110 protein-coding genes and 2 pseudogenes (1 of these 112 running past the window's edge) are annotated in these 115343 nt (G+C 29.7%); 13 read left to right on the top strand and 99 right to left on the bottom strand.

The window, feature by feature from the left end; all coding sequences use genetic code 11:
- Positions 1-438 precede the first annotated feature (438 nt).
- The 40 genes and pseudogenes from F594_RS09510 to F594_RS0105135 all read right to left on the bottom strand — a co-directional run bounded on the left by F594_RS09510 (position 439) and on the right by F594_RS0105135 (position 34290).
- Complete coding sequence (locus F594_RS09510) at positions 439-570, bottom strand: Maff2 family mobile element protein (protein ID WP_000394211.1); 132 nt, start codon at positions 568-570, stop codon at positions 439-441.
- A gap of 3 nt (positions 571-573) precedes the next feature.
- Positions 574-885 carry a hypothetical protein gene (locus tag F594_RS0104940; RefSeq protein WP_000807037.1) on the bottom strand — a complete coding sequence of 104 codons (312 nt, stop codon included), beginning with the start codon at positions 883-885 and terminating at the stop codon, positions 574-576.
- On the bottom strand, positions 866-997 hold the full coding sequence (locus tag F594_RS09935) for a hypothetical protein (RefSeq protein WP_019034762.1): 132 nt from the start codon (positions 995-997) through the stop codon (positions 866-868). Before F594_RS09935 ends, F594_RS0104940 begins: the two co-directional genes overlap by 20 nt.
- Before the next feature lie 53 nt (positions 998-1050).
- Positions 1051-1863 (bottom strand): annotated as a pseudogene (locus F594_RS0104950) (VirD4-like conjugal transfer protein, CD1115 family); the annotation flags it as partial.
- An 11-nt stretch (positions 1864-1874) separates the two neighbouring features.
- A complete protein-coding gene (locus F594_RS0104955) occupies positions 1875-2060 on the bottom strand; it encodes a transposon-encoded TnpW family protein (protein WP_019034763.1) in 186 nt (61 codons plus the stop codon).
- A 111-nt stretch (positions 2061-2171) separates the two neighbouring features.
- Positions 2172-3161, bottom strand: coding sequence for an ORF6N domain-containing protein (locus F594_RS0104960; RefSeq protein WP_005957950.1), 990 nt, complete (start codon positions 3159-3161; stop codon positions 2172-2174).
- A 21-nt stretch (positions 3162-3182) separates the two neighbouring features.
- Complete coding sequence (locus F594_RS0104965; RefSeq protein WP_001222545.1) at positions 3183-3506, bottom strand: hypothetical protein; 324 nt, start codon at positions 3504-3506, stop codon at positions 3183-3185.
- A 173-nt stretch (positions 3507-3679) separates the two neighbouring features.
- A complete protein-coding gene (locus F594_RS0104970) occupies positions 3680-4411 on the bottom strand; it encodes a phage replisome organizer N-terminal domain-containing protein (protein ID WP_019034764.1) in 732 nt (243 codons plus the stop codon).
- Positions 4412-4413: 2 nt separating this feature from the next.
- Positions 4414-6066: a MobQ family relaxase gene (gene mobQ / locus F594_RS0104975; protein WP_000852173.1), complete on the bottom strand. Its 1653-nt coding sequence runs from the start codon at positions 6064-6066 to the stop codon at positions 4414-4416.
- A 244-nt stretch (positions 6067-6310) separates the two neighbouring features.
- Positions 6311-6640, bottom strand: coding sequence for a DUF3847 domain-containing protein (locus F594_RS0104980; protein WP_000712033.1), 330 nt, complete (start codon positions 6638-6640; stop codon positions 6311-6313).
- Between the two features lie 84 nt (positions 6641-6724).
- Positions 6725-7141 (bottom strand): sigma factor-like helix-turn-helix DNA-binding protein, encoded by a 417-nt coding sequence (locus F594_RS0104985; RefSeq protein WP_001074478.1) that lies wholly within the window; start codon positions 7139-7141, stop codon positions 6725-6727.
- Positions 7142-7406: 265 nt separating this feature from the next.
- On the bottom strand, positions 7407-7991 hold the full coding sequence (locus tag F594_RS0104995) for an MptD family putative ECF transporter S component (RefSeq protein ID WP_000791750.1): 585 nt from the start codon (positions 7989-7991) through the stop codon (positions 7407-7409).
- Between the two features lie 10 nt (positions 7992-8001).
- Positions 8002-8706 (bottom strand): energy-coupling factor transporter transmembrane component T, encoded by a 705-nt coding sequence (locus tag F594_RS0105000; protein WP_000567178.1) that lies wholly within the window; start codon positions 8704-8706, stop codon positions 8002-8004.
- Positions 8696-10213, bottom strand: coding sequence for an ABC transporter ATP-binding protein (locus F594_RS0105005; RefSeq protein WP_019034765.1), 1518 nt, complete (start codon positions 10211-10213; stop codon positions 8696-8698). The genes F594_RS0105000 and F594_RS0105005 overlap by 11 nt, the downstream gene beginning before the upstream one ends.
- Before the next feature lie 2 nt (positions 10214-10215).
- Complete coding sequence (locus F594_RS0105010; RefSeq protein WP_019034766.1) at positions 10216-11925, bottom strand: ABC transporter ATP-binding protein; 1710 nt, start codon at positions 11923-11925, stop codon at positions 10216-10218.
- The gene (locus F594_RS0105015) at positions 11918-13657 is read right to left on the bottom strand and encodes an ABC transporter ATP-binding protein (RefSeq protein WP_019034767.1); all 1740 of its coding nucleotides are present in this window, start codon (positions 13655-13657) and stop codon (positions 11918-11920) included. Before F594_RS0105015 ends, F594_RS0105010 begins: the two co-directional genes overlap by 8 nt.
- 140 nt (positions 13658-13797) lie before the next feature.
- Complete coding sequence (locus F594_RS0105020) at positions 13798-14316, bottom strand: ClbS/DfsB family four-helix bundle protein (protein ID WP_000708365.1); 519 nt, start codon at positions 14314-14316, stop codon at positions 13798-13800.
- Positions 14317-14366: 50 nt separating this feature from the next.
- Entirely contained in the window at positions 14367-14939 is a 573-nt protein-coding gene (locus F594_RS0105025; RefSeq protein ID WP_000079884.1) for a TetR/AcrR family transcriptional regulator, read from the bottom strand.
- A gap of 75 nt (positions 14940-15014) precedes the next feature.
- The gene (locus F594_RS0105030) at positions 15015-16853 is read right to left on the bottom strand and encodes a recombinase family protein (RefSeq protein WP_019034768.1); all 1839 of its coding nucleotides are present in this window, start codon (positions 16851-16853) and stop codon (positions 15015-15017) included.
- Between the two features lie 39 nt (positions 16854-16892).
- Entirely contained in the window at positions 16893-17936 is a 1044-nt protein-coding gene (locus tag F594_RS09215) for a VirD4-like conjugal transfer protein, CD1115 family (RefSeq protein WP_000570499.1), read from the bottom strand.
- Complete coding sequence (locus tag F594_RS0105040) at positions 17933-18418, bottom strand: PcfB family protein (RefSeq protein WP_000606570.1); 486 nt, start codon at positions 18416-18418, stop codon at positions 17933-17935. The genes F594_RS09215 and F594_RS0105040 overlap by 4 nt, the downstream gene beginning before the upstream one ends.
- Entirely contained in the window at positions 18415-19266 is an 852-nt protein-coding gene (locus tag F594_RS0105045; RefSeq protein WP_000817919.1) for an ATP-binding protein, read from the bottom strand. Before F594_RS0105045 ends, F594_RS0105040 begins: the two co-directional genes overlap by 4 nt.
- Positions 19263-20042, bottom strand: coding sequence for a replication initiator protein A (locus tag F594_RS0105050; protein WP_010247004.1), 780 nt, complete (start codon positions 20040-20042; stop codon positions 19263-19265). The genes F594_RS0105045 and F594_RS0105050 overlap by 4 nt, the downstream gene beginning before the upstream one ends.
- A gap of 83 nt (positions 20043-20125) precedes the next feature.
- Positions 20126-20407 (bottom strand): CD1845 family protein, encoded by a 282-nt coding sequence (locus tag F594_RS0105055; RefSeq protein WP_001267686.1) that lies wholly within the window; start codon positions 20405-20407, stop codon positions 20126-20128.
- Positions 20408-20423: 16 nt separating this feature from the next.
- Positions 20424-21983 (bottom strand): 23S rRNA (uracil(1939)-C(5))-methyltransferase RlmD, encoded by a 1560-nt coding sequence (gene rlmD / locus F594_RS0105060; protein WP_019034769.1) that lies wholly within the window; start codon positions 21981-21983, stop codon positions 20424-20426.
- Positions 21973-22800, bottom strand: coding sequence for a CvfB family protein (locus tag F594_RS0105065; RefSeq protein WP_009346311.1), 828 nt, complete (start codon positions 22798-22800; stop codon positions 21973-21975). Before F594_RS0105065 ends, rlmD begins: the two co-directional genes overlap by 11 nt.
- Positions 22791-23366, bottom strand: coding sequence for a hypothetical protein (locus tag F594_RS0105070; protein WP_019034770.1), 576 nt, complete (start codon positions 23364-23366; stop codon positions 22791-22793). The genes F594_RS0105065 and F594_RS0105070 overlap by 10 nt, the downstream gene beginning before the upstream one ends.
- Positions 23367-23419: 53 nt before the next feature.
- Positions 23420-24826: a VanW family protein gene (locus F594_RS0105075; protein WP_019034771.1), complete on the bottom strand. Its 1407-nt coding sequence runs from the start codon at positions 24824-24826 to the stop codon at positions 23420-23422.
- Positions 24827-25003: 177 nt separating this feature from the next.
- Entirely contained in the window at positions 25004-25285 is a 282-nt protein-coding gene (locus F594_RS0105080; RefSeq protein WP_026302306.1) for a DUF503 domain-containing protein, read from the bottom strand.
- Between the two features lie 107 nt (positions 25286-25392).
- Positions 25393-25893, bottom strand: coding sequence for an acyl-CoA thioesterase (locus F594_RS0105085; RefSeq protein WP_009346313.1), 501 nt, complete (start codon positions 25891-25893; stop codon positions 25393-25395).
- Positions 25886-26812 carry a pseudouridine-5'-phosphate glycosidase gene (locus tag F594_RS0105090; RefSeq protein ID WP_009346320.1) on the bottom strand — a complete coding sequence of 309 codons (927 nt, stop codon included), beginning with the start codon at positions 26810-26812 and terminating at the stop codon, positions 25886-25888. Before F594_RS0105090 ends, F594_RS0105085 begins: the two co-directional genes overlap by 8 nt.
- A complete protein-coding gene (locus F594_RS0105095) occupies positions 26805-27872 on the bottom strand; it encodes a carbohydrate kinase (protein ID WP_019034773.1) in 1068 nt (355 codons plus the stop codon). Before F594_RS0105095 ends, F594_RS0105090 begins: the two co-directional genes overlap by 8 nt.
- A gap of 247 nt (positions 27873-28119) precedes the next feature.
- Positions 28120-28722, bottom strand: a complete 603-nt coding sequence (locus F594_RS0105100; protein ID WP_009346276.1) for a thymidine kinase — start codon at positions 28720-28722, stop codon at positions 28120-28122.
- Positions 28723-28733: 11 nt separating this feature from the next.
- Positions 28734-29333: a peptidylprolyl isomerase gene (locus F594_RS0105105; protein WP_019034774.1), complete on the bottom strand. Its 600-nt coding sequence runs from the start codon at positions 29331-29333 to the stop codon at positions 28734-28736.
- Positions 29334-29342: 9 nt separating this feature from the next.
- A complete protein-coding gene (locus F594_RS0105110; protein ID WP_019034775.1) occupies positions 29343-30719 on the bottom strand; it encodes an MATE family efflux transporter in 1377 nt (458 codons plus the stop codon).
- A 7-nt stretch (positions 30720-30726) separates the two neighbouring features.
- Complete coding sequence (gene trhA / locus F594_RS0105115; protein WP_019034776.1) at positions 30727-31377, bottom strand: PAQR family membrane homeostasis protein TrhA; 651 nt, start codon at positions 31375-31377, stop codon at positions 30727-30729.
- A 2-nt stretch (positions 31378-31379) separates the two neighbouring features.
- On the bottom strand, positions 31380-32135 hold the full coding sequence (map, locus tag F594_RS0105120; RefSeq protein WP_009346330.1) for a type I methionyl aminopeptidase: 756 nt from the start codon (positions 32133-32135) through the stop codon (positions 31380-31382).
- The gene (locus F594_RS0105125) at positions 32129-33031 is read right to left on the bottom strand and encodes a tetratricopeptide repeat protein (protein ID WP_019034777.1); all 903 of its coding nucleotides are present in this window, start codon (positions 33029-33031) and stop codon (positions 32129-32131) included. Before F594_RS0105125 ends, map begins: the two co-directional genes overlap by 7 nt.
- Positions 33024-33740 (bottom strand): hypothetical protein, encoded by a 717-nt coding sequence (locus tag F594_RS0105130; RefSeq protein WP_019034778.1) that lies wholly within the window; start codon positions 33738-33740, stop codon positions 33024-33026. The genes F594_RS0105125 and F594_RS0105130 overlap by 8 nt, the downstream gene beginning before the upstream one ends.
- On the bottom strand, positions 33733-34290 hold the full coding sequence (locus tag F594_RS0105135; protein ID WP_004824920.1) for a DUF1836 domain-containing protein: 558 nt from the start codon (positions 34288-34290) through the stop codon (positions 33733-33735). The genes F594_RS0105130 and F594_RS0105135 overlap by 8 nt, the downstream gene beginning before the upstream one ends.
- A gap of 111 nt (positions 34291-34401) precedes the next feature.
- On the opposite strand from F594_RS0105135, the gene F594_RS09885 reads away from it, so the two are divergent.
- The 3 genes and pseudogenes from F594_RS09885 to F594_RS09890 all read left to right on the top strand — a co-directional run bounded on the left by F594_RS09885 (position 34402) and on the right by F594_RS09890 (position 35333).
- A complete protein-coding gene (locus F594_RS09885) occupies positions 34402-34824 on the top strand; it encodes a hypothetical protein (protein ID WP_233428289.1) in 423 nt (140 codons plus the stop codon).
- Between the two features lie 41 nt (positions 34825-34865).
- Positions 34866-34940, top strand: a pseudogene (locus tag F594_RS10045) (hypothetical protein); the annotation flags it as partial.
- A gap of 42 nt (positions 34941-34982) precedes the next feature.
- Positions 34983-35333: a hypothetical protein gene (locus F594_RS09890; RefSeq protein ID WP_233428290.1), complete on the top strand. Its 351-nt coding sequence runs from the start codon at positions 34983-34985 to the stop codon at positions 35331-35333.
- Here the strand turns inward: F594_RS09890 and F594_RS0105145 are convergent, their stop codons facing one another.
- The 11 genes from F594_RS0105145 to F594_RS0105195 all read right to left on the bottom strand — a co-directional run bounded on the left by F594_RS0105145 (position 35334) and on the right by F594_RS0105195 (position 51473).
- Positions 35334-36677: an acetyl-CoA hydrolase/transferase C-terminal domain-containing protein gene (locus F594_RS0105145; RefSeq protein WP_019034779.1), complete on the bottom strand. Its 1344-nt coding sequence runs from the start codon at positions 36675-36677 to the stop codon at positions 35334-35336. It abuts the gene before it with no gap.
- Positions 36678-36725: 48 nt separating this feature from the next.
- Entirely contained in the window at positions 36726-39659 is a 2934-nt protein-coding gene (locus tag F594_RS0105150; protein ID WP_019034780.1) for a UvrD-helicase domain-containing protein, read from the bottom strand.
- 183 nt (positions 39660-39842) lie between these two features.
- Positions 39843-40613, bottom strand: a complete 771-nt coding sequence (locus F594_RS0105155) for a sugar phosphate isomerase/epimerase family protein (RefSeq protein ID WP_019034781.1) — start codon at positions 40611-40613, stop codon at positions 39843-39845.
- The gene (locus F594_RS0105160; RefSeq protein WP_019034782.1) at positions 40610-41689 is read right to left on the bottom strand and encodes an ABC transporter ATP-binding protein; all 1080 of its coding nucleotides are present in this window, start codon (positions 41687-41689) and stop codon (positions 40610-40612) included. Before F594_RS0105160 ends, F594_RS0105155 begins: the two co-directional genes overlap by 4 nt.
- Positions 41690-41699: 10 nt before the next feature.
- Positions 41700-42521, bottom strand: coding sequence for a carbohydrate ABC transporter permease (locus F594_RS0105165; protein WP_019034783.1), 822 nt, complete (start codon positions 42519-42521; stop codon positions 41700-41702).
- Complete coding sequence (locus F594_RS0105170) at positions 42511-43386, bottom strand: carbohydrate ABC transporter permease (RefSeq protein WP_019034784.1); 876 nt, start codon at positions 43384-43386, stop codon at positions 42511-42513. The genes F594_RS0105165 and F594_RS0105170 overlap by 11 nt, the downstream gene beginning before the upstream one ends.
- Before the next feature lie 7 nt (positions 43387-43393).
- Positions 43394-44683, bottom strand: coding sequence for an ABC transporter substrate-binding protein (locus F594_RS0105175; protein ID WP_019034785.1), 1290 nt, complete (start codon positions 44681-44683; stop codon positions 43394-43396).
- 270 nt (positions 44684-44953) lie between these two features.
- Positions 44954-48055 carry an isoleucine--tRNA ligase gene (ileS, locus tag F594_RS0105180; RefSeq protein ID WP_019034786.1) on the bottom strand — a complete coding sequence of 1034 codons (3102 nt, stop codon included), beginning with the start codon at positions 48053-48055 and terminating at the stop codon, positions 44954-44956.
- Between the two features lie 215 nt (positions 48056-48270).
- Positions 48271-48678, bottom strand: a complete 408-nt coding sequence (locus F594_RS0105185; protein WP_019034787.1) for an RrF2 family transcriptional regulator — start codon at positions 48676-48678, stop codon at positions 48271-48273.
- Between the two features lie 322 nt (positions 48679-49000).
- Positions 49001-50272 (bottom strand): NAD(P)H-dependent oxidoreductase, encoded by a 1272-nt coding sequence (locus F594_RS0105190; RefSeq protein WP_019034788.1) that lies wholly within the window; start codon positions 50270-50272, stop codon positions 49001-49003.
- A gap of 10 nt (positions 50273-50282) precedes the next feature.
- The gene (locus tag F594_RS0105195) at positions 50283-51473 is read right to left on the bottom strand and encodes an aminoacetone oxidase family FAD-binding enzyme (protein ID WP_019034789.1); all 1191 of its coding nucleotides are present in this window, start codon (positions 51471-51473) and stop codon (positions 50283-50285) included.
- Between the two features lie 194 nt (positions 51474-51667).
- Between F594_RS0105195 and F594_RS0105200 the strand changes: the two genes are divergently transcribed.
- Positions 51668-52543, top strand: coding sequence for a mechanosensitive ion channel family protein (locus F594_RS0105200; RefSeq protein ID WP_019034790.1), 876 nt, complete (start codon positions 51668-51670; stop codon positions 52541-52543).
- 62 nt (positions 52544-52605) lie between these two features.
- On the opposite strand, the gene F594_RS0105205 is transcribed toward F594_RS0105200, so the two are convergent.
- A complete protein-coding gene (locus tag F594_RS0105205) occupies positions 52606-53616 on the bottom strand; it encodes a threonine aldolase family protein (protein ID WP_019034791.1) in 1011 nt (336 codons plus the stop codon).
- A 176-nt stretch (positions 53617-53792) separates the two neighbouring features.
- Positions 53793-54827: a YeiH family protein gene (locus tag F594_RS0105210; RefSeq protein ID WP_009345062.1), complete on the bottom strand. Its 1035-nt coding sequence runs from the start codon at positions 54825-54827 to the stop codon at positions 53793-53795.
- Between the two features lie 198 nt (positions 54828-55025).
- Between F594_RS0105210 and F594_RS0105215 the strand changes: the two genes are divergently transcribed.
- From F594_RS0105215 to F594_RS0105225, 3 genes are all read left to right on the top strand, one after another.
- Positions 55026-55919 carry a LysR family transcriptional regulator gene (locus F594_RS0105215; protein WP_019034792.1) on the top strand — a complete coding sequence of 298 codons (894 nt, stop codon included), beginning with the start codon at positions 55026-55028 and terminating at the stop codon, positions 55917-55919.
- Between the two features lie 254 nt (positions 55920-56173).
- Positions 56174-57157, top strand: a complete 984-nt coding sequence (locus tag F594_RS0105220; RefSeq protein ID WP_019034793.1) for a macro domain-containing protein — start codon at positions 56174-56176, stop codon at positions 57155-57157.
- 71 nt (positions 57158-57228) lie between these two features.
- A complete protein-coding gene (locus F594_RS0105225) occupies positions 57229-57873 on the top strand; it encodes a vWA domain-containing protein (RefSeq protein ID WP_019034794.1) in 645 nt (214 codons plus the stop codon).
- Between the two features lie 194 nt (positions 57874-58067).
- Here the strand turns inward: F594_RS0105225 and F594_RS0105230 are convergent, their stop codons facing one another.
- The 24 genes from F594_RS0105230 to F594_RS0105345 all read right to left on the bottom strand — a co-directional run bounded on the left by F594_RS0105230 (position 58068) and on the right by F594_RS0105345 (position 87300).
- The gene (locus F594_RS0105230; RefSeq protein ID WP_019034795.1) at positions 58068-59378 is read right to left on the bottom strand and encodes a replication-associated recombination protein A; all 1311 of its coding nucleotides are present in this window, start codon (positions 59376-59378) and stop codon (positions 58068-58070) included.
- Positions 59365-59826 carry a transcriptional regulator NrdR gene (nrdR, locus tag F594_RS0105235; RefSeq protein WP_019034796.1) on the bottom strand — a complete coding sequence of 154 codons (462 nt, stop codon included), beginning with the start codon at positions 59824-59826 and terminating at the stop codon, positions 59365-59367. Before nrdR ends, F594_RS0105230 begins: the two co-directional genes overlap by 14 nt.
- 120 nt (positions 59827-59946) lie before the next feature.
- On the bottom strand, positions 59947-61029 hold the full coding sequence (gene ftsZ, locus F594_RS0105240; RefSeq protein WP_019034797.1) for a cell division protein FtsZ: 1083 nt from the start codon (positions 61027-61029) through the stop codon (positions 59947-59949).
- A 164-nt stretch (positions 61030-61193) separates the two neighbouring features.
- The gene (locus tag F594_RS0105245; protein WP_019034798.1) at positions 61194-62054 is read right to left on the bottom strand and encodes a cell division protein FtsQ/DivIB; all 861 of its coding nucleotides are present in this window, start codon (positions 62052-62054) and stop codon (positions 61194-61196) included.
- 13 nt (positions 62055-62067) lie between these two features.
- Positions 62068-63150 (bottom strand): undecaprenyldiphospho-muramoylpentapeptide beta-N-acetylglucosaminyltransferase, encoded by a 1083-nt coding sequence (gene murG / locus F594_RS0105250; protein WP_009345077.1) that lies wholly within the window; start codon positions 63148-63150, stop codon positions 62068-62070.
- Positions 63150-64274: an FtsW/RodA/SpoVE family cell cycle protein gene (locus tag F594_RS0105255; protein ID WP_019034799.1), complete on the bottom strand. Its 1125-nt coding sequence runs from the start codon at positions 64272-64274 to the stop codon at positions 63150-63152. The genes murG and F594_RS0105255 overlap by 1 nt, the downstream gene beginning before the upstream one ends.
- 2 nt (positions 64275-64276) lie before the next feature.
- On the bottom strand, positions 64277-65593 hold the full coding sequence (gene murD, locus F594_RS0105260; RefSeq protein ID WP_019034800.1) for a UDP-N-acetylmuramoyl-L-alanine--D-glutamate ligase: 1317 nt from the start codon (positions 65591-65593) through the stop codon (positions 64277-64279).
- A 3-nt stretch (positions 65594-65596) separates the two neighbouring features.
- Entirely contained in the window at positions 65597-66550 is a 954-nt protein-coding gene (gene mraY / locus F594_RS0105265) for a phospho-N-acetylmuramoyl-pentapeptide-transferase (protein ID WP_019034801.1), read from the bottom strand.
- A 1-nt stretch (position 66551) separates the two neighbouring features.
- Positions 66552-68969 (bottom strand): penicillin-binding transpeptidase domain-containing protein, encoded by a 2418-nt coding sequence (locus F594_RS0105270; protein ID WP_019034802.1) that lies wholly within the window; start codon positions 68967-68969, stop codon positions 66552-66554.
- A 9-nt stretch (positions 68970-68978) separates the two neighbouring features.
- Positions 68979-69398 (bottom strand): cell division protein FtsL, encoded by a 420-nt coding sequence (locus F594_RS0105275; protein ID WP_009344759.1) that lies wholly within the window; start codon positions 69396-69398, stop codon positions 68979-68981.
- On the bottom strand, positions 69376-70338 hold the full coding sequence (gene rsmH / locus F594_RS0105280; RefSeq protein WP_019034803.1) for a 16S rRNA (cytosine(1402)-N(4))-methyltransferase RsmH: 963 nt from the start codon (positions 70336-70338) through the stop codon (positions 69376-69378). Before rsmH ends, F594_RS0105275 begins: the two co-directional genes overlap by 23 nt.
- A complete protein-coding gene (mraZ, locus tag F594_RS0105285; RefSeq protein ID WP_019034804.1) occupies positions 70338-70766 on the bottom strand; it encodes a division/cell wall cluster transcriptional repressor MraZ in 429 nt (142 codons plus the stop codon). The genes rsmH and mraZ overlap by 1 nt, the downstream gene beginning before the upstream one ends.
- 241 nt (positions 70767-71007) lie before the next feature.
- Complete coding sequence (locus F594_RS0105290; RefSeq protein WP_019034805.1) at positions 71008-72456, bottom strand: sensor histidine kinase; 1449 nt, start codon at positions 72454-72456, stop codon at positions 71008-71010.
- Positions 72440-73111, bottom strand: a complete 672-nt coding sequence (locus tag F594_RS0105295) for a response regulator transcription factor (protein ID WP_004825583.1) — start codon at positions 73109-73111, stop codon at positions 72440-72442. The genes F594_RS0105290 and F594_RS0105295 overlap by 17 nt, the downstream gene beginning before the upstream one ends.
- A gap of 101 nt (positions 73112-73212) precedes the next feature.
- Positions 73213-75375, bottom strand: a complete 2163-nt coding sequence (locus F594_RS0105300) for a DUF3160 domain-containing protein (RefSeq protein WP_019034806.1) — start codon at positions 75373-75375, stop codon at positions 73213-73215.
- The gene (locus F594_RS0105305; protein WP_019034807.1) at positions 75356-75958 is read right to left on the bottom strand and encodes a hypothetical protein; all 603 of its coding nucleotides are present in this window, start codon (positions 75956-75958) and stop codon (positions 75356-75358) included. Before F594_RS0105305 ends, F594_RS0105300 begins: the two co-directional genes overlap by 20 nt.
- Before the next feature lie 101 nt (positions 75959-76059).
- Positions 76060-77487 carry an Asp-tRNA(Asn)/Glu-tRNA(Gln) amidotransferase subunit GatB gene (gene gatB / locus F594_RS0105310; RefSeq protein ID WP_019034808.1) on the bottom strand — a complete coding sequence of 476 codons (1428 nt, stop codon included), beginning with the start codon at positions 77485-77487 and terminating at the stop codon, positions 76060-76062.
- The gene (gatA, locus tag F594_RS0105315; RefSeq protein ID WP_019034809.1) at positions 77484-78926 is read right to left on the bottom strand and encodes an Asp-tRNA(Asn)/Glu-tRNA(Gln) amidotransferase subunit GatA; all 1443 of its coding nucleotides are present in this window, start codon (positions 78924-78926) and stop codon (positions 77484-77486) included. Before gatA ends, gatB begins: the two co-directional genes overlap by 4 nt.
- 6 nt (positions 78927-78932) lie before the next feature.
- Entirely contained in the window at positions 78933-79214 is a 282-nt protein-coding gene (gatC, locus tag F594_RS0105320; protein ID WP_004825351.1) for an Asp-tRNA(Asn)/Glu-tRNA(Gln) amidotransferase subunit GatC, read from the bottom strand.
- Positions 79207-81201: an NAD-dependent DNA ligase LigA gene (ligA, locus tag F594_RS0105325; protein WP_019034810.1), complete on the bottom strand. Its 1995-nt coding sequence runs from the start codon at positions 81199-81201 to the stop codon at positions 79207-79209. The genes gatC and ligA overlap by 8 nt, the downstream gene beginning before the upstream one ends.
- Positions 81201-83363 (bottom strand): ATP-dependent helicase, encoded by a 2163-nt coding sequence (locus F594_RS0105330; RefSeq protein WP_019034811.1) that lies wholly within the window; start codon positions 83361-83363, stop codon positions 81201-81203. Before F594_RS0105330 ends, ligA begins: the two co-directional genes overlap by 1 nt.
- A complete protein-coding gene (locus tag F594_RS0105335) occupies positions 83363-84049 on the bottom strand; it encodes a tRNA threonylcarbamoyladenosine dehydratase (protein ID WP_019034812.1) in 687 nt (228 codons plus the stop codon). Before F594_RS0105335 ends, F594_RS0105330 begins: the two co-directional genes overlap by 1 nt.
- Before the next feature lie 9 nt (positions 84050-84058).
- Entirely contained in the window at positions 84059-85108 is a 1050-nt protein-coding gene (locus F594_RS0105340) for an S-layer homology domain-containing protein (protein ID WP_019034813.1), read from the bottom strand.
- Positions 85109-85308: 200 nt separating this feature from the next.
- Positions 85309-87300 (bottom strand): S-layer homology domain-containing protein, encoded by a 1992-nt coding sequence (locus F594_RS0105345; protein WP_019034814.1) that lies wholly within the window; start codon positions 87298-87300, stop codon positions 85309-85311.
- Positions 87301-87448: 148 nt separating this feature from the next.
- Here F594_RS0105345 and F594_RS0105350 point away from each other — a divergent pair, with 148 nt between their 5' ends.
- Complete coding sequence (locus tag F594_RS0105350) at positions 87449-88219, top strand: precorrin-2 dehydrogenase/sirohydrochlorin ferrochelatase family protein (RefSeq protein WP_019034815.1); 771 nt, start codon at positions 87449-87451, stop codon at positions 88217-88219.
- Between the two features lie 10 nt (positions 88220-88229).
- A complete protein-coding gene (locus tag F594_RS0105355) occupies positions 88230-88511 on the top strand; it encodes a cupin domain-containing protein (protein WP_019034816.1) in 282 nt (93 codons plus the stop codon).
- 182 nt (positions 88512-88693) lie between these two features.
- On the opposite strand, the gene F594_RS0105360 is transcribed toward F594_RS0105355, so the two are convergent.
- The 13 genes from F594_RS0105360 to F594_RS0105420 form a co-directional block, all read right to left on the bottom strand.
- Positions 88694-88924 (bottom strand): hypothetical protein, encoded by a 231-nt coding sequence (locus F594_RS0105360; protein WP_009344757.1) that lies wholly within the window; start codon positions 88922-88924, stop codon positions 88694-88696.
- A 70-nt stretch (positions 88925-88994) separates the two neighbouring features.
- The gene (gene ppsA, locus F594_RS0105365; protein WP_019034817.1) at positions 88995-91364 is read right to left on the bottom strand and encodes a phosphoenolpyruvate synthase; all 2370 of its coding nucleotides are present in this window, start codon (positions 91362-91364) and stop codon (positions 88995-88997) included.
- Between the two features lie 108 nt (positions 91365-91472).
- On the bottom strand, positions 91473-92006 hold the full coding sequence (locus F594_RS0105370; RefSeq protein WP_019034818.1) for a class IV adenylate cyclase: 534 nt from the start codon (positions 92004-92006) through the stop codon (positions 91473-91475).
- On the bottom strand, positions 91991-92683 hold the full coding sequence (locus F594_RS0105375; RefSeq protein ID WP_019034819.1) for a metallophosphoesterase: 693 nt from the start codon (positions 92681-92683) through the stop codon (positions 91991-91993). Before F594_RS0105375 ends, F594_RS0105370 begins: the two co-directional genes overlap by 16 nt.
- A 2-nt stretch (positions 92684-92685) precedes the next feature.
- Complete coding sequence (locus F594_RS0105380) at positions 92686-94947, bottom strand: ATP-binding protein (RefSeq protein ID WP_019034820.1); 2262 nt, start codon at positions 94945-94947, stop codon at positions 92686-92688.
- Positions 94934-95971 carry a metallophosphoesterase family protein gene (locus F594_RS0105385; RefSeq protein WP_019034821.1) on the bottom strand — a complete coding sequence of 346 codons (1038 nt, stop codon included), beginning with the start codon at positions 95969-95971 and terminating at the stop codon, positions 94934-94936. Before F594_RS0105385 ends, F594_RS0105380 begins: the two co-directional genes overlap by 14 nt.
- Positions 95972-96192: 221 nt before the next feature.
- Positions 96193-96744, bottom strand: coding sequence for a hydrolase (locus F594_RS0105390; protein WP_019034822.1), 552 nt, complete (start codon positions 96742-96744; stop codon positions 96193-96195).
- An 8-nt stretch (positions 96745-96752) separates the two neighbouring features.
- The gene (locus tag F594_RS0105395; protein ID WP_004825424.1) at positions 96753-97655 is read right to left on the bottom strand and encodes a PfkB family carbohydrate kinase; all 903 of its coding nucleotides are present in this window, start codon (positions 97653-97655) and stop codon (positions 96753-96755) included.
- A gap of 10 nt (positions 97656-97665) precedes the next feature.
- On the bottom strand, positions 97666-99351 hold the full coding sequence (locus tag F594_RS0105400; protein ID WP_019034823.1) for a phospho-sugar mutase: 1686 nt from the start codon (positions 99349-99351) through the stop codon (positions 97666-97668).
- Positions 99348-99824, bottom strand: a complete 477-nt coding sequence (ybaK, locus tag F594_RS0105405) for a Cys-tRNA(Pro) deacylase (protein WP_004825454.1) — start codon at positions 99822-99824, stop codon at positions 99348-99350. Before ybaK ends, F594_RS0105400 begins: the two co-directional genes overlap by 4 nt.
- A 146-nt stretch (positions 99825-99970) precedes the next feature.
- Positions 99971-100765 (bottom strand): metal ABC transporter permease, encoded by a 795-nt coding sequence (locus tag F594_RS0105410; protein WP_009345606.1) that lies wholly within the window; start codon positions 100763-100765, stop codon positions 99971-99973.
- Positions 100765-101424, bottom strand: coding sequence for a metal ABC transporter ATP-binding protein (locus tag F594_RS0105415; protein ID WP_019034824.1), 660 nt, complete (start codon positions 101422-101424; stop codon positions 100765-100767). The genes F594_RS0105410 and F594_RS0105415 overlap by 1 nt, the downstream gene beginning before the upstream one ends.
- The gene (locus tag F594_RS0105420; protein WP_019034825.1) at positions 101421-102470 is read right to left on the bottom strand and encodes a metal ABC transporter substrate-binding protein; all 1050 of its coding nucleotides are present in this window, start codon (positions 102468-102470) and stop codon (positions 101421-101423) included. The genes F594_RS0105415 and F594_RS0105420 overlap by 4 nt, the downstream gene beginning before the upstream one ends.
- A 129-nt stretch (positions 102471-102599) precedes the next feature.
- On the opposite strand from F594_RS0105420, the gene F594_RS0105425 reads away from it, so the two are divergent.
- Both F594_RS0105425 and F594_RS0105430 read left to right on the top strand, forming a co-directional pair.
- On the top strand, positions 102600-103025 hold the full coding sequence (locus F594_RS0105425) for a Fur family transcriptional regulator (RefSeq protein ID WP_004825559.1): 426 nt from the start codon (positions 102600-102602) through the stop codon (positions 103023-103025).
- A 222-nt stretch (positions 103026-103247) separates the two neighbouring features.
- Complete coding sequence (locus tag F594_RS0105430; protein WP_019034826.1) at positions 103248-103625, top strand: hypothetical protein; 378 nt, start codon at positions 103248-103250, stop codon at positions 103623-103625.
- A gap of 115 nt (positions 103626-103740) precedes the next feature.
- Here the strand turns inward: F594_RS0105430 and ftsH are convergent, their stop codons facing one another.
- The 4 genes from ftsH to dnaX all read right to left on the bottom strand — a co-directional run bounded on the left by ftsH (position 103741) and on the right by dnaX (position 108472).
- The gene (ftsH, locus tag F594_RS0105435; RefSeq protein WP_019034827.1) at positions 103741-105699 is read right to left on the bottom strand and encodes an ATP-dependent zinc metalloprotease FtsH; all 1959 of its coding nucleotides are present in this window, start codon (positions 105697-105699) and stop codon (positions 103741-103743) included.
- A gap of 80 nt (positions 105700-105779) precedes the next feature.
- Complete coding sequence (gene recR / locus F594_RS0105440; protein ID WP_019034828.1) at positions 105780-106385, bottom strand: recombination mediator RecR; 606 nt, start codon at positions 106383-106385, stop codon at positions 105780-105782.
- 3 nt (positions 106386-106388) lie between these two features.
- Positions 106389-106730, bottom strand: coding sequence for a YbaB/EbfC family nucleoid-associated protein (locus F594_RS0105445; protein ID WP_004825468.1), 342 nt, complete (start codon positions 106728-106730; stop codon positions 106389-106391).
- Between the two features lie 8 nt (positions 106731-106738).
- Complete coding sequence (gene dnaX, locus F594_RS0105450; RefSeq protein WP_019034829.1) at positions 106739-108472, bottom strand: DNA polymerase III subunit gamma/tau; 1734 nt, start codon at positions 108470-108472, stop codon at positions 106739-106741.
- A 139-nt stretch (positions 108473-108611) separates the two neighbouring features.
- Here dnaX and F594_RS0105455 point away from each other — a divergent pair, with 139 nt between their 5' ends.
- Both F594_RS0105455 and F594_RS0105460 read left to right on the top strand, forming a co-directional pair.
- Positions 108612-108893: a hypothetical protein gene (locus F594_RS0105455; RefSeq protein ID WP_009345545.1), complete on the top strand. Its 282-nt coding sequence runs from the start codon at positions 108612-108614 to the stop codon at positions 108891-108893.
- Between the two features lie 126 nt (positions 108894-109019).
- Positions 109020-110615 (top strand): zinc ribbon domain-containing protein, encoded by a 1596-nt coding sequence (locus F594_RS0105460; protein WP_019034830.1) that lies wholly within the window; start codon positions 109020-109022, stop codon positions 110613-110615.
- 58 nt (positions 110616-110673) lie between these two features.
- On the opposite strand, the gene F594_RS0105465 is transcribed toward F594_RS0105460, so the two are convergent.
- From F594_RS0105465 to F594_RS0105485, 5 genes are all read right to left on the bottom strand, one after another.
- Positions 110674-111414 carry a TMEM164-related integral membrane acyltransferase gene (locus F594_RS0105465; protein ID WP_019034831.1) on the bottom strand — a complete coding sequence of 247 codons (741 nt, stop codon included), beginning with the start codon at positions 111412-111414 and terminating at the stop codon, positions 110674-110676.
- Positions 111415-111534: 120 nt separating this feature from the next.
- Positions 111535-112605, bottom strand: coding sequence for a class III poly(R)-hydroxyalkanoic acid synthase subunit PhaC (gene phaC / locus F594_RS0105470; RefSeq protein WP_019034832.1), 1071 nt, complete (start codon positions 112603-112605; stop codon positions 111535-111537).
- 11 nt (positions 112606-112616) lie between these two features.
- A complete protein-coding gene (locus tag F594_RS0105475) occupies positions 112617-113660 on the bottom strand; it encodes a poly(R)-hydroxyalkanoic acid synthase subunit PhaE (RefSeq protein ID WP_019034833.1) in 1044 nt (347 codons plus the stop codon).
- 205 nt (positions 113661-113865) lie between these two features.
- Positions 113866-114984, bottom strand: coding sequence for a BMP family lipoprotein (locus F594_RS0105480; protein ID WP_019034834.1), 1119 nt, complete (start codon positions 114982-114984; stop codon positions 113866-113868).
- A gap of 135 nt (positions 114985-115119) precedes the next feature.
- Positions 115120-115343: the final stretch of a hypothetical protein gene (locus F594_RS0105485; RefSeq protein ID WP_019034835.1), read on the bottom strand. It continues 793 nt past the right edge of the window; only the last 224 of its 1017 coding nucleotides appear in the window; its start codon lies off the right edge, out of view; it ends in the stop codon at positions 115120-115122.

Genomic DNA, 115343 nt, shown 5'->3' on the forward strand with positions numbered 1-115343 from the left:
CTCTAAGCCTGTGTTTAGTTTTCACCATATCGCCTGTAACGATATATGGATTTTCATAACAACCATTCTTACTCATCCACAAACACCCCATCTTTGATGGGAATTGCCGTTAGGCAAATTCAAACGTTTAGACCCTTACATTCGGAAGTACGTCAGTACTTTGGTATACACATTCTCACCATGCGTATTCGACACCCGACATATAGGTAGCACCGTCCACCTCTGAACAGCTTTCGTGTCTGATGTTAATATCAGTCTTACGGCTACTCTCTGCCGACTTCACCGAGCTTTTGACAATGAAATAGTCTAATATTCATTGCCAATCGGAGTATCAGTGTAGGCATTTCAGGGCGTTACCCCGTCATTCTACCTATCAGATTGCCAGTTCTCCTAAGTTTTGAACTTTCAGTCCTTCGACTTAGTGCATAAGCTTTTCACTTATGAACGTGTCGCACGATTGTCATTCCCATAACCTTCCATCAGGTTGATAACACCCCATGCTCCAAGTCCTGCACCTACTGCCATTACCAAAATCTTTAATACATTAACTGCCTGTGTAAAAAATTCCATAATTTATTCCTCCTCGCTTTCTTCTTTCTTTTCAATCTTGTTATATGACTTCACTACAAAGTTTTTGTAAGTCTTTCCCTCTTTTTCACGCTTCTTAAAGTAACCAAAGATATGAATCAAATCGCCTTTTTCAAAGTCCTTTGCTTTCTCCGATTTTTCTCCATAGGCGGCACAGTTGATATACTCCTTGCCTTTCCCGTACTTTTTTACAAGCGTGAAGTTTGCAACCTCAACAGTTTCTCCCTCTTTGTCAAAATTTGAGAAAGTGGGCTCTGCCAATAAATTGGCATTGATGTTAATCATTTCTTGCTTCATTAAAAATTTCTCCTTTTCTTTCAATAAAAAAGCGATTGGAGTTTTTTCTTTTCCAATCGCTAATGCTCATCCTATTTACTTTTTTCTTAGTGGGACTTCGTATTCTTATCATCTTACCTCCTGGCTTTGAGTAATAAAAAAGCAGCAAATCTATGTTCTTTAGACTTACTGCACTCTTGTAATAACTGTTTCCCTATTCAGCTTTGCTTTTCCTTTTCGCTTCATATAGCTTTCTATGTCAAACAAATTTTTCTTGTCATAGTCCTCAAGCAGCTTATAGTTCTTGTGTTTTGTAATATCGAATTTATCTGATAGAAAAGGTCTGACACCACGAAGCTGAAAAATACATTTACCGCCGTCCATGACCGTAATTTCATCTTGGCTCATAAGCTCCTTACCTGTCTTTTGATAATTAAGTCCAAAACTCTTTTGATTACTCCTTGTTTCCGATGTGTTGTAAAGGTCAATGGTTTCTTTACCAAGCGTTTCAGAAAGCTCTTTAAGTGTTGTTTTCTCCTTTCCACCAAGAAATAAAGTGCTATCACAGTTGCCCACGATTGTGTCAGCATTATCTTTATAGATTGCCTTTAGCTGAGATTGTGCTTGAAGAATTATACTCGCTGATATTTCTCTGGAACGGATTGTCGCTATCAGTTTTTCAAACTTTGGAATTAAGCCGATGTTTGCAAACTCGTCAAGTAGGCATCTTACATGAACAGGTAATCTTCCTCCATACACATCATCTGCCTTATCACATAACAAGTTAAATAGCTGAGAATACATAATAGATACCACAAAGTTAAAAGTATCATCTGTATCGGAGATGATAACAAAGAGTGCTGTCTTTCTATCTCCCAGTGTATCAAGCTCAAGTTCATCTTCACTCATTAGTTCTCTTAGCTCTCTTATGTCAAAAGGTGCAAGTCTTGCTCCACAAGATATTAGAATTGACTTGGCAGTTTTTCCTGTAACAACTTGTCAAGGACTTTCTAATCATTTTTATGGGGTTTTTTATCTTTTTCTCGCTCCATTTCCCTAAGCATTATCCTTTTCAATTTATCTTGCATAGTTTCAGTCGCATTTTCATTAAAATGGACAACAACCTCATAAGTTGCCATTCCAATCTTCTTTATGGTCTTTATTCCTGTATTTTGTTCGTTTTTATTTTCGTGCATATTAGTTTCCCTCCTGTTAGTTGCAATCAAAAAAAGACGATAGAGTTTTATTTCTACCGCCTTTCACAAGTCTTGTAGCTATTCATTTAATAACGCTTTACCATTTACATATTAAATTTTCAAATCCTTATTGTTCAGCATTCCGCCAAACATCGTATGATACATATCCTTGGAAGATTCCTCTATCTTTGTAATACTTGATATTTTATTTCCTGCATCTTTTGATGATGCTCCGCAAAGATAAAAGGCTTCACTGTCTGTTCCATAGTCAATGGCAATATATCTATCGTGATACTTTTTACCTGCAATTTTCATCTTCAGATTGATATTAGGGTAATCTTTTCTAAAATCGTTTAGGATATTTTTTGTCAGCATATCCTTGTTTTTCACATTGTCGCTAAAGACTATAATTTCAACATTGTCTTTTGCAGCTCTTAATAATTCTAAGGTTTTCAAGCCTATATAGTTATCTATTACATAAATGCTTTTCTTTGCAGACTTATATATTTTTGTATAAGCAACATCTGCTTCAATCTTATCTCCATTCATTAAAAGGAAATGCTTGTATGTGTCTGGATCTATAAAATTATCCATAACCTTTTTCAAATCTTCTTTTGTAGCCATTTGCGACTTTATTTCAGCTATATCCTTTGTGTTTTGATTTGTCTGTACTGCTATTTGTACCAATTCTTTTGAGCTAATAAAATCTTGATTTTCGATTATAAAGTCTTTCATCTGCTTAAATGTTCTAATTAAGGCTCTACTTTGCCTAATCGCAAGTTCACCTCTTAATACCGTCATAAGCATATAAATACCTTGTTCTGTAAAGGCATTTGGTAAGTATCTTGAACCGCCCCAACTTGAGGTGAAATTTTTGCACCTCAAGTTTTCAAATTCATTCTCGGTAAGTTGAAACATAAAATCTTCGCCTTCAAACTTCTCAATATTGTTTTTTACCTGTCTATTAAAGTTTTTTGTTTCATAACCATATATTTCAGCTAAATCTGCATCAAGCATTACTTTTTGCCCACGAATAAGATATATTTTTTCTTGTATAGTTTTATCATCTACAATAACTATCTCTTTATTTTCTTCTGCCATGAAATGCACCTCCAACATTATCTAAATTCTTTTATATTTTTCTACTCCACCTTCAGCTTTTCCGATGTGTTCCACATTTTTTACAAGTCTCTTATTTACATTTTCATAAAACCATCTGCCAATCAATGCCGGCGGTGTTGCGATTAACTCTCTCAAAACAAATTCTTTGCCTTTCGGTAAAGAGCTAATTTTGTTTAATAAGGTAGTATATAGGTCAGCATAGCTTGTATTTTCTTGTAAACTACTACACTTACAATATTCAGTAACGCTTGGGAAACCTCCCTCTATTGCTTTTTTAGTTAAAATTTCAAGTTCTTCATCGGTTACAGTAAATTGAATTCGCATTTATATATCCTCTCCTTATAACTGAGTTTATTACCATATCATTATCATTTTATCATAAATACGATATTTTTTCCATACTGCAATTTTAAGCCCTATTTTACACTTAGCTATAGTCTCATATCTATTTTATGATTAACGCTCTAAAAACACCTTTCCACCGTCTTATGCGAAGTCTACAAGTGTTCACCCTTGTCATAATCTTCAAAGGTATATACTTTTTTCCCTTTGTCCTGTTCATACCAATGAACTAAGGTCGCATAATGGTCTTTGTAGTTTCTTCCTGTACTTTGCATATAGGTTGACAGCTTCTCTATCATTTTATCCCTATGACCTTGCATTTTATCCTTTAATTTTCCATATTCTTCATCAGTTAAGGAAACATTTTTATATTCTCCATAAAGGTTGGGGGATATTTTTTCTATCTCCCCCTCTTTTTCTAACTCTATATCTATCTCTTTATCTATCTCTATATCTCCGTTGCAGTTTTGTTGCAAAAGGTTGCAAGGTGTTGCACCAGTGTTGCATTGCAACGCTTTTTGTCCTCTCGATTTTCTTGAACGCCTTGTAGAAGCTGTTTCTGAACCTATAAGACTTGGGATTTCTGTTAAAAAATACTCGTCATTTTCTGTGATTATCTCCATCAAGCCTTGTGCTATAATATAATTTACTGTAACCATTACATCATCTTCCGTTTCATCAATCGTTAAGGCAATCTCTTTGATAAAGTCTGTTTCTACTCCATCATAATACAGCTTCCCACTATCTTTTAAGCTAAGTAAAAGCAATTTAAGATAGATGATTGTATAGGTATCTCCTCCTGATATTTTTCTTAGCCTTTTGATTCTCTTATCTGTAAAAAAATCTTCTTTCAATTTTAACCAATAGTATCTTCTGTTGTCTGCCATTTTTATCTTTCCTCCCCTTTATTTTTATAATTTTCTTTAGCCTTTTCCTTGGCTTTTTGTTTGTACTGCCCCTTTATTTCCTCTTGCTCTTGGAATTTTTTCAGTTGTGCAATCACACTTGGTTTATCTCCTCTCTTAATTGCCTTGTCTATCTCTATGCTTAGGTCTATTCCATACTCTTCATTGACAATCTTTACTGCATATTTGATATGGTCTATCTGCTTAAATTCGTCTTGAACTTTAGCTTTATCTTTGGTTAGCTCTTGTATCTGATTTTCAAGGCTTGATATTTCTTTCTGCCAATCACTCGACTTTATAGCTGATGTTCCAGTAAATTTTTCTATGATCTTTCTTGCTCTTTGGTATCTGTCTATTTCTTTTTTATGGGAATTGTAAAAACTGTCTTTGAATAGTGTCTTGCTTTTGTATTCCTGATAGACTTCTTTGTTTTCTCTGATAGCGTCTATGCAGCTTACACATTGATTTAGGTCTTTTATTCTTTGTGTTTTATCTTGAATATCACCACTTATCTTTTTACTTTGCTTTGCCAGTTCAAAGACTTTTCCTTGTAGGTCTGCTATGGTTTGAAGATGATTATCTTTCAAATAGTAGATTGCTTTTACAAATCTCTTTAGGTCTGCATTTCCCTTTTTTATCTGTCCGTAGTAGGATAAATTTTTTGTTTTTTCTCCCTGTATCTCGTTGTAGATAGAAATATACTCATAGAGGTTAAAGAGTTCCGCTTTGTTCTCCAGTTCATCTTTCTTGGTCTGTTTATACTCATCGTATTTTGCTTGCAGATTTCCAAGTAAAGAGTCTATCCAAGAGGTGATTTCTTTTATCTTGTTCTTGATGGCTTTTACTAAAGAGTTATGCTTTTTGATTTCTCTATTGATATTTCCTTTGTCGGTTTCGATTCCTTTTTTCTCTAAGGCACTGGCACTTGCTCCCATGTGAATGGTTGGGATTTCTTCTATCCCTTGTCTTTTGTAGGAACGATGATCTACTCTCTTTTCCTGATGATTTTTTTCTAAATACTGATTACAAAGGCTTGCAAAATTCTTTCTCCATTTCTCTGCGTTGCCTTTATCGTTCCAGTCTGTCAGCTCTACTTTTCTTGTTTTGTAATTACCACTTTTTAGTTTTATCTTTTCTCCCTTTTCATCAAGAACATATTCTTTTTTGCTTTTTGCCAGCCACTCTCCTTTTTTATTAATCGGTCTAAGAGTAGTCATAATATGTGCATGGATATTGTTATTTTCTTCATCACTTTCATCATGAATTGCAAGGTCTGCTATCATTCCTTTTGATACAAAATGTTCTTGTATGAAGTCGGTAATGAGTTTCTTGTTTTCTTCAAAGGATAATTCTTTTGGTAGAGCAATGATAAAATTTCTTGCAAGCTGTGCATTGCTTGCTTTCTCATTTAGTTCAACGCTGTTCCATAATGTAGTTCTATCTTTTAATGCTATGGGAACATTCTCCGGCAAGAAGATTTCTGAATGTAAAAGTCCCTTTTTATTATGGTAATCGTGAACTTCTCCGTCCCATTCATTTTTGATTTTCTCACAAGAGATATATGCTGCACTTGCAACTGCCGATTTACTTTTTCCTCTGCTTATCATAGAAATATTAAAGTGAAATGTTTCTGCCACTTTTAAGCTCCTTTCATTTTTTGTTTGTTTTCAGGTAAAGGAAAAAGCAGACAGGTTATTTTTTGTATCTTTTCCTATCTACTTTATCCGTATGTTTTTATTAAGTTTTGGATTTTTAAAGACTTGCTAAAATCCCTTAGTTTTTCTAAGGGCGCAATTATACACCCTAAAGGGTGCTTTGCGTTCTGCGAAGCTTTTTGCCCTTGCAGGGAGCTTCTGAAAAAACTATGGTTTTTTATTTTATCTACTCTATCTCTGTTTCATCTTCCATATCTTTCCCATTTATCATTTCTTCATAGGCTTGTCTGTATTCTTTTGTGTGAGTAGCAACTTTAAGTAATTCTTCTATCTCATCGTTAGTAAACATGATAGGATTTTTAATGACTCTTTCTACTATCAAGCCTCTTTGTATGAGCCTATGATTTCTTCTTTTTCGTTCCTTTTCGTTTGCAAGTTTTTCTAATTTCTTGCCTTGATTTTGTAATTGTTTCAGCTTCACATCGCACTTTTCTCTTTCTTGCTGAAGTTCAGAAATTTGTTCCTGTACTTCCTGTAATGTGTTTTCTTTCTTCATTTTTCATTCCTCCGTTTTGGTATCTGCTTGTTTCCATAAAGAAAGGTTAAGCACCTTTTTTTGACACTTAACCTTTCCAAGTTTTTAGATTTTATCTTCTAAAATCTTTCTCAGTTTTTCTAAAATCCTATCCCTCCTCCCACTGATTGCTTGATGTGTAACTTTCTCTCTTCTGCTGATTGACCTTAGACTTTCTTCTTTGTAGAAGATGGCTTCCATCAACTCTCGTTCTTCTTTTGAAAGAGTATTTAATGCTCTATGAAGTTCTTCAATTCGCATTTTTACTTCTACAATTTTTTCTAAGTCTATCTTTTCATCTATGATGTTATCTACAAAGTGTCCATCATGATCCAGTGCCGAAAATGGTATTACATTATGCTTCCAATCTTTTCTTTGGAGATACTTTTCATGCTCTGTTATCTTCCAATAGGCTTTGTAGACTTCTTCACTTACAGGTACGGCTTTGCCTTTTACATAAAGGTAATATTCTTTCTTTGCCACTTAGTCATCCTCCTTTTTAAGTTCTCTGTTTTGGTTTTGAGAATAAAAAAGGAGGACTTCTACACTTTGACGTAAAAAGTCCTCTCGGCTTAAAAACTAATGTTTTATATAATTTTCTATTTTGTTGTTTCTGGTAAAGTATTATTGCTATGTGTAAGCAATTCCAAGAATAAAAAAGGATAATTATATCGTTCTGTGAAAACCGAAACTATAAGTTTTGACATAATTATCCCTCCATTATTTTCCCTCCTAAGTAAATTTATTATTAAATCACTCCTGCTTTTTCAAAATGCTTTTTGAGTATCTTTGTTGCAACGAATGCTCCTATACAAGCAAGAACAAAAGTTATCAAGCCAAATCCTACTGCCCACGAAACTTTGAAATAAGATAATGCTTCATTTATTTGTGCTTCGCTCATTTTCCATTTTGATGCTCTTTCCACAAAAGAAGCTGTCCCGAATAAAATCACAGGAATTACTGTTCCTAAAAAATCTGCTAATGCAAATATCCCATATCCAATAATCATTCGTCCCTTGCTCTCATAATTTCCTATAATCAAATCACATATAATTCCACCGATTACAGCAAAGACTGCATGAGGCAAATGTCCTCCTGACAATGCAATTAAACCAAGAAGCGTTCCTGATATTGTAAATACGCCCTTCTTTTTAACTTTCAAAGCCATAAGTATATAAACGGTAGCAGCTACCATAAAGCTAACTCCTGAAGCAATAAATCCTCCAATCACTGTTGTTGCCATAGCAAATGCAACCACCATGTATATGACAATTCCAATTGCATTAAAGATTCCGATTGTAATAAAATCACGACCATTTAATTTGTTTTTCATAAAAGTCCTCCTAATAAATTTTCTGTATTACTATCACAAGAGCAATCATCAAAGCTCCTAATAGTCCAATCAACAAATCCGCCCATCTAAACCTCAATTTTGTCAATGTAACCCTGTTCTCATCACTATCAAGTCCTCTAATGAGTGCTGAAGCTGACAGTTCATCTGAAATCTTAATCATCCTCATTAAAAGTGGAACAAGCGTATATTCAATATATTTAAATGGATGTAGCAACGGGAAAAATCTACTTGTTACGATTCCTCGAATCTTCATATTCTCTTTTAATGCCTTGAGTTCTATTCTTATAGTTGGTACAAACCTAAGCAAAACACTAAAAGGTATACCAATGCTTCTTGGTACTTTCATTCTATTTAATGCTTCAAGCATTTCACTTACACTTGTAGTCTTTGTTATATATCCACCAAACATAGCAATTAAGGTCATCCTTGATGCAAAGTAAATAAACATATATATTGCAAATACGATACTTGCTTCACGAAACTTTCCAAGCCCTAACTCTATGCAGTATAAAAGCACAAAAAACAAAATAAAGCGTAATGCTCTTTTCCACATACTACTGTATACATACAGAAAAAAGGCAAAGACAATCAGTCCGAAAAGTAGGATTGTATCGCTTATAAAAAAGCTGGTAAAGGAGGCAATTGGAAGTAGAATAAGTTTTATTCTCGGATCGACTGTTTTTCTATCTATCAAGTTCTCTACCTCCTCTCATCTTGTCTAATATGAGAAATTTATTACTTTCACTCATATTCAGAACCTTTTCTATTTTTCCATCTCCCATTACCCATAGCTCACTCACTGTGTTTGCTAAAAACTCAAAATCATGACTTATCACCAAAACTGTTGTCCCATTTTTTAATTGTTCTTCAATCAATTTTGCGACTGAAAGCATTGAGTCTTTATCACAACCTGATGTTGGTTCATCATAGATAAAAACTTTTGCCTGTTTCATCATTCCACAAGCTATTGTCAGTCTTTGTTTTTCTCCTCTTGATAAAGCAAACGGATGCTTGTCTATATATTTATCTAAGCCAAGTACATTCAAAATAAACTTTGCCTTTTGGGTATTTTCTTTTTTATTTTTACTTGAAATACCAAGTAGCATTTCATCAAGTACACTTTCCGAAAACAACTGATAGTCTGAATCTTGAAAGACAAAATATGACATATCCATTAAATCTTTGTGATTAAGCGACTTATCTTTTCCCGCCCATATTGTCCCCTCTTTTATCTTCTCAAGTCCTGAAAGCACTCTTGCAAAGGTAGTTTTCCCAGTACCATTTAAGCCGATAAGACCAATGGCTTTTCCGCACTCCATATTGAAATCAAGATGATTTAAAATGTACTGTTTTTGCTTCTTTCCATTCTTAGCTACATTCGAATAGCAAAATCTCAAGCCTTTTCCGCTGATACTTTCATCCTTTAATTGATATGAATCTTTCTTCTCACTTATCCTGTATTCTTCTAATTCAAGAGTTCTTAGTCCATTCTCATCCCAAAACTCCCCTTCAAGATGAATAACTTCTTCCCGACTCAAGTCCAGTGCAATTTCTCCATCTTTCACCAAAAGAAAACGGTCAAATAAAGATTTTACATAGTACAAACGATGTTCAATTAGAACAACTGTTGTTCCTTTTTTCTTTAATTTTCCCAAAATTAAAAATAGGTCAAATGTTGCTTTCATATCCAAATTTGCTGAAGGTTCATCTAAAATTAAAACTTTCGGATTCATCGCATAGATACTTGCAATAGCTATCTTTTGTTTCTGTCCGCTTGATAATTCAAAAACAGATTTTCCTTTCAGTTCCTCAATATCCAGTTCTGCATATACTTCTTCTACTCTCTGTTTTATTTCATCTCTTGATTTGCAGATCGTTTGAAGCCCAAAAGCTATTTCTTCATCTGTAGTTGTTGTAAAAAACTGACTTCTTGGATCTTGAAATACAGTCCCTACAATATGCCCTATTTCATGAAGTAATAATTTGCTTATATCTTTTCCGGACACAAAGGCTTCTCCTTTCATTTTGCCTTTGTAATAATGTGGTATAAGACCATTCATTACACTTCCAAGAGTGCTTTTACCACTTCCACTTTTCCCTGAAATTAAAACAAATTCACCTTTTTTAATTTCAAGATTGATATTTTTTAAAGCAGTTCGCCCATCTTCCCATTCATAAGAAACATTTTTTAACAAAATCATGATTATACCTCGTACTGAGCTTTCCATAATTTTGTGTAGTAACCATCTTTCTCAAGAAGTTCCCCATGCTTTCCTTTTTCAAGTAAATTTCCTTTTTGAAATACGAGAATTTGGTCAGCTTTTTGAATGGTTTTTAAATGATGAGCCACTACAAGTACAGTTCTATTCTTTGCAAGTTCTGTAATAGCATCTTGTATCAAAGATTCATTTACAGGATCAACATTACTTGTCATTTCATCAAGAATTAAAATAGGTGCATCCTTTAGAAAAGCTCTTGCAATAGATATTCTTTGTCTTTGTCCACCTGATAAAATCCCACCATTTTCTCCAATATCAGTTTCATAACCTTTTGGTAAACTCATAATGAAATCATGTATTCTCGCTTTCTTTGCAGCTTCAATGATTTCTTCTTTCGTTGCTCCTTTTTTACCTACCTTGATGTTTTCTTCAATTGTATTATCAAACAACTGAACATTTTGCATGACAATACTAATACGATCTAAAAGCTCATCATAAGGAATATCCCTTATATCAGTTCCTCCGAGGGTAATTTTTCCTTTATGCACATCATAAAATCTTAAAAGCAAGTTGGTTATAGTAGTCTTTCCACTACCTGATTCTCCAACTAAGGCTGTCATTGTTTTTTCAGCAATAGAAAAGCTCAAGTTTTCCATTTTAAATTCATCTTTTTCATAAGAAAAATCTATGTTTTCAAATGCTATATCATTATCTTTCGGAACAATTCCATTCACTTTATCCGGGATTACATCTGCATATAAAATTCTTGAAAGTCTTTCGTAACTATCTACCGCCGAAACATAGTACATATAGTGTTGTTCCATAGAAGCGAATGGCTTATAAAACTCTTTTGAAATTACCGCAAAGATAATAAAATTAAGTACATCAAGATTTCCCTTTACAACAAATATTGTTCCTGCAATTAAAAGAACTAAATATCCAATATCCAGTAAAAAACCAAATATAGATAACTGTTTTGCCTTGAATCTTGAAGCTGCTTTGCTTGTTTCTCCAAACTTCTTTGTTTTATTCATAAGCTCATTATCCAAGCTCTTATTGTTAGAAAAACTCTTTAATACAGGTATTCCTCTCACATATTCAACAAATAGGCTAACCATATCAAGAAGTGCTGAGTTATTCTGATTCTCTATTTTTTCAGATTGCTTAATTGTCAGATATAGAAAGATAAGTGCAATCGGAACAGATACAGCCATTAGAATAGCAAGTTTTAAATCAATACTTGCAAGACCAATAAATACGACTGCACCTATCAAAAAATCGCCAAACATTCTTGACCACATGTGTCCTACAACAAGTGACATATTATCAACATCTTTGTGTAAAATTGTATTTATTTCCCCAAGTCGTTCATTGGTATAAAATCCTAAGCTGAATTTTTTCAATTTAATAATCATGCGTTCTCTTATTTGCTGAACAATATCAAAACCTGCACTATGCTTTTTCATATCTGCGACCATATTACAAATACCTTTGAACACTACAAGTAATCCAATCGCAATAAAATATTTATATAGGCTTGCTAAGCTCGTTCCGTCAAAGATTTGGAACAGTATAGAAAATACGATAACAATCATGGCTATGGAGCTGAGTCCATAAAGGGCAAAGAATACACTTGATATAATCAAATCTCTCTTGCCGGTTTTTGTTAGTAGTTTTAACATTTCTCTAAACATTTTCTGTTACCACCTCTTTCAAATTCCATCTATCTACCTTGTTCTGTGCTTCAACCATATCCTTATAAAAATCACATCTTTTCATCAGTTCTTCATGGCTTCCTGCATCAAGAACAACGCCCTTATCCATAACTATAATCTGGTCTGAATCTCTAATCGTATTTAGATGATGAGCAATTGTAATGATAGTTTTATCCTTACTTAAATCATCAATCGCTTCACCGATTAGTCTTTCATTTTCACTATCAACAGCTGCCATTGCCTCATCTAATATTAAAATCGGTGCATTTTTAAGTATCATTCTCGCAATTGATATTCTTTGTTTTTCTCCACCGGATAACTTAACTCCCATTTCACCTACTCGTGTTTCATATCCATTTGGTAATGCTGAAATAAAATCATGGCATCTTGCTTTTTTAGCAGCTTCTATGACTTCTTCTTTTGTTGCATTTAGTTTTCCAATTGCTATATTTTCAAAAATACTTAAATCAAAAAGGATAACTTCTTGTTGCACACTACCAATCAGCATTGAGATATTTTCTTGACTATATTCTTTTATATCTTTTCCATTTATCAGTATTTGTCCTTCATCTGCATCCCAAAATCCCATAAGCAAATTAGATACCGTACTCTTTCCACAACCGCTTGCTCCTACAAAGGCGTTCAAACTATTTTTCTTAAAATTCAAATTGATATTTTTAAGCTCAAAGCTATCTTTTCCGTATGCAAAATTCACATCTTTAAATTCTATGTTTCCAAATTCTAAACCTTGTTCTGTTTTTTTCTTTGGAAGCGGAACTGTTAAAACTTTTCCAATTGCCTTTAGAGCTTCCTTAAACACAATAGAAAAATGTTGCAATGTAGCCGTCTTACTTATAGATGCAGTAAAAGCAGACGATAAAATAATGGCAAGTATAAAATTAGGTGTTGTAATATTTCCATAGTAAAGAAATATACTTCCCAAAATCATGACAATAACTACTCCAATTTCCATAAATATGTCAATAAGTCCCATTGGAATTGTAACCATCCCCATGCTCTTTTTAACCCAGTAAATATATTCTCTTGCCGTTTTTAATGTTCTTTCACTAATTTCCTCTTCTTTAGCAAAAGCCTTAATCACAGAAATATTTTTTACATATTCCATTAGCTCTTCTCTCATCTTGTTTTCATGGTTAAAGTAAATAGCAAAGTTTTTATCCATTGTTTTCTGTGAAAGAACTTTTACCAAATACATGAGTGGAACTCCGGCAATCATTCCAAGAGCAAGACGTAGGTCCACAAAAATCATAGCTACAAAAATAATGGTAGGCAGAAGTGTAACTGACATTATTTCAGGAAGACCATGAGCAAGATATACTTCCACTTGTTCTACATCATGTTGAACAATGTTGGTAAGCTCCCCAGTATTATGTTCTTTAAAAAATCCCAAACTCAGTTTTTTCAGATGACCTATAATATCTAACCTAAGTTCTGTTAATTTTTCGTATGCTTTCTCATGGGCAACCTTTGTTGCAAAATAATAAAACACTCCTTTTAATACAAATGAAGTAAAGATTCCTAAGAAAATATATTTCAAATTATCTTCGCTAATATTGTTTGTGATTAAAGAACTAATCAAATATACGAGTAAGATTTGTGGTATCAAATCAAATACTATTTTTAAAGCAAGAAGTGAATTGGATAAGCCGTTTTTCCCAATCACTTTTTTTCTTAATTCTTTTTCCGGCATGAACAACTCTCCTTTCAAAATTGAATAATATTGAATTTTAATTCAGTATTAAGGTTTAAAGTAAGACTTTGCTGATTACGCAAAGTCTATTTTATCCGATCACTATATTTTTTTAAATTACTGTATCAGCAAATCAAAAATTATAGCACAATCTTTTTCCATTTTCTAATCTTAGTTCTAAACGTTCCAAAAGGGGCAACCGTATTAACATGAATAAACTTATAAACTTCCCATGTCGCTGTTTTAGTAGCTTCATCAGCCCATTTTCTCATATGCGGTTGAAATAATTCTTCTTCACTTAGTGTATCAATCATTGTATAGATAGATATAATATTTTCTTTCAATCGTTTCTTTAATTCTTCTATCGATAAATGAGCATAAGTATCGGTAAACCACTGATATAATTCTCCAAGTTGATTCCATTTAAACATATCCGACGGTGTCTTTACTTCAAAACCGTTTTTCTCATCTTTTTCCCATTTCAAAACTAATGTTGTCCATCCGAGTTGATAAGCAAGATTTTCTGCTGGTGTTCTGTCAACTTCAGGGACTCTCTTATCTTTGAGAGATTCAGGAATAATATCAAATTCAGAAATATACTTTTCAAAACTTTTATTTATCTCAGATTTCAGTTCTTCTTTATCTTTATATATCTTCAAAATATCTCCTCCAAAAATTTAAATTTATCGCATTTAAATATCAAATCAACTTACAATGATTCCACTCCCTTGTAATAACACTTTGCAATAAGTTTTAGCATATCTTTTGCCCACTTTTCACTTTGATAATGCCTTGCTATTTCAAGAAGTCCCTCTGTAAAGTTACTGGCTAAAATATGGGCAAGCATTGGATCATATTCCTGTTTCGATTGTCTTTTTAAACTTACTTCAATATGAACCTGCATTTGCGATATGAGTTTTTGTTTTGCTTCTGTATGCTTTGTACCTGAGCTTTTATCCATTAAAATAATTAACTTCTTACGATCTTTTAAAAGTTCATGAATATAATTTTCTCCAACTTCATCAAACCTTTCAGAAGCAGAACCTTTTTCCAAAGATTCTTCCTCATTAAAAGCTGACTCGAAGTTTATATAAACAGAACTTACTACTGCATCAAACAAAACTGCCTTATTTTTGAAATAGGTATAAATTAGTGCCACAGGAATATCTGCTTCTTTTGCAATTTCTGTTAATTTGGCACCTCTATAATCCTTTTTATAAAATACTTTTTCTGCTGCTTCGAGTATTCTATTTCTAACTTCTTCTTTTAATACTTGTGCCATAGCACACCTCTTTCTATTCCAATACTGAATCTATATTTAATAATAAATTAAAATTCAATATTTGTCAAGATAGATTTAAATATTTGTTTTTATATACTCACTCACCGGTATCCCCACTCTTTTCAAAACCTTTATTTTCTCCTGTTTCTTCTGTTCTCTTCTTGCCTTATATTTATCTTCATACTCTTTCTGTTTTCCGCTTGCTTTTCTCTTAAGATAATTTTGATGTAACTTGTCCTTTCTTTCCTTGATTTTTCTTTCTTCTTCCTCAAGTTTTTGTTTTTCTTCCTCACTTAACTCCGCCTGTGGCAGTTCATAATTGCCTATGAAATTAAAGTAAATTTCTATCTTTTGCTTTGATGTCTGACTTCCTTTTCTATCTCTTTCATGTACGATAATTTTTTCTACAAACTCATTTATCATTGTAGTTGTAAGTTCATCAAAGTTTTCATAACGACTGATAAGAGATATAAATTTCTTAGCTCTGTCTGTTTCTTTTTCATATCTTGATATTTCAAGCTCTAAAGCTTTAATCTCTTTGCTTAAAGTTATCTGTTCCGTTTCATATTGGTTATTTAGTATTTCATATCTGCTATTTGGTATTTTGTTAAGGATCATATCTTCGTAAATTCTGCACATCAGTCGTTCAAGTTCCTGAAGTCTATTTTGGCTTTCCGTTAATCTTATCTTTTTCTTTTCTATCTCTATTTTTTCTTTTTCTTCCATTTCATTTTGAATAGAACGGATAAAGTCTTCATTATCTTCATCAAGGTTTTTTTTAATGTCTTTCAGTGTTTCCCTAATAAGATTTAAAACTGCTTCTGCTTTTATTCTGTGTGCTGATGGACAAAGTGTGCCGCAAGGTACTTTCTTGTAATTGCTGCAAACATAGTATGGGACATTCTTGTAGTTGCTTGTTCTATGAACATACATCTTGCTCCCACAATCTGCACAATACATCAGTCCTGTGAGTGGGTGATATTCGCCCCAACCGTCAGGATACCTTTTTACATTTCCTCTTATCCTTTGCACATTATCAAAGGTTTCTTGGTCTATGATTGGCTCGTGTGTATTTTCAAAAATAAGCCAGTTATCCTCGGATACATATTTACTTTTCTTATCCTTGAAGTGTTTTCTTGTTTTGAAATTGACTGTATGTCCTAAGTATTCCTGTTTCTTTAGAATACTTGCTATTGTGGAACTACACCAACGATATGGGTGTTCAAAGTTTTTGCTTTGATATAGCCCATAGCCTAATTTTTGTTGATGGTAGGCGGGTATATCTACTTTTTCACTCTCCAATATCTTTGCTATTCGATACGGACCATTGCCTTGCATGGTCATATTGAATATTCGCCTTACTATCTCTGCTGCTTTTTCATCTACTATCCATTTGTTTTTATCTTTTTCATCTTTGATATAGCCATAAGGCGGTGTACTTGCCGTATGTTTTCCACTTTCGCCTTTTGATCTGAAAGTCGATTGGATTTTTCTTGATGTATCTCTTGCATACCATTCGTTCATGATATTTCTAAAAGGGGTAAAATCATCTTCTCTGTAAAAACTATCTACATTGTCATTGATAGCGATTAGTCTTACGCCCTTTTGTCTTAGTATCTCCATACATTGACCGACTTTGAGATAATCTCTGCCAAGTCTGCTCATATCTTTTACAATGATACAACCAATATTTCCTTGATTGACTCCGTTCATCATTGCCATAAATCCCGGTCTGTCAAACTGTGTTCCGCTGATTCCGTCATCTGTAAAGTGAATTATGTTTGACAGGTTATTTTTGCTTGCGTATTCTTCCAATATTTTTTTCTGATTGATGATAGAGTTACTCTCTCCTTGCAGTTCATCATCACGACTTAATCTTTCATAGAGTGCTGTTATCTTTTCAAAATTCCTCATTTTTACCCCCTTTCTCTTAATTTTTCAATAAAAAAAGAATTAAGAAGTACATATTTCACTAAAATAGTGATTAAGTGTTCTCCTTAATTCTATTACTCCAGCAGCCAATTTGTACTTTTTATATTGCTTCACCGCAAAGTGTGTCGGTTCTTTCTTTTCCAATGCTTCAAAGAGTCTATCAATCGGATTCATGTAGGTTTCATCATCTTCTCTTACCTCTGAAGCGTCTATCATATCAAGTAGTGTTGCAAAGTTCTTTTCTTCTCTTGGAGCTTCATACCAGATATATCCGATAAGTGCTGTATAGTAGAGTTTTTCAGCTTTCACCCAAAAATCCTCACCTGCTTTTTCTCCCTCGCCCTTCGTGTTTGCGATAATTGTCTGAACAAGCTTTAGAATATCTTTTTCAGAACGAATATATGCGAATGGATTGTACTTCATAGACTTTTTGAAGTTTATGGTATTTAGAATTTTAATCTCATAGCCATTATCTTCAAGCATCTTGCCACACTCAAGGACTATTGTTCCTTTAGGATCGGTTACACAATAGCTACTGTGCATTTGCATTAAGTTCGGTTTTACATAAAATCTTGTCTTTCCGGAGCCTGAACCACCTATAACCAAAACATTTTTATTTCTTGCATACTTTGGATTAGCTGGTCTGCCGTTCATAGTTAATCGTTCTGTTTGTGTAAGTAAGATATTGTTCTGGAACTTTTCATCCATATACGGTTCTATATCTTTTCTCGTTCCCCATCTTGCTGAACCATACTCTTTTCCCTGTCTGAACTTTTTTGCATTTTTGCCTTTGCTGTAGACAATGAATTTAATTAAAGCTGCTACTCCTGCACCAATTAAAATATCCGTAGGATGAATACTTGGAAGAAAGCTCATGGTGTTAAGCTCTAATATCCCTTGAAAGATTTTGTCTATTACATCGCCACCAGTATAAGCTCGTACATGGTGAGAGAAGATATTGCCAACATAGAAAAATGCAAGGTAGGGAATGTTCTGCTTTAGAAACTTTGCCTTATCCTGCACCTTAAACAAGCCTTTGATGTCCTTTAGTATTTTCTCTATCATAGGCTCTGCTCCTTTTGCTTGTTCTTGATTTTATCTTTAGAAACAGAATTTTTAGCCATCTCCTTAAACTTCTCAATGTTTTTATGAATAGATTCTTTCCTTTCCGTTTTCTTTTCTGATTCTGAAAGGGCGTGCTTAAATGCTTTGTCCATCACTTTCATATCTTTTGCTTGAAAGAACACTGAGTATTTACCTGATTCTTTATCTTTCATTACCGAAAACTTAACTCCATATCTGTTCAGTTCTTTTTTCAGTTCCTTCAATTCTGTTTCTTCTACTGGTATCTCTTCAAGCTGTCCCTTTTTAACCATATCTTTTAGTTTTACTTCATTCCCTTTACTCCCAACGAGCTTTTCAAGTCCACCGATTTTTTCTGATTCTTTCAGTAACTTCCTTATCAAATCCAAAAGTATCTTGCTTGTTACTTTGCCGGCTCTCACTTCCATGTTGAGCGTTTTTCTTGCAATTTCTTCATTGATCAAGTCCTTTCACCTCCGTTCAGTAATCTATCTTTATTGCGAGTTAGCTTATCTCTTTGAATAAACTTTCTGAAATCCTCGCCTACAACCATAACGGGAATACACATTTCAATAATTCTTGAATAGATTCTTTGATATTCAACACTGTCCTTGCAGTTTTGAATTGTGTCGTAGGAAAGATTTGTTGTGAAAATTGTTGGTTTCTGTTTTAAGTACCTGCTATTGACAATGTTATATACCTGCTCTTTAGCATAGCTTGTATCCCTTTCAATTCCCAAGTCATCTAAAATAAGAACGGAAGTATTTACAAGGGATTCAATATATGCGTTTTTATCAAAGTCAAAGCTGCTTTTTTGAAGTTCATTGATAATCTGTGCGAAATTTCTAATCTTAACACTTATTTGATACTGTTCAATAAGGCTATTTGCAATGGAGCAGGCAAGATAGGTCTTTCCGCTTCCTACAGAGCCATAAAAGAGAAGTCCGATATTTTCTTTTTTCATTTTCTCATAATCTTCTACAAAATTCTTTGCAATCATGAGGCTTTGATTTTCTTCTCCCTGATAATTTTCAAAGGTATATGACCACTCCCTCATGGAATTGAAGCAGGTTCTTTTTAACCTTTCAATTTCCATCTGTTTTTCTCTTCGTTTCTTTTGTTGCTCTATTTCTCTATCGCATTTACAAGCTACCCTTAATATCATTTTATTCCCGAAAAATTCCATTACATCACCGTCTTTTCTTTCGTGGCAGACTTTACAATAGGCGTGTCCATCTTTGATATACTCTTTTTCAGAATCATAGGCAAATTCTACATCCTCTATCATTATTTTTCCCAATTCTCTTTTCATAAATGTTCTCCTTTGTTATATTCTTCCCATGTCGGGACATTTGATGTTTTCGGCTGCTTGCTTTTGCCCTGATCTTTATAAAACCAAGAAAGGATCGTCGCTTTATGGTCTTTATAGATCTTTCCGGTACTCTTGATATATGCAGATAAGCGTTCAATGTAATTATCAAGCTGTGCATTTAGTTTGATTTGTAAATCAGAAATATCTTCATCAGTTAAAAATACATTTTGAAATGTTCCAAGTCCGTTTTCGCAAAAACTATATTCTCTCTTACTATACTTACTCTTATTATTCTCTATATAGTTAGAGTTAACATTTTTAACTTCCTGAAGTTCATTTTCTTTACTTCTGAGGTCAACATCTTTTACTTCTGAAGTAAAGTTTTTTGACTTCTGAAAGTCATTTCCTTTTGCTTGAAATACACTCATAAAGTCTTTTACATAAATGATATTAGGTTTTCCAAGTCCAAGCCTTACTCTTTCAATCAGTCCGATTCCTTTTTTACTGTCTAACTCATCCAATGTTTTTATGGCTGTTGGCTTTGAGATATTTCTTCTTCTCATAATTTCTTCGACGGTAAAATAGATAAATACTCTGCCTTCCTTGTCTATCCATTTATTTTTAAAGGACATTCCTGTACGCTTTAGAAGCATAGAGTATAGGATAATTGCTTCTGCCGATAACCCCTTAAATTCTTCTCCATCTACTAATATTTCAGGCACTTTCAAAAAGTTAAATCGCTCTGCTTCTCTGTTATAGAAATAGTCAAAGTCCATCGCTTCACCTCCTCTCTTAAAATTTGCAAAGAAAAAGACGATAGTTTTTCTATCGCCTTTGGTTACCATTTTGATGAAATTTTTTAAATTGATTTTATCTCTTCATTGATTCCCTGAAAGAATGCTATAACGGTTGCTCCAATCATCGGTACGCCGTATGGACTAACTAAAAATCCGATAATCAATGCTTCGATTCCGATGGTAACTTCTTTTTGTAAGAAAGATGCTATTGCTCCAAATATGCAAAACATCATCAGCAAATATAGCAGTGCCGTTCCTATTCCGAGTAAGAATGTCAGAAATGCAGTGAGAATACTAAGCAGGAAGCTGATTGGGAAAAAGATTATTTTTATTGTCCATCTCATAAAATATCTTCCCTTTCTATTCAATCATTTTGAAGTGTCTCAAGGCATCCATGATAGCTTCTTCTTTTTCAGGTGTACACTGTGGAATAATTTGTTTCTCCTTTTTAGACTTGTTGTAATGTTCTCGTAATTCTATTCCACATTTCCTTTTTATCTGTGCAATATATAATGTCGGAACTTTTAATTCAAATTTATTCCAAACATATTCTTTGATTTGAGCATATGTTGCCTTACTTTCAGCACTTGTCAAATCAAGCTCATCCAGCTCAATTTCAATATTTATATGCTTATCGACATCAAGTTTGGACAAAAGTGCTACCGTCTCCACATGAGATGTATAGGGAAATAAATCAAATATTTCTACTTTTTCTACTTTATATTTTTCTTTTAATATTTTTAAATCTCTTGCTAGTGTTGCGGGGTTGCATGATATATATACTATTTTTTCGTAGGAATTTTTATTTAGGTAGTCGACTAAATTTTTATTCATTCCTTTTCTGGGTGGATCTACTAGGATTTTATCCATTTTTATTTTTTCATCTTTTTGAATTTTTTCTAATATTTCTTCTGATTTTCCGCAAATAAATCTTGCTTGTAATTTATTCTTTTGTGCATTTATTCTTGCATCTTCTATTGCTTCTTCTACTATTTCTACTCCTAGAGTTTGTGCTTTTCTTGATGCTATTTCTAGGCTCAAGGTTCCTACACCTGAATATAGGTCGGCAATTTTTTCATTTTCTTTTACTTGTAAAAATTCCATGGCTTTATTATATAAGTTTTCAGCTTGCTCTCTATTTACTTGAAAAAAAGATGCGGGCGATAGTTTATAATAAAGCTTATTAATTTTTTCTTCTAAATATTCTTGTCCGTATAATAAATTAAATTCGTCTCCATAGTGGGCATTTGTTCTATTGTTTATGTTTTCGTATATTGAGACTACATTTGCATCTATTAAGTTGCCTAGTATTAGATTTAATTTGTTTATTTTTTCTTTTGAGGATATTATGAGCATAACTTGGTCTTTATAGTTAGTTCTAATGCCTAGGGTTTTTATTTTTTCTAGATTTTTAAATTTTGTTAGAATTTTGAGGGTTTTATTGGCATTGGTGCTTTGCATCAGGCAATGTTCTATTGGAACAATTTCTTTTGAGTTTTTCATATAAAGCCCAATCTTACCATTTTTTACTTGAAACTGCATATTGTTTCTGTAGTTAAAAGTTTTTTCTGATGAATTTACTTTTGAAACTTTTATGTCTAGTTCTGATATTCTTTGTAATTTGTTGTTGACTGATTGTTTTTTCCAATCTAGACTTTTTTCATACTTATAATTTAAAAAATCACATCCTCCACATTTGTTAAAATATTTGCATGGACTTTCTACCCTATCTTTGGATTTTTTTAAAATTTTTGTGACTCTTCCTTTGTAAAAGGATTTTTTGTCTTTTGTTATTGTGTATGAAACTTTATCTCCAATTACTCCTTTATCCAAAAATACGGGTATGTCGTCAAGTTTTGTCATACCCATACCCTTATAATCAAAATCAATAATTTGACCTATTAATTCTTTACTTTTCATTTTTTAAAACTATCTTTCTATCATATAAATCTATTAATCTTCTTTTATACAGGGCTCCTTGTGCTCTTTTGAATGCTGATTTTGACAATCCTGTTATTTCTTTTACTTCTTCAGGTGTTGATTTATCTCCAAGATAAAGTGTCCCACCATTATCTTTAAGCATTTTTAAAATTTGTTCAGCATCTACATTCATTTGCTTATAGGCTTTTTCCCTTAAGGTTAATGTTATAAATCCATTTGTTAATACTCTTGCTACTCTTGCTTGAACTTCATCGCCTATTACAAGTAGGCCTTTTACTTCTTCTTTTGGAATCATTCCATCATATTTGTCTTCAACTGCTACAAAATATCCAACTTTTCCTATGGCATATATGGTTCCTGTTACCATGTCATTTATCTGAAAATTTTCGTTGAGTTTTAGCTTATCTTTTATATTCATTGTTAGTGCAAGTCTTTGACTTCTATCATGGAATAGATATAACAAATATTTCTCTCCTACTTGCAACCTACCTTGAGTTTCACCAAAGGGTAGTAATATGTCTTTATCTATTCCAATGTCAACAAAATATCCATACTTTGACTTTTCAACTATCTTTAATTTCTTAAGATCGCCAACTTGTGCCAGTGGTTTTTTTGTTGTTGCACAAATGTCTTTATTGTGTCCGTTATAAATAAATACTTCTATAAATTCTCCCACTTTAGGATTTTTTACTTCTTCTTTTTTTATAAAAATTTCATTGTTTTCATTATCTAGCAAATAGCAACCATTTCCAGTGATCTTTTTTATTTTTAATTTTTGGATTTTACCTAATTCCATACTTTCTCCTCTATAATTTTTTTACCATAAAAAAATGTCTTATCATACAAATCATCAATTTGTCCGTAATCCACACTCATAAGATATTCTAAGCCATAATACATAAAGCTTGGATGTTTCATTAAATTTTTAAATATTATCTCTACCTTATTGTAGTTTCTCAAATCATAATATTTCGATAAAAGCATACCAAATTTTACTGATTCTTCTACTGTAGAATCTCTCATTAACAGTATAGATAAACCTAACAACTTATCTTCTGAAAATTCAATTTTCTGCATAAGATTTACTAAAAAAGGCCTTTGCGCTTCTAATGCTCTATTTTTTCTGAAAAAATCATCAAATTCTTCTAAGGCTGAATTTTGTCTACCATAAAAATCATCAAGAGCATTATTTAATTGTCTAGTTGATATAGATTTTATACTTTCTTTTTTTGTGATTATATTATACTCATAGCTTCCGTCTGACAAATTTAGATTTTTTAAAGCTTCAATATCAAAGTTAGTTTCAAGTATTTTTCTATATATTGACACTTTTTTCCTGTTAAATACATTAAATATTCTCATAACTATTTCTTATATTATATAGATATTAAGAGAAAAGAGTTCCCTTGGAACTCTCAATCTGAATTTTCATTGCTATCATTTTCATCAGAATCTTCTCCATCTCCTATAACTACAACTCTATCTTGTGGTATATAATATGATTTTGACAATGTTTCAGTTTTAACTATCTCATCATCTTTAACAATTTCCTTGTAAGTTACATAGGAATAGCCCTTTGAACCACTTTTTTTAACTTCAACTTCTCCATTTGGGATTTTGTCAGAATATTCTTTTACTATGTCTGGCTCTATAACTTCAAGTAGTTTTGGAACTATGTTTATTTTATAATCTCTGTCTTCACTGTTTCCGTAAACCATAAAAGATAAGTTTTCTCCATCAGCTTTTGAAGTAATATAAATATTATGATTTGTATTATTTTTAAATTTCAAATCTTTAGATCCGCTTGCAACCGCAGCGTCTGTACCTAATGGAACATAAGATATCGGTCTTGTGTGGTTTGACCTCTCAATAATTTCAAGATCCGCTCTTATCAATGCATTATATAGGGTTGTTGATACTTGGCAAATTCCTCCACCAATTCCCCTATCAAATTCTCCATTTACAATTACTCCTGCAGATTTAAAACCATTTTCTTCTGAAATATCTCCTATAGTTTTATTGAAGGAAATTTCCTTTCCAGGACTTAAAATCATATTTTTAAAAAATCTAGCCCCTAATTTAATATTTTTCTTTCTATTCTTTTCAGATTTTGAATAGTCAGTAGTAAACTCTCCAAGTTTTTTATCAATTCCTTCAAACATTTTAGATGAAACAGCAGGCTCTGTCTTATATAATGGAAGCTCAATATCCTTTCCACTTTTTAAACTATCCTTAATTAATTGCCTTATTTCTTCGGTTTCTAAATATCTTCCAGGAATTTCTTTAACAATAATACAATTTCCACTTTCATCAATTTGAATATTAGCATCTTTTGGTTTTAAATATACAATACTTGCAAGTTCATCTATAACATTATTGATCTTGTCATCATTGTAGTTTGCTTCTAAAGGAATATTTTTATGTAAAAAACCTCCCATTGATATTCTAAAGAAATTTGATAAGCCATTTTTTCCTCTTCCAAAAGCATAAGCCTCATTAATCGCTTTATCATAATCTAAAGTATAGCCAAATTCATTTAGAGGGTAATTTATATCTTTATCATCATATAAAAATTTTATTGATTTAGCATTAATATCACTTTGACTTTTTTCCTTTACTTTTAAAAGTGCCTCATCTTTACTAAGTTTAGAAACTTTTACACCATCAATACTTATACCTGAATATATAAGATCTGACTTTTTGCTATGATTATAATTAATTATTAAACTTAAAAAAATTAAAGCTATAAGGGCAAAAAATAAAAGATAAACATTATTTGATTTTTCTTTAAATTTTGAAAATAATACCTTGGTCTTTTTCATCAATTCTCCTTAAATACATACAATAATTTATAAGTGAATAAATCCCCATGTTTTAGACTTTTTGACTTACAAATATCTAAAAATCAAAAGACAAAAAGCATTTAGATATAGCATCCCTAATATATCTAAAAACTAAGTATCTCTTCTTTATTTTAAATTTTTATATACTAACAAGTCCTATAAAATTTCTCTATTTGTATTTAGAATTTCTACTGGAAAATTTCCTAATATAAATTTAATTTCACTTTCTATAACTTTATCAATTAATTTTGTATCATTAGAAACACAAGAGAAACCAATAATTGAACGGTTCCATTTATCATTATCTCCGACTTCAGCAATTGAAATATTAAATTTATTTTTGCTCTTATTAATTAAAGATTTTATTACAGACCTTTTTTCTTTTAATGAATTAACATCATATATAAAAATTTCCAAGCTACAAATTCCAATATTCATATGAAAATTATATCATAAATCGAAAGTTATATTATAAATTTATAAGAAAAAAATTCACTTTATCAGTTTTACTTATGGCATAAGCTATAGAAATTAAAAAGTCCACATCAATCAGTGGACTTTTCTAATAATTCTCTTAATTCTTTATTATAGCTTTGTCTTTTTTTATTTATTTCTTTTCTCTTGCTGTAGCCTTCAATTATAATTCTTTCTTCCTCAGTTTCAGCAACGATCTCTGGCATTGAACCAGGCTCAGCTTTTTTTGCCTTGAAGGTTAAAAAACACATTACAGCAAGTTCTTTTTGACCTGTCATAGCTTTTTCTACAAATATTTTTGTGAAAATTTCTATTGAAGTATTACCCACACCTGAAACCATGGATTCTGCTAATAGAAAATCCCCTTCATATAAAGGTCTTACAAATTGTATTGAATCAACAGAAATTGTAGCAACTGGTCCTCTTATATGTTTAATGGCACATTGACCTGATGAATGATCGCAAATATCTATAATTTTTGGCCCATACATTGTTCCTCCTGTGTTTAAATCTCCTGCCATTACTCCATATTGATATATTACTTTTGATTCTGATACTTTTTTCTTATTCATATAAATATTTTGCTACCTCCGCTCCTAATTTTGCATTATTTTTTACTAAAGCTATATTTGCTTCAAGAGATTTTCCTCCTGTTACTTCCACTACCTTTGATAATAAAAATGGTGTTGTTTCTTTGCCATGAATTCCTTTTTCTTTTGCTTCTTCTAATGCTTTTTCTATGGCTTTATTTATGGCTTTTTCATCCATTGATGCTTGTTCTGGAATTGGGTTTGTAAATAAGATTCCTGTTTTCAATCCTAAATTCCATTGAGTTCTAGCAATATCAGCTGCATCTTTTGCTTCGTCTATTTTATAATCTACCTTAAATCCACTGTGTCTTGTGAAAAATGCTGGCATCTCATCAGTCTTATAGGCAAAAACTGGTACTCCCTTTGTTTCTAGATATTCCAAAGTTAATCCAATGTCTAAAATTGATTTACAACCTGCACAGATTATCATAATATCATTTGCTGCAAGTTCTTCTAAATCTCTTGAAATGTCAAATGTTTCGCTTGCACCTCTGTGAACTCCACCTAGTCCACCTGTAACAAAAATCTTAATTCCAGCAAGTTTAGCAATAATTATTGTTGAAGCTACTGTTGTTGCTCCATTTAATCCTTGGCTAACTATATAAGCAAAATCTCTTCTTGAAGTCTTTATTACATCTTTTGAAGTAGATAAAAATTCCAATTCTTCTTCTGTCAAACCAACCTTAATTTTTCCGTTAATAATTGCTGTTGTTGCAGGAACTGCTCCACCCTTTCTTATAATATCTTCACATTCTTTTGCAGTTTGCAAATTTTTTGGGTAAGGCATACCGTGAGAAATTATTGTTGATTCAAGTGCAACAACAGGTTTATTATTTTCTAAAGCATCCTTAACTTCAGGACTAAATTCTACATATTTTTTTAAATTTTCTTTATCAAGCATTTTTTACTTCCTCCATTAGTTTCTCTAAATTATAATCATGTGGGCTTGCAGTCTTAGATTTTAAAACTATTCTTGAAGATGCCATAGCAAGATTTAAACATTCTTCGACTGATTCATCATTAAATAAACCATAAGAAAAACCTGCCATAAAAGCATCTCCAGCTCCAGAAGCATTTACTACATTTAACTTAATTGATTTCTTAAAAATTTTTTCTTTTTTAGAAAAATAGTAAGCTCCCTTTGAACCTAAGGTTATACATAAGGAATTAAGACCTTTATCTAATAATTCCTCAGCAATTTTTTCTATATCATCCTTTTCATCTGTCAAGGCTTTTGCCTCATATTCATTCACTTTTAAAAAGAAGATATATGGTAAATAATTTTTTAATTTTACAACTTTTTTTGTAGAAACCCCGTCTACCAAATATTTACTTGGAATATTTTTAAATAAATATCCCAATGCCTCTTCTTCTAAATTAGTATCAAGAATTGTTAATTTTGAAGAAGAAATGATATTTCTTTTACCTTGCAAAAAATCCTTATCTATTTTTTTTACAAGATCCATATCGCTTATGGCGAGTTCCATATCCTTAGAATCATCTAAGATTGCTAAGTAATGAGGGGTTGAACCACTAACTATCAAAATATTTGAAGTGTCTACATTTATAGATGAGAGTTCATTTTTTATAAAACTTCCGGAAGCATCAGTTCCCAAGACAGAAATAAAACTTGTTTTTATTCCAAGCCTTGCTAAATCAGCACAAATATTTCTGCCAACACCTCCAGAAGAATATTTTATATAACCCGGATTTGAATCTTTTCTAATAATTTTATTATAAGAAGAACCGACAATATCCATATTTGCTCCACCTACAACACTTATGTAGTCATCTTCTCTTAAAATATAAGTCCTACCTAAGATATATCCATTTTTTGCCAAATTATTTATATGAGTTGAAACTCCAGACCTTGTTATATTTAATTTCTCTGCAATTTCTCTCTGACTAATCTGTGGATTTTTTCTTAAGAGTGCCATTATTTCTCTTTCTCTCGGAGTCAAAATTACACCTCTAATCTTTTGACTAGATTATAATAAATTGATTATATTAAGTCAAGTATTTATATAAATAAATTTTATTTCTAAGTATAAGACATAAAAATTAAGTCTGCCCTTATTATACAATTAAAAGTAAAAATTTTTTATAAAAATACTGGAAATAATATTTTAAAATCCTATCAAGAATTGATATATGTTTATATTATTTCTTAGAATTTTATAAAGAAAAAAATAATCGCAATAAATGCGATTATAAAAATTTTTCCTGATTTAAATTTATTTCATCTTCTTCTATAGCTTTCTTGTAACAAGAACGGCATAAGGGTTCATATTCACCCTCTGCTCCAAGCAATAACCTATCATTTACATTAACTTTTCTGTGGCTGACCCAGGCATCTGTCCCACATCTTTTACAAACAGCGTGATGTTTATATAAATAATCAGCTTTTGGCATAAGCTCTTTGACTATTTCAAAAGAATGAGCAAGATAGTCCATATCCAAACCTGCAACTACAACAGTAACAGACATATCTAATATTTCTTCTATATTTTTTAAAATCTTTTCAGGTTTATCTTTTAAAAATTGTATCTCATCTATACCAATTACTTGAGGAGATTTTTCCAAAACTACCTTTAAAATATCGGAAGAATCCTCAACAGTAATTGCTGAAAAAGAGTTCTTATCATGGGAAACTATTTTTGATTCTGAAAATCTGCTATCAACTTTTGGCTTGAAAGCCATAGTTTTATAATTTGCAATAGAAAACCTGTTTAAATCTTTTTCTAATGAACTTGTTTTGCCTGAAAACATAGAACCCGTATGAAGAATTAGTCTTCCTTTATATTGATGCATATTTCCTCCGACTAAATTTCTTCTATTACTGCATTTTCTATAATTACATCTTCAAGTGGTTTATCCATATAATTTACTTCAAGACCAGAAATTTCATCTACAACATCAAGTCCTTGGAAAACTTGACCAAATACTGTGTGCTTTCCATCTAGCCACCAGGCACCGCCATTATTTTTATAAGCTTCAATCACATCTTCTGTAAATCCCCTAGATGCTCCTGCATCTTCCATTTGCCTTATTATGTCCTCTTGGCAACTTGGTACTTGAACTATAAAAAATTGTGAACCATTAGTATTAGGACCAGCATTTGCCATAGATAAAGCTCCTCTTATATTTCTAAAATTTATAGAAAATTCATCTTCAAAAGCCTTATTCCAAATACTTTTACCGCCACGACCTGTAGCTGTTGGATCTCCTCCTTGAATCATGAAATCTTTTATAACTCTATGAAAAATTGTTTTATCATAATATTTATTTTCAATAAGACCTATAAAATTTTCCACAGCCTTGGGAGCTGCTTGGGGAAAAAGTCTTATTTTTATTTGTCCATGATTGGTATTTAAAACTGCAATTTTTTCGCCTTTTTTTGGTTTTTCTAATTGTTCTAACATAATAACTCCTTACTTTCTTGATACATACTTTTCCATATTTATTGTAAATCCTTTAGTAACATTTCGCAAATAAATAAATATAATTGTTATGAAGGCTCCTTTTAAAATTGATGACAAAGACATAGAAAGCCATATACCTGATACCCCTAAAAATGGCATAAATATCAGTGCAAAAGGAATCCTTGCAAGATTTAAAACAACTGCATTTACAGCCGGATAATTTGTAAGTCCAAGTCCATTCATCATTCCAGTAGTTCCAATTTCTACAGGCATAAAATATTCAGAAAGTGCCATTATTCTAAGATAGACTACCCCAGCTAAAATTACATCTACATCTCCTGGAATAAAAAGTTGATATAACTGATAAGGGAAAATAAACATCAATAATGCTGAAAAAATCCCAACAAAGTTTATAATTAATAAACTTGCCTTTCTACCTTCTTTAATTCTATCAAAATTTCCAGCTCCATAATTTTGTCCAAAAAATGCTGCAAAAGCTGCAGAAAATCCATCACTTGTCATCCATGAAATTGATTCAATTTGAGAACCTATAGAATAGACAGCTATTGAAACTGCTCCATATGTTGCTATATATTTTGTTAAAATTACACCACATAAAGCTTGAACTGTTGATTGAATAGATGGTGGAAATCCTAATCTAAGATGGTCAGTAAAATATTTTATATCAATTTTTTTGAAATAATTTACCTTTGTAAATATTTCTTTAGCCTTAATACCCGAAAAAATATATAAAGAACTTGCTATTGCTTGGGCAAGAACTGTTGCCATTGCAGCTCCTGCAATGCCCATATGCGGAAAGGGTCCGAATCCAAATATTAATATAGGGTCAAATAATAAATTAAATAAAAGTGCAATTATTGAAATTGAGAAGGGTGTAATGGAATTTCCCCTTGCCAAAAATACAGCAGAAAATGAAGGATTTAAAAATGTAAAAATCAGTCCTGCTGAAACTATTGTAAAATAAATAAGGGTTAAATTTTCAACTTCTTTTTCTAAATTATAATATCCGATTATCTTATTTCTGAAAGTCAAATAAAAAAATGTTAAAAGAAAGCAAAAAAATAAATTAACCCAAAATCCACTAATCATTACTTTCTGTGCTTCTTCATGATCATTTCTGCCATAAGCCTGAGATAAACCTACAGAAAGTCCTGTATGAGCAATAAGTGTTATAGCCTGGGCTATCCATACAAAAAAGGAGCAGGTTCCCACTGCTGCTACTGCTCCTGTTGAAAGTCTTCCCAACCACATTAAATCTACTAAAGAGTAACACATTTGCACAAAAGCAGTCCCCATCAAAGGTAAGGATAATTTTAGTAAACTTCTAAAGATATTGCCCTCTAATAAATCTAAACTTTTTTTCATATTACTCCTATATTGCGTATGCGTCAAATATTCCTATAAAATGTGCCACAGAAGCAGCTAATACAAATAGATGCCAAATGGCGTGGTTATATGGAATCTTCCTGTCCATGTAAAAAATTGTTCCTAATGAATATAATACACCACCTATAAGCAAAAAAACAATAAACTTATAAGATGTTGTAAGTATAATTTGTTTTATAAATAAGATGCTTAACCATCCTAATACAAGATAAATTATAGTTGAAAGCTTTTTAAACTTTGTAAATTTTCCATTGATAAAAAGTTTAAACAAAACTCCAATTACTGACAATCCCCAAATTAATGAAATCAAAACTATTCTTTTACTTCCGCTAAAGGAATTTAAAATAATTGGTGTATAAGTTCCCGCTATAAGTAAATAAATTGACAAATGGTCAAATACTCTAAGAACTGTTTTTGCTTTTTCAAAGGGTATTGAATGGTAGAGTGCCGAAAATAAATAAAGTAAAATTATGCAGGCTCCATAAATTGAAAATCCAACAATTTGAAGCGTACTATGATTTTTTACTCCAAAAATAATTAAGACTACAAGTCCTACAATTCCCGCCACAAATCCTAACCAGTGACTAATAGCATTAAAAAGTTCTTCTTTAAATGAATATTTAACCCTGTCAACCATTTTTAGCAATCTCCTTGATCTGTAATAATTATTGGTCCATCTTTAGTTATAGCCAATTGATGTTCATATTGAGCTGATAAAGAACCATCTTTAGTTCTTGCTGTCCAACCATTCTTATCTATTGTTATTTCTTTTTTACCTTGATTAATCATTGGTTCAATTGTAAATACCATTCCTTCACGAATTCTAAGACCGTGTCCAGCCTTTCCATAGTGAAGAACTTGGGGATCTTCGTGCATTTCTCTTCCTATGCCGTGACCAACAAATTCTCTAACAACTGAATAGCCATTTTTTTCTGCGTGTTCTTGAATGACAGCTCCAATATCTCCAAGTCTATTTCCTATTCTTGCAAGTTCAATTCCCTTATACATACATTCTTTAGTTACTCTAAGAAGTCTTTTGGCTTCATCAGAAACTTCTCCAACTTCATAGGACCAGCCTGAATCTGCAAGCCAACCATCTACATTTACAACTAAGTCTACATTTAATATATCTCCAGATTTTAAAGCATATTCTGATGGAAAACCGTGACAAACTTCATCATTAACTGATGTGCAAACACTGTATGGATATCCTTCGTATCCTTTTTCTTCTGGACTTGCTCCATGTTCGTATAAATAATTTTCAACGAATCTATCTATTTCAATAGTTTTAACACCTGGTTTAATGAAATTTCTAAGTTCATGATGAACATTTGCAAGAACTTTTCCTGCTACAATCATCTTTTCAATTTCTTCTTTTGTTTTTATAATTACCATTTAATCACCTCAACTAAATTTTTTAAATCTAAATCTTCTTTTGCCCAATCATAGGCATCACGATTTAATTTTATGGCTGTCTTCAATTCCTCTAATGCAAGGTCTTTTTTGCCTAAATTTTTATAGGAACAAGCCAAATTATAATGTAAATTTACTGAATTAGGAAAATCAGAAAGTCCAACAAGTAAAATACTTACTGCTTTTTTATAGTCTTCTCTTTCAATATAAAGAGCAGACATATTTAAAAATAAATAAGGACTTTGAAACTCTCCTACTGCTTTTTTATAATAATTCAAAGCTTCATCATTGTTTCCTAGGGCCTTATAAATAACTCCCATATTAAAAAGTCCTTCCCCAAATCCCGGTTTTATATTAAGAGATTTTTTAACATATTTTAAAGCTTTTTCATATTCTTTTTTTGACTCATATATTGCACCTATTATATTGTAGCTGTTATAGTCATAGGAATCAATTTCTATACATTTTTTTAAGCACTCTATAGCTTCATCTTTTCTATCCAATTTATCATAGATAAGAGCTAAATAAAAATATGCCCTATCGTAATTTTTGTCAATTTCTATAGCCCTTTTATAGTATTCTATAGAAAAATTATAATCACCCTTCAAAAAATCATTAGAAATAGCAAGTCCATAACAAGCCCCAGCCTCATCATTTTTTAAGTCAAGAATTTCTTTAAAGTTATTAAAAGCGTCTTGGTAATTTTTTAAGAGCAAATTTATATCTGCTATTTCATACATAGCATCAATTCTCTCTTTATCACTTTCGCTATTTGAAAGTGCTTTTATAAATGCATTTTTAGCTTTAGAATATTCTTCCTTATATAAAAATTCATTAGCTATAATAATATAATTATAATATTTATTAGAATTAATCATGTTTTGTTATGGTAACTGCAAGTTCAAGACCTTTTATAGGATTTAAAGATTTCCTATAAAGATTTGCCCATTGCAAATTACTTCTTAAATATTCCTCACTTTCTATTCTAATTCTATCATTTTTATACTCAATTCCAATATTAAAATTAAAATTCATTTTTAAATTATCTTTAATAAACTGAAGAAAATATTTACTTGCCCTATCCGCATCTTTAATCACTTTGCAAGTATAAAAAATCCCCTTATTATCACAACTTATAATATAATAGTTTTTATTAAGTAATGAAACTTTCTTTTTGATATTTCCCAGCATATTATTTTCCTCTAGATAATCCAAGGAAGAAAACAAGGCATAATATTTAATATCCCTGAGCTGGTCTTGTAATGCAAGGTAAATATTTTCAAAATCATATGACCTATTCTCTAAATTTATTCCCTTAAGAGCAAGAAAATACGAATCAAATCCAGGACTTATAGTGTTTAGATAAAAAATATTTTTATTATGGTTTCTTGAAGCTTTAAAAAAATATTCTTTTGACCTTAAACTTTTAGGTCTACTAATTATAAAAATATTTTCTCTTGTTTCATTTTTGAAAAAATCTTCTATCTTTTCAATTGGATCTGAGTTATCAGAAAAAAACATATCTGTGGATATAATATTTTCATTCTCATTAATATTTTTATCAATAATATAAATACCCTTATTCATAGGTATCTTCCTTCACCAAAAACCCACCTGAATCAACAACTTTTTTTACCATTAATTTTGAAGCTAAGGCAACTGAAGCTAAATGTGTAATAATCCTTGATTTTTCAACATTTTTTATACAGAGATCTATTGGATCTTTTTCAGTTGGCATTTCCTTAAAAATTAAATTTATCCCATCTTCAAATTCTTGGCAGAATGTATTATATGCCAATTCCATTGTTCCAGAATTTTGAACTTGGAAAAACATACCTTTGCAAACATCAGGTATCTCCATAATCTGTTTTAGTAAAGTTATTGCTATCAACTTAGCTAAGGCTTCTTTATTGTATTTTTTATTATTAGGCCTTGGTATCATTTTATTTTTTACATAATTATTTAACATTGATTTTGTAACAAAATCTTCACCAAATATGTTAAGGAAAAATAATTCCTTCTTAATAAAATCCACAACTTGCGTTGCATATAAATCAAAATCAGGAAGTTCATCCCATCTTGATATATGGATATTTTCTAAAGATTTTGCGTAATCTAATATTGCTTCATTAATCATAAATTGTATCACCTAGTTTTTAAAACTAATTTAAGTATATATGATTTTTATATAAAAGACAAGGTACTTTTAAAACTTTATTTGATTTGTTAAAATTTACTTGGTGATTTTATGAGAAGATTTTTATCTTTCAATGATTTTTTTAGGGAGTACTTTAAGGGTAAGGCTGTTAAATTATCTTTAGACGGTGGTTTTACCTGTCCTAATAGAGATGGAAAAATTTCAAATAAGGCTTGTCTTTTTTGTTCAGATGCTGGAAGTGGTGATTTTTTAAACGGCAATTTAACAATAGATGAACAGATTGAAAAGCAAAAATTATTTTTGAAGAGTAAATGGAAGGCAAAAAATTATATAGCATATTTTCAAAATTTTACAAATACTTATGGAGATTTTTCATATATAAAAAATTTATATACTTATATTAGTTCAAGAGATGATATTGTTGGGATTTCAATAGCTACTCGACTTGACTGTATTGATGAAAATATTATTGAGCTTCTAAAACAAATCAGTCAAAAAAACTCCTCTGGTTAGAGCTTGGTCTTCAATCTACTAAAGAAAGTACAATATCACTGATCAACAGAGGCTACACTCATAAAGAATTTGATAAAAATCTTCAAATTCTAAAGAAAAATAATATTAAATTTCTTCTTCACCTAATTTATGGACTTCCTAACGATTCTATAGAAGATATGAAAGAAACTTTTACTTATGCCAACAGTCAAGGTCCTTTCGGCATAAAATTTCATAATTTATATATACAAACAAATTCTCCTTTATATAAATATTATTTAGAAAATCCTTTTAAACTCATTAGTAAGGAAGAGTATATTGATTTAATAATTTATAGTCTGGAAAACTTAAATAAATACACTGTTGTTCACAGAATTACAGGTGATGCCGACAAAAAATTTTTTTATGAACCTAAATGGAGCGCCGATAAATTGTCAATTATCTCACAAATTGATAAAATTTTAAAAGAAAAAAATATCCCCATTATTACTAATGAGGATATCATAAAAGCTTGTAATTATTGGAGATAGTTATCTCTTGTTAGAGTTTCTCCAAATTCCCATTTTTTCTGCATCTTTAATCAAATCATCTCTAAATTCTGGAGCTGCAAGATTAATTATTCCTTCTGCTCTTTCCCAAGTTGAACGTCCCTTGCAATTAAAGATACCATATTCTGTTACAAGATAATGAGTACATGGTCTTGGTACAGAAATAGCTGAACCTGCAGGGAATTGAGAAAGAATTCTTGATTCTTCCTTATCAAGTTTTTTATTGAAAAATTTTGATGATAGGCATATAAATCCCTTACCGCCTTGTGATAAATAAGCTCCTAAAGTAAAGTCTAGTTGTCCGCCTGTTCCTGAAATGTGTTTGTATCCTGTTGATTCAGAAGAAACTTGTCCATAAAGGTCAACATTTACTGCATTATTTATAGAAACAAAATTATCAATAGCAGCACAAACTCTAGCATCATTAGTATAGTCAACAGGAACTGCCATTGCTTGAGCATTATTATCCAAAAATTCATAAAGTTTTTTTGAACCTGCTGCAAAAGCATAAGCTTGTCTAAATCTATCTACATTTTTCTTAGAGCCGTTTACTTTACCCTTTAAAGTCATATCAACAAAAGCATCAACATACATTTCTGTATGAATTCCTAAGTCTTTTAAATCTGAATCAGCAATCAGTGAACCAACAGCATTTGGCATTCCGCCAATACCAAGTTGTAAGGTTGCACCATTAGGAATTTCTGCAACTATTTTTTCAGCAACTTTTTTATCTACATCGGTAAAAGTTCCTGATGGAATTTCTACAAGTGGTTCATTTTCTGATTCAATAATATAATCAACATCATTTACAGAAATTTCATGTTCCCAACCACCTTGGCAATATGGCATATTTTTATTAACTTCAACGATAACTATTTTTGCTTTTTCAATAACTGCCATTTGATGTGAAGCATTTAATCCAAAGTTGAAATATCCATGTTTATTCATAGGAGTAGCAACAACAACAGCTATATCAACATCAATATTTTCTCTTATCCATCTTGGAAGCTCAGAATATCTTAAAGGTACATAAAATCCACCTTCTCCAGCATTAATTCTTTTTCTATCAGGTCCACCTGAATGATAAGAATTCCAAATTACCTTTTTACCTTCAGGATCTGCATCAAAAATTTTAGGTTTAGAAAGCACAACACCTGAACAAACTGAAATTTCATTTAATCTGTCAAGGTCATTTGCAAGAGCCTTATCAAAAGTCTTACTCATTGATGCTCCCCATCCATAATCAATTCTCATACCATCTTTAACAAGACCCGCTGCCTCTTTAGGTCCTATTAATTTTTCATTATAAATCTTACTAAAATCCATATTTCCTCCTTAAAATTACTATTAGTTTTATTTATATTAAAAGATTTCCTAAGAAAAAATCTTATAGAAATTAATTTTTCTTGATTGTTCAATAAATTTTAAAAATTTTTCATCTAATTCATTTATTATCTTATCATTTATTTGGACAGGGACTTTTTTACAATGTTTTAATGAATAAATATATGCTCCCTTAACTTCTTTTTTATATATATTTTGGAAAACTTTGCTATAAAAAACCAACTGCCACTTGTAATTCTTAACAAGTTCCTCTTCCGATAAATCTGAAGTCTTTAAGTCAACAATATATATACCTTCATCATAGACAACCTGGTCAATAAAACCTCTAACAATATGACCATTAAAATCATAAAAAAATTCCAGTTCCTTATAAAGGATTTCCTTATCCCTCAGATTAAGGTAGTTAACAATTAATTCCCTTATTTCATTAAATTTATTACCATTAATGTCTTCCTTAAAAATTTTAAATAAAAATTCTATATAATCATCTATTTTTTCTTCATTATAATGCTCGGCAAAAAAATGTAGCATATTACCACGAACTTTAGGGTCCATATAATAAGTATTCCCCTGAAGTTTTTTTGCATCTCTATTGAAAAAGAATTTCATAAGGTAAGTATCTTTATCATAGTCATAATTTAAAAAGTCTGTTATAGAATAGTTTTGCCTATACCTATATTTAAAAGTTTCATTTAAGTTTATTAACTTTCTTGTATCTTCATTTATCTTTACTTGATATTCTTCTTCATCAATATTTACTTCTTTAAAAAATTTATCTGGCGCATTTAATATAGACATATATGATGCTGGGGATTGTTTTTTTTCTGAACATATTATTAATCTATCTCTAGCCCTAGTCATGGCAACATAAAGTATTCTTCTCTCTTCCTCGAAGTTAATATCCTTTTGCTCATTATTAATAAGATTAAATTTCCCATTACTCCTTTGACTATCTATAGCAAGACCAAACTTTTTATTAAATGTAATCTTTTGGGAAGTTTTATTTGACAATGGTTTAGACATATTGATTAAAACAACTGTCTTAAATTCCAAACCCTTGGATTTATGAATCGTTAATAAATTAACTCCCTGACTTTTATCATTAACCTCAACAGATTCTATATATCTTTCAAATACCCTAAAAGAACTTAAACCTTTTTCCTTAAACTCTATTGATTTTTCATATAAGATTAATATATAATCCCAATCATTTCTATTAAGTTTAAAAATCCTAAATTCATCAATACATTTTTTTATCAAATAATCCAAGCTTGAAACATTTTTTATCTTCTGAATTTTTATGTACACATCAATAGCTCTAGCTAAATTGCTATCAGAAATATATCCATTACATACCTCATCAATTGATTTATAACCTTTTAGAAGAACTGTAACTAGACTGTTAAAAGATAAATCACAAAATGGTGATGAAATATAATCCATAAAAGATGTAAAATCATTTTTATTGAATATAGATCTCAAGAAACTTAAAATAAATTTAATTACTTGAGTTTGTTTAAGGTTTATTTTACCCCTATTTACATCTATATTATTTTGCTTTAAATAAGTTTCTAGTTTTTCAAGTTCTCCATTTGTTCTAGCTAAAATTCCTATATCTTTAGAATCATTTTCACTCAGCAGATGTTTTATTAATTTTAGATAATCATCTTCATCACAAACTGTATATTTTTCAATCTTTCTTGAAGCCTTATTGTTTGCAACAAGACCTTGATAATCAGTAAAAATATTATTAAATAGAGTGTTAATATCAGAAATAATAGAGGCATCAGTTCTGTAATTCTTATTCATGTTTAAAGTCAAAATTTCTTTATCCTTATCTCGGAAAAGCTTGTAAAAATTATCAAAAATACCGATGAAAGAACCTCTGAAGCCATATATAGCCTGTTGAGGATCACCTACTATAAAGATATTTTTGGCATTTAAACCACAAATAATATTATTTTGTAAAATATTTACATCTTGGAACTCATCTATCAAAATATAAGTAAATTTTTTATTTAATTTATCTGATACATCTTTATTTTGAACAAGTTCATTACCATAAATAAGAAGATCATCAAAATCTAGAAGACCTCTCTCTCTTTTTTCCTTTGTATAAAGCTTATGAATTTTTTCCAAAATTTCTATAATAATTTCATAATATTTATAATTAGAATCATCTAATGCAAGTAATAAATTTGAAATCTGTTCTTTTACTGAGTTAAGCTCATCCTCAAAATTTTTTGACTGTCCTAAATTTTCTTTTATGGTATATAAGTCACTAGCATCGAGATTTTCTTTGTCAAAAATTTCAGAAAAAATACTAGAATTAATGAATTTATTTAAGGTTTTTAAAGACTTATTTTTTCCTAAAGCCAGCAAATTATTTTTAAGAGAATTTTTATCTTCGCAAGATTCAAAGTTCACAAAAGAAGCATTTTTTAAATCATCAAGACTTATATTTTTATTTCTTAATCTATTGTATAAATCAAAAAATATAGCTTCAACATCTCTTGGAACAATACTAAAATTTAAATCTAAAAGAAAGGACAAATAGTCTTCATTATTATAAGTTGAAAGAATTTTCTTAATAGATTCTTTTAAAAGGATTTGACAAAAAAAATCATTATCTAAATCAAAATTTGAGTTAATATGTAAATACCTGTTATAAGATAAAATTAAATCTTTGCAAAAGGAATGAATTGTCATAATATTAAGTTTGTCAACGTTAAAATCATAAGAGGTTTTAGCTAACTCATGATAAATTCTGTTGTTCATTTCTTCTGTAGCTTTATCAGTAAAAGTTAAAGCTAAAATATTATCAAACTTACCATTTTGAGCTTTAATAATATTTATAAATCTTTGGGTCAAAACACCAGTTTTTCCAGTACCGGCTCCTGAAATCAAAGAAATGTTCTTATCTAAAATTGTAGATGCCTTTTGTTGAATCTCATTTAAAACCATAATATATATAACTTTTCCTTTTCTAAAACTCCATCTTTAAAAATTATTTATACTATTACCCTATAATAATTATACTATATCATGATAAGTTTTTAAAGATAAAGGAAATTAGGTTTTTCCAAATATTATGATAAATCTTTATTTGTGGATTAATAAATAATTCTAGACCCAAGGTCTAGAATATCATAATAAATTTTTTAACTTTTTAACATCCTCGGCTACTAAATCTTCCTTATCTTCGTAATAATTTGAATATTCTAAAACTAAATCAGCATTAGGAGTATATTCTTTTATTAGTTTTAAAATATTAGATATTATTGGACTCTTCCCTATCTCAAAAATTGACCTATGTTCATCTTTAATACCATCATTGGTATGAAGATGATATGATTTTATTTTTCCCTTTAAAGAAGAAATTAATTTTTCAAATTTCCATGAATTTGCATTAGCATGTCCAATATCTATTAAAACTCCTTCTTTTCTATTTAAACATTCCTCAATAAATTCATCTTGATTTAATAAGACATTATCCCTATCTTTAACTCCTACATTTTCAATCAGCAGAGGAAAATCAAAATATTTTGAAAACTCATCAAGATTTTTCCTTGTAACTTCAAGCATCTTTTCCCTATCATCAATTTTCCTATTGTTGTAATGATAAACCATATATTTAGGATTTAAAACAGAAAATTCATGGGTAAGTTTTAAATAATCATTAGTCCTTTGAAAAATTTCTCCCTCAGAATAGGTATGGTCAGTTCCGTAATAAGGTTCGTGAAAAGTTATAGGTAATTTTTTTAATTTCTCAATGTTATCTTTTAAAATATTATAGTAATCATTATCCCCAAACATTAAAAATACTTCTATACCAATTGGGAAATCCACCTTATCACAAATTTTATATACTTTTTCAAAGCTTTCTGCTTTATACATATTTGTCGAAATATAAATCAATCAGATACCTCCAAATTTTTTTCACTATCTCTATCAAACAAAGAAATTTTATCTTTATTAAATCTAATATTAATGATATCTTTTTCTTTTAATTTTTTGCCACTAGTTATAAGAACATATTCATCATCTAAAAGATTAAAATAGGCTCCTACCCTATTTCCATAGTCTTCTAAATAATCAATACTTATTTCCATATCCTTATCATTATTTGTGATTTCAATATCTTCAGGTCTAATTCCTAAATATATTTCATCTTTATTATAATACTCAATAATAGATTTTAAGTTTTTAGAAAGCTCAATGTTGTGATTTAATAAATTAATTTTTCCATCTATCAACTTACATTTAATGATATTCATTGATGGAGAACCAATAAATTTAGCACAAAATATATTAGCCGGGTGATTATAAATATTATATGGGTTATCAGCCATTTGGATTTTTCCATTATTTAATAAAACGATTCTTTGACCAATGGTCATAGCTTCAACTTGGTCATGAGTCACATAAACTAGAGTCATCTTATATTTTTCATGTAATTTTACAAGTTCTTTTCTTGCGTGAAGTCTTAATTGTGCATCAAGATTTGATAAGGGTTCATCTAAAAGAAAGTAGTTTGCATTTTTGACAAGAGCCCTCGCTAATGCAACTCTTTGTCTTTGACCGCCAGATAAATCTTTAGGTTTTCTATCTTCTAGGCCTTCAAGTTTTAAAGTAGATAAGGCGTCTTTACATCTTCTTTCAATTTCATCAGACGGAACTTTATTAACTTTCAAACCGTAGCTGATATTTTCTAAGAGAGTCATATGGGGATAAAGTGCATAATTTTGAAAAACCATAGAAATATTCCTGTCTTTTGGCTCCAAATCATTTGCCACCTGTCCATTTAAATATAACTTTCCTGAACTTATATCTGAAAGACCTGCTATAATTCTTAAAGTCGTAGACTTACCACAACCTGATGGTCCTAAAAGTACAAGCCTCTCACCATCATTTATTTTGAAATTTAAATTATCTAAAACTAATGTATCTTTATCATAAATTTTGCTAACATTATCAAAAATTATTTCTTTCAACTTAGCCTCCTTATTTTATTCCTGAACTAATAAATGTTGAAATTATATGCCTTTGAAATATTATGAATAATATCAAAGGAATTATCATTGTAATCACTGAGACTGCCATTGCTACAGGGAATTCTGTTCCTCCTTCTGATGAAATAAACATCTGAAGTGCTAAGGATAAGGTATAGTGCTCCTTAGTTGAAATAATCAAAACTGGCCAGACATATTCATTCCATGAATTAATAAAAAATATTATGGCTGTTGATATTATTGACGGCCTAATTATAGGCATAATTATATCCTTTAAAATTCTTAAGTCACTAACCCCATCAATCTTTGAAACTTCAATTATAGATTTTGGTATTGTCCTCATTGATTGTCTTAAAAGAAATATACCTAAAACATCTGCAAATTGGGGAAGCATTACTCCCCAAATAGAATCAGTCAAATTTAATTTTGAAACTATAAGATAGTTAGGTATCATAGTTACTGTAAAGGGAATGAACATAGTTGTTAAAAATATTAGGTAGATTACATTTTTCCCTTTAAATTCAAAATATACAAAACTATAAGATGCTAAAACAGATGTTATTATTTTTACCATGGTTACAATGAAAGCAATAACAAAAGTATTAACAATAATCTTAAACAGAGGTAGTCTTGAAAAAACATACTTATAATTATCAATAGTAAATTCCTTAGGTATTAAAGAAAGCACAGAGTTGAATGATTCCTGCAAAGTTTTAAAAGAATTGGAAAGAGCAAAAAATATAGGAAATAAAGTTATTATTACAAGTATTAATAGAATTATGTGTAAAAATATTTGATTATTTTTAGTTTTCATAATAAATACCTCTTTCTACAAACTTAAATTCTAGCAATAACAAAATTACAAAAATAATCATAGTTACCATTGATAAAGCAGAGGAAACACCTGTCCTATATAAGATAAATCCTTCATGATATGCGTGGTATATCAAGCTTGAAGAATAATAATTAGGTCCACCCTGAGTTATAACTTTTATAGGAGTAAATATATATTGAAGACCTTGAACTATTGTCATAATAAATATATAGATACCAGTTGCTGAGGAAGCTGGTAAAACAATATCTTTAAATAATTTGAAATTTGAAACTCCATCTATCTTTGCTGCTTCAATTATGCTTTCATCAATTCCTGCTATAGCTCCCATAATAACAATAAAGTTATATCCAAATACCTTCCAAGTAGTTATTATTGAAATCACGACAATAACAAAGCCTTGCGTCTTAGACCAAATAGGTAATGTCATGGAAAACTGTTTTAAAATTATAGCTATTGGTCCTGATACGGGATTGAGTATCCAAGTATAAAGAACTGAACCTATAACTAAAGAAATTAAAGAGGGCAAGAAAAAGCTTGCCCTATAAAAATTTCTGAATTTCTTAACAATTACTCCTAAAATAAAGGCAAGAATGTAGGGTAGTAAAAAATTTAAAACTAATAAAATTATTATATAAATAAAAGTATTAATTAAAATCCTATAAAATATGGGGTTTTTAAAGAGTTCAATATAGTTATCAAAACCTACAAATTTTTTATTGACCTTTATCATGTTCCAATCAAAAAAGCTTAAATAAAAAGTATAAAATAATGGAATAATTATAAAAATTAGGAAAAAAATACCAGCTGGCAAAAGCATCAAATAAGCTTTAAATTTTTCTTTCATTTTATCCTCATTTTCCTGCTAATAGAGAATTAATTTTTTCTTGGGTTGTTTCCATAGAATTTTTCACATCAGCGCCTGATAATATTTCATCTCTCATATCAAGTAAAAGTTGCTCAGCCTCTAATCCAGCATTGCCTGGAAATGATGCCCAAGATACAACATCTTCAGATTGTTCAATAGCTGGACGCATCATTTGATTTTCTTGAAGGAATGATTTCAATCCATTTTCAGCATCTGCTACATCCTTTCTCGGCGGAGTATAACCTGTTCCTTTTGTCCAGGTTGCCATTTGTTCAATACCATATAAATATTTTTCAAATTCCCAAGCTGCAGCAATTTCATCATCCTTTGTAGCAGTTATTGCTAAGAAACATCCTCCTGCTGGAATTTTTCTATCTTTTCCTTCAAAAGTTGGTGATTTTACAGTTCCCACATCAAATTTTGCACCTTTTTGTATTTGTTCACGTCTAGCTATTGTTGTATAGCACATACAAATATTTCCATCTACAAATGATTGAACACCTTCATCCCATGAAATATGAATAGCAGAACCATCATTTACCATGTCTTGATATGCCTTCATTGCTTCTATACCTTCTTGAGAAGCAAAACTTGCCTTGTTATCTGTAATCATTTTCGCACCATTTGATTCTATTAGAGCTTGTTGAGCCCAAAAATCTTGTGGTTCTTGAATGTATAAACCATATTTGCCTGTCTTATCCTTAATAGTTTTTGCAAATTCGTGTACTTCTTTCCATGTTTTTGGCCCTTCTTCAGATAAGCCACAGTTTTTCAACAAATCTTTATTAATATAAAGCACAGGAGTAGATAATGAATAAGGAATACCTACTTGGTCGCCGTCAGAATTCTTTGCAAGGTCTAATATATTTTCTAGGAAATTATCTTTTAGAAAATTTGGGTCATCTTTATCAAATTTATCGATTGCATCTTGAGGAGAGACATAATCAAAGTTATTTGAAAAATAATCAAGAAATGCCCAGCCTACTTGAACAAGTCCTGGTAATTCTCCTGCAGCTTGCTTTGCTTGCAAATTTTGCATAAGTCCCTTATACATATCTGGGTTATAAGTGGCAACAACTTCAATATGGTCATTATTCTTGTTAAAATTATCAACAAGGTCTGCAACTGCAATTCCTCCTTGAGTTTCTGCATTTACATGGTAATAATTGATTTTAATTTTACCATCTTCATTTGTTTTTGCTTCTTTTTTTGAACATGCAGTAAAAATAGTTGCTACAATAATTAAAAAAATCAAACTTTTAATTAATTTTTTCATTAAATTCATCCTTTCGTTAATCATAAAGTCTGAACTTATCTTAATAGAAATATTTAGATTCCAAGTGAAGTCTAAGTAAATTTAAAGTAAAAGATATCATGATATGAAAATAAAATTGATAAAGTTGAAAAAATGGTATTTATTATAATATTTTATTTGACAAATCTTATCTGTCTTTTAGAATTTTAATATAAATCTCAATATAATTTATATTAAAATTTTTTTATAGTAAAAAGAAGCTGCATTTCTACAGCTTCTAAATCTTTTTTCTCAATCAACTTTTTTAATATTTATTTTAACAGGGTGTCCGTTAAGACTTGATTCTTCTCCACCTTGGTCTTTTTCTTCTATTTTCTTTGCCAATGTTTCAGATTTTATAAATTCTTCATCATTAAATAAGGCTTCTGTTACTTCCTTATCACTGACAAAGGATATTTCAATATTGTCTAAGACATCTAAATCAAGTTTCTTTCTGAATTGTTGAATCTTCGAAATAAATTCTCTAACATAACCTTCATTTATTAGTTCTTCATTTAATTCTGTATCAAGAATTACAAAGATATTATTTGCCATGTTGACATCAAAACCTTTTTTAGATTTTATATTAACAAGTACATAATCTTTATTTATTTCAATTTCTTCGCCATCAATTTCAATTTTTACTTGTCCATTTTCTAAATCATCAAGAAGTTTTTTAGCATCAACACTGTTCAAATACTTAGAGAAAGATTTAACTTTTGAACCAAGTAATTTACCAACTTCTCTGAAATTTGGTTTCAGTTCAAAATTCATAAATTGACTTAAATCATCTTCAAAAATAACTTCCTTAACGTTTAATTCTTCAATTATTAAATCGCTTAAATCAGAAATTATCTTCTTATATTTTCCATCAATTATTACCTTAGAAAGAGGTTGACGAACTTTTATTTTTGCTTCTTCTCTTGCTGCACGACCAAGTGTAACTAGATCCCTAACAAGATCCATTCTATTTTCTATTTTATCATTTATTTTTTCTTCATCAAATTGTGGAAAATCTGCTAAGTGAACAGATTCTTCATCAGTTAAAGATCTGAAGAGTTCTTCTGATATAAATGGAACTATTGGAGCAATTAGCTTGCTTATACCGAGTAATACTTCATAAGTTGTAGCATAAACAGCAAACTTTGAATCATCCTTGTCGGTCTTCCAAAATCTTCTTCTGTTTCTTCTGATATACCAATTTGAAAGTTCTTCAATAACAAAATCAGATATTTCTCTTACAACTTTTGTCAGTTCAAACTTATCCATATCATCTCTAACAACTTTTACAAGTCTATTATATTTAGATAAAAGCCACTTATCAATTTCATCTCTATCTTCATATTTAACTTGGAAAGTTCTAGGGTCAATATCATCAGTATTTGCATAAAGACTGAAGAAGTTATAAATATTTCTTAAAGACCTAAAGAATTTTGATTCCATTTCCCTAAGTCCGTCTTCATCAAATTTTGTAGGGTTCCATGGCGGTGATACATACAATAAATACCATCTCACAACATCTGCTCCATACTTATCAAATAGTTCAAAAGGAGCAACAGTATTGCCACGAGATTTGCTCATCTTCTTGCCTTCTTTGTCAAGAATTAAATCATTAACAAGAACATTTTTATACGGGCTCTTGCCTGTCATATATGTTGAAATTGCAAGAAGTGAATAGAACCATCCTCTCGTTTGGTCAATCCCCTCACAAATAAAGTCTGCTGGGAAAAGTTCATCAAAATTATCTTTATTTTCAAAGGGATAGTGCCATTGAGCAAAAGGCATTGAACCAGAATCAAACCATACATCTATAACATCTTTTTCTCTTGTCATGATATCGCCACACTTAGGACATTTCAAATGAATATTGTCTACATAAGGTCTGTGAAGTTCAACATTTTCATCAATATCTTCAAGAGCTTTTTCTTTTAATTCTTTACGACTACCTATTGATTCAACATGTCCGCATTTACATCTCCAAATCGGTAGCGGTGTTCCCCAATATCTTGAACGAGAAATTGCCCAGTCGTTTAAATTTTCAAGCCAATTTCCAAATCTTTTTTCTCCTACAAAGGGTGGGAACCAATTAACTCCATTATTATTATCAACTAATTTATCTTTAAATTTAGTAACTTCTATATACCATGATGGATGTGCATAATAAATTAGTGGAGTGTGACATCTCCAACAATGTGGATAATTATGCTTTATCTTTTGTTTTGCAAAAAGAATTCCATTTTCCCATAAATAATTTATTACTTCAGGGTCGGTATCAATTACAAAAGTTCCTTTCCATGGAGTTTGGGTGAATTTTCCTTCTTCATTTACAGGGTTAATTACAGGAAGTTTATATCTTCTTCCAGTATTATAGTCGTCTTCACCAAAAGCTGGAGCAGTATGGACTATACCTGTACCATCCTCAATAGTTACATAGTCTGCACAAGTTACAAAAAATGCCTTTTCTTTTACATCAATAAATGGAAGAAGTTGTTCATATTCCATATATTCCATTTCTTTTCCCTTTAAGTGTTCGACTACTTGATATTCTAAATCCTTTAGGACCGCATCCTTTAAATTATCTGCAAGATAATAATACTCGTCTTTTACTTTTACCTTTACATAATCAACTTCAGGATTAACACTTAAGCAAACATTTGAAGGTAAAGTCCATGGAGTTGTGGTCCAAGCCAAGAAAAATTCATTATCTTTACCCTTAACTTTAAATTTAACTGTTACAGATGTAGTTGTTATTTCTTCATAACCTTGAGCTACTTCATGAGATGCAAGACCTGTTCCGCACCTAGCACAGTAAGGCAAAATTTTATGTCCTTCATAAATCAAGTCATCTTTAAACATATTGTTTAAAATATTCCAAACTGATTCTATATAGTCATTTTCTAAGGTTACATATGGATGGTCTAGATCTATCAAATAACCCATCCTCTTTGTAAGTTCTCTCCATTCTTTTTCATATTCAAAAACAGATGCCTTACATTTTTCATTAAATTTTTCTATTCCATATTTTTCTATATCTTGTTTGTTGTGAAGTCCCAATTTCTTTTCAACTTCAATTTCTACAGGAAGTCCGTGAGTATCCCATCCAGCTTTTCTGTTGACTTTATATCCAAGCATTGTATGGTATCTACAAGTTAAATCCTTTAAAGTTCTCGCCATTACATGGTGGATGCCTGGCTTACCATTAGCTGTTGGTGGACCTTCATAAAAAATATACTTTTTATTACCTTCCCTAGTTTGCACACACTTGTGTAACAAATCTATTTTTTCCCAATATTCAGATATTCTCTCTTCTCTTTGAGCAGCACTATCTTTAGAAAGTGATTCAAATTTTGTCATCTATTTTCACTCCTTTTTAATATTACAATATATAAAAAAAATCCCTTCAAAGAAGGGACGAACTCGCCGCGGTACCACCCTAATTATCCAGGAAAATCACTCATTAATTAAAATAAAATTAAACTCCAAGCTGATACGTATATAAAATCTCAACTGCTTGCACCAAACGCAGATTCTCTAAATGATTAATTTTATACACCGTTCTCTTCACCGTTTTATATATAATTGTCTATCGTTTCGCTGTTAAACATATTTATAATACTCTTTTGTATATGAAAAAGTTTATTATGAAACTTGCAATGTTTAACTCCCTCTATAGTTTTTCTGTTGCAATAATGGTCATGAGCTAAACATCTATTTATTACAGTTGGACCTTCAATTGCACATATTATTTGATAAAGAGTTATTTCTTCTTTAGGTCTTTTTAGACCATAGCCACCCTTAGCACCTCTTTTTGCATAAGTTATTCCCGCCAAATTTAACTTTCTCAAAATTCTCAGAGTAAATCTTTCCGTAACGGAACACTCCTCTGCTATTATGGGCGCTCCAATTATTTCATTTTCATGAGATGCCAAGAAACTCGTAATTCTAAAAGCATAGTCTGTTTCTTGTGTAATTTTCATCTAATTACCCCTCCATTTTAATATAATTTAAACTTAATGTCAACAAACTTAATTTTATACAAACTCGTTTACAAAAAACTTTGTTAATATTTTTTTAACATTAAAAGTAATAATATAAACCCAATTAAGATTTAAGTTTTAATCATAATTTATTAAAAATATAATATCAATCTGTACTTAATATATCAAGTTTATCTTGATAAAAATATTTTTAAATTTAATAAGACCGCAAATTATTACGGTCCCAATTTATGCTAAAAACATCAAATTTATCAAGCTTAAGATAAATATAATAAAAAATCTTTTATTTTTTATTGATTTATTAATATATTTTTTCTTGTTCTCTCCTTGTCTTAACGATAATATTATCTTCATTTAATTCTATATCATCTCTTGTTAAGACAGTATCTTTTTTAATATCCCTCTTAGCATAAGAACCTTCAGTTATTATTCCTATTGGCACATGATTTTCCTTTTTTTGAATCTTTGCATCTTCCAAAGATCCAAAAACCATATATCCACCTATGGAATCAAACTTTTCACCTTTTTTTATATCTCTTTTTGCAACAGCAACAGTTTCTGCATAGGGTTTATCCTTAGGGCAAATAGTTGAATCACCAAGTAAAACTGCCCTCATTATTGAAGTAGGTGTTTCCAAACTTGTAAGGTGGAATGGCCTATAAATTGCAAAATTATCACCCTTGCCCATTGATAGATATTCCATTTCTTTTCTTATAAATTCATTTTTGGTTTTAATTATTGCAAAAACTCCAGGTGCTATCCCCTTAACAAAATCTACAATTCCATAAGAATTTAAAATTCCACCTTGGGATTTTAATTTTATATCATCAGCCAAGGTTTTAGGAGTTGAATGGAAAAAATGACAGCCTCTGACATCTGGTAAGAAGCCCAACGCATTACAAACTGCATTAAGTTCAATCATTGTATTTGTTCCATCAACAAAAGATGTCAACATTCTTTTATTAATTCCTCGTCTTTTAGCATCTTGTGCTAAATCATCTTGTGTTGCATAATTATCAAGAGCGTTGTTTTTACCTTTTCCCAAAACTAATACTTCAAAACCACAATTTTTACAAAAATCATAAAGGTCTACAATAGCTCCAGGTTCATCTCCAGCAGTTCCGGAATAAATAATACCACTTTCTTTAGCTAAATCTTTTAAATATGGACCTACTGTAGCATCCATTTCTACATTTAAACTAACTATATTGACTTTATTTTTTATGGCGCAAAGAGAAATTTGGCATCCCACATCTGTAACACCTGTGCAATCAACAAGACAATCGCTAATAGTTGCTGGTATAAAATTATCAAGGGTGCCAACGTATTTATTTTCTTTTATAGCTATTCTAGCCTTATCTATGTCATTAGTTAAAATATATCTATCTTCAGGAATTTTTGCTATGGCAAAAGCCTCTGTAAGAGATTCTTTTCTTCTAGCAGAAATAATAGATGGACCAAAAGCTTCTAAAATATTCAAAGTTGTTAATAAGGACTTGCCCATTATTCCTAGTCCTACTATTCCAACACATATATTTCCATGTTCTTTTAATTTATTTTGCAAATAATTCATATTGCCTCCGTTAGTAATTAAAATTCTTACTTAAAGTATAGGCACAAGCAAAAGCGAAATGTAAATTATAGCCTCCGCATTCTCCATCAACATCAAGAGCTTCACCTATTATATATAATCCGTCACAAATTTTGGAAGAGAAATCAAAGGGAGAAACTTCTGAGATATCCACTCCCCCTCTAGTAACCTGTGAATTTTCAAATCCTGTCGTACCCTTTACATAAAACTTAGAATTGAAAAGAATATCAATAATATCACTGTAATATTTTTCCAAAAAGTTAAGTGGTGTATTTGATTTAATTCCCAATGTTTCCAAAATATAATGTATAAATTTTTTATCTACAAGACCTAATAAAAACTCATCAATACTATAATCATTAAACATATAAAAAGAGGAAAATATTTCTTCCTTGTCAATTTTATCACTATAATTTATAAGTGGCATTTCAATGTATAAGTCATTATATTCTGATAATTTTACAGATATATCAAGTATAGGTGGCCCACTAATACCATAAGATGTAAAAAGTAAATCGCCATACTTCTCTATTATTAATTTTTCTTTTGAATATAACTTAACCTTTCCAACCACCTTTGTTCCCTGAAGGTGTTTTAGATAAGCTGACTCAAGTTTAATCTGAGTGAGTGCTGGAAAAATCGGACTAACTCTGTGTCCCAATTTTTTTAAGATTTTGAAAAAAGAACCATCACTACCAGATTTTGGCATGGAAGAGCCTCCACAAGCAACAATAAGCTTATGGCAATAAAATTCTCCCTTGTTAGTTATGAGTTTAAATTTATCTTTTTCTTTACTTACGGATAAAACTTCAGTGTCAGTATTAATACAGATATTCTTTTCAGAAAGTTTTTTCATCAAAATACTCAAAACTGAATTTGCCTTCAAAGTTATAGGATAAATTCTATTATTTTCAACACAGCTATAAAGCCCCATCATCTTAAAATAATTGACAAGGTCTGTATTTGAAAAACTATCAATAGCATTTTTTACAAACTCAGGCTTATTATAATTATTTTCACTTAAATTAATGTTAGAGTAATTACACCTACCATTGCCAGTTACTAATAATTTTTTACCTATTCTTGAATTTTTCTCTAAAATTCTTACATTGTTATTATATTTTTTTAAATTTATAGCGGCAAAAATACCAGAGGCACCGCCACCGATAATTATTATATCCATAAGTCCTCTAAAAATTTATTATATATAAAAATATACGTTTTTACAACATTTGAACCTATTTTAAAGAAAGATTTATTATTTTTATTTTTAAAAAATATGGGCTATGTATGATTATACTTGTCACTTAATATGTATATATATTTATGATAGAATAATAAAAGAATTATTATTTTTTTTAATTTGGAGATGACAAAATGAAAGACCTACTTGCTTGGGCAGGCAAAAATCAAGCCAATAAATTGGAAGATGTTATAAATGATGCAAAAAATCCTACATTTTGGGAATCTATTGATTGGTCTGATATTCTCAAAAAATTTGCTTTTGCCCTAATAATATTTATAATAGGATATTATGTTTTGAAAGTGATTAATTTACTTATAAGAAAAATTATGAACAGACATAATATTAATAAGGGGCTCACCCACTTTTTAATAAAATTCTTTTCATTTTTTTACTTATTCGTATTATTTACAATAATTGCAGGAAATCTCGGCTTTAAAATAACTTCTTTGATAACCTTGATTGGTTCTTTAGGTCTAGCCATTGGTCTAGCCATGCAAGGCTCACTTCAAGATTTAGCCTCAGGTATTCTTATTGTAACATTGAATAATTTTAGAGTTGGTGATTATGTCTATGTTGGTGAAAATGATAACCTATTAAAGGTTTATTCAATAAATCTTTTTAATTCCTTATTTAAAAATTCATCAAACCATATTGTAAGTTTTCCCAATTCTTATCTAACTAAGAATAAAATCACTAATCTCTCAACCCTTGATTATGTTTATTGCTCTTACTATTTTCATGTTCCTGTAGATGTTGATGTTGAACTTATAAAAACACTTTGCAAGGAAGTTTTAGATAAGGAGGAACTGATCATACACGACCAAGATTACCTAATAAAAATTTCAGAAATTACAGATTATTCCTTAAAATTTTTAATGTCTGGTCAAGTAAAAGCTAAAGATTTACTTGCTTGCCAGGGTAATCTACTAGAAGGTATGAGGCTAGCTTTTAAAGACCATGGCATTAAAGTTCCTCATCAAAAATTTATAATTTCAAATGAAGAATAAGTTTTTAAATAATAATTTAATATTTACAAAAAAGAATTTGCTTGATATGACAAATGGAGGATTTAATCAGTTCCCCATTTTTTTAATGAAGAAATAAATCCTCTAATATCTTCTTTATTTGTCCTATAATCAGTAACAAGCCTGATAATAGACTCTTTTTTATCATCAACTTCAAAAATATTTTCTTTTTTTAAAAATTCAATTTCTTCTGGATTTGACTTTAGAAAAATTTGGTTAGATTCACAAAAAATGGGTTCTCTATCTAATTTTTTTAGTTCATCTACCAATAATCTTGACATTTCCCATGCATGATGTGCATTTTTATAGTATAAACCATCAGTAAATAGTGTTTGAAATGACAAAGAAATTAAAAATGATTTTGCCATCATAGCACCTCTTTGTTTTATATAATAGCGGAAATTTTTTCTTAAATTCTCATCTAAAATTACAATTGCTTCACCAAAAATTGCTCCATTTTTTGTTCCACCTATAGAAAATATATGAGAGTATTTCCCATAATCTTCTAATTTGCTATTATTTGCTGCCATTGCATGAGCAAGTCTTGCCCCATCAATATATAAATATAGACCATTATCAACGCAAAAATCATATAATTTTTTAATTTCATCTATCGAATAAACTGTACCCTTTTCAGTTGTTTGGGATATATATACAACTTTAATTTTTACATCAATTTCTTCACTCATATTATTTATGAGATTTTTAATCTGATGGACTTTCATTTTTCCATCAGGGCTAGTTATGTTTATAACCTTGTGACCTGTTGCTTCAATTGAACCTGTTTCATGGTGACTTATATGACCACTATCAAGAGCTAATACCGCTTCATAGGGTCTTAGAGCAAAAGTGGTAGCTAAAATATTTGCAGCCGTTCCCCCAGAAATAAACTCAATCTGAGAATCTCTTTTTATTTCATTTTTTAACAATTGTCTGACATTATTTGAAATTTCATCAAGTCCATATCCACAATAATTATTGTCAAAAATTTTTTGCATATTTTCATAAATTTCCTTACAACCAAAATCCTTATAATCATTTAAAAAATTATTCATAAAACACCTCATATTTATCATACCCAAAAATAAAAACTCCACCCTTACAACTATATGCTCTGGATGGAGTGGTAAAATTATGATATTTATTTTAAAAAAATTAGTGGTTGAGCCTTAAGCTCTAAATTTTAACAATAAAATTTATAAAAAAATTATTGAATGAGTCAAAATATTTATTACCACATTTGCAACAAATGTTGAAGCAATAAACTCACAAAAGTTATACCTATAAAACAAGAAAAACCGAGAACTATAGGCTTGCCACCATTTTTTATCAGCTTAACAATATCAGTATTTAAACCGATAGCTGCCATTGCCATAACAATAAAAAATTTTGATAATTCCTTAAAAGGAGCAAATATAGCTATATCATAACCAATTTTTAAAGCAATTGTAGTTATAACACTAGCTAATACAAAATAAATAATAAAGAAGGGAAAAATTTGTTTAAGTGATGGTTTCTCACTTGTTTTTGTATTTGAATTTTTAGCCCTGTAGATAGCTATAGCAAGTGTTATAGGTATAATAGCAAGTGTTCTTGTAAGTTTAACAGTTACAGCCTTGTCAAGAGTTTGAGTGCCTAAGTTATATAAATTATCCCAAGTTGAAGCAGCAGCAGTAACTGAGGATGTATCATTTACAGCAGTACCTGCAAAAATTCCAAAAGCTTGACCACTTGTTGTTGAAAAACCAATTAATGAGCCAAAAGTCGGAAAAATAAGTGCAGCAAGTAAATTAAAGAAAAAAATAACTGATATGGCTTGGGCAACTTCATCTTCTGAAGCATCTATACATGGAGCAGTTGCAGCAATTGCAGAACCCCCACAAATTGATGAACCTACACCTATTAAAGTTGTAATATTTTTGTCCATTTTTCCAAATTTATACCATAAAAAAGCTATAATTAATGACGTAGAAATAGTAGATAGAATAATTGGAAGTGATTCTTTGCCAGTTTCTAAAACTACGCTTAAATTCATACCAAATCCCAAAAAAATAACTGCATATTGTAATATTTTTTTTGATGTAAATTTTATCCCATCATTAAAAACAGACTTATCCTTCATGAAAAACCCTACAAACATACCTAATAGGATTGCAAGAACAGCTCCTCCAATTATAGGAAAAATTTTACCTAAATAATGACATGGAAGGGCAAGAGTAAAGCAAAGGAGTATACCCTTTAAATTTTTTTTAATAAAACTATTCATTTTTTCTTTAATCTCCTTATTAATTATTTTGCAAATTTGTATTTGCAATCATTTTTAAAATAAAAATAAAAACTATTATACTTTTTGCTAAAGTATAATTTTTAGCACTTAAAAATTATAACAAGAATTTTCTATAATGTATAATTATAAATATTTACATATCTATAAATATTTGTTATGATGAAAAAAGGTGATAAAATGTTAGATTATAGGACAAATACTTTTATAACACTATGCCAATGTATGAATTTTACCAAAGCTGCCCAAAAACTAAACCTAACCCAACCGGCAGTATCAGGTCATATAAAATATTTAGAAAATTTTTACCAAGCAAAACTTTTTATTAGAGATAAAAAATCATTAGTTTTGACAGACCAAGGAAAAATTTTATACATGGCATTAAATTCTATGGCAAATGACCAAGTTAAAATTAAAAATATTATCAGTAAAAATACGGTAAAAAACAAAAAGATTTCACTGGGTCTAACCAGAACAATTGCAGAATTTACCGTTTTAGATAGACTAATAGAATTTATTTCAAAAGAAAAAAATAGCGACTTCTACATTCATTACAAAAATACCAAAGATATACTTGAAGATTTGGAAAAAGGAAAAATAGACTTCGCAATAATAGAAGGATTTTTAAAAAGTCAAAATTACTATGTAAAAAAATTTAAAAGTGAAAAATACATATGTATAGCTAATAAAAATCACAAATTTAGAAATAAAATTAATAATCTCTCAGATTTATTATCAGAAAGATTGATTATTAGAGAAGAAGGTTCCGGAACCCTAGCAATATTAAAAAATATGCTGGCAATTCAAAATTTATCCCTAAAAGATTTTAAAAATATAATTCAAGTTAATAATATGCACGCCATAGTAGAACTCTTAGAAAAAGATTGCGGCATAAGTTTTCTTTTTGAATCTGCCGTTAAAAAGCATTTGGAAAATAAGGAATTTATTTCAGTTAATCTAAAAGACTTTAAAGTATCCCATGATTTCTCCTTTGTGTGTAACAAAAACTCCATATTTATAGACGATTATTTAGAATTATTTAATAGCTTTGTAGAAAAAAATAAAAACATATAGGGGCTTTAAATTAGGGACTTTAGAAAACTGTTTTAGGAAGTCTTTAGGTGGAAAAAAGCTATAATTTTAAATTCATAGGCTTTTTATTTGGGAGCATTGTTTATATTGGGGATATTTTAAGTTAGGTAGAGCTTCATAAATACAAGAACCTTAGTCTGATTTTGAATGCCCCAGAGAGAGCTTAAATGGCTTCTCTATTAGTCTAGACACACCAAAAAATCACACATTTTGATAAAATATAAAAGGAGGTACTTATGCCATTTGAAATAGTGAGAAATAACATAGTAAATATAAAAGTGGATGCAATTGTAAATACAGCAAATCCTAAACCTATAGTAGGTGGCGGAGTAGATAGTGAGATTCACAAAGGTGCAGGACCGGAGCTTCTAATTGCAAGAAAGAAAATCGGAGACATTGGCTTTGGCAAAGCCTTTATAACATCTGCATATAATTTAAAGGCAAAATATGTAATTCACACTTCAACTCCATCTTGGGAGGGTGGATATAAGGGGGAAGGAGAAATACTTTCAGATTGCATTAAAAACTCTTTAAACTTGGCAAAAGAAAAGGACTGCGACTCCATAGCCATGCCTTTGATCGGAACAGGAACCTGTGGATATCCAAGCGACTTGGCGCTTCAAATTACCATTAAAGAAGTGAGCGAATTTTTATTAAAAAACGAAATGCACATATACCTTGCAGTCTTTTCAAAGGATGCCTTTTCATTGTCAAAAAAACTCTTTAAGTCGGTAAAAGAATATATTTCAGAAAACTACGTTGAAGAAAAAATAAATAAAGAATACATAGGCTCATTTCGCAGAAAATATAGTTTAGAGGCTAACAATGTGCAACCCTTTATCCAAGACAGTGAATGTATAGAAGACATTTTAAAAAATTTGGACGAAGGATTCTCCAAGACCTTATTAAGACTAATAGACAACTCCGGCAAGACGGATCCTGAAGTTTATAAAAAGGCAAATATTGACAGAAAGCTTTTTTCCAAAATCAAAAATAATCCCGAATATCGTCCCTCAAAGACCACCGCAATAGCCTTTGCCTTGGCATTAGAACTGAATAAGGATGGGATGGAAGATTTAATAGGAAGAGCAGGCTATGCCCTCACAAGAAGTAGCAAGTTTGACCTAATAATTGAATATTTTATCGAAAGAAAAAATTACAACATTTTAGAAATAAACGAAGCATTATTTGCCTTCGACCAACCTTTAATCGGAGGATAAATGTCGCCTTGAAAGTGACCTAAATCTCTTCTTTATCTTTTACAATATAGTAAAAGAAAGGAAGGATAATAATGATAGAACTTGTATTTATATTAGATAAGAGTGGCTCAATGCAAGGCTTGGAAAAGGACACAATAGGTGGCTTTAACTCTATGATCGAAAGGCAAAAAAAAGAAGAGGGAGAAGCATATGTATCCACAATATTATTTAACGAAGAAAGTAAAGTTATACACGACAGAGTGTCCATAAAAGATGTTCCAAAACTCACAGAGGAAGAATACTATGTAGAAGGTTGCACCGCACTACTTGATGCAGTGGGAGAAGCCATAAAACACATAGGAAACATTCACAAGTATGCTCGCAAAGAAGATGTGCCAGATAAGACATTATTTGTAATCACAACAGACGGCATGGAAAACGCCAGCAGAAGGTACAGTTACAAAGAAGTAAAAAGACTAATCACCAAGCAAAGAGAGAAATATGGCTGGGAATTTATCTTATTAGGTTCAAACATAGACGCAGAAGGAGAAGGAGAAAAGTTTGGCATAAAAAGAGAAATGGCGGTAAACTATCACAGCGACGAAAAAGGCACAGAACTAAACTACAGAGTCATAGGCGATGCCATAAGCTATGTAAGAAGAAACAAAGGAAGAGTCGACAAACACTGGAAAGACGAAATCACAGAAGACTACAAAAACAGAAAAGACAAAAGATGAAAACAATTAAAGAAAAGCTTTGTTAATGGGGATATTCGCAAGTATTTAAGCTTGCGTCTATCCTCTTTAATATAAAATGGAAATTTAAATAAGGCTTAATCTACTTCATTTTAGTACTAAAAATCGGCACAAAGGTTAATTTCTTCATGCCGATTAGATTTTGTAAAAATACTTTATTTATATTTCCTAAGTTCTTATTTTTCTTTACCTATTTTTTTAAAATAGTCTATTATTTCTTTTTCATAGCCTATATTTTTTGGTTTATAATATTTTTTATCTTTAAGTTCATAAGGAAGGTAGTCTTGTTTGACGTATGAATTTTCGTAATCATGAGGATATAAATATTTTTCATGGCTTTTGTTTGCTGGATTATTTTTATCTATGAGATATATTGGTATCGTTGACTTTCCTTCTTCTTTGATATCTGAAATTGCCTCATTTATTCCACGATATGCTGCGTTTGATTTTACAGAGGATGCCAGATATGTGGCGCATTGTCCTAAAATAATTCTAGCTTCAGGCATTCCCACTGCATTGATATTTTGAAAGCAAGCAGATGCTACAACCATAGCCATGGGATTTGCATTTCCTACATCTTCTGATGCAAAAATTATCATTCTTCTTGCTATAAATTTTATATCTTCTCCAGATTCAAGCATTTTGGCTAAATAGTATAGGGCTGCATCAGGATCTGTACCCCTTAGAGATTTTATAAAAGCTGAAATTGTATCATAATGTTCGTTGCCACCATTGTCATACAATAATTTTTTTCTTTGCATGGAATTTTCGAGAACATCTAAAGTTAGATTAACTTCATTGTCAACTTTATCTGTTGATAATACTGCAATTTCTAAAGAATTTAGAAGAAATCTACCATCGCCCGATGAATTTCTGATTAAAAATTCTCTTGCTTGTTCAGACAAATTAATTTTTAAATTTCCAAAGCCTTTGATTTTATCACTGATCGCCCTGTCAATTAATTTATTCATGTCTTTATTTTCTAATGCTTTTAAATTTAATATTTGCAATCTGGACAAAAGTGCTTTATTAACTTCAAAATATGGGTTTTCAGTGGTTGCTCCAATAAGTATAATTATTCCTCGCTCTACATAGGGCAAGAGTGCGTCTTGTTGGGTTTTATTAAATCTGTGAATTTCATCAATAAATACGATAGTTTCTATATTTGAAAATTTGAAATCATCTTGAGCTTTATTTAGGACTTCTCTCAATTCTTTGATGTTTGATGTAACCGCAGAAAGTTCCACGAAGTTTTTATTTGTTAAATTAGCAATTATTTTTGCAAGGGTTGTCTTTCCTACTCCTGGAGGTCCATAAAAAAGCAAGGAATTTACCCTGTCACTCTTAATAAGTCTAGAGAGAAATTTCCCTTGACCTATAATATGGTCTTGACCAACAAATTCTTCTAAATTTTTTGGTCTTAGCCTATCGGCAAGGGGCGACTTATTATTAAGATTTTTTTCCATAGATAAGTCAAATAGATTCATTTTTATTTATTATTTTTTCCAATTCATCAACAAAAGTTTGTAAGTCTTTAAATTCTCTATAAACTGAGGCGAATCGCACATAAGAAACCTCATCTAATTTTTTTAGTTCTTCCATAACCATCTCACCCACATCTTTGGAGTAGATTTCTTTTTTCATTGAATTTTGAATGTTTTTTTCAATCCTATCGCTTGCATTCTCGATTTTTTCTCTTGATACAGGTCTTTTTTCACATGATTTTATCATTCCATTTATTATTTTATCTCTATCAAAAGCTTGCCTTGTCCCATCTTTTTTTATAACCATAATGGGAGATGATTCTATCTTTTCATAAGTTGTAAATCTCCCCTTACATTTTAAACATTCTCTTCTTCTTCTTATTGTATTATCTTCAGTTGGTCTTGTATCAACTACCTTAGAATCTTCATAAGCACAAAATGGACACTTCATAATTACCCCTATTCAAAAACCCCAACTCTTCATATTCAGTTCAAATAAAAAATTAGGGTTATATTAGTTCATAATAAATTGAGCGGACATAAAATCCGCTCATAATTTCAATAAAACAAATTATTTGTTTCTATTAATTTTTAAGAATGATGGAATTTTTAATTCTCCATTGTCTTCTTCTTCATTTTCTTTTAAATTTCTTGCAACAAGGTTTGGTTTTTTCTTATCATCCTTCTTGCTATCATCTTTATATTGGTCAAATTCTGTTGCTATTACTGTAATCTTAACTTGATCTTTAAGAGTTTCGTCAATTCCTGCTCCGAAAATAATGTTAGCATCTTCATCTACACATTCACGAATAAGATCTGCAGCTTCGTTAACTTCAAAAATTCCAAGATCATTTCCTGCAGTAATATTAAGTAATACTGATTTTGCTCCTTCAATAGAAGTTTCAAGAAGAGGTGAATTTATTGCAAGTTTTGCAGCTTCAGTTGCTCTATCATCTCCTGATGCAATTCCTATACCCATATGTGCTATACCCTTGTCTTGCATTATTGTCTTAACATCAGCAAAGTCAAGATTAATTAAATTAGGTACAGAAATTAAATCAGAAATACCTTGAATACCTTGTTTTAAAATTTCATCAGCCATTTCGAAAGCTTCAGAAAAACTTGTCTTTTTATCAGCGATTGATAATAATCTGTCGTTAGGAATTATAACCAAAGTATCAACTTTATCCTTTAAAGCAGAAATTCCTCTTGCTGCAGACTTAGATCTCTTCATACCTTCAAAAGCAAAAGGTTTTGTTACAACACCAACAGTAAGTATTCCAAGTTCTTTAGCAATTTCTGCTATAACAGGAGCAGCTCCTGTTCCTGTTCCTCCGCCCATACCAGCTGTTATAAATACCATATCAGTATCTTTTAATGATTCTTTAATTTCATCAATTGATTCTTCGGCTGATTCTTGTCCTACATCAGGATTAGCTCCTGCACCAAGACCTTTTGTTACTTTCTCGCCAATTTGAATTTTATTATCTGCTAAGGAAGATTTAAGCGCTTGTCTATCAGTATTGAAAGCATAAAATTCAACACCCTTAATACCGGCACTAATCATTCTGTTTACAGCATTATTTCCGCCACCGCCGACGCCAACAACTTTAATCTTGGCAAAATCATCATGATCCATATCAAATTCCAACATATATATCCTCCTCATATGATAAAATACTTATAGTCTATTTTTAATTACTCTATGCATTAATCTTATTTTATAGAAAATAAGTCAAATAGTCAACAATAAAGTAATAAATTGAAAATAATAATGCTTTCAAGTATTTTTATCAATTATCTTATTAATATTATTTTTTAATTTTTATTATTAATTACCTTTTGTTTGACATCATTATTTATAACTACAGATGTATCTTTAGAAGTATTATTATCGAAAATATCCTCTTCCTTAGTATCTTTTTCAACAACAATTGGATTTTCAGATTTTTCCATTTCAATAAGGCTTACATTTTTACCTGTATTTTTGATATCTTCCAGTATTAATTTTAACATATTAAGCTTATAATCAATATTGTTATAAGACCCAAATTCAACTTTAATTCCATCTACTGTGACAAAAGTTGAGATTGAATCTAAAAGTGATACTGATTTTATATTACCTTCTAAATTAAACTTGCTATCTCTTAATTTTTCTAAAAGCATTACCTTCTCTTGAGAATCTTTATCTCTTAAAATATAATCCCCAACTTTTAAATTTTCAATATCTAGTCCATAAATATCCATTAGATTTGAATTTTTATCTTTAGTTGTGTCAATAATTCTAAAATCACTATCAATTAAATTATAATCTTTTTTTTGAATCTGATAATAGGGTTTTCTTTCTACTATATTTATATTTACCTTACCACCAAGATTAAAGGTCAGCTTAACATCCTTAACATAAGGAATAGATTTAATTGAATTTATTCTATCCTTTTTAGAAATGTTATAGAATTTATCTGCTGGTCCGAGTTTCGCCTTTCTCAAAACCTCTTCTCTTTTTACCTTTTCAATACCAGAAATATTTATATCTTTTACTTTAAATAAGCTGGAATGTCTTATAGCAAACAAAATTAAAAAAATAATTGTAAAAAAAATAAAAAATCTTGTGAAAATTCTAAAAATCCTCCTAAATTTTCTATTCTTTTTTCTTTTAATTTTCTTTAATTTTCCCATAACACCACTCGATTTATTTAAATTTTATAATTTCCCTTACAATTTCAGAAACGGCATCAGGATTACCCATTTTTTTAGAATTCTCAGCCATTTTTTTTCTTAAATCATCATTATTTAAAATTTCTTCTATATTATCATATAAAAGCTTTCCTGTTAACTTATCTTCAGTAATTATTTGACTGGCATTTATATCTTTATAAGAATTTGCATTAAATACTTGGTGATTTCCAGCAGTATATGACTTTGGTATTAAAATTGAAGCAAGTCCTACCGCAGAAATTTCAGCCAAAGTCATTGCCGATGAAGATGCAATAACAAGATCTGCAGCCATTAAATATTTAGGCACTTCAAAAGAGTAATCAAATATTTTTACATTTTCAGGAATTTCTAAATCTTTCATAAATCCCTCATAATGCTCTCTTCCAGTAACATGAACAAGTTTGAAGTCTATATTATAATCTCCTTTTATAATTTCTTTTATAGCATCGTTAGTTGATTCTTGTCCTCCACTACCGCCAAAAGAAAATACCAATTTATCTTCTGCCTTCAATCCGAGTTCTTGTCTTTTTTTATTCCTATCTAAGTGTGAAAAATCATTTCTTATAGGATTGCCAGTAAAAATAACATTTGAATTTTTAAAATATTTTTTAGCTTCTTTAAAATTTAAAAATACTAAGTCAGCCTTTCTAGATAAAAATCTATTTGTCTTTCCAGGATAGGCATTTTGTTCCTGAATCATTGTTTTTATTCCCTTTTGTTGGGCTTTTAATACAATTGGGCAACAAACATAGCCACCTGTTCCTATAACAAAATCAGGTTTAAAATCATTAATAATTTTTGTAGACTCACTTAGTCCTCTCATTAAATTAACCATAGTTATAAAAGTTTCTTTATTAATTTTTTTGCGAGGTAAACCTGAAATATGAATAGGTCTAAAATCATATCCCTTTTTTCCCACAAGCTCTTCTTCTAAAGAATCTTTTTTTCCAACATATATAATTTCTGCATCTTTATCTTGTTTTGTTAATTCATCACAAATGGCAAGTGCCGGATAAATATGACCTCCTGTACCGCCACCACTTAAAATATATTTCATCAATTACCATCCTTTGATATTTTTAGCAATAATCCTACGGCTACCATACTCATAACAAGGGCAGTTCCTCCATAGGAAATAAAGGGTAAAGTTATACCTGTTACTGGCAATATTTTACAGGTTACACCTATATTAAAAAATGCCTGTATTCCTATGTAAGTTGTTATACCTATGGCGGTAAATTTATAAAATAAGTCATCCGTTTGAGTAGCTATTTTAAAACCCCTATATATTAATATCAAGTAAAGAATAATTAAAACTAAGGCTCCTACAAATCCGAACTCCTCACATATTACCGAAAAAATAAAATCAGTATGGGCTTCTGGAAGATTTGCATATTTTTGTTTAGATTGAAAAAAACCACTTCCTGTATATCCTCCAAGAGCGATAGCATAAAGAGATTGAGTTATCTGATACAACTCATCACTGACATCGCCTTGATCAGAAGCAATTAAGCCCATAATTCTTTCTCGCCTATACTTGGAACCTGGACCCATAAGAATTAAAACAACAAGTCCTAGCCCCATTAAAAGCATGATTAAAAATTCCTTTTTAGTCATTCCTGCTGAGGTAAACATAGCAAAAAGGGCAAGTCCAATAACAATAGCAGTAGAAAAGTCCTTAATCATAATAGGAACAATGGAAAATCCCATGATCACAAGAATAGTTACAAATATAGAATCTTCCTTTATTTTATTAAAATTATTTGCTAGATACTTAGCTAAGAATAGAATTGAAGAAACTTTCAAAATATCTGATGGTTGAAAGGCAAAAATCTCTCTTCCTGCAATTTCAATTTTCAACCACCTTACTTGTCCATTTACTAATTTACCCATAGGAGTCCATAACATAAAAATCAATATTATACTTAAAAGAAAAACCCAATTAATATTTTTTTTAATAAAGTTTTTATTGACCTTTATGATAAATAAAACTGAAAAAATTCCTAATACCATCCAAACCAATTGCCTTATCAGATAGTAAAATCTATTAACATCATATTTAATTGTTGTTGGAAAAGATGCAGATGCTACTGAAACTAATCCAAAAATTAATAATGCCATTACATCAAATAAAAGAATTAAATCAACTTCTTTTATTTGACTTTTTATTTTCAATTTCAAGATTAAAGCTCCTTAACAATTTTTTTGAAATGCTTTCCTCTCTCTTCATAAGAGCTATACATATCCCAAGATGCACAGGCTGGAGATAAAAGTATTGAATCTCCTTTTTTAGCTAAGGATACACCAAGTTTTACGGCTGCTGGTAAATCTTTTACTATAAAAACTTCAATACCATAATTTTTAGCTTCTTTTGCCATCTTTGGTCCTGTTTGCCCAAACACAATTAAACTTCTAAGATTTGGGGCAATATTTTCCATAAGGCTATTGAAATCACTACCCTTATCATAACCACCGCCGATAAGTATTGTCTTATTTGTCATAGCCTTAACTGCAACAAGTGTTGAATCAGGGTTTGTACCTTTAGAATCATTGTAAAAACTTACACCATTTACTTTTTTTACAAATTCTATCCTGTGTTCAACTCCTGAAAATATTTCTATACTTTGCTTAATTATATCATTACTAACATTGAAAATCTTAGCTATTATGATAGCTCCCATAACATTTTTAACGTTGTGAATACCAGGAATTTTTATGTCTTTGATGTCAATAATCTCTTCCCTAATATCCCCATCTTTAAAAATAATCTTTCCATCATCTAAAAAGCATCCTCGTACATCTTTTTTTTCTGTTGAAAAATAATAAATATTTGATTTTAAATCCTTTAAATCTTCTCTTGACCTATCATCATAATTAATTATAGAAAAATCATCTTTGTCTTGATTTGCAAAAATCTTATATTTTGCATTTCTGTAATTATCTTCTGTTTTATGCCAATCCAAATGGTCTTTTGTTACATAAGTAAGTAATGCAACTTTTGGTTTAAATTCATGAGTGTCTTCAAGCTGAAAAGATGAAGCTTCTATTACTATAAAATCATTATTTTTTGCCTCTAAGGCAATTTCAGATATACCTCTTCCAATATTTCCCACTACATATGTTTTGTTTACTTGTCTTAAAATTTGTCCTACAAGTGTTGTGGTTGTTGTCTTGCCATTAGTGCCAGTTATTGCAATTAGATTTTTACAGGAACTTATCTTATATGCAAATTCCAAATCACTTATAATTTTTATGCCTAAATTTCTTGCCTTTTCTAAAAGAGGATGGTCTGGATATATCCCAGGACTCTTGATAATAATATCTATATTTTCTAAATCTCCATCTTTTAGCATTACAAAATCTTCTTCTATATCTTCTAAATTTAAATCTTTATTTTCATCATAGCAATAGACCTTACAGGGCATTTGATTTAGAGCTTTTAAACAAGCCCTACCTGTAATTCCTAAACCCATAACTAATATTTTTTTATCTTTAAACATATGTCACCCTAAAATTATAAAATACGCAATGATACAAAAAATTAATTGTACCAAATAAAAAGCTAAAACTACCTTTTGTTCCTTCCAGCCCTTTTGTTCAAAATGATGATGTAAAGGACTCATTAAAAATACTCTCTTGCCTCTTGTTTTAAAGCTTACTACTTGAATAATTACAGAAAGAGTTTCTATAAAATAAACTCCTCCTGCCAAGGGAAGTGCCAGTGGTAAATTTAATAGGACAGCTATTGCTGAAACAGCACCACCTAAAGCAAGTGAACCTGTATCCCCCATAAATACTTTTGCAGGATATTTATTATAAATTAAAAATCCTAATAAAGCTCCCAAAAGGCAAATGCAGAATAATAATATTTCCATCCTTTGTAATTTATAGGCACAGATTGCAAAAAATCCCAAACAGATTATAGTAACTCCGCTAGAAAGTCCATCAAGACCATCAGTCAGATTTACAGAATTAACTGTACCCACAACAACAAAAATTATAAAAGGAATATAAAAAATTCCAAAAGAGCAAAATTGATTAATAAATGGTATAAAAACCATAGTATGCAAATTTTTTGAATTATATTGGTAGACTAAAAGAATAAGAGCCACTAAAATTTGTAAGAGTAATTTTTGTATGGCTGTTAGTCCTAAATTTCTCTTTTTTACAACTTTTATATAGTCATCAATAAATCCAACTCCAGCAAAAGCAAAAGTTGCAAACAAAAGCATGAATACAGAAAGTTTAAAATTTGTAAATATTAAAGTTGTTATAAGAATAGTTATAAGGAATATAAGCCCACCCATAGTTGGTGTCCCACTCTTTTTCAGATGAGATTTTGGTCCATCTTCCCTAATACTTTGCCCAGCCTTTAATCTCCTCAAAATTGGTATAAATATTCTACCCATAATTAAGGCAATAATAAAATTAACTAATAATACTACGATAACTTTCATCTTAATCTCCATGATTTATATTTTTTTTGCTTTTTTTATTTTTATCTTTACTTTTGCTATTTTCTGAATTTTTATTCTCATAAGAATTTCCCTTGGTTCTCAAGATATTTTTTTCTTTATTTGAATTATTTTCATCGTCTTTAGCTGATGAATCGCCTAAGTCTTCTAGGACAATTTCAACAAGCTCATCTTTGTCTAATTTTTCACCCTTTGCCGGACTTTGTGAAATAAAGTATCCGTCGCCTTTGATATTATACTCTAATTTCAATTTATTTAAAATACTTTCAATTTCTCTTTTACTCTTTCCAGACAAATCCGGCATAGTAATTTTTTCTTGGTTATTATTTTCAATAGCCAAATCTACTATACTACCATAAGGAACATCTACATCTTGAGAGGGATTTTGACCAACTATAACCGCAGTATCTTTTATATCATTAATATTGGTATTAAACCTCAAACCTTTTTCAATTAAACATTTGCCGCCATCTTCTATAAGTTTACCTGTCACATCTGGAATACTAACAAGTTCCTTTTTATCATCTTTAACTTCTTCAGTCTTTGGAACTTTTAAATAATTTAATATTCTATCCATTATTTGACCACCAACTGGAGCTGCAACTGTTGAACCTAAAATTTCACCCTTGGGATTTTTCACAATAACAAGAACGGTAATTCTTGGGTCTTGAATAGGGGCTACACCAATAAATGAAGCAATGTAAGCATCTTCATAACCTGTTCCATCTTTTTTTACAATTTCCGCAGTTCCTGTTTTTCCACCAATTCTATATCCAGGAACTTGTGCTCTTTTACCTGTACCATTTTTTACAACTCTTTCCATAAGAATTCTCATAGTATCAGATGTTTCTTTTGAAATTACCCTTCTTAATACTGACTTATCTTTCTTCTCTATTACATTATCATTTTCATCTACAACCTCTTTGACAATTCTAGGCCTGTTTAAATACCCACCATTACTTATAGCAGAAACTGCATTTATTAGTTGAATAGGAGTTACGGCAATTCCATGACCGTAAGACATAGTGGCAAGTCTAACATCACTTATTGAATCAGGACTAGATGGTATTAAACCTGAAGCTTCTCCATTTAATTCAATACCCGTTCTTTGTCCAAAACCATAAGCCTTTATATACCTTAAAAAATTTACCCTACCAAGTTCTAAACCTATCCTAACAAAAGATACGTTGCATGATTGTTCCAAGGCTTGTGCCATTGTTTTTGGACCTCTCTGGTGAGAAGTACACTTTAAAATAGCTCCATCAATATTAACCTGACCAGTACACACATAAGTTTTATCTGGACTTGTTGTATTCTGTTCAAGAGCTGATGAAGCGGTTATTAATTTGAAGGTAGATCCTGGTTCATATTGGTCATTAACATTGAAATTTCTCCAGTTATCATACCAAATATTTGTCTTTTCCTCATCAGTATAAGATTTCCAATTTTTTTCTTGATCTTGGTTTATAGGCTCTTTAGGATTATTTAAATTATAATCAGCCTTAGATGCCATTGCTAAAATTTCTCCACTTTTAGTATCTTGAACTATAACATCAACTTGGTCGGCCTCATTTTTTTTCAGAGCATCTTGAGCAGCAGATTCAACGAACTGTTCAATATTTGAATCAAGTGTCAAAACAACCGAATAACCTTCCTTAGGCGCAAAAGTTTCTTCTTCTGTCAAGGGAATAATATTATGAGCGTTGTCTTTTTGAGAAACATTTTTTCCTGGAATTCCTGTTAATTCTTCATCAAAAGATGCCTCTATACCATATTGTCCCAAATTTTCATCATTAGTAAAACCTATAACATATGAAGCAAGATTATTAAAAGGATAAAATCTTCTTATTACATCATCAACTGACATGGCTTGAAGATTGTCTTTTTTTTCTTTACTTAAAGTGGATCTTTTGTCCCTTAATTTCATAGCCATAGTCCTGTCAATATTAGAAACAAGACGTACAACCTTTGAACCCTTCATTTTTTCAAGAACTTCTTCTTGGTCAACTTGGCAAATTTCAGAAATTATTTTGGAATCTTCTAACAATATTTTATTTTTTCTTTTCTTATAATCGCTTACAGATTCATTTTTTACTCGTTCGAGATATGACATATTATAAAAGACATTAGCCTTGGAAATATTTATAGCTAATTCCTTCATATTCCTATCATAAATAATTCCCCTATTAGAGCTAATAACTTCTGATTTTGTTATCTGATTTAAGGCATCAATTGTTAATTTTTCAGATTCAACAACTTGTATATATAAAAGCCTAAAAATTATTACAATAAATAAAATAGCTAGAATAAGAAAAAATATAAGAGCTGAATTGTTTACTCTCTGCCTTTTTTTAAGGAAAATATTTTTATCTTTTCTAGCCTTATTTTTTAAAATTCTCAATTTATCCCCCTACTCATTTTGGAAAGATCTAAGAACAGACACTATGGGACTTAGGAACACGTTATAATTAACATCTCCTTGTGGTTTTTTTGTTTTTGTATCAATATAAACTATTTGCCAATCGTCAGGATATACCATACCTAACTTATACATAGCAATATCGGCTACCTCAATTTGTGATTTAATGCCCTTTAAATCTCCTGAAAGAGTCATTTTTGTTTTCTTAAGTTCATTTATCTCATGTTTAGTACTCAAAATTTGCCTGTCAAGCCCAGCTATTTGCGAATACATAAAAGTACTTGCAGTAATCACCATAGCTACAATAATCATAGTAAACAAAAGCGGTTTATTTCTAAAAATACCATGACTCATTTTTATATTATAATTTCTTTTTAATTTTTTTGTATTAGCAATTATTTTCTTTGTCATGACTTACCTCTAACTTCTCAGCTACTCTAAGCTTTGCACTATGACTTCTGTTGTTATTTTTAATTTCCTCTTTAGTCGGCACTATAGGCTTTCTTGTAATTATTTCTATCTCTCTTTTTTTATCACAAGTACATATGATTTGCTCAGGTGGGCAGACACAATCACTATAAAGGTATCTAAAGGCATTTTTTACAATTCTATCTTCAAGAGAATGAAAGGAAATAATAGCAAGTCTGCCACCTGGATTCAATCTTTCGACAAACTTATATATAGATTTTTTTAAAACATTAAGTTCGTCATTTACCTCAATTCTTAGAGCTTGAAAGGTCCTTTTTGCTGGATGTGGACCATCTCTTCTAGCTCCTTTAGGTACTGCCTTTTTTATAACTTCAACTAAATCAAATGTAGTGTTAATTTTCTTAATTTTTCTTTCCTGAACAATAAATTCAGCAATTCTTTTAGCCCAATTCTCTTCTCCATATTCCTTAATAATCCTATAAAGTTCATCTTTAGAATACTCATTAACTATAGTTTTTGCCGTTAGGGGTAAAGTTTTATCCATTCTCATATCAAGTTCACTATCAAACCTATATGAAAATCCCCTTTCTCCTTTATCAAATTGGTAGGATGAAACTCCAAGGTCCAAAAGAATACCATCAACTTTTTTTATATGTAAACAATCTAAAATTTCTTCAAAATTCTTATAATTTGTGTTGAAAAGTTTTACATTTTCATATTCACTAAGAACTTCATGTGATTTTTTTATAGCATCCTTATCTTGGTCTATACCGATTAACAAACCACTGTTATTTAAAATTTTTGCAATGCCTTTGCTGTGACCTGCTCCTCCGATAGTTGCATCCATGTAAATTTTATTTTCTCTTATATTTAAATTTTCTAAAACCTCATTATAGAGAACACTTACATGTTTAAATTCCATTATATCCCCAGCTCTGACATCTTTTCAGCTAATTCTTCATAAGTTAGACCTTCTTCAGAATTATATTTTTCCCAATTTTCTTGTGACCAAATTTCAGCCCTATTTGAAAGCCCTACAATCACAGATGAATCTTTTATATTTGCATAATCTCTTAAATTTTGTGGTATCAAAACCCTGCCTTGCTTGTCAATTGCGCAATCGCAGGCACCAGAGAAAAATGTTCTCACAAAAGAACGAACAGCCTTATTTGTCATAGGAAGTTCTTTTAGTTTATTTTCTATTTTTTCCCATTCACTATTGGGATAAAGAAATAAACATTCATCAAGACCCTTAGTCATAACAAATTCATTTAAGTCCTCTCTAAATTTTGATGGAATTGTAACTCGTCCCTTGGGATCTAGGCTGTGATAATATTCACCAATCAACATAATTTTTCACCACTTTATTCCATTTTGAACCATTCTTCTCCACTTGCCTTTATTTTACTACAAATAATTACCACTTGCCATTAAATTTATATGTTTTTTAAAATTAGGACTATAGTCCCCAACTTAAACCTACCAATCTCAGAAAAATTTTTATCTATAAACCTTAAAAATTTTTATAAAAAAACCAAACTCATAAAATGAGTTTGGTAAATAAATTTATATTAAGTTATTTATTATATTTTTAGTTTCTATTACCTACAAAATAAAAATCGCTTCCCTGACCTAATTTAGAATTAACTCCATAAGGAAATTTGTGCATATTCAAAATTGTCTTAACAATATAAAGACCTAGACCTGTACCAACACTTGGTCTTGTGTGATTATTTGAAACCCTATAAAATCTATCCCAAATATCTTTTATATCTTTTTCACTTATTCCTATACCATGGTCAATACAGTGGAATTCTACTCCCTTATCAGATTCAATAATTTTTAAAATTATTTCCTTATCATCTTTAGAGTAATTTATGGCGTTATTTATAAAATTATAAATAACTTGCTCAATCTTTTTCTTATCTGCTACTATTTTTGTATTTCCATGAGTATATATTTGGAAATTGATAGGAAAGCCCTTAAAATATTTAAATCTTTCTGCAACTTTTTCCACAACTTCAGCTAAGTCAAAATCTTGCTTTTTTATATCTTCAAGCTCTGACTCAACTTTTGAAAGGTCTAATAAGTCATTAACAAGGTTTGTTAAATTGTCAGCTTCAGAAATAATTGTATTTAAATGTTCGTTTCTCATTTTTTCATTATTTCCTGAAATATCTCTTATCATTTCACCATATGATTTTATTACAGTCAATGGAGTTTTTAAATCATGGCTTACATTAGCTATTAAATCTTTTCTAACCTCTATAGTTTTTGTCAGCTCATCTTTTGCATAATTTAATGTTTTTGAAAGATTATCAATTTCTGTGTATTCACCTTTTTTGAAATAAACATTGTAATCTCCATCAGCAAGAGCCTTAGCTGTATTTGACATTCTTACCAAGGGTTGAGAAAGTCTTCTTGATAGAAAATAAGCTAAAAACATACCGGAAAATAAGGATAAAATTGTTACCATAAGTAGTATCCTCTTTGTAACATCAACTGTTACATCCACAGGTTTTAGAACGGTATCAATAATTACATAATACTTTTTTCCACCATTTTCTCCCAAATATCCTGAATAAATAATTCTTGGTTCTGAGTCCTTTTCAAATCTCATGGTAGTAACTTTATACTTCAAATTTTCTCTTTCTAAAGTACCAAAAAATCTATCAAAAGTGTTCCTTGACATATAGGATTTTGAACTTTCTATCAATTGAAACCAAGTTACAGGATATATAATTGCACCATCTTCATCAAGTACAGATATTGTCAAACCTTTGGAATTTGTAAAATTTATTAAAGTGTCTTGAAAATTATCACTGTTATATTCATTTCTTAAAGTATTTCCAACTTTTGTAACTTCATGTATTTTTAGAGTTTCATATACATAAGAAAAAAGCACAGTTTGTAAAAGCCATAAAGTTATAAGAATAATTATTGAAAATAAGGAAAAATAAGTCCATAGTTTAAAGAGAATACTATTTTTATCAATTTTTATTTTTTTTATTTCTTTAATATTTTCATTCTCTTGTATCAAACTTATATCCTACTCCTCTTACTGTTACAATAAATTTTCTGTAATCCTTTATTGAATTTCTAAGCATTTTTATATGAGTATCAACAGTTCTATCATCACCAAAAAAATCATAACCCCAAACTTTATTTAATAAAGTTTCTCTTGAAAGGGCTATATTTTCATTTTTAACAAGAAAAACCAAAAGGTCATATTCCTTAGGTGTCAAATCTATTTTTTCACCGTCTACAAAAACAACCCTACCACCTAAATCAATTTTTAGACCTTGAAAAATCAAATTATCGTTGTTGGTAGTTTTGTTATTTCTATTTACTATGACATTTAATCTTGCCATAAGTTCTTTTGGCGAAAATGGCTTAGTTACATAATCATCAATTCCTATTTCAAAACCAAATAACTTATCATATTCTTCCCCTCTAGCAGATAACATAAGAACAGGAATATCTTTTATTTTCTTTATTTCTTTATAAGAGGAAAATCCATCAAGTCTTGGCATCATAATATCCATAACTATTACATCAAAATCATTTTCTTTGACTTTTTCAATAGCATCAATTCCGTCCACAGCCTCAACAACTTCATGTCCCTCAAATTCAGCATAGGTTTTTATCACTTCTCTAATTTTCTTTTCATCATCAACAACTAATATTCTAAACATATAATCACCTTTTTTAATTAAATAATAATATTGTGTTTATTATATGAAATAATAGTAAAAAGATAAAGGAAATCAAAAAGTATCTTCTAATAGATAGACTATCAATATCCTAAATCGTTGTAGACATTAAAGGAATAACTATTTGTAAAAGCTTCTTGTTCTAACTCATTATTTCTTAATTTTTCCCTAAATTCATCATCATTTAATCTGTTTTCAGATTGAAATTCGTAATAAGTTAGAACTGGTCCCCTGCCCATGTAGAGCTTTCCATTCAAGGCATAAACTACATACATATCATTTGAATATCCAAGACCAACTTCTTGAAAATCTCCTTCTTTTAATCCCCAAGTGTTTGCTGGTACCTGCATAATATCGGCAACAACAGCCATATCCCTTTGGGAAGAATCTTCAAGTTCCCAGAAAGCTTTAGCATTTGGATCTACAAAAGATATAAATATATTTTCCATTTCTCCTCCAATAGAAGTCAATCTATCGTTAGCTTCCTTGGATAAAGTAGAATTTTCAAGTTCACTAACTGAACACTCAATTAGAAATTTATTCAAATCTATAAAATTGTCAAATGCCTTTAATTGTTCCTCATCAAGTAAGTTTCTATCAGTTAAATTTTCTTTAGTGAAGTTTAAAAGATAATCAAGTCTTTCGTAAAGCTTGATATTTGGCTCAACAAAATTACAGATTTCAACATCATAACCTCCACCCATTTCAGCAGAAACAACTTCTGAATAAAGAATGGTATCATGCTTTAAAGCTGCCCAAAGTCCCAAGGCTGAACTTAAATTTTTCTTATTCCAATTTTCATTTTGCATAAATTTTGGACTTTTATTGCCATATGTGTTAGAAAATTCCTTCATTAAGGAGAAATAACCCCTATACAAATTTTTATTATAAAAATTTTCCGGCAAGTTTTCTACTTCGTCTCTTAAATTTTGGAAAATCTTAGGATATTTATCCCATTTTTTAATATCTTCATCCTCTTCTACAAGTTTTTGAGCTGTTTGGTTTCCAATAAGAGCCATGATTTCAATACCCTTATAAATTGGTTTTTGTGAGGGCCCATTACCACCAACATCTACAAGTTTTTGTGCCCATTTGTTATCAATTGGTGCTTTTTGCGGAATTATAGCAAAATAATTCCCCTTAAATCCTGCTATCTCTAACTTATCCTTATCTAAATCTTCACCAATTTTTTCTAAAACTTTCTTATCATTTAATTTGTTAATATCACTGGTCTTATCAAAATATTTCTTATAATATATTGCCATTTTAACTGGAGATGCTTTTTCAGATTCTTCAACTAAAAAATCCAAGGTACCTACAACATCAAGATAAATTTTTGATAATTCTTCATCTTTTAAAATATTTTTAGTAGCAAGCAAAGAACCAATTATATTTCCATAATTTAGCTGATTTTCATCTTTAATATAGAATTTATTTTGTGAATATAACATATTAAGTTGAAAATATTTTTTTAAATTTTCACTCTTAGTGTAATGACCACGAACTTTAAATTGAGAATAATCAAAATCTTCTCTACTGATATTTGAAACTAAAGATTTTTCACTTCTAATATTTTTGTATTCATCAGATGCTAAATTAAAAATTTCTTCGTCTACCCTTAAATTATTATCTGACTTTATTAAATTATCACCTATTATAAATTCGCCCGTTTCAAAAAGTATAAGATTTTTCTTAGCTGCTTCTTTGACTGTATCATCTTTAGCTTCCGTATAATCTTTTATTGCATACTCAAGCATTTTTGAATTAAAGTTTTTCAACATTGGTAAAAACTTATCCTCTTCAATTTTTCTCAAAGTGTTGTCATAAAAAACATGATAAAGATGAACCATAGAATCAGTAGTTACAAAATTTGACATACTTAAATATTCGTTATATTCGTAAGTTTGAAAAGGCTCTTCACTGCCATAGGAATTATCAACATAAAATCCATCTTTTATAATATGTTCTTTAACCTTATCTGGAATTGTAATTTCATCATAATAGGCTTGCAAATTTGTAATGTTAGATAAATCTTCTTTTACATCAATATTCGTATAGTTTACCTTAACATCTCTATGAATTTCGTCCACATCCTTGATTGTATTTTTCAAGGGTGATTCTTCCATGTTTTCTTCTGCTATTTGACTTTCACCTGCAGCTGAATTTTTTTGCATTTGCTTATTATTTTTAGAACATCCACTAAAAATCAAAACAATAAAAAGAAAACTAACTAATAACTTTTTCATATATTTTCCACCTTCCTTTATCCTTAACAAGGATATTCCCATTTTTAAACTTTATATCTTCATATTTTTCCAAATTATAAGTATAAATTCTTTTAAAAGAAAATTTATCATATATGTAAACTTCTACATTTTTACTATTTCTAGTCTTTAAGATAGCATAAATTTTTGAAATATTTTCTTTTTTTACCATGTAATCTAATAAGGGTTTACTGAGCCTTGATGAGCGATATTTAGGGACGAATTTATCTGTAAAATTATAAATAAATATCCTCTTTGCCATAACTCTGTGATGAGGAGATTTCTTGTAGACACCAAAAATAATCTCTTGGGTCTTTTCCTTATCCATTTGACAAATATCAACTTTAAAAATATTAAATTTATTTTTGCCCTTTAATTTTATCTTGAAGCCAGCCGCTGGAACTGATATTGTATTGGCATAATTAGAAAATCTTGGTCCAAGACATATAACTTCATCTTCCATATTATTATTTCTAATAAAACCCTTGTCCTTATATTTTGGAACTTCCTTTGCATTGAAGAAAAAAATTATTAAAATTAAAAAAATAAAAAATAACCTTTTCATAACTCCATCATATCATTTTTAGATATTTCTTACAAACACAAATATTTTTTAATCTTTCTGATTTTTCACAAGAAAAAAGCTGCCTTAAGCAGCTTAAAAATTTATTTATTTAATTTTTCGTTTAAAAGTTTATTTACAATCTGAGGATTGGCTTTTCCATGTGATTCTTTCATGACTTGACCTACCAAAAATCCTAAAGCTCTATTCTTTCCATTCTTAAAATCTTCTATGGATTGAGGGTTTGAGGATAAGACCTTATCAACAATTTTTTCAATTTCACTTGAATCAGAAATTTGAACCAAACCTAAATCTTCAATAATTTCGTTGCACTTCTTACCAGTTTCAAACATCTCTCTTAAAACTTTTTTACCTGCATTATTATTAATTTTATTTGATTTTATAGCCTTCAACAGTTCAATAAATTCCTTGTCTTCAAAAGGCAATTCAAATTTTTCGTTATTTTCAATATCAATTCTTCTTAAAATTTCAGTCAAAGTCCAGTTCGAAAGCATATTATAATCATAAAATTCCTTGGCGATTTTTTCAAAAAATTCAGATAATTCTTTTGATGATGTTAAGATATTTGAATCATATTCATTGAGATTATATTCTTTTTTAAATCTTTCCTTTTTAGCATCAGGAAGTTCCGGCATACGGGATAAAATTTCTTTTATATCATCATCACTTATAACAACTGGTGGCAAATCTCCTTCGGGAGCAAACCTATAATCAGAAACTGTATATTTTACCCTCATCAATATTGTTTCATTTTTTGCATCATCCCAACGCCTTGTTGTTCTGATCTCGTCAATATTTTCTTCAAGAATTTTTTTGTGTCTTTGAACTTCAAAATCTATTGCCTTTTCAACACCTCTAAAAGAGTTGATGTTTTTTACTTCTGTAACAGCAGTTTTTTTACCGCTTTCTTTATCCTTTATATTGACATTAACATCACATCTCAAGGAACCTTCTTCCATCTTGCAATCAGAAATTCCTAAAAATGTTAGAGTATTTTTTAATTTTTCTAGAAATGCTCTAGCTTCTTGTCCTGAAGACATATCTGGCTTTGTTACAATTTCAATAAGAGGAACTCCACACCTGTTATAGTCCATTAAAGTTTCTCCCTCTTCTGTGTGCAAACTCTTACCAGTATCTTCTTCCATTTGTATTCTAAAGATTCCTATTTTTTTCTTTTGATCCCCAACTTCAATTTCAAGGTATCCATTTTCACATATGGGTTTGTCATTTTGTGTAATTTGAAATCCCTTTGTTAGATCCGGATAAAAATAATTTTTTCTATCAAATTTAGATTTATTATTAATCTTACAATTCAAAGCATTTGCCGCCATTACAGCATAATTTAAAACATTTCTATTTAAAACAGGCATTGCTCCAGGAAGTGCTAAACATACGGGGCATACTCTTGTGTTGGGTTCCCCGCCAAAGGAATTTTCACAGCTACAAAATGCCTTAGTTTTAGTAGATAATTCAACGTGTATTTCTAAACCTACTATTGTTTCATAACTCATAATAAACTCCTTTCAAATCCAAAAGCTGCATTCAATAATTCTCTATCTTTAAATCTTTTTGCTGTAAATTCTATACCTACTGAAAGCCCCTTTTCATTTTTTGGCATAGGTATAGAAATTGAAGGAGAACCTACCATATTTGCAGGAATTGTAAATAAATCTCCTTGATAAATCTCAACAGGTGACATATTGTTGTCAATTTTAAAAGGATGGATGGGATATGTTGGACAGATCATAATATCATAATCTTTAAACATTTTTTCCATATCTCTTTTTATAAGTCCACGAACTCTTAGAGCCTTATAATAAAATTCGTCAGCTAAATCCAAAGATAAAATATGAGTTCCGATCATAATTCTCCTTTTAACTTCCTCTCCGAATCCCTCTGCTCTTGATTTCCTATACATTTCTTCAATATTTGAAAAATCATCAGCCCTATGACCATAGATTACTGAATCAAACCTTGCCATATTTGATGCGATTTCTCCATTAACTAAAATATGATATGTTTCTATCACATATTTTAAAGATTCAATAGGATATTCTTCAACTATTGCACCATTTTTAAGTAAAATATCAATGGCTTTGTCAAATTCAGCCTTTACATCTTTATCTAAATCCATATCCATGTATATAGATGGTATAGCAACCTTTAATCCCTTTAAATTATCAATTACATTTTCGTAAGAAAATTCTTCTTTAAGAGATGGATTTCCAACAGATGTCGCATCTTTTTCATCTCTTCCTTCTAACATTTGTAAAAGCATAGCAGTATCGCTGACATTTTTACCAATAACACCAACTTGGTCAAAGGTATTTGCCATTGAAGAAACTCCATATCTTGAAATTGTACCATAAGTTGGTTTCATTCCGACTAATCCACAAAAAGATGAAGGTTCTCTAACACTTCCCCCTGTATCAGTACCAAGAGAAATAGCTGCCATTTTTCCAGCAACAGAAGCAGCAGATCCACCTGAAGAACCTCCTGATACTAAAGAAGTATCCAAAGGATTTTTTGTAACTCCAAAATAAGAAGTTTTTGTGCTGGCTCCCATAGCAAACTCATCAAGATTTACCTTTCCTAAAATAATTCCGTTATTTTCCTTTATTTTTTTTACAACTTCTGCATCATAAGGGCTAACATAATTTTCAAGCATTTTTGATGCACAAGTCATCCTTAAACCCTTAACTGCAATATTATCTTTAATTGAAATTGGAATCCCAGCCAAAGATGTCAATTCATCCCTATTTTTAAATTTTTCGTCTATTTCTTTTGCTTGTTTTAAGGCTTCTTCTTCGTTAAGGCTGATATAAGCATTGATTTTGGAATCTTTTTCTTTTATTTCTTTAAAATATTCTTTTGTTACTTCTACAACGCTAAAATCTCTATTTCTATAGCCGTTTGCTAAATCCTTAACTGTTAAATCAACAATTCTCATATAAAATCACTCCACAAACTTTAACAACTTAAAATAGCCGTATTTTTCTGAGGCTGTATTTGCAGTTGCCTCTTCCTTTGACATTGACTTCTTAATTTCATCATTTCTCAAATTATTTTCTGTGCCATTAACTTGAAAAACTTCATCCAAACCTTCGGTATCAATATTCTTAATTTTTTCTACCAATTCCATGTTTTCTTTAAAATTTTTTTCAAAGCCTTTTAATTCTTCTTCAGTAAAAGCAATTTGTGCAATATCAGCAATATGCTTTATTTCATCTCTAGTCATGTCCACCTCCAAGAATTTTATTCAATTCTTCTTCATTTAAAATTTCTACAGATAATTCCCTAGCTTTATCATATTTAGAACCAGGATTTTCACCTACAATTAAAAAGTCCGTATTTTTTGAAACGCTTGAGCTAACCTTGGCTCCGTTATTAATAAGTTCTTCTTCTAATTCTTTTCTCTTACGAGATAGGCTTCCTGTTATAACAACAGTTTTACCTTCAAATTTTAAATCTTTATTTAAATTTTCTTCATAAACTACCTTAATTCCATAGGAAAATAGTTTTTGTAGACCGTCTTTTATATGGTCATCTGCAAAGAAATTAATAATTTCTTTTGCAGTTATAGGACCTATATCTCCAACTTCTATCAAATCATCAAAACTTGCCTTGGAAAATGCCATGAAATTTTTATAATGCTTAGCCAAATCCCTTGCAGTTTTAATTCCCACATTAGCTATACCTATGGCATAAATAAAGTTTGAAAGAAAAGGATTTTTTGAATTTTCTATAGCTTCTAACAAATTCTTAGTCTTCTTTTCTTTAAATCCCTCAAGCTTTATTATATCATCATATTTTAAATTATAAATATCTGGAATTTCTTTTAAGCCTAATTCGTCCATAAATTTCTCTATAGTTTTTTCACTAAAACCGTTAATGTTCATAGCATCTCTTGATGCAAAATGAACAAGTCTTGATACCAACTGTGGTCTACAAGATAAAGTATTTGGACAAAAGATGTGAACACCATCTTGAAATAAATGAGCACCACAAGCTGGACAAACTTCTGGTCTTTTAATAGCAAAAGTTTTTTCATCACTTGGCAAAACCCCTAAAATTTCAGGAATAACATCATTTGACCTTCTTATTAAAATATTAGAATTAAGCCTTAATTTTTTTCTGTTTATATCATCAAAATTATTTAATGTTGCTCTTTTTATTGTAACTCCATCAATCTCTACAGGTTCTATTATAGCAGATGGTGTTACTTTTGATGACCTTCCCACATTCCAAACAACTTCAAGCAACTTGGACTCTGCAATTTCAGCCTCAAACTTATAAGCTATAGACCATCTGGGAAATTTTTGTGTGAAAGATAAAATCTCCCTTGTCCTAAAATCATTAATTTTTATAGTAACTCCATCAATTTGTATGGGTAAATCCTTCCTGATGTCAGCTATATAATTTATCTTTTCTTGAACATCTTTGAAAGATTTTACCTTGTAATTGTATTTAGAAACTAAAAATCCCTGACTCTTTAAAAATTCTTTCATTTCTACATCGTCTTTAAAATTTTTACCTTCTATATAATTTACATTATAAAAATATGCAGTTAAATTTCTAGCCTTAGTTTCTTTAGGATCTAAATTTCTCAAAGCACCAGCCGCAGCATTTCTTGCATTTTTTAACTTTTCACTAGCTTTTTTATTATATTCTTCCAGAGATTTTAAAGGCATAAGACCTTCTCCTTGAATTTCCACAAGTCCTTTATAATCTATGGAAAGAGGTATTGAATTTATAGTTTTTACTTGGCTAGTTATAACCTCTCCTATCAAACCATTACCTCTGGTGGTTGCCATTTTTAAATATCCATCTTCATAGGTTAAATTAATTGTTAAACCATCAAATTTAAGCTCCAAAATAAGCTCCATTTCACTAAGCTTATCTTCATGACTTTCATTATAATTTTCTATGAAATTTTTATTTTTTTCAATCCAGTCCCTAAGTTCAGCAAAACTTTGTGCCTTATTCATAGAGTATAGGGGATTTAAGTGCTTATGTTTTTGAAAGCTTTTTAATATTTGTCCACCAACCCTTGTTGTAGGAGAATCTGCTAAAACTATATTCTCCTCTTTTTCCAAGTTCACAAGTTCATCATACATTCTGTCATAAACTTTATCATCAATAAGAGATTTATCTAAGGTGTAATAATAATATCCATATCTATTAAGTTCTTTAACGAGCTTTTGCATTTTTTCAGATGCTTGCATCAATCTATCACCTCTATAGGAGCTACTGATAAAAGTAATTTTTTTAATCCCTTATTTTCAAATGAAACTACAACTTCTATATCTCCATTTTTTTCTTTTTTCTGAACTATCATACCTTGACCGAAAATTTTATGTTTGACTTTATCACCTACATTTACACTCTTTATGCTTTTATTAGGTGTTTGAACTTTTTTATATGTTGTAATTCTTTCATCTATTTTCCCACTGTAGTCTATAACATCAATGAGCCTTTGATTTTTTTCTTCAACGATTTCTATGGTGTCTTGCATTTCATTTATGAATCTGGATTTTATTTTAGGAGTCATCTTCCCATAAAGATATCTAGTTTTTGAAGATGATATAAACAATAAATCTTCAGCTCTTGTAATAGCAACATAGCAAAGTCTTCTCTCTTCTTCTATGTCTTCATCCTCATCTTGTCTAATAATAGGGAAAAGTCCTTCTTCCATGCCAACCAAAAAAACTATTTTAAATTCCAAACCCTTAGCAGCGTGAACTGTCATAAGATTAACTCCCTTGGCATCGCTTGTTTTATCAACATCAGTTAAAAGGCTCATGTTTGAAAGATAATCACTTAGGCTTGTTTCCTTATCATAGGACATAATATTTGAAATAAGTTCATCAATATTAGATATTTTAGTCCTTGCTTCAAGGGTGTTTTGATTTTTTAAATCCTCTACATACTGACTTTCATCTACAACAAGCTCAGCAAGCTCGCCAACATTTAGTGAATCTTTTCTTTCTATCAATAAATTTATCAGATTTGCAAAAGATTTTATATTTTTCTTTGCCCTTACGTTTAAATCTTCATAATTTTCAATATTTTTTATGACTTCAAACATAGACAAGTTATTGTTAATAGCATAATCTCTTATTTTTTCAATAGAAGAGTCGCCTATACCTCTTTTTGGTTTATTAATAATTCTTAAAAGTGCAATTTCATCAAGGGGATTATTAATAACTTTAAGATATGCCATAATATCCTTGACTTCTGCTCTATCATAAAACCTTAATCCACCAACAATTTTATAATTGATTCCTTCCCTTGACAAGGATTCTTCAAAACCTCTTGATTGGGCATTTGTCCTATATAAAATTGCCATATCTTCAAAAGAATATCCCTTATAATTTAGGCCAAGAATTTTATTTGTAACTGCAAATTCTTCCTCACTTGAAACAGAAAATTCCTTATAATAAACTTTTTCTCCACCTTGTCTTTTTGTCCAAAGACTTTTACTTAGCTCCTGTGGATTATTTTTTATTACAGAATTTGCAACATCTAAAATATTTTGTGTTGACCTGTAGTTTTGTTCCAACTTAATAATTTTTGCTCCAGGAAAATCTTTTTGAAAATTTAATATATTAGAAATATCTGCCCCTCTCCACTTGTAAATAGATTGGTCATTATCACCAACTACTGTTAGATTAGGAGCCTTCCCACAAAAAAGCTTAATTAATTTATATTGAATTGAATTTGTATCTTGATACTCATCTACAAAAATATATTTAAATTTGTTTTGATAAAATTCTCTAACATCTGGAAATTCTCTGAGAAGTTCTACTGTTTTTATAAGCAAGTCATCAAAATCCAAGGCATTATTTTCTTTGAGCTTATTTTGATAAAACTCATAAATCTTTCCTGCATTAAAATTAAATATATCTTCTTTATTCCCATCTAAGACTTCAGAAGGAGTCAATTCTTCATTTTTCCAAGAAGAAATTTTTGATAAAATTGTCCTTGAATTATATATTTCCTTATTTATGTTTAATTCTTTGTAGCTTTCTTTTATAATAGTATTTTGATCGGCTCTGTCATAAATATTATAATTTGAACCATAACCGAGATTTTCTATATTTTTTCTTAATATTCTTACACATATAGCATGAAAAGTTCCAATCCACATTGGAGAAACATCTTCATCAATAAGCATTGCTACTCTTTCTCGCATCTCTCTTGCTGCCTTATTTGTAAAGGTGATGGCTAAAATTCTCCATGAAGGAACCTCATTTTCAATTAAATAAGCAATCTTACTTGTAACAACTTTTGTTTTTCCGCTGCCAGCTCCAGCAAGAATCAATAGAGGTCCTTCATTGTATAATAAAGCTTCTTTTTGCTTGTCATTTAAACTGTCAATATCCATTACTTTTCACCTCTATTAATTATATCCCTTATGACATAAGACGTTAATATAAAACCACACACCGGTGGAACAAATGATATAGAACCTGGAGTCCTATTTTGAGTTTTTTGAGGAATTTCCTCAGAGTAAACAACAGGCACTTTTTTAATATTTCTATCTTTAAGTTCTCTTCTCATAATTCTTGCAATAGGATCAATTTTAGTTTTTTCTATGTATGAAACTTTAAACTTAGTTGGATCATACTTATTGCCTGTACCCATTGCTGATATTACCTTTATATTTTCTTTTCTAGCTTTTTCTATTATCAAAATTTTTGATGCGATAGTATCTATTGCATCAATAATATAGGAATAGTCAGAAAAATTTATTTTATCTTCATTTTCTTTATTAAAATCAAAGGGATATTTTACAATCTCAATATCCCTAATTGATTTTATCCTATCATAAGTTACATCAACTTTATTTTTACCAAGGCTTTCTTTTGTAGCATAAAGTTGTCTATTTAGATTAGACTCCTCATACATATCCTTATCACATATGCCGATCTTACCGATTCCAGCCCTCACAAGACTTTCGCAAGCAGCACATCCTACCCCACCTAAGCCAAAAACCAAAACTGATGAATTATTAATTTTCTCTAATTCTTTATCAGATAAAATTAACCTACTTCTGTCAAAAAATCCCATTTTGACACCTTAATTCTTTAAACTTATATCTATTAAATTTTGTCCTTCTATCCTACACGTTCCCTCAAGTATGTCACCAATTTGATGAGTAATCTCACTGTCAACAACTATAGATTTTGGAAGGATAAAATCATTACTATCTATTTCTATAATGTCAAGGGTTAAATACTTAACTGTTCCTCCATCAACAATTTTTGTAACTTTACCCTTAAATTTAACTCTTTCCTTTATAACTTCCTTAAATTTATCTTCCTCTTGTTTTAAACTTTCATCAGAAAATACATTATTATTAATGTTATTGTCAGAATTTACATTTTGATTTTCAATATTATTACCTGTTTCTTTTGCTTTAACTTTGTTATCCTTTGCTTTATCATTATTTTCTAAAGGTTTGATATTATTTTTCTTTAAATATTCTCTAGACTTATAAGTTATTACAGCCATTTCAGACCTTCTTATAAATTTTGAACCGTTAAAATAACCATCAGACCCATCCTTAGAAAAAATTCCTGTTTCAATCAAAGCTGGCAAAACTTCTTTAACATTTGAGGGAATCTTATCCTTGTCTTTATATGTTAAATTATTTTTCTTCTTAACAGAGCTTACAGATAGGCTTCTAGCAAAAAGCAAGGCAACTGTATTTCTTGATGGATATTTTTCCCCATTAAGTAAACCTTTATTATATGCAGATTTTAAGGATAGTTCTGTTATAACTCCCTTATCTAGGCAGTAACTAACACAATCCCTTGCCCAATCAACAATCTTATATTCATTTAAAATATTCTTATATTTTTCCCTATAATTTCTAATATCTTCATTGCTAGGATTATTTATACTTTTTAAGATTTGTAAGGTTTCCAAAAAAGAAACAGCCTTATTGGGTTTAAATGTCCCATCAGGAAAGCCACTAAAAATATTTTCTTCGCTTAATTTATATATATACTCATATGCCCAAGATACTTTTCCAACCTTACTAACATCTTTAAAATCTTTTGCAAAAGAATTAAAAGGACTTAACATTAAAATAGCAGCTAAGGCTACAGATTTTTTTATTTTCATACTATCACTCCAAAAAATATTATAACATATGGTCAAATTATAAAAAATACTAAGCTTTGTATATAATTTTTTAGATTTATCTTTATATAATTTATTTTATCTATAGTTTCAATATAGAAAATATACAATAAAAAACATGACCTGAAAATTCAAGTCATGTTTAGCTATTATTAAAAATTTTAGTCAAAATATATCAAACTTTATCTATGGTAAATTGAATAATCATAGTAACCATATCCATTGGAATATCTTGAAAAATCATACCTATTTCTATAGGTATCATCTGTTCTAGCTTCACCACTATAATGTGTATTGAATGAAGTGTATTCTATTATCGGTTGTCCATTAGAATTTATATAGCCAGATATATCTAAAATATCATACAATGATAAACTTCTATCAATTATACCTCTAATGTCATAAGTTTGACCTAATATTACATTTCTATTATCTGAATTAATTACCTTAACTTTTACATCATATTGACTATAGTTAAAAGGATTTGATGCAGAATTAAAGGAAATTACTTGTGCCCTTGCACTAAATTGATTATTTTTGTCAGTTCTAATAATTTTTGTTACCCTTCCAGAGGAATCAAGAACTAAACTTACACTTAAACCTCTGTAATCATAATCGCTCATTTGAGGATTAGTTGCACTGCCACTATTATTTTCAAATTTAAAATTATAGGCTAAATCATAAGATTTTTCATTACCGCTGGAATCTTTAATTTTTAAATAACCTCTGTTAAAATAAGAACCTGAATCAAAATAACTTATTGTCCCTGAGATATTTCCTACATTTGATGATAAATCAATCGCAACTTTATAATTGACATTTATCGTAACACTATCATCTTTTCTTATATCCAACAAACTATTTGAACTTGAACTTGTTAAATAGAAAGTATAATCTTTATTATCATTTAACTTTAATTTTATATATCCATCTGTTCTACTTGCCTTTATTTCAGTAACCTTACCTCTAACATCAGCATTTTTAGGAAATACATTAATTTCTGTAATCTTATTATTAGAATCAGTCTTAAATTCTACTAAATCATCAGCAGCAATCTTATCAAAATCAATCTTATTTCCATATGCAGTAATTTTAACATCACTTGCTAAGTCAAAAATCTTTGTGTCGGCAGTAGAAATTTTGCCAGTAGTTCTAAAATCAATACTTGAAGAATTATCTCTATATCTAATAGTTAATTGTTTATTTCCCTTAGAATTTACATAACCAATCATGTTTGATGAACTTGAAGTTATATCAATAACCTTAGCAAGACCTAATTTATCATTATCATTAGTTTTTTCATATTCAACTTTTACAGTTTGACCACTTTGTAGATCTTCAAACTTTGCAGCTTTTCCTTGAATTTTATAAGATGTAGCTTGATTTAATTCAAAAGAATATTTTGATGAATCTTTTTCGATTATCAAGACATTGACATTGTTAAGTTTAGAAGCTAGAACTACCTTACCAGTCATTGACTCAGTTTTTACGCTAATAGGATTTCTCTTTACAAATTCAAAACCCTTTTGTGTAATAATAGCAGCTTCTGCTCTTTTTATAGCCCTATTTCCATCAAAATTCCCATCAGATCCAGTTGAAGAAAATATTCCTTCCTTTACTAAAGAAGCTAAATAGCCTTTCACATTATCAGATATTTTATTCTTATCTTTGTGTTTCAAATAAGATTCATCGCCCTTAGAAGAAAGTTTTAATCCTCTTGCGAAAAATGCCGCAATATCAGCCCTGTTTGGATATTTATTAGAATTATCAAAAAATCCCTTGCTAGCAGCATCTTTAAATTCTGCTTCTGAAATAATATCTTTATAAAGAGAAAGTGTTAGAGCTTTCTTAGCCCATGATACTTTGCTATTTTCATCTACAAACTTACCAAATTTCTTATCAGCTTCCTTAATTTCATCTTCACTAGGATTTACAACTTGAATAAGAAGTTGTAAAACTTCAGGAAGTGATACCGGTGTTTCTGGTTTAAAAGTTCCATCAGGATAACCAGAAATAACATCATTATTACTCAATACATCTATGGCATCATATGCCCAGGAATAACTACCAACCTTTTTAACATCACTAAAAGATTTAGCATAAACGCTAGTGCTTAATAAAGTAACGGCACTTAATCCCACAGCTAATGCCTTCTTTAATTTAATATTTGTCATAATTACCTCCTTTAATGACTTATAACAATTATAACACGTTAATATAATTATTTGTATTACATTTTTATAACAAGCGTATTATAATATTAAATAAATAAAGATGTTAATTTATATAATTTTTGATATAATTTAAAAAAGGAGTGATTCTATGCGTTATTTACCCGTTAGCTTAGATACAAGAGATAAAAATATTCTTGTACTAGGTGGAGGATATATGGCTTATTCAGCTATAAAAACCCTAGCAAAAACAGAAGCTACAATATATGTTATAGCTGATATAATTAATGATGACATTAAAAAACTTGCAGATAATTATGAAGAAGGTCGTTTCAAACTCAAGGAAGAAGAATTAACAGAAAATTTTGTATTTATGGGTTATGACTACGTAATCATAGCAACAGAAAATTTCCAAATCAATCAAGCGATGGAAAAACGTGCCATAGATAGAAAGATGATTTATCAAAGATGTGATATACTTTCCTCTTCAACCATTGTCCTTTCCAAAGTTTTGGAACATGGTTCAATTAGTGTAGGAGTTTCTAATTCAAAACTAAATCCAGTCGTTACAGATAAAGTTTATAGTGAAATTGAAAAATTATTAGATACTTATTCTTTAGACAAGCTAAATATACTAAATTCAATTAGAAGTGAACTCATAAGAAAAAACACAAAAGATATTGATGACATAATCGAAGGGCTTTACAAGGAAGACGATAAAACTTTAGATACTTTATATAAGAATATTAAAGATTTCAAAATAGATGATAAAAAATCAATAGATGAAATTTTAAATGCTATAAAGACAAATACCGATATAAAACTAACTAAAGAAGATATCAATAAAGAAGAAGCCATAGAAGAAAATATAAAAGAATTTAAAGAATTTAAAGAATTAAGCGAAGATAAAGAAAATAATTAGAGGTGATTTTATGCTTGGAAGCACAAGTAATATAGAAGGAAAAGTTTTCTCAGAAGAAAAATTTGAAGTTTTTAAAAAAATACTAAGTGCCGGTGAAAAAATTGATAAACATAAGCACCCCGATTATTCAGTTATATTTACAGTAGTAGAAGGAAAAATGAAAGTAATTCTTGGTGATGATGAAGAGCACATCTTAAAACCAGGAAAAATTTTAAAATTTGATGGTGAAAATTATATCCAAGCTTTAGCTTTAGAAAACAGCCAAATATTTGTAATACTTATAAAAAAATAAAGACTCAATTATAGGCTCCTAATTTGGGATTTACTTCCTTAATATTTAATCGGCATGAAGGTTTGATCTTGATGCCGATTTTTAATATAATACTATAAAAGGCTATGAGCATTTAAACTCATAGCCTTTCCTCTTACCTCTCAAAGACTCTCTAAATCAGTTTTCTATAGTAACTAATTCCATTAGCCTCTATTGTTTTTTTTATCTTTTATCATTTTTAGTATGTAATCCTTTACTACTCTTTTATTAAAAATAAATAAGCAAATCAGAAGAACACCAACGGAAACAAAGCCACTTTGATGTGCCTTCCATCTATTATAATAATAAATAAGCCCTAACAAAAATGATACATCAACAATAATTGTTATTATTGCCCAGACAATTATCATTTGCCTTTCTTCTTTTTTATTCATTAAATCACCAACCTTTTAAATTTTAACATAAAAAAACCACAGTTACAAATTGTAACTGCGGTCTTGTTTTTTAAAGATTTCTTAATTTCTTAAGTATTATTTTTTGTTCAACACTAGCTACAAGTCTTCTTGTATATTCAACTGTATCAGGATTTACAGATATTGATGTTATTCCGCATTCTACTAAAAATTCACAAAGTTCAGGATATTGGCTAGGTCCTTGTCCACATATTGAGCAAGTTATTCCTTCTGCATTTGCAGCTTCAATTAAAATTTTAAGGGCTCTTTTTACTGCTTCGTTTCTTTCATCAAAATAACCCATATTATTTAAAACTCCACTATCTCTATCTGCTCCCATGGTTAATTGAGTTAAGTCATTTGAACCGATTGAGAATCCGTCAACTAATCTTGCAAATTCTCTTGCTTGCATTACTACTGATGGAACTTCTGCCATAATCCAAATCTTGAAGTTTTTAGATTGTTTTAAGCCTTCATCAGCCATAATATCTTTTACAACTACAAGTTCTTCAGGTGTTCTAACAAAAGGTAGCATTGCGATTACATTTGTTAGTCCATATTCTTCACGAACTTTTTTCATAGCTCTACATTCTAGTCTGAAACCTTCTTCATAATCAGGAGAAATATACCTTGATACGCCTCTCCAACCGATCATAGGATTTTGTTCAATTGGTTCTACTTCGTCTCCACCTTTTAGACCTCTAAATTCATTAGTTCTGAAGTCACTCATTCTAACGACTACATTTTTTGGATAAAGGGCTTGAGCTACTTTTGCAATTCCTTCTGCAAGTTTTTCTATCATAAAGTCCCCTTGTCCTGTCTTTGCAAGATACATTGGGTGAGCTCCTATTGCATTTGTAAAAATAAATTCAGTTCTCATAAGACCTATACCGTCTAGTGGTAAATCTTTATATCTATCAATTAAACTCGGTTCTCCAAGATTCATATAAATTTTTGTAGCAGTAACAGGAGCAAATATGTTTCTTAATTCGTCAATGTTACCAATGCTTGCACCATTCTTACCGGAATTTTCTTCTTTTTTTGATTCTTTAAGAACATTTCCTTGATATACAATTCCTCTAGTAGCATCTACAGTAACTGTATCTCCATTTTTCAAAACCTTTGTTGCTTCTTTTGAGCCTACTATACATGGAATTTGAAGTTCTCTTGAAACTATTGCAGCGTGACAAGTTCTTCCACCTTCATCAGTTACAACACCAGCTGCTTTTCTCATCGCTGGAACCATATCAGGATTTGTCATACCTGTAACTAATATATCTCCATCTTCTACAAGGTTAATTTCTGAAACGTCTTTAATTAGTTTAACTTTTCCACGTCCTATTCCTGGGCTTGCAGCAAGTCCCTTAACTAAAGTTACTAATTTTTCTTCTTCCATTTCTTCATTTTCCTCTCTATTTTCATTATTTTCTTTTAAAGTTGTTATAGGTCTTGATTGTAAGAAATAAAATTCTTTTGTATCTTTATCAAATCCCCATTCTGTATCTTGAACTGAACCGTAATGAGCTTCTACTTTCTTGCCCATTTCTACAAGTTTTTCTAATTCTTTTTCGTTTAAACATTCTTTATTTACAGCATCTTTTCCTAAATAGTCTGAAACTTTAACAACTTCAGTTCCTACTCCATGAGATTTTTTAACTACCATAGATTCTTTTGCTGCAATATTTTTTTCTAAAATTTTTCCGGATTTTTTGTCTATAACATATTCATCAGGAGTAACAGTTCCTGAAACTACAGCTTCACCTAAACCATAGCTTGCATTAATCATCATTTGATTTGTATCGCTTGTAACTGGGTTTGCTGTGAACATAACACCTGATTTTTCTGAATTAACCATTTTTTGAACAACAACACTTAATGCAACATTGAAATGGTTATAATTTTGTTTTTCCCTATAATAGATTGCTCTTGAAGTCCATAAAGATGCAAAGCAATCTCTGATATGTTTCAATAACTCTTCCTCACCTGAAATGTGAAGGTAAGTATCTTGTTGACCTGCAAAAGATGCATCTGGTAAATCTTCTGCTGTTGCTGAAGATCTAACTGCAACTTCAGGATCCTTAACGTTTAATTTTTTTGAGAATTCTTCATATGCAGAAATAATTTCTTTTTTTAATTCTGGATAAAATTCTCCTTCTTTTATTTTCTTTTGTATTTCTTTTGATACATAAGTTAATTTGTCAGTATCTTCAACGTCAAGAGATTCCATCAAAAGTCTTACAACTTCGTCAAGACCTGCATAATCAATAAATTTTAAGTAAGCTTGGGCTGTAACACAAAATCCTGGTGGAACTGGTAATTTTGATTTAGTAAGTTCTCCTAAATTTGCTCCCTTTCCTCCAACAATTCCTACATTTTCCTTAGAAATTTCGTCAAACCATTTAATATAATTATACTTAGACATTTAAATCCTCCTTTTATTACTATTAATATTATAGCACAAATATTAATTATGTTATACTATTTTTTTAAAAAATTTTTAAAAAAATAAGCCCTAATAAATAGGGCAAAATTATTTCTTTAAATTTTTTATGAGTTCTGCTATGGATAAAGTTGAAATATCTTCATTAGGAATATTTAATAAATCTGCAAATTCATAAATTTCTTTTTCGCTAGGACCTTCTATTTCTGCATAAGGGTATGGATAAGTTTCTTTATCCCAAGTGTCTAAATCAATTTTAAAATCTTTATACTTATATTTTCTCCTATATTTTTTCCCGTAGTAGAATTTATCATAACCTAATAATTTAAAGATATTTTTAAGTTCCTCAACATCATCAAAAGTTATGGTATGCTCGATATTATCTCTTACGTTTATATCTGAAAGATTTTCTTTAAAGGTTAGGTAATTTATTTTTTTCCCATCTTTTTGGCTAACTCTAATCCTCAAATATCCTACTTTTTTATAAATCTTATGACCTGTAGAATTTATTCTAATATTTTCTTGGTGTTCTTCTCCTAAATATTGTGCGCCAAGTTTAATCAATTTATTTTCTAATTCTTTTAAATCTAAATTTAAAATTTTTAATTCTATTTCTCTTTCCATGACCTAATCCTTTCTAGCTTAAAATCTAAAAAATCACTTGCTATGAATTTATAAGAAACATTGTCTAATTCTCCTTCATAACGATACTTATGACCCTGTCCATGCAAATGTCCGTAAAGACAAAGCTTAACATTATAATCAGTTAAAAGATTTGTAAAATCACTGGCACTATGGTCTTGGTTAAACGGCGGATAGTGAATTAAAGCAATAATTTTTTTATTCTTTGCCTGTTCTAATGATATTTTTAATCTGTTCACTTCTCTATTATATATCTTTTCATCCTCTTGTGTAAATTCTAAAGAATCTTTTGATATCCAACCTCTACAACCGCAAATTGAAATATCTTCATATTCATAAGTATTATTATATAAAAATTTTATAGTCTTAAAGCCTAAATTATTCATTTTATTTAGTGAAGACCACCAATAATCATGGTTTCCCTTTGAAATTATTTTTTTTCCGGGCAGGGAATCTATTACATTTAAATCATCAACTGCATCTTTTAGTTTTAAAGCCCAGGAGATATCACCCGGCAAAAGTACCAAATCATCATCTCTAACCTTTTCTTTCCAATCAGAAATTATCTTTTTATCGTGGTCTTTCCAATTATCTCCAAAAACATCCATGGGCTTTTCTTTTGAAAAATCAAAATGCAGATCTGCTATTGCATATATCATTTTCACCTCAAATTTATTAAATTATAATCGACATTCATTTTATTTAACATATTAATTTCTCTCTTATTAGATGTGAAAATTATAAGCTGTTTATAATCCCTTAGATAATCAAGTGCCATCTCTAATCTTGTATCATCATAATTGGCAAAGTGGTCATCTAAAATTATGGGGAGATTATCTGTAAATAATATTTGAATTAATGAAAGTCTAAAGGCAAAATAAAGCTGGTCTATAGTACCTCTGCTCAAATTTTCTATACTCACATACTTTTCATTTTCATCATCATATAAAGAAATATTGTAATTATCATCAATAATTATTTTCTTGTATTTTTCTTTTGTAATCCGTCCTAAAATTTCCTCAATTTTACTCTTTAATCTCGGAAGCATTTTATTTCTATTTTCTAAGAGTAAATCTTTAAGCCTTTGGTAGGCAAGCTCAGTATAAGCCCTTTTAAATTCAACCTTTTCGAGTTCTTTTATTAAATAATCTTTCTCTTCTTCTAAATCTTTAAGTTTATTTACTGAGGTTTCCAACAAATTAATCTGTCCTTTTAGTGTAGAAATTTTTAATTTTCTGCTATCTATTATAGAATTTATTTCTTTGATAGATAGATCTGTTTGTGTTATTTCTTCAGACTTTATATTTTCGATTTTTGTTTTCTCGTAAAGATCTTTTTTTAATGCTAAAGATTTTTCCAGATCAAAAATATTGTTGTTTTCGTATTTATCCTTTAATTCCCTAAGCGAAGTGACTTCATATTTTTCAAAAATAATGTTTAACTTATTTTCTAAATCTTCTATTTCTTTATTAAGCTTATCTCTTTTTTCAATTATATCCTTAGATTTTTCTTTTCTATACTCGTTAATTGCTCTATTCTTGTCATTTTCATTGACTTTTTCTTTTAGAAAATTGTAAAGCTCATCAATATCCTTTTTATGGTATTTATCAGTCAATTGATTGAAAAGTCTATCAAAATTTTTCTTCTTAGCAGTTTTTTGAATGGATAAATTTTTAAGAGCTTCCATTCTAACCTTAAGCCTTTCTACAAGTTCCTTATTTACCCTAAATTTTACTAACCTTAAATAGGTATAGATAGAAATAAAAACTATGGAAATAAATAAGGGGTATAGGTGAAATTTTATGGATAGATAAATTACAAGAAAGGATATTAAAATGGAAAATAAGCTCATAAATAGATAAAAGTTTCTCTTTTTTTCAGAATTTCTGATATCTACTGATAAAAATTCCATTTCTTTTGAATAATTCACGCTATTAAGCTCAGAAATTTTCTCCTTATAGGACTTTAAATCTTCAAAATCCCTTTCCATATCTTCATCTATTTGAAAAACTTCATAATTAGCATGTAAAATCTCGTCTATCTGCAAATAATCTTTTTTAATCTCTCTATTTAACCCTACAGATTGTTGAAAATCATTAATACTTACAGCCTTGGCTTTCTCGTTTATAATTTTTTCTTCTATAGATTTAATTTGTCTTTGTAAGTCCTTGTTATCTCTAATATTAGCAGCAAGTAAATTTTTTTTATCAGCTTCAAGAGCTGATTCTTCTTTTTTTAAAATCTCTAAGCCCTTAAAATATTCTATTCTTTTATCATCTAGTTCTAATTCTTCTTTATTAATCTCTTCAAGCCTTTTACTAATTGAACCAATCTTAGTCTTTGTTCTGGTCGGCTTTCCATAAGAATCTAAATCCTCTTCAAGCTTTTCAAGAGCATAATGATAATTTATTTTCTCATCATTAGAAGTGATAAAATTTGAAATTTTTTCTTTCAATAGCTTGCTGGCTTTCTCATCTATTATGCTTTCCAACTGTCTGATATAAAAAGTTGAATGAAATAAATGCCTATTCATATTAAAAAAATAAAGCCCCGGCTCTTCTATTCTCGAATATTTTTTAAAAATTGCTAAATTAGAAATATTAGTGCCCTTAGTTAAATTTAAAACTTCAATGCTATTATTTGAAAAATCTCTACTTATTCTGTACTTATCATCTTTTATAAGTTCTATATAACCCTTATAATCACTACCTTGCCAAGGTTTATATTTTTCGTATAATTCATCAGTTCTTTTTGCCTTTAAGCTGTCTTTTGAAAATCCATAAAAAATTCCATCAATAAAGGCATGGCTTGTGGATTTACCTCCTTCATTTTCTGCAAAAATAATATTTATTCCTTGTCTTAAATCAATTTCTTTTCCCTTGAATTTTCCAAAAGCACCTAAATAAATTTTATCTAAAAGCATCTGATTCCTCCATTAAATACTTGATGCCAATTTTCATAGCCTCTTTTTCTAAGTCATTATCCAAGTCAAAGGATGAAATAAACTGTCCAAGAATATTATTCTCGTTTTCTCTTGAAATAGTTTCAATATCAATTGCTGGCTTAATGTTATTTTCTATTTCTATATAAAATCCATCAAGAGATGATTTTAAATAATCTAGTAGATAATCAATATCTCCATAATTACCGTCTAATCTTATTCTAAATAAATCCTTGTCATTAAGTTGATTTTGTATAGAAGAAAAAATATCCAAAACAGATGAATCTTCCCTAACATTAATATCTAAAGTTCTGAAAGCTTTTATCTGAGTCTTTACAAACTTCAACTCATTTTTTAAAAAGTCAACAAAAATAAAACCATGGTCCCCATCCTCCTTAAAAGATAAAGGCTCAAGAGAACCGCTATAATAGGTATTATCATAAACTTTACCGCCCTTATGAATATGACCCATGGCAACATAGTCAAAATTTTCGGCATAAGATTTATCAATTTTTAAAAAATTTCCCTCATCTACTATTCCATGAATTAGAAGAATATTAGTATAATCTTTTCTGATGTCAGCTTGTGGCAAAGAAATATTAAAATATTCCTTATCATAAGAAATCCCAAAAATTCTAGTTTTTAAATCATCTAAATCAAAATAAGAAAATTTATTAGAGAAAATATGAACATTTGCAGGAATTTTTACATTGTTGTACAAGGAATTAGCATCTAAAAAATCATGATTCCCACAAACTATAAAAACAGGAATTTTTATATCCTCTAAAATAGATAAAAGTCTTTTCATAGAAGATAAGGTAAAATACTCCCTTTCAAATAAATCACCAGCTATTAAAAAAATATCTATATTTTCATTCTTGACAAAAGTACAAACTTTAGAAAAATTTTCCCATTGGTCAAAAGAAATTTTTTCAACAATATCTATTGGTAAATCTCCCTTATATATCTTGTTAAAATGCACATCTGCTAGATGTATAATCTTCATATAATCACCAATAATATTATATCATATGTAAATAATTGCTTTTTAAAAATTATTATCAATTCATGTATTTATATGTAAAAATTAGTAAAGACTTTTATAAGTTGTAGATTTCTTAAAAACTATTATATTAAAAGAAAACCCCTCAATCCTTATTATGGATTTTGGGGTTTTGTTCACAAGAAATTTTTATCAATTTGCTTAATAAAGTATATTAAAATTTTTTATAAAATTAGCTTTTGTAAAGTTTTAAATTCTTCTGTCCCTGCTATTCCTGCAAGGTCAAATAAGATTGTTTCTGTATTTGTAACTACTGCTCCCATTTGATCTAAATTTTTTAAAGCATTTAAATGATTTTCTTCTTTTCTTGAACCAAGAGCATCCATGGGTAAAAATACTTGGTATCCTCTACCAAGTAAAGACCTCACTGTTTGATAAACACAAATATGGCTTTCTATTCCACAAACTATAATTTGCTTTTTTCCTACTGAATCTATGGCTTCTTTTATTTCTTTGTCACCGTAACAATCGAATGATAATTTTCCATATTCTTTAGAGTCTTTTAAATGTTTTTTTAAAACTTCTTCATTAGAGCCTAGACCTTTTGGATATTGGGCTGTTAAAATTGTTGGCATATTTAAAATTTCACTAACTTTTGCTAAAATAACTGAATTTTTTAGTACATTTTCGTTGTTATGAATTGCCTTTAATATTTTTCCCTGTAAATCTACAAATAAAAATAAGCAATCATCCCTATTTAATTTAAAATTTTTCATTTTTCCCCCTACATTTCTTCCACTTTTACTTCATTCATTATTTTTTTAATTTCACTCATTTGAACTTGTGAAAACTTCATATAATTTTCGCAAATTGAAGATGCCATTGCAAGTTTTATTGTGGTTTCGATATTATAATCCCTATCCAAACCTACAGCAAAACCTGCTAACATTAGAGTTTTATTATAAGCTTTAAAATCAGATATTTTTTCAAGATATACTCTATAATTTTTATCTTTTGTTGAAACAACAGTTGCTCTATTTGAATTTACTACAACTATACCGACTCCCTTATCTATTAATTTTTTAGAAAAAGCTGGCACATCTCCAGTGTAGTTTACTTTTTCATCTTTAAGTGCATCCTTTTTATCTAATATTAATAGATAGGGTTTTGAATCTTTAATATCTTCTAGCTTGGAAGGATTCACAAGTACGTGCACATTTTCCTTATAACATATTTTTATAAGACTTTCGTATAGATCATCATTAAGAGATTCATGATCAATTAAAGAAATGGCAACGGCTTTTTTGCCTTTGATTTGCTTTGCAAATTCTTCTTGAATATCAGCCTTATCTTCCATAGTAATCCTTGGAGCTTTGCTTGTGAATATTGTCTTGTTATCATCTGCTTGGAAGATTAATTTTTCAATGTTATCATCTTTTAATTTTATAGATTCGGTTTCAATATATAGATTTCTTAAATCTCTTTCTATGAGTTCACCAATTGCAGTACCTTTTAACATCAAAACCTTTGAATCTTGAAACAATTTTTTTGAAAAAACTGCCATATCTATGCCATAACCTGAGGCATAAAATCTATTTGATTCTATTAAATTTTCTTCACCTTGGTTAATTTTATCAACTTTATATTTTCTAATAAGTTTAGGGTTGAAATCACAATATAATATCATTTAATGCACCTCATTTTATATTTTCTAATTTCTGCAAAATATCTGCTTTCAAATCGTTAATTTTTTTATCTCCTATGTTTTTATCCTTATCTTTTGTATAGATATATAATTTTATCTTAGGTTCGGTTCCCGATGGTCTTAGAGAAAACCATGACTTATCATTTAAAATAAATTTTAAAACATTTGAAGAACCTACATCTTTATATCCATTAATAAAATCAATTTTTTCCTTACATCTGATGCCGCCAAATTCAGAAATATTTTCATTTCTAAATTTATCCATCATCCTTTTTATTCTTTCAGCTCCCTTTTGACCTTCTAGAACAATTGAGGTTAAAAATTCACTAACATATCCATATTCTTTAAAAATTTCTTGCAGTTTATCATATAGGCTTATACTATTTTTCTTATAAAAAGCTGCCATTTCTGCTACTAACATTGCAATTTGAACACCATCTTTATCTCTAACAAAATCAGTTACTACATATCCTATTGATTCTTCATAGCCAAAGACAAATTTATATTCATCAGTTTTTTCCCAAATATTAGCATAATTACATATATTTTTAAAACCTGTCAGAGATTCAAAACATTTTATATTGTAAGCTTTACCAATATCTTCAATTAAATCTGATGAAACTATGGATCTAACCATTGCCCCATTTTGTGGAAGAATATTTTTTGATTTTAAGCCTTTTAATATATAATCAACTAATAGATATGAAAGTTCGTTACCTGAAAATCCATAATAATCAGCTTTTTCCCTTCTGCCCAAAACTCTTAGCCTGTCGCTATCAGGATCTGTTGCAATAATAATATCTGCATCAACTTTATTTGCATATTTTTTCCCTATATCAAAAACTTCAATAAATTCCGGATTTGGAAAAGAAACAGTTTTAAAATCTGGGTCTGGATTTTCTTGCTCCTTGACCACAGTAACATTTTTAAATCCTCTCTCTTTTAAAATATGCCTTACAGGTATATTCCCACAACCATTTAATGGTGTATAAATGATTTTTATATCTTTATCAATATCTTCTCCCTCATAAATTTTTAGATCAAGGACTTTTTTGTAATAGCTCTCATCAAATTCTTTATCAACTTGACAGATAAGACCTTTTTTTAAAGCTTCATTATAGTCAAGCCTTTCGATATCAGTGTAATCAATTTTTTCTATTTCTTGTAAAATTTCATCTGCCTCATCTGTTAAGATTTGAGAACCCTTTGGCCCATAAACTTTGTATCCATTATAAACTTTTGGATTATGAGAAGCAGTTACCATAACTCCTGCAGCAGTTTTTAAGTATCTTACTGCATAGGCAAGCATAGGTGTTGGTCTTATACTATCAAATACATATGTCTTAATACCAAGATTTGCAAAAATTTCAGCAGAGATTCTTTCAAATTCTTCAGATTTGTGACGCACATCTCTTGCTATTACAATCCCTTTTTCCTTTAAATTTTTCTTAAGTATAACTTGACCTATTGCAAAAGCTGTTTTTGAAACAGTATAAATATTCATTCTGTTGGTTCCTGCACCAATAATTCCTCTCAAACCAGCCGTTCCAAATTCAAGACTTTTATAAAATCTATCTTTGATTTCTTCTTCATCTTTTATAGCTCTTAGTTCTTCTTTAGTTTTATCATCAGTAAAAGAAGAGTTTAGCCATCTATTATACTCATCTAAATAATTCATAAGTCCTCCTTGCAAATATCAAAAAATTTAGCTCCTATTAAATTTGCAACATCTTTTGGATTAATCTTAACTTGCAATCCAACTTTTCCACCGCTCACAAAAAAGTAATCCAAATCTTTTGCTGATGAATCTATAAATGTTGGAAATTCTTTTTTCATTCCTATGGGTGAACAGCCCCCATGAATATATCCTGTAAGAGGTAAAAGCTCTTTTTGATGAATCATTTCAATCTTTTTTTCTCCACTTGCCTTAGCTGCTTTTTTTAAATCTAATTCGCTTATAGAAGGAACAACAAAAACATAATAATTTTTATCTTTAGACACAGTAACTAAGGTTTTAAAGACACATCTGGCATCTTCCCCCGTTTTTTTAGCAACATCAAGCCCACTAATGCCACCATCAGTATTATATTCAATTAAATCATAAGTTAATTTATTAGAATCTAATATTCTAGCTACATTTGTTTTTTTCATAACTACCTCGCAATATTTATATTAAGTCTAACTTATTGCAGTATTTTTTCTGTAATATGTTAGTTTCTAAATTTTATACAATAAAAATAGTATAGATTTTTCTTAATAAATCTATACCTATATTTTAACATATTTAACTTGTTTAATTAATGTTTCCTTTTGAGCAAAATAACAATTATTAAAATTATTACACCTAAGATAACAATAGAACCACCAGGTTTTAAACCACAGTAAAAGGAAATAAAAAGACCTCCTATTGTAAAAATAACGCCAAAAACTGCTGATAATACAGTTGTTTTAAAATATCCATAATTAAACTGTAATGCCGATGCGACTGGCAAAACCATTAAAGATGAAATTATTAATACACCAACAGTCCTTGAAGAAATAGAAATTGTTAGAGCAATTAAGAACATAAAAATTCTATTTATTCTCTCAACCTTAACTCCACTTAGCCTTGCAGAGGTTTCATCAAAAGAAATATACATTAAATCTTTATACAGATAAGAAAAAATCAAAAATACAACTAATGAAGAACCAATAATCATATAAAACTCAAAACTTGAAATTGTAATTATTGAACCGAAAAGAAAAGATTCAAAATTAGCTGCTGTATTTATAAAGCCTGAAATTAAAGATGCAAGGCCAACTCCAAGGGACATGACAATTGCAGTAGAAATTTCTCCATATCCTGGGAAATTTTTTCTAATAAATTCCATGAAAAAAGTTGCTATTATGCAAGTTATCATAGCTCCAATAATAGGCTGAGTTCCTGCTAATATACCAATCATTACCCCAGCTAAAGAAACATGGGATAAGGCATCTCCTATAACTGAAATTTTTTTATTTACTAATACAATTCCCATCAACGGTATAACTATGGAGATTATAAAACCAACAATTAGTGCCTTAATCATATATGAATAATGAAAAATTTCCACTATTTCACCTCTTCAATCTTCTTATCTTTAATCAAATAAATTCTATTTGCCAAATGTTTAACTTCTGAAAGTTCATGAGTTACCATTAAAATACTTATATTATGAAAATTATTAAAATGCTCTAAAAGATCAAAAAGTGCTAATTTAGATTTATAGTCAATGCCAGCAGTAGGTTCATCTAATATTAAAAAAGATGGAGAATTTACTATAGCTTTAGCAATTAGAACTCTCTGCCTTTGCCCACCTGAAAGTTCTTTATATAAATTGTTTTCATAATCGCTCATTCCGACAATTTCTAGGGCATTTCTTACAGATTTTTTGTCTTTTTCACTTAATTTCTTAAAGCCTTTAACTTTATGATATAAAGATAAGGATACGAGCTCAAAAACTGTAATTGGAAAATTCAAATTATTACCAACAATAAGTTGAGGAACATATCCTATCTGATAAGAGTTATTTAAAAGGGGAAAAATAATTTCTCCCCTATAAGCCTTTATTTCATTTAAAATAACCTTTAAAAGGGTGGACTTGCCTGCCCCATTGTCACCAATTAAAAGCGCAAAATCCCCCTTTTTAATTTCTAAATTAATATTTTCTAAAATATTTTCACTTTGATATTTAAAATATAGATTTTTGATTTGCAAAATCTTATCTGTCAACTTAAAACCTCTTCTAAGATTTTTAAATTATTTTCCATAATTGAAAAATAATCTTCGCCCTTATCCATTTGTTCTTGAGTCAAAGTTTCCACAGGAGAAAGAACTTTTATTTGTGCACCTGTTTCGGCTTTAATTGTATCGGCGATTTTTGTTGAAGTCATTTCTTCAACACAAATATATTTTATATTATTTTTCTTGATATAGTCAATTATTTGTGCCATAGTTTGTGCATCTGGTTCATCTTCGTTAGAAATATTTTTTATAGGAACTTGACTTAAGCCATAATCCCCACATAAATAACCAAAAGCTTGGTGAGAAACTACCATAACTCTATTAGGTAAAACTGATATTTTTTGGCTGTATTCTTTATCTAGATCATCACACATTTTTGCATATTTATCAAAGTTTTTTTGATAATAAGACGCATTATCTGGGTCAATTTCAGATAATTTATTCTTAATATTTTCCATTTCAATTTTTGCATTCTTAATTGAAAGCCAAGTATGAGGATCATAAATACCGTGATGATGTTCTTCTTCATGAGATGAATGATTTTCCTTAGCTTCATGATTGTGATTATTTTCATTTTCATGATTGTGGTTATTTTCATTTTCATGATTGTGGTTATGGTCTGCATCATCACTATTTTGACAACAGTCATGGTCATGGTCGTGGTCATGAGTAGCTTTAATTAAATCAACACCTTCGCTTGCTTGGCAAGTTTTTAAATCAGGATTAGATTCTATAATTTTATCAGTAAAAGATTCAAGGCCTGCCCCATTGTAAATAAAAAGATCTGCCTTAGATAAATTTTTAATATCATCGCTTGATGGTTCATAATGGTGAGGTTCTTCTCCAGGTTTAGTCAACATAGATAAATTAATTTTATCTCCACCTATTTTTTTTGTAAAATCATATATGGGATAAACAGACGCATAAACATTTAATTTACCATTACTTTCTTCATTTTTTGCTTCATTATTTGCGGCTGGTTTAGAACATGCTGTAAATAAAAGAGCAAGTAATATTACAAATATTTTTTTCATTTTTCCTCCTTTATTGCGAATAGTTCGTATTCGCAACATTTATTATAACAAATCTTTTTCAAAATACAAGGGTTTTGAAAAATAATTTTTTTATATTATAATATAATAAATAAATGATAAGGTGAGCATATGAATGAATATAAAAAGTTATTAAAAAACCATGGATTAATTGTAACAAAAGGGCGAACTCACGCATTAGAAATACTGAAAAATTCAGGAGTTCCCTTAAACGTTGAAGAAGTATTTCAAAAAGTTGATAGAAAACTTGTCCCCAACTTTACATCCCTATATAGAATTTTGAATCAGTTATTTGAAGCGGGACTTTTGAATAAGACAATTCACCAAGATGGAATTAATTATTATGAGTTCAAAAGTCCACACCACAAACATTTTATTGTTTGTAAAATTTGTGGCACTATTTCAGAAATTAAGCACTGCCCAATGGAAACATTTGAAAAAGAAGTTTCAGAGGAAACAGGATTCACAGTAGAAGGACACACTGTAGAGCTTCAAGGCATCTGCCCCAAATGTCAAAAAGATACCAATAAAATTTAATAGCTGATATATTTTTATTATTTACAAAAAATGCCAAATTTTTATATTTGGTATTTTTTAATTAGCCTATATATTATATTTCAAATCCTCTTAAAAATTTTCTGCAATTTTAGTTTTTTAATTATATAATCTTTATAATAAAATTTTTTCACATCAAAATCTATTTTTGGCTTTATACATTTCAAAATTTTTTATTGGGTATATTTATGGTGAGGTGATTTTGTGAGACTAAATAAGGATGATGAAGTTGTTTACGAAAGAGTTTTTACTGAAAAAGATTTAAAAGACTATGCAACAATTGCAAACTTTTGGGGCAAGCATCACGAAATTCCTAATGACAAGGGCGAATATCTTTTGCAGGGACTTCTGACTGCAAGTCTTACTAATAAAATTGGTGGTGACTATGATATTTTAATGTACAAAATGGAGTTTGATTTCTTGAAAAAAGCCTACACAGGAAGAAAATTGAAGTGCGTGAATGTTGTTGATAGCCTTATCAATAAGGGTGGCAAAAATTTCATTGACATAATATCAGATGTCTATGATGAAAATGGCGACCACCTCCTTCATGGTTTTTTAAGGGGCATTTTGCTTGACTAATTTAATAAAAATTTTTAGACCAGACAAAAAAATATATATATACACAAAAAAGAAGAGCGTAAGCCCTTCTTTTTAAAATATTTTAAATTAGAATTTATAAATTTACTTTTAATGTTTAATTTATATCAGCATCTTCCTTTTTTTCTTCAGCTGAATTTTCATCACTTGAATGAATTTCTTCACTTTCTTTTTTGTCTTCAAATTCATCAGGTGAATAATCTTTTAGGATTGACATAAATTCTTCACCTGTTATAGTTTCTTTTCTCAACAAAAATTCTGCTATCGCTGATAAAGCCTTTATATTATCTTGAAGAATTTTTCTAGCCTTAGCATGGGCTTCTTCAATTAATTTATTTACAGCCTTATCTATTTCGTATTGAGTTTGTTGTGAACAGCTTAAGGATGCATCTGCTCCTAAATATGGATTATTTATTTCTTCCAAAGCTACAAAACCAAAGTCATCATCCATTCCATATCTTGTTATCATAGCTTTTGCAATTTTTGTTGCTTGTTCTATATCATTTGAGGCTCCTGAAGTTTGTGTTTTGAAAATTATTTCTTCAGCGCTACGTCCACCTGTTAAAGTTACAATTTTATTAAAAGCTTCTTCTTTTGAAAGTAGAACTTTTTCTTCTTCATCTACCTGCATTGTGTAACCTAAGGCTCCTGATGTTCTAGGAATTATTGTTATTTTATGAACAGGAGCACTTTTCTTTTGCTTTGCAGCAACAAGTGCGTGTCCAACTTCATGATAAGCTATAATTCTTTTTTCGCTGGCAGAAATCATGGTATTTTTTCTTTCATAACCAGCTAGAACAACTTCCACTGATTCTTCCAAATCTCTTTGGCTCATCTTATCTCTGCCTTCTCTTACGGCTCTAAGGGCAGCTTCATTTACCATATTTGCAAGATCAGCTCCACTTGCTCCTGCTGTGGAACGTCCAACTTGACCATAATCTATATCTTCGTCTTTTTTAATTTTTTCTGCGTGCACTTTTAATATGGCAATTCTTCCTGCTAAGTCTGGAAGTTCTACAGGTATTCTTCTGTCAAATCTTCCTGGTCTTAAAAGAGCAGGATCAAGAGAATCAGGCCTATTTGTAGCCGCAAGTATTACTACACCTTTTTTGGCATCAAAGCCATCCATTTCAGATAAAAGTTGATTTAAAGTTTGTTCTCTTTCATCATTCCCAGAAAAACCAGCTCCATCTCTCTTCTTACCTATTGTATCAATTTCATCTATAAAAATTATACAGGGTGCTTTTTCTTCAGCTTGTTTAAATAAATCTCTAACTTTTGCTGCTCCTAAACCAACAAACATCTCCACAAATTCAGAACCTGAAATTGAAAAAAATGGAACTTCTGCTTCAGATGCAACTGCTTTTGCAAGAAGTGTCTTTCCTGTTCCTGGAGGCCCTACAAGTAATGCTCCTTTGGGAAGTTTTGCACCAATTTCTGTATATTTTTTTGGCTTGTGAAGAAAATCAACTATTTCCCTTAAGGCTTCCTTAGCTTCTTCTTGACCAGCAACATTAGAAAATTTTATTCCTTGCGTTGACTCTACATAAATTTTTGCCCCACTTTTGCCAAAATTCATCGGTCCAATTCCGCCTACATCTCCCATTTTTTTGAAAATAAATTTTGAAAAAATAAACCAAAGTAATCCAATAAAAAATAGGGTTGATAATAATGACAATAAAAGTTGCATTATGGGATTTATTTCTTTAGGATAAATTTGCGAACTTTTTACGTTGTGTGCTATTAATCTATCAACAAGTGATGGGTCAAAAAATACGCTAGTTTCATATTTTTCAGTCTTTCCATCTTTTTTTACTACTTCAAAAGCAATAGTTTTATCTCTAACTTCTACCGTCTTTACTTTTCCCTCATTGACCATATTTACAAAACTAACATAGTCTGATTGTTTTATATCCATCCCTCTATTGATTTTGGGAATGGTAAAGTATGAAATAGTAAAAACTAAGAAGATTGCCAATATATAATATAATGCATTGGGGTCTTTATTCTTTTTCTTGTTATTGAATTTATTATTATCTTTAGAAGACAAATTCATGCTCCTCTCTTTCTTACAATTAAATTTATTATACCCAAATTTACTAAAATATAAAATATATGCCAAATGTTTGGCATATATTAAATAAGTTCTCTTCTGTTTTTTAAAGCTGCTGAAATAGTTATTTCATCATAGTATTCTAAATCTCCACCTACGGGAAGCCCATAGCCTATTCTTGTAACCTTTAAATCAAAAGCTTTTAAAGCTTCGACTAAATATGATGCAGTTATATCTCCATCTACAGTTGGAGAAGATGCAATAATTATTTCTTTGATTTCTTTATTGTTTTCAACTCTTTTTATTAATTCTACAAAATTTATGTCCGACTCAGTTCTTCCCTTTAATGGAGAAATAAATCCATTAAGAACATGATAGAGACCCTTATAAGTATGTGTTCTTTCCATAGCATCAACATCTTTTGGATATTGTACAACACAAATAGTAGACTTATCTCTATTATTATCTTGACAAATATTACAAGGATCGGTGTCGGAAATATTACAGCAAAGTGAACATTTTTTTACTTTTGATTTAATTGTCCCAATGCTATTTGCTAATTCTTCAACTTCCACCTTATCCATATCAATTATATGATATGCAAGTCTTTGAGCAGTTTTAGGACCAATTCCAGGTAATCTTGTTAAATTTCTAATTAGTTGTTCAATAGGACCTACTATATTATCCATCTATTATAGTCCTGGAATATTTAAACCGCCAGTTAACTTACTCATTTTTGAATTCACTTTATTTTCAGCATTTCTTAAAGCTTCATTAACAGCAGCAACAATTAAATCTTCAAGCATTTCTACATCTTCTGGGTCTACGGCTTCTTTATCAAGTTTTATAGATATAACTTCTTTATTGCCATTAACAGTAGCGGTAACTGCTCCTCCACCAGATGTAGCAGAAATTTCTTCATTTTTTAAATTTTCTTGCATATCTGCCATTTCTTTTTGTAATTTTTCAATTTGCTTCATCATATTATTCATGTTTCCACCACCACGTGGATAACCGCCAAAACCTCTTGCCATAATTCCTCCTAAATATTTTCTACAAAATTTTTACCAAATAAATCTTCCAGTTTTTTTAAAGTTGTATCGTCAGCTATACTGATTTTTACATCAATATCCATGCCATAACGTTTTTTTAATACACTTTTAATTATTTCAAGCCTTTTAGGTTCATTTGTCGATTTCAAATGAAATTCATGACCAGGACCATAACAAATATTTAAAGTCCCATTTTCAAAACTTAAAGGCTTAGCATCATTTAAAAGTCCAACTAAAGGAACTTGATTTACTGCTTTTAAATCATTTAATATTTCATTCCAATCTTTTTTAATATCATTGATTCCTAAAGATTTTTCAGGTGCTCCATTATCTACAAGCTGATCATCAATGTTTTCTAAAGAATTTTTATGATATTCTTTTTTATCCTCATCAATAGACCTATCATAGTCTGAATTTTCTTCAGTATTTACTGATATAGGATCACTTTGACTGGATTTTTCTAAAACCTCATTTTCAGACTTCATATCTGAATTTAAATTTATTATATCATTTTCATTTGTATTTTCCAAAGATTGCCTATATATATTTTTATTGATTGATGAATCTTTTGTTAGAGAACCTAAAAATTCAAGCTTTTCAACTCTTTTACTCAAATTATCTAAATTCATTTGCAAGCTTTTAAAGTTTTTCTTGTTGCAGATTTTAATGGAAGTCATTTCAAGTAAAATTCTCGGATTTTCCGCATACTTTAAATTGACCTGCAAATCTTTTAATTCATCAATTATATCAAGAATATTATCTAAATCACAAGTTGCAGCCTGTTCTTTAAAATCTTTTAAATATGTTGAATATACAAGATTTTCAGGATTTTTTAAAGTCCTAACTAACATTAAATCACGCATATGTTTTAAGAGTTGATTGTTCAAGGATAAAAAATCTTTACCTTGAATGGCTATATCATCAATTACAGAAATTGCTCTTTCGGCATCTTTGTTTAAATATGCGCTTGTAAGTTCAAATAGGCTTTCTGAAGAAGAAATACCTAAAACATCCATAGCTTTTTCTATTGAAATATGGTCGCTATCAAAAGATAAAAGCTGATCTAGAACTGAAAGAGCATCTCTCATTGCCCCGTCAGAAGTTTTTGCTATAAGAAGATAAACTTCATCGTCTAAAGTTTTTCCTTCCATCTGACTTATATATTTTAATCTCTTAATAATGTTTTCTAAAGAAACCCTTGAAAATTCGAATTTTTGAGTTCTTGAAAGTATAGTTGCAGGAATTTTTTCTTTTTCTGTTGTAGCTAAAATAAAAATAAGATGACTGGGAGGTTCTTCTAATATCTTTAAAAGTGCATTAAAGGCACCCTTAGAAAGCATGTGAACTTCATCTATTATATACACCTTATATTTTAAAAAAGTTGGTGGGTAAATTACTTTATCTTTCAAATCACGAATATCGTCTACCCCGTTATTTGAAGCAGCATCCATCTCTACAACATCAACAGAGGTGTTATTTAAATTAGAAAGACAGGATTTGCATTTGTTACATGGATTCCCATCAATCGGATGCTCGCAATTAACAGCCCTAGCAAAAATTTTTGCAGCTGATGTTTTACCAGTTCCTCTGGTTCCTGAAAATAAGTATGCGTGAGAAACTTCATTATTTTTTATTTGATTTTTTAAGCTCATGACTAGAGCATCTTGACCTATCATTTGGTTGAAATCCAAAGGTCTATATTTTCTATATAAAGCTTTATACATTTTCTTTATTCACCATTTTTATTATAGCAAAAATATTGAAAATAATAAATTATCTAATATTTTTAACAGGACTTTCACAACATTATCACAAACAATCAATATCATATAGGAACAGATATTATTTAGGAGGAATTAAATTATGAAGAATTTAAAGAAATTAGCTAGTATTGGTATCGCTTCTGTTCTTATGTTAGGAATGGTTGCTTGCCAAAGCGGAAATAAAACAAATGCAAATAAAGCTCAAGAAAATGCAGTAGAAGCTCAAGAAAATGCTGATAAGAATCAAGCAGAAGCTAATGCATCTCAAGCTGAAGCTAACAAAGCTAAAAACGACGCTCAAGAAGCTGCTAAAGAAGAAGCTACTAGCAATGCTTCAACTGAAGAAGCTACAAACAACGCTTCAACTGAAAAAGCTGAATAATTTTTTTAAAGTTAGGGTCTCTTTTGAGGCCCTTTTTTTACATATATTATTATAATAAAACATTTTTTAATATTTAATAATTTACATTTATGATATAATAATATTAATTTTGAAAGAAGGTGGCATATGTTTTGTCCTAATTGTGGAAATATTGTTTCAAAAGATGACAATTACTGTACCCTTTGTGGGAAAAAGCTTAAAAATATTAAAATAAGCGTAGAAAATTTAGAAGATACTGTAAATACCAGTAAAACAACTACTAAAGAATCTACAAAAGATGTTACAAGGATTTTTAATCCACATAAATTAGATGGCATAGATACTACTGATGACATAAAAAATATAATTGCTGCTGTTGATAAAAAGATTTCTAAAAATATTAGAGATTATGAAAATCGTTCTAACACTTTAGACGATATCCCCAAAGTTAAAGAAACTAAATCGGCTCCAATTATAAAAAAAGATTCACCTAAAAAAGATGAAAATTTAAGTAAGAAGACTGATGTTAAAGAATCTGCTCCTCAAAAAAATATAAAATCTGATGAAAATTCTTTTAACGAATTCAAGATGTCTGAAAAAGAATTAGTTAGAAGAGTTCAAGAAGAACTAAAAAGAAATAATTTTAGCGAAAAAGATTATGAAAATTCTGATGATTCTTTAAATGACAAAAAATCTGAGGCTAAAGCTGAAGATAAAAATAAGAAAAAGACATTAAAAGATAAATGGAAAGATTTTATAAATGAAGACGATGATGAATTTTCCATCTTCAATGATTTAAAAAAGGATAAATCTTTAAAAACTGCTAAAGAAAGAGATTTTCACCTAACAAATACTGAGGACTATTCTAATAAATCGATTGAACAAACATTGTCTGTTCCGAAAATTACAACTGAAAATGAAAAATTTTTAGATAAGATTGTCAGTAAAGAAAAAAGAAAAAACAAAGCTGAAAATAAAAAAATAAATAATTCTTCTAAAGAAAATGATAAAGTTTCTCCAAAGAATCATACAAAAAGTAAATTTTGGAATAATGAAAAAATTAAATCAAATATAAAAGAAGAAAAAATAAAATTATCTAAACTAAAAGATAATATAGAGGATGATTTTAAGGAAAAACATATAAATAAAATAGAAAATGTCGATACCAATAGCTTTCTATTAAATAACTTCAAAAGATTTTCTGTCTTAAATCTAAATTTTTCTGATTTTCTAAAGAATATTAAAAGCAATGAAAGTTTGACATTGCTTGGTCTAGGCATCCTATTGATTTTTGTGCCAATGTTTATAGGTCAAGGAAAATTATCTTTTAATCTTATATTTTTCTTACTTTTAAAACTCGTTTTTGACTATATTCAGTTTTCTATACCTTTAAAAGTAGCAAAGGAAAAAACCAATCTTACAGAAAGCTCTGATAGGTTTAGAATCAATGTTTTAATAAACTGGTTTTATACGAAAATACTTTTATTCATAGGATATATAATAACACCTATGGGTGGATTTTTCCAATTTAACCTTTTAAAAGCTATGACACCAATGCCAATAGCTACAATAATTATAATTCTTCTATCCCCTATCATAGCCTTGGGATTTTATTATAGGGATTTAGAGAAAAACAAAATTATAGATTTTGTCGGATGGTACTCATCAATGTTTATTTTGTTTGAACTGATCTTCAAACTATCATGGTTTGGTCTAAACTTTATATTTAATACTTTGTTTTAAAAAAGCTGCCTTAAGTAAGGTTTTCTAAGTTGGCAAAAAACCAACTTAGAAAACTGCTTTAAATGGCAGCTTTTTCTTTGATAGATTTTCTCCATTTGCTTCCCAATAAATAAATAATATATATGAGTAAATTATAAATAGCAAAAACAAAAATAGTATAAATTATTTTATTCACTGAATCAAAAAAACCAGTAAATATTGGACTATGAAGTAAATATCCAGCATTTGAACCTGTAGAATAACCAAAAATAAGAAAAACTAAAAGATTTATATTTGCAAATTCATACATGAATTTTAACTGTCCCTTTGAAAACTCGTAATTATCCACAAAAATAAATATTGCAGCGCAAATAATTATCATAAAGTGTTTTGCAAAGAAGCAAAAAACTGTTGCATGAGGAAATTTGTAAGGATAAATATCCGGAGATATTAAAGCCAACACTCCACCTATACATCCCCAATAAATATTAACTGTTTTAAAGCTATCTTTTTCGTTAAATAAAAGTGCAAAAAAACCTGCCCATTGTGCAATTCTACAGGTATATATTGGAAGCAAATCAGCCCAACTAAAAGGCTCTTTTAGAAAAAAATAATAGTAAATAAATTCTTCAAGAATAACAAAAAATATTAAAAATAATCTCAAAGCTTTTTTAAAGTTTTCTGAATTTTCAATTATATTGCTATTTTTATATATACCAACCAGTATTAATGCAATAAAAATAATTATCGAGATATGTGCTAGAGAAAATTTTTCAAAAGGTACATTTTCATTAGTATGTCTAAAAAAATAAGTCAACAAATTTATCACCTACAGTAAAAATATTAACCCCACCATTACATAAAAGTGGCATAAATTTTATCTAAAAATATTTAATTTATAATCAATAAAACCGCCTATAAGACGGTTTATTAAATTAATTTATTTATGTTCATTTAAAAAATCATTGATTTTTGGTGCGACTTCTCTTTGGCTCCTACTGCTAACAAATAAACCAATATGACCTGTATTTACTTCTAAAAGCTCCTTATCTTCAGAAGAAACTGCATCCATAATAGGTCTTGTTGCTGCTGGTGGAACCTGATTATCTTTCAAACCTAAAATTGCTAGGAAAGGACACTTGATATTTTTTAAATCTACTTTTTTCTTCCCATCAAGTGAAAATTCTCCTTTAATTAAAGAATTTTTATGATACATTTCTATTTGAAATTCCTTATAAGCCCTGCCTACTTGATCAGGTGAGTCAAAAATCCATTGTTCCATCCTTAAAAAGTTGGCAAGTTTTTCTTCATCATCAATATAATCAATAAGACCAACATATTTATCAATCATTAGATCTAAGGGTTTTAAAAATACAAAACCTGCATTCATAAATTCACCAGGAATATTTCCAAATGTATCTACTAAAACTTCTGGATCCAAATACTTGCCCCATTTAAAAAGTAAACCATCGTTTGTAGAAAAATCCACAGGTGTAACAAGACTAACTAGATTTTTAATCTTATTTTGATTTAAAGCTGTGTATATATAAGAAAAAGTTCCGCCCTGGCAAATTCCCATAAGATTAATTTTATTTAATTTATGTCTTTTCCTTATAAGATCAACACAATCATTAATATAACCATTGATATAGTCATCAAGACCAATATATCTGTCATCAGCAGTTGGATATCCCCAATCAATTATATATAAATCTTGACCACCTTTTAAGAGATTTCTAATAATAGATTTATCTTCTTGTAAATCCATCATATATTGTTTGTTGACAAGTGCATAAACAATCAAAAGTGGTGTCTTGTTTATATTTTCGACTAAGGGTCTATAATGGTATAATTTCATCTTATCTTCTTCAAAAATAAGGTCTTTGGGAGTTTCATTAAAACCACTGTAATCAACATTCATAATATTATTTATGCCCTTTAAAAGTTTGTCATATGATTTTAAAGATTGAGTCAAAGACTTATCAACTTCAATTCCATAAAAATTATCCAAAGAATACCTCCTTAATCCTCAAAATTATCCTTATCTTTTTCCCTAAGCTCTCTTTTTAAATTACGAATTTCTTTTTTTAAATCATAAACAGACTTGTAAAGAGAATCCATATCTTCATTTGTAGGTATAGGTAAATTCTTAAAAGCATCCATTATAAGCTTATCTAAATCTTTTTTCAAAAACATTAATGAATCCACATAATTTCCTAAAAATTTGCTAAATTCGTCTGAATAAAATAATTTGTCAAAATTTTTAGAAACATTAGACTTCCAAAATTCATAAAATTCTTCAAAAGTCTTGGGTGTATTATCATTTTTAACATTTTCCACAAAAGAATTTACAACATCTTCTGTTGTATCCATTACAACAGTATTTAATTTTATATTAAGTTCAGCAAAATAAATTATAAATTTTATAAATCTATCAAAAGTTTGCATACGAACCTGATAAGTGTTTCTATCAATTCCAAATTGCGGTGCATTTAAAAGCTTTTCATAAGTCTTCTTATAATTTTCTTTCCAAATATTGAAAAACTCAAGGAAGCCTTCAGGGTCTAATAAGGCACCTTTCATGAAACTATCAACTAAATTTTCACTTGCATCCATCCAAGGCCCATAAATTATATTTGCAGTTTCCTTATAAGTATTTGTTAATTCATAAGCCTGTTTGAAAAGGTCCTGTAAATCTAAGGGTAAAAGAGGAAATATGTGATTATTTATAAATTTAACTTGACTCACTTTGAAGTTTTCTAAAGCTTCGTCTATAACCTTTTTACTGTCCTTATAATTGTCCAAAAAAGAGTCCTTATATAACTTATAAAGGTCATAATATATCTTTGAAGAATCTTTGATTTTATTTATAACTTGGAAAGGACTTCCTGTATAGTTAAAAAAATCCTGATTAATAAAAGAACCCATCATTTTTTCATAGTTAAGAAAAGGATTCATATTCGAACCAGCGTTTTTTGCAAAATTTTCTGTGAATTTAGACCAGGCATCCATAGATTTCTTTTGCCAATCCATATAATTATCAAAAAATTTAAAATCATTTTCCACTAAAACTACCTCCTATCATAATTACATCATAACATTTTACTTATTACTTATGCAAATATATTAAATATATAAATCGTTAAGTTTTAATTATATTATAATGAGTAGCATTAAAATATTTTTTAAATTTGTGAATTATTTAATAAAATTTTTCCAACAAATATATAAAAAAGAACTTAGCATATGCTAAGTTCAAAAATCTTTTTAATTAGTTTTGATATTCTTTGTAAGTTTCTTCATTGTAAGGAACTTTAATATCACCTGATATTATTTTTTTAGTTAATTCTGGAATTTTATCTAAAATTTCTTTCTTAACGTGTTTATCAGAAGTTGGTGCAATACCTACTGCTCCTTCATCTGCAAGGCCTAATTCTATAGTCTTTCCACCTTCAAATTTTCCTTCTTTCATAGTTTTAATTACATTATAAACTGCAACATCAGCATTTTTCATAGCAGAAGTAAGCACATTATCAGGTCCAACTTCGTATTGGTCTTTATCAACACCGATAGCCCACATTGTTTTATTGTCTTTACTAGCATCTTTTGCTGCTGCAATAACACCATCTCCAGCTCCTCCAGCTGCGTGGAATACAACATCAGCTCCGTTTTGATACATTGTAAGAGCTATTGATTTACCTTTTTGTGCATCAGTAAATCCACCAACATATTGGCTCATAACTTCAATTTTTGTTCCTTTTTCTTTAGCTGCATAATCAACTCCAGCTCTGTAACCATATTCAAAGCCCCAAATAATATTACCTTCTTGACCACCAACAAAACCAACTTTATTAGTTTGGGAAGTCATACCAGCAATATAACCAACTAAGAAAGATGGTTCTTGTGCTCTAAACATAATTCCTAATAAATTTGATGGAGCTTCTTTTTCTCCGCCATTAGTTGGGTCAACATCAACAATAGCATAATTAATTTCAGGATAATTTTGAGCAGCTTCTGTTATAGCATCACCCATTTTAAAACCAGCACCAACAATCAAATTTTTTTCTTGGTCAACAAAAGTTTCAAGGTTAGGTACATAATCAGCAGCTTGTTTAGATTCCAAATAAGAACTTTCAATTCCTAAATCCTTAACAGCTTTATCAATACCTTCTTTTACACCTTGATTGAATGATTGGTCATTAAGACCACCTTCATCAGTTACGAAACCTACATTGATTTTTTCATCAGTAGATTTTTCTTGACTAGCTTCATTAGTGTTAGCATTTTCTTTCTCTGTGTTTTTTGAAGCATTATCTTTGTTTCCTCCACAGGCAGTCATTGCTACAGCTATAAATAATATTAAAGCTAATAGAGTTTTTTTGATTTTCATATATTTCCTCCTAATAATTTTCTCATTAAATTATATAACAATAAATAATTTTTTACAATTTCTATTGTAAACGATTTTTATATTTATTTATGCAAAAAAATCCGCAAAAATGCGGATTATAATCATTTTAAAATTTTACAAAAAAGCTCTTGGTACTATAAATACTATAATACAGAAGCACAAGTACATAAGTGCAAGGCCAAGAGATTGTTTCAAATCTTTCTTATCAACCATGACAACATCTTTTGAGATTAATTTTCCTGCCAAAGCTCCAATAAATCCCAAAATTGGATAAATAATTATTATTCCTAAATTTGAACTTCCCTTATCAATAAACCTATAAAAAGTTGAAATCATAA

Source organism: Peptoniphilus lacrimalis DSM 7455, from assembly GCF_000378725.1.
Taxonomy (GTDB): domain Bacteria; phylum Bacillota; class Clostridia; order Tissierellales; family Peptoniphilaceae; genus Peptoniphilus_A; species Peptoniphilus_A lacrimalis.

Excerpts from the sequence above, each read along its gene's own strand:
- F594_RS0105380 (WP_019034820.1), bottom strand. The coding sequence starts at position 94,947 with ATGCTTTTAGATAAAATTTATTTAGGTGCTTTTGGAAAATTCAAGGGA.
- F594_RS0104970 (WP_019034764.1), bottom strand. The coding sequence starts at position 4,411 with ATGGCAGACAACAGAAGATACTATTGGTTAAAATTGAAAGAAGATTTT.
- F594_RS0105220 (WP_019034793.1), top strand. The coding sequence starts at position 56,174 with ATGCCATTTGAAATAGTGAGAAATAACATAGTAAATATAAAAGTGGAT.
- mraY (WP_019034801.1), bottom strand. The coding sequence starts at position 66,550 with ATGAAAGTTATCGTAGTATTATTAGTTAATTTTATTATTGCCTTAATT.
- ftsH (WP_019034827.1), bottom strand. The coding sequence starts at position 105,699 with ATGAATTTGTCTTCTAAAGATAATAATAAATTCAATAACAAGAAAAAG.
- F594_RS0105345 (WP_019034814.1), bottom strand. The coding sequence starts at position 87,300 with ATGACAAATATTAAATTAAAGAAGGCATTAGCTGTGGGATTAAGTGCC.
- mraZ (WP_019034804.1), bottom strand. The coding sequence starts at position 70,766 with ATGTTGATTGGTGAATATTATCACAGCCTAGATCCCAAGGGACGAGTT.
- F594_RS0105340 (WP_019034813.1), bottom strand. The coding sequence starts at position 85,108 with ATGAAAATAAAAAAATCTGTAGCCTTAGCTGCTATTTTAATGTTAAGT.
- F594_RS0105015 (WP_019034767.1), bottom strand. The coding sequence starts at position 13,657 with ATGCCGGAAAAAGAATTAAGAAAAAAAGTGATTGGGAAAAACGGCTTA.
- dnaX (WP_019034829.1), bottom strand. The coding sequence starts at position 108,472 with ATGTATAAAGCTTTATATAGAAAATATAGACCTTTGGATTTCAACCAA.
- F594_RS0105090 (WP_009346320.1), bottom strand. The coding sequence starts at position 26,812 with ATGCTTGATAAAGAAAATTTAAAAAAATATGTAGAATTTAGTCCTGAA.
- F594_RS0105085 (WP_009346313.1), bottom strand. The coding sequence starts at position 25,893 with ATGAATAAGAAAAAAGTATCAGAATCAAAAGTAATATATCAATATGGA.
- F594_RS0105300 (WP_019034806.1), bottom strand. The coding sequence starts at position 75,375 with ATGAAAAAGTTATTAGTTAGTTTTCTTTTTATTGTTTTGATTTTTAGT.
- F594_RS0105050 (WP_010247004.1), bottom strand. The coding sequence starts at position 20,042 with ATGGACTTTGACTATTTCTATAACAGAGAAGCAGAGCGATTTAACTTT.
- F594_RS0105080 (WP_026302306.1), bottom strand. The coding sequence starts at position 25,285 with ATGAATATTGGAATTTGTAGCTTGGAAATTTTTATATATGATGTTAAT.
- F594_RS0105130 (WP_019034778.1), bottom strand. The coding sequence starts at position 33,740 with ATGAATAAGGGTATTTATATTATTGATAAAAATATTAATGAGAATGAA.
- ybaK (WP_004825454.1), bottom strand. The coding sequence starts at position 99,824 with ATGAAAAAAACAAATGTAGCTAGAATATTAGATTCTAATAAATTAACT.
- F594_RS0105230 (WP_019034795.1), bottom strand. The coding sequence starts at position 59,378 with ATGAATCTATTTGACTTATCTATGGAAAAAAATCTTAATAATAAGTCG.
- F594_RS0105190 (WP_019034788.1), bottom strand. The coding sequence starts at position 50,272 with ATGAATTATTTGCAAAATAAATTAAAAGAACATGGAAATATATGTGTT.
- F594_RS0105400 (WP_019034823.1), bottom strand. The coding sequence starts at position 99,351 with ATGAATTATTTAGATGAGTATAATAGATGGCTAAACTCTTCTTTTACT.
- nrdR (WP_019034796.1), bottom strand. The coding sequence starts at position 59,826 with ATGAAGTGTCCATTTTGTGCTTATGAAGATTCTAAGGTAGTTGATACA.
- F594_RS0105185 (WP_019034787.1), bottom strand. The coding sequence starts at position 48,678 with ATGAAAATTACACAAGAAACAGACTATGCTTTTAGAATTACGAGTTTC.
- F594_RS0104960 (WP_005957950.1), bottom strand. The coding sequence starts at position 3,161 with ATGGCAGAAGAAAATAAAGAGATAGTTATTGTAGATGATAAAACTATA.
- F594_RS0105030 (WP_019034768.1), bottom strand. The coding sequence starts at position 16,853 with ATGAGGAATTTTGAAAAGATAACAGCACTCTATGAAAGATTAAGTCGT.
- F594_RS0105245 (WP_019034798.1), bottom strand. The coding sequence starts at position 62,054 with ATGGGAAAATTAAAGAAAATTAAAAGAAAAAAGAATAGAAAATTTAGG.
- F594_RS0105170 (WP_019034784.1), bottom strand. The coding sequence starts at position 43,386 with ATGAAAGAAAAATTTAAAGCTTATTTGATGCTTTTGCCAGCTGGTATT.
- F594_RS0105025 (WP_000079884.1), bottom strand. The coding sequence starts at position 14,939 with ATGGCACAAGTATTAAAAGAAGAAGTTAGAAATAGAATACTCGAAGCA.
- murD (WP_019034800.1), bottom strand. The coding sequence starts at position 65,593 with ATGTTTAAAGATAAAAAAATATTAGTTATGGGTTTAGGAATTACAGGT.
- F594_RS0105480 (WP_019034834.1), bottom strand. The coding sequence starts at position 114,984 with ATGAAAATCAAAAAAACTCTATTAGCTTTAATATTATTTATAGCTGTA.
- F594_RS0105110 (WP_019034775.1), bottom strand. The coding sequence starts at position 30,719 with ATGAAAAAAAGTTTAGATTTATTAGAGGGCAATATCTTTAGAAGTTTA.
- F594_RS0105425 (WP_004825559.1), top strand. The coding sequence starts at position 102,600 with ATGAATGAATATAAAAAGTTATTAAAAAACCATGGATTAATTGTAACA.
- F594_RS0105045 (WP_000817919.1), bottom strand. The coding sequence starts at position 19,266 with ATGAAAAGAGAATTGGGAAAAATAATGATAGAGGATGTAGAATTTGCC.
- F594_RS0105145 (WP_019034779.1), bottom strand. The coding sequence starts at position 36,677 with ATGGATTTTAGTAAGATTTATAATGAAAAATTAATAGGACCTAAAGAG.
- F594_RS09935 (WP_019034762.1), bottom strand. The coding sequence starts at position 997 with ATGATAAGAATACGAAGTCCCACTAAGAAAAAAGTAAATAGGATGAGC.
- F594_RS09885 (WP_233428289.1), top strand. The coding sequence starts at position 34,402 with ATGAGAAGATTTTTATCTTTCAATGATTTTTTTAGGGAGTACTTTAAG.
- F594_RS0105420 (WP_019034825.1), bottom strand. The coding sequence starts at position 102,470 with ATGAAAAAAATATTTGTAATATTACTTGCTCTTTTATTTACAGCATGT.
- recR (WP_019034828.1), bottom strand. The coding sequence starts at position 106,385 with ATGGATAATATAGTAGGTCCTATTGAACAACTAATTAGAAATTTAACA.
- F594_RS0105195 (WP_019034789.1), bottom strand. The coding sequence starts at position 51,473 with ATGGATATAATAATTATCGGTGGCGGTGCCTCTGGTATTTTTGCCGCT.
- ppsA (WP_019034817.1), bottom strand. The coding sequence starts at position 91,364 with ATGTCTAAGTATAATTATATTAAATGGTTTGACGAAATTTCTAAGGAA.
- F594_RS0105215 (WP_019034792.1), top strand. The coding sequence starts at position 55,026 with ATGTTAGATTATAGGACAAATACTTTTATAACACTATGCCAATGTATG.
- F594_RS0105335 (WP_019034812.1), bottom strand. The coding sequence starts at position 84,049 with ATGGGATTTTTTGACAGAAGTAGGTTAATTTTATCTGATAAAGAATTA.
- trhA (WP_019034776.1), bottom strand. The coding sequence starts at position 31,377 with ATGGTTGACAGGGTTAAATATTCATTTAAAGAAGAACTTTTTAATGCT.
- F594_RS0105010 (WP_019034766.1), bottom strand. The coding sequence starts at position 11,925 with ATGTTTAGAGAAATGTTAAAACTACTAACAAAAACCGGCAAGAGAGAT.
- murG (WP_009345077.1), bottom strand. The coding sequence starts at position 63,150 with ATGAAATATATTTTAAGTGGTGGCGGTACAGGAGGTCATATTTATCCG.
- F594_RS0104980 (WP_000712033.1), bottom strand. The coding sequence starts at position 6,640 with ATGAAGAAAGAAAACACATTACAGGAAGTACAGGAACAAATTTCTGAA.
- F594_RS0105225 (WP_019034794.1), top strand. The coding sequence starts at position 57,229 with ATGATAGAACTTGTATTTATATTAGATAAGAGTGGCTCAATGCAAGGC.
- F594_RS0105070 (WP_019034770.1), bottom strand. The coding sequence starts at position 23,366 with ATGAGAATATTTAATGTATTTAACAGGAAAAAAGTGTCAATATATAGA.
- gatB (WP_019034808.1), bottom strand. The coding sequence starts at position 77,487 with ATGAGTTATGAAACAATAGTAGGTTTAGAAATACACGTTGAATTATCT.
- ftsZ (WP_019034797.1), bottom strand. The coding sequence starts at position 61,029 with ATGTTGGAATTTGATATGGATCATGATGATTTTGCCAAGATTAAAGTT.
- gatC (WP_004825351.1), bottom strand. The coding sequence starts at position 79,214 with ATGACTAGAGATGAAATAAAGCATATTGCTGATATTGCACAAATTGCT.
- F594_RS09890 (WP_233428290.1), top strand. The coding sequence starts at position 34,983 with ATGAAAGAAACTTTTACTTATGCCAACAGTCAAGGTCCTTTCGGCATA.
- F594_RS0105375 (WP_019034819.1), bottom strand. The coding sequence starts at position 92,683 with ATGATATATGCAATAGCAGATCTGCATTTTGATTTTTCAAAAGAAAAG.
- F594_RS0105135 (WP_004824920.1), bottom strand. The coding sequence starts at position 34,290 with ATGATTAATGAAGCAATATTAGATTACGCAAAATCTTTAGAAAATATC.
- F594_RS0105355 (WP_019034816.1), top strand. The coding sequence starts at position 88,230 with ATGCTTGGAAGCACAAGTAATATAGAAGGAAAAGTTTTCTCAGAAGAA.
- F594_RS0105370 (WP_019034818.1), bottom strand. The coding sequence starts at position 92,006 with ATGGAAAGAGAAATAGAATTAAAAATTTTAAATTTAGATTTAAAAGAA.
- F594_RS0105175 (WP_019034785.1), bottom strand. The coding sequence starts at position 44,683 with ATGAAAAAATTAATTAAAAGTTTGATTTTTTTAATTATTGTAGCAACT.
- F594_RS0105125 (WP_019034777.1), bottom strand. The coding sequence starts at position 33,031 with ATGATTAATTCTAATAAATATTATAATTATATTATTATAGCTAATGAA.
- rlmD (WP_019034769.1), bottom strand. The coding sequence starts at position 21,983 with ATGAAAAGTAAAGAATTAATAGGTCAAATTATTGATTTTGATTATAAG.
- F594_RS0105360 (WP_009344757.1), bottom strand. The coding sequence starts at position 88,924 with ATGAATAAAAAAGAAGAAAGGCAAATGATAATTGTCTGGGCAATAATA.
- F594_RS0104965 (WP_001222545.1), bottom strand. The coding sequence starts at position 3,506 with ATGCGAATTCAATTTACTGTAACCGATGAAGAACTTGAAATTTTAACT.
- F594_RS0105275 (WP_009344759.1), bottom strand. The coding sequence starts at position 69,398 with ATGACAAAGAAAATAATTGCTAATACAAAAAAATTAAAAAGAAATTAT.
- F594_RS0105305 (WP_019034807.1), bottom strand. The coding sequence starts at position 75,958 with ATGAAAAGGTTATTTTTTATTTTTTTAATTTTAATAATTTTTTTCTTC.
- F594_RS0105150 (WP_019034780.1), bottom strand. The coding sequence starts at position 39,659 with ATGGTTTTAAATGAGATTCAACAAAAGGCATCTACAATTTTAGATAAG.
- F594_RS09510 (WP_000394211.1), bottom strand. The coding sequence starts at position 570 with ATGGAATTTTTTACACAGGCAGTTAATGTATTAAAGATTTTGGTAATG.
- F594_RS0104955 (WP_019034763.1), bottom strand. The coding sequence starts at position 2,060 with ATGCACGAAAATAAAAACGAACAAAATACAGGAATAAAGACCATAAAG.
- F594_RS0105165 (WP_019034783.1), bottom strand. The coding sequence starts at position 42,521 with ATGAAAACTAAAAATAATCAAATATTTTTACACATAATTCTATTAATA.
- ligA (WP_019034810.1), bottom strand. The coding sequence starts at position 81,201 with ATGCAAGCATCTGAAAAAATGCAAAAGCTCGTTAAAGAACTTAATAGA.
- F594_RS0105075 (WP_019034771.1), bottom strand. The coding sequence starts at position 24,826 with ATGAAAAAGACCAAGGTATTATTTTCAAAATTTAAAGAAAAATCAAAT.
- F594_RS0105460 (WP_019034830.1), top strand. The coding sequence starts at position 109,020 with ATGTTTTGTCCTAATTGTGGAAATATTGTTTCAAAAGATGACAATTAC.
- F594_RS09215 (WP_000570499.1), bottom strand. The coding sequence starts at position 17,936 with ATGATAGAGAAAATACTAAAGGACATCAAAGGCTTGTTTAAGGTGCAG.
- F594_RS0105295 (WP_004825583.1), bottom strand. The coding sequence starts at position 73,111 with ATGTTTAGAATATTAGTTGTTGATGATGAAAAGAAAATTAGAGAAGTG.
- F594_RS0105100 (WP_009346276.1), bottom strand. The coding sequence starts at position 28,722 with ATGCATCAATATAAAGGAAGACTAATTCTTCATACGGGTTCTATGTTT.
- F594_RS0105205 (WP_019034791.1), bottom strand. The coding sequence starts at position 53,616 with ATGAATAATTTTTTAAATGATTATAAGGATTTTGGTTGTAAGGAAATT.
- F594_RS0105385 (WP_019034821.1), bottom strand. The coding sequence starts at position 95,971 with ATGAAGATTATACATCTAGCAGATGTGCATTTTAACAAGATATATAAG.
- F594_RS0105330 (WP_019034811.1), bottom strand. The coding sequence starts at position 83,363 with ATGGATATTGACAGTTTAAATGACAAGCAAAAAGAAGCTTTATTATAC.
- F594_RS0105445 (WP_004825468.1), bottom strand. The coding sequence starts at position 106,730 with ATGGCAAGAGGTTTTGGCGGTTATCCACGTGGTGGTGGAAACATGAAT.
- ileS (WP_019034786.1), bottom strand. The coding sequence starts at position 48,055 with ATGACAAAATTTGAATCACTTTCTAAAGATAGTGCTGCTCAAAGAGAA.
- F594_RS0104940 (WP_000807037.1), bottom strand. The coding sequence starts at position 885 with ATGAAGCAAGAAATGATTAACATCAATGCCAATTTATTGGCAGAGCCC.
- F594_RS0105005 (WP_019034765.1), bottom strand. The coding sequence starts at position 10,213 with ATGATTTTGTTAAAAAATGTTTCTTATGAATGGGAAGATGGGCGAACT.
- gatA (WP_019034809.1), bottom strand. The coding sequence starts at position 78,926 with ATGAGAATTGTTGATTTAACAGTTAAGGATTTAGCAAACGGCTATAGA.
- F594_RS0104995 (WP_000791750.1), bottom strand. The coding sequence starts at position 7,991 with ATGAAAAACAAATTAAATGGTCGTGATTTTATTACAATCGGAATCTTT.
- map (WP_009346330.1), bottom strand. The coding sequence starts at position 32,135 with ATGGTAATTATAAAAACAAAAGAAGAAATTGAAAAGATGATTGTAGCA.
- F594_RS0105350 (WP_019034815.1), top strand. The coding sequence starts at position 87,449 with ATGCGTTATTTACCCGTTAGCTTAGATACAAGAGATAAAAATATTCTT.
- F594_RS0105390 (WP_019034822.1), bottom strand. The coding sequence starts at position 96,744 with ATGAAAAATTTTAAATTAAATAGGGATGATTGCTTATTTTTATTTGTA.
- F594_RS0105395 (WP_004825424.1), bottom strand. The coding sequence starts at position 97,655 with ATGATATTATATTGTGATTTCAACCCTAAACTTATTAGAAAATATAAA.
- F594_RS0105210 (WP_009345062.1), bottom strand. The coding sequence starts at position 54,827 with ATGAATAGTTTTATTAAAAAAAATTTAAAGGGTATACTCCTTTGCTTT.
- F594_RS0105455 (WP_009345545.1), top strand. The coding sequence starts at position 108,612 with ATGAAGAATTTAAAGAAATTAGCTAGTATTGGTATCGCTTCTGTTCTT.
- F594_RS0105065 (WP_009346311.1), bottom strand. The coding sequence starts at position 22,800 with ATGGAATTAGGTAAAATCCAAAAATTAAAAATAAAAAAGATCACTGGA.
- F594_RS0105200 (WP_019034790.1), top strand. The coding sequence starts at position 51,668 with ATGAAAGACCTACTTGCTTGGGCAGGCAAAAATCAAGCCAATAAATTG.
- F594_RS0105105 (WP_019034774.1), bottom strand. The coding sequence starts at position 29,333 with ATGTTAGAACAATTAGAAAAACCAAAAAAAGGCGAAAAAATTGCAGTT.
- F594_RS0105055 (WP_001267686.1), bottom strand. The coding sequence starts at position 20,407 with ATGAGATGGACAATAAAAATAATCTTTTTCCCAATCAGCTTCCTGCTT.
- rsmH (WP_019034803.1), bottom strand. The coding sequence starts at position 70,338 with ATGGAATTTAAACATGTAAGTGTTCTCTATAATGAGGTTTTAGAAAAT.